The 115343-nt window shown below is 73.7% G+C and carries 99 protein-coding genes (2 of these 99 only partly in view); 39 read left to right on the forward strand and 60 right to left on the reverse strand.

Annotation, left to right across the window (positions count from 1 at the left end; all coding sequences use genetic code 11):
- From ACLQ2W_RS14335 to ACLQ2W_RS14355, 5 genes are all read right to left on the reverse strand, one after another.
- Positions 1-603, reverse strand: the 5' portion of a protein-coding gene (locus tag ACLQ2W_RS14335) for a hypothetical protein (protein ID WP_425786819.1). The gene continues 342 nt to the left of window position 1, outside the view; 603 of the gene's 945 nt are visible here — the first part of the coding sequence; it begins with the start codon at positions 601-603; the stop codon falls past the left edge of the window.
- Between the two features lie 41 nt (positions 604-644).
- Positions 645-2297 (reverse strand): class I adenylate-forming enzyme family protein, encoded by a 1653-nt coding sequence (locus ACLQ2W_RS14340; RefSeq protein ID WP_425786820.1) that lies wholly within the window; start codon positions 2295-2297, stop codon positions 645-647.
- A 109-nt stretch (positions 2298-2406) separates the two neighbouring features.
- On the reverse strand, positions 2407-3171 hold the full coding sequence (locus ACLQ2W_RS14345) for an ABC transporter permease (RefSeq protein ID WP_425786821.1): 765 nt from the start codon (positions 3169-3171) through the stop codon (positions 2407-2409).
- A 2-nt stretch (positions 3172-3173) separates the two neighbouring features.
- On the reverse strand, positions 3174-4151 hold the full coding sequence (locus tag ACLQ2W_RS14350; protein ID WP_425786822.1) for an ATP-binding cassette domain-containing protein: 978 nt from the start codon (positions 4149-4151) through the stop codon (positions 3174-3176).
- A 149-nt stretch (positions 4152-4300) separates the two neighbouring features.
- Positions 4301-5452 (reverse strand): glycosyltransferase, encoded by a 1152-nt coding sequence (locus ACLQ2W_RS14355; RefSeq protein WP_425786824.1) that lies wholly within the window; start codon positions 5450-5452, stop codon positions 4301-4303.
- A gap of 71 nt (positions 5453-5523) precedes the next feature.
- Between ACLQ2W_RS14355 and ACLQ2W_RS14360 the strand changes: the two genes are divergently transcribed.
- Both ACLQ2W_RS14360 and ACLQ2W_RS14365 read left to right on the forward strand, forming a co-directional pair.
- Complete coding sequence (locus ACLQ2W_RS14360; protein WP_425786825.1) at positions 5524-6462, forward strand: 3-oxoacyl-[acyl-carrier-protein] synthase III C-terminal domain-containing protein; 939 nt, start codon at positions 5524-5526, stop codon at positions 6460-6462.
- A 12-nt stretch (positions 6463-6474) separates the two neighbouring features.
- Positions 6475-7293 carry a 2-hydroxy-acid oxidase gene (locus ACLQ2W_RS14365; RefSeq protein ID WP_425786826.1) on the forward strand — a complete coding sequence of 273 codons (819 nt, stop codon included), beginning with the start codon at positions 6475-6477 and terminating at the stop codon, positions 7291-7293.
- A gap of 312 nt (positions 7294-7605) precedes the next feature.
- Here ACLQ2W_RS14365 and ACLQ2W_RS14370 read toward each other — a convergent pair whose 3' ends face one another.
- Entirely contained in the window at positions 7606-8445 is an 840-nt protein-coding gene (locus ACLQ2W_RS14370; RefSeq protein WP_425786827.1) for a LysR family transcriptional regulator, read from the reverse strand.
- 204 nt (positions 8446-8649) lie between these two features.
- Here ACLQ2W_RS14370 and ACLQ2W_RS14375 point away from each other — a divergent pair, with 204 nt between their 5' ends.
- From ACLQ2W_RS14375 to ACLQ2W_RS14385, 3 genes are read left to right on the forward strand one after another with little or no spacing between them, the layout of a single operon-like run.
- Positions 8650-8799, forward strand: a complete 150-nt coding sequence (locus ACLQ2W_RS14375; RefSeq protein WP_425786828.1) for a hypothetical protein — start codon at positions 8650-8652, stop codon at positions 8797-8799.
- Positions 8796-10088: an MFS transporter gene (locus tag ACLQ2W_RS14380; protein WP_425786829.1), complete on the forward strand. Its 1293-nt coding sequence runs from the start codon at positions 8796-8798 to the stop codon at positions 10086-10088. The genes ACLQ2W_RS14375 and ACLQ2W_RS14380 overlap by 4 nt, the downstream gene beginning before the upstream one ends.
- 48 nt (positions 10089-10136) lie before the next feature.
- Complete coding sequence (locus ACLQ2W_RS14385; RefSeq protein ID WP_425786830.1) at positions 10137-10916, forward strand: GNAT family N-acetyltransferase; 780 nt, start codon at positions 10137-10139, stop codon at positions 10914-10916.
- A 131-nt stretch (positions 10917-11047) separates the two neighbouring features.
- Here the strand turns inward: ACLQ2W_RS14385 and ACLQ2W_RS14390 are convergent, their stop codons facing one another.
- From ACLQ2W_RS14390 to ACLQ2W_RS14415, 6 genes are all read right to left on the reverse strand, one after another.
- Positions 11048-12070 (reverse strand): histidinol-phosphate transaminase, encoded by a 1023-nt coding sequence (locus ACLQ2W_RS14390; RefSeq protein ID WP_425786831.1) that lies wholly within the window; start codon positions 12068-12070, stop codon positions 11048-11050.
- Entirely contained in the window at positions 12067-13344 is a 1278-nt protein-coding gene (locus ACLQ2W_RS14395) for an FAD-dependent oxidoreductase (protein ID WP_425786832.1), read from the reverse strand. Before ACLQ2W_RS14395 ends, ACLQ2W_RS14390 begins: the two co-directional genes overlap by 4 nt.
- On the reverse strand, positions 13341-15041 hold the full coding sequence (locus ACLQ2W_RS14400) for a prenyltransferase/squalene oxidase repeat-containing protein (protein ID WP_425786833.1): 1701 nt from the start codon (positions 15039-15041) through the stop codon (positions 13341-13343). The genes ACLQ2W_RS14395 and ACLQ2W_RS14400 overlap by 4 nt, the downstream gene beginning before the upstream one ends.
- Positions 15038-16066, reverse strand: a complete 1029-nt coding sequence (locus ACLQ2W_RS14405) for a UbiA family prenyltransferase (RefSeq protein ID WP_425786834.1) — start codon at positions 16064-16066, stop codon at positions 15038-15040. Before ACLQ2W_RS14405 ends, ACLQ2W_RS14400 begins: the two co-directional genes overlap by 4 nt.
- Complete coding sequence (locus ACLQ2W_RS14410; RefSeq protein WP_425786835.1) at positions 16063-17082, reverse strand: polyprenyl synthetase family protein; 1020 nt, start codon at positions 17080-17082, stop codon at positions 16063-16065. Before ACLQ2W_RS14410 ends, ACLQ2W_RS14405 begins: the two co-directional genes overlap by 4 nt.
- A gap of 209 nt (positions 17083-17291) precedes the next feature.
- Entirely contained in the window at positions 17292-18314 is a 1023-nt protein-coding gene (locus tag ACLQ2W_RS14415; RefSeq protein WP_425786836.1) for a methyltransferase, read from the reverse strand.
- 159 nt (positions 18315-18473) lie between these two features.
- On the opposite strand from ACLQ2W_RS14415, the gene ACLQ2W_RS14420 reads away from it, so the two are divergent.
- The gene (locus tag ACLQ2W_RS14420) at positions 18474-19337 is read left to right on the forward strand and encodes a TauD/TfdA dioxygenase family protein (RefSeq protein ID WP_425786837.1); all 864 of its coding nucleotides are present in this window, start codon (positions 18474-18476) and stop codon (positions 19335-19337) included.
- A gap of 9 nt (positions 19338-19346) precedes the next feature.
- Here ACLQ2W_RS14420 and ACLQ2W_RS14425 read toward each other — a convergent pair whose 3' ends face one another.
- Positions 19347-20540: a cytochrome P450 gene (locus tag ACLQ2W_RS14425; protein ID WP_425786838.1), complete on the reverse strand. Its 1194-nt coding sequence runs from the start codon at positions 20538-20540 to the stop codon at positions 19347-19349.
- A gap of 144 nt (positions 20541-20684) precedes the next feature.
- Between ACLQ2W_RS14425 and ACLQ2W_RS14430 the strand changes: the two genes are divergently transcribed.
- Positions 20685-21866, forward strand: coding sequence for a nucleotide disphospho-sugar-binding domain-containing protein (locus ACLQ2W_RS14430; protein WP_425786839.1), 1182 nt, complete (start codon positions 20685-20687; stop codon positions 21864-21866).
- A gap of 22 nt (positions 21867-21888) precedes the next feature.
- Positions 21889-23091, forward strand: a complete 1203-nt coding sequence (locus tag ACLQ2W_RS14435; RefSeq protein ID WP_425786840.1) for a cytochrome P450 — start codon at positions 21889-21891, stop codon at positions 23089-23091.
- Between the two features lie 15 nt (positions 23092-23106).
- On the opposite strand, the gene ACLQ2W_RS14440 is transcribed toward ACLQ2W_RS14435, so the two are convergent.
- Positions 23107-24519, reverse strand: coding sequence for a condensation domain-containing protein (locus ACLQ2W_RS14440; RefSeq protein ID WP_425786841.1), 1413 nt, complete (start codon positions 24517-24519; stop codon positions 23107-23109).
- Between the two features lie 65 nt (positions 24520-24584).
- Between ACLQ2W_RS14440 and ACLQ2W_RS14445 the strand changes: the two genes are divergently transcribed.
- From ACLQ2W_RS14445 to ACLQ2W_RS14455, 3 genes are read left to right on the forward strand one after another with little or no spacing between them, the layout of a single operon-like run.
- Positions 24585-25310 (forward strand): 4'-phosphopantetheinyl transferase family protein, encoded by a 726-nt coding sequence (locus tag ACLQ2W_RS14445; protein WP_425786842.1) that lies wholly within the window; start codon positions 24585-24587, stop codon positions 25308-25310.
- Entirely contained in the window at positions 25304-25585 is a 282-nt protein-coding gene (locus tag ACLQ2W_RS14450; RefSeq protein ID WP_425786843.1) for a phosphopantetheine-binding protein, read from the forward strand. Before ACLQ2W_RS14445 ends, ACLQ2W_RS14450 begins: the two co-directional genes overlap by 7 nt.
- The gene (locus tag ACLQ2W_RS14455; RefSeq protein ID WP_425786844.1) at positions 25582-26910 is read left to right on the forward strand and encodes a glycosyltransferase family 2 protein; all 1329 of its coding nucleotides are present in this window, start codon (positions 25582-25584) and stop codon (positions 26908-26910) included. Before ACLQ2W_RS14450 ends, ACLQ2W_RS14455 begins: the two co-directional genes overlap by 4 nt.
- Positions 26911-27057: 147 nt before the next feature.
- On the opposite strand, the gene ACLQ2W_RS14460 is transcribed toward ACLQ2W_RS14455, so the two are convergent.
- The 4 genes from ACLQ2W_RS14460 to ACLQ2W_RS14475 form a co-directional block, all read right to left on the reverse strand.
- A complete protein-coding gene (locus ACLQ2W_RS14460; RefSeq protein WP_425786845.1) occupies positions 27058-28296 on the reverse strand; it encodes a beta-ketoacyl-[acyl-carrier-protein] synthase family protein in 1239 nt (412 codons plus the stop codon).
- A gap of 2 nt (positions 28297-28298) precedes the next feature.
- Positions 28299-28559 carry an acyl carrier protein gene (locus ACLQ2W_RS14465; protein ID WP_107155127.1) on the reverse strand — a complete coding sequence of 87 codons (261 nt, stop codon included), beginning with the start codon at positions 28557-28559 and terminating at the stop codon, positions 28299-28301.
- Positions 28560-28599: 40 nt separating this feature from the next.
- Entirely contained in the window at positions 28600-29880 is a 1281-nt protein-coding gene (locus tag ACLQ2W_RS14470) for a cytochrome P450 (protein ID WP_425786846.1), read from the reverse strand.
- Between the two features lie 97 nt (positions 29881-29977).
- Complete coding sequence (locus ACLQ2W_RS14475) at positions 29978-30772, reverse strand: endonuclease/exonuclease/phosphatase family protein (protein ID WP_425786847.1); 795 nt, start codon at positions 30770-30772, stop codon at positions 29978-29980.
- A gap of 213 nt (positions 30773-30985) precedes the next feature.
- Between ACLQ2W_RS14475 and ACLQ2W_RS14480 the strand changes: the two genes are divergently transcribed.
- A complete protein-coding gene (locus ACLQ2W_RS14480; RefSeq protein ID WP_233219464.1) occupies positions 30986-31327 on the forward strand; it encodes a GlsB/YeaQ/YmgE family stress response membrane protein in 342 nt (113 codons plus the stop codon).
- Positions 31327-31866, forward strand: a complete 540-nt coding sequence (locus ACLQ2W_RS14485) for an adenylate kinase (protein ID WP_405089980.1) — start codon at positions 31327-31329, stop codon at positions 31864-31866. Before ACLQ2W_RS14480 ends, ACLQ2W_RS14485 begins: the two co-directional genes overlap by 1 nt.
- Before the next feature lie 37 nt (positions 31867-31903).
- Here ACLQ2W_RS14485 and ACLQ2W_RS14490 read toward each other — a convergent pair whose 3' ends face one another.
- From ACLQ2W_RS14490 to ACLQ2W_RS14500, 3 genes are read right to left on the reverse strand one after another with little or no spacing between them, the layout of a single operon-like run.
- Complete coding sequence (locus tag ACLQ2W_RS14490) at positions 31904-32845, reverse strand: acyltransferase domain-containing protein (RefSeq protein ID WP_425786848.1); 942 nt, start codon at positions 32843-32845, stop codon at positions 31904-31906.
- Between the two features lie 54 nt (positions 32846-32899).
- The gene (locus ACLQ2W_RS14495; RefSeq protein ID WP_199199507.1) at positions 32900-33070 is read right to left on the reverse strand and encodes a hypothetical protein; all 171 of its coding nucleotides are present in this window, start codon (positions 33068-33070) and stop codon (positions 32900-32902) included.
- A gap of 54 nt (positions 33071-33124) precedes the next feature.
- Positions 33125-34408 (reverse strand): multidrug effflux MFS transporter, encoded by a 1284-nt coding sequence (locus tag ACLQ2W_RS14500; RefSeq protein WP_425786850.1) that lies wholly within the window; start codon positions 34406-34408, stop codon positions 33125-33127.
- 170 nt (positions 34409-34578) lie between these two features.
- Between ACLQ2W_RS14500 and ACLQ2W_RS14505 the strand changes: the two genes are divergently transcribed.
- Together ACLQ2W_RS14505 and ACLQ2W_RS14510 are read left to right on the forward strand one after the other, a co-directional pair.
- Positions 34579-35181 (forward strand): TetR/AcrR family transcriptional regulator, encoded by a 603-nt coding sequence (locus ACLQ2W_RS14505; protein ID WP_405089984.1) that lies wholly within the window; start codon positions 34579-34581, stop codon positions 35179-35181.
- A gap of 26 nt (positions 35182-35207) precedes the next feature.
- Positions 35208-35876 (forward strand): lysophospholipid acyltransferase family protein, encoded by a 669-nt coding sequence (locus ACLQ2W_RS14510; protein WP_425786851.1) that lies wholly within the window; start codon positions 35208-35210, stop codon positions 35874-35876.
- 87 nt (positions 35877-35963) lie between these two features.
- Here the strand turns inward: ACLQ2W_RS14510 and ACLQ2W_RS14515 are convergent, their stop codons facing one another.
- A complete protein-coding gene (locus tag ACLQ2W_RS14515; protein ID WP_405089986.1) occupies positions 35964-37019 on the reverse strand; it encodes a LacI family DNA-binding transcriptional regulator in 1056 nt (351 codons plus the stop codon).
- A gap of 453 nt (positions 37020-37472) precedes the next feature.
- Here ACLQ2W_RS14515 and ACLQ2W_RS14520 point away from each other — a divergent pair, with 453 nt between their 5' ends.
- Complete coding sequence (locus ACLQ2W_RS14520; RefSeq protein ID WP_425786852.1) at positions 37473-39590, forward strand: cellulase family glycosylhydrolase; 2118 nt, start codon at positions 37473-37475, stop codon at positions 39588-39590.
- A 47-nt stretch (positions 39591-39637) separates the two neighbouring features.
- Here the strand turns inward: ACLQ2W_RS14520 and ACLQ2W_RS14525 are convergent, their stop codons facing one another.
- Positions 39638-41134 (reverse strand): hypothetical protein, encoded by a 1497-nt coding sequence (locus ACLQ2W_RS14525; protein WP_425786853.1) that lies wholly within the window; start codon positions 41132-41134, stop codon positions 39638-39640.
- A gap of 184 nt (positions 41135-41318) precedes the next feature.
- On the opposite strand from ACLQ2W_RS14525, the gene ACLQ2W_RS14530 reads away from it, so the two are divergent.
- The 3 genes from ACLQ2W_RS14530 (at position 41319) to ACLQ2W_RS14540 (ending at position 44019) form a co-directional block, all read left to right on the forward strand.
- Positions 41319-41912 carry a TetR family transcriptional regulator gene (locus ACLQ2W_RS14530; protein ID WP_405089989.1) on the forward strand — a complete coding sequence of 198 codons (594 nt, stop codon included), beginning with the start codon at positions 41319-41321 and terminating at the stop codon, positions 41910-41912.
- 119 nt (positions 41913-42031) lie between these two features.
- The gene (locus ACLQ2W_RS14535) at positions 42032-43228 is read left to right on the forward strand and encodes an SRPBCC family protein (RefSeq protein ID WP_425786854.1); all 1197 of its coding nucleotides are present in this window, start codon (positions 42032-42034) and stop codon (positions 43226-43228) included.
- Positions 43225-44019, forward strand: a complete 795-nt coding sequence (locus tag ACLQ2W_RS14540; protein WP_425786855.1) for an esterase/lipase family protein — start codon at positions 43225-43227, stop codon at positions 44017-44019. The genes ACLQ2W_RS14535 and ACLQ2W_RS14540 overlap by 4 nt, the downstream gene beginning before the upstream one ends.
- Positions 44020-44024: 5 nt before the next feature.
- On the opposite strand, the gene ACLQ2W_RS14545 is transcribed toward ACLQ2W_RS14540, so the two are convergent.
- Positions 44025-44921: a LysR family transcriptional regulator gene (locus tag ACLQ2W_RS14545; RefSeq protein WP_425786856.1), complete on the reverse strand. Its 897-nt coding sequence runs from the start codon at positions 44919-44921 to the stop codon at positions 44025-44027.
- Between the two features lie 95 nt (positions 44922-45016).
- On the opposite strand from ACLQ2W_RS14545, the gene ACLQ2W_RS14550 reads away from it, so the two are divergent.
- Both ACLQ2W_RS14550 and ACLQ2W_RS14555 read left to right on the forward strand, forming a co-directional pair.
- Positions 45017-46066 carry a saccharopine dehydrogenase family protein gene (locus ACLQ2W_RS14550; RefSeq protein WP_425786857.1) on the forward strand — a complete coding sequence of 350 codons (1050 nt, stop codon included), beginning with the start codon at positions 45017-45019 and terminating at the stop codon, positions 46064-46066.
- Entirely contained in the window at positions 46063-46512 is a 450-nt protein-coding gene (locus ACLQ2W_RS14555; RefSeq protein WP_425786858.1) for an SRPBCC family protein, read from the forward strand. Before ACLQ2W_RS14550 ends, ACLQ2W_RS14555 begins: the two co-directional genes overlap by 4 nt.
- Before the next feature lie 58 nt (positions 46513-46570).
- Here ACLQ2W_RS14555 and ACLQ2W_RS14560 read toward each other — a convergent pair whose 3' ends face one another.
- From ACLQ2W_RS14560 to ACLQ2W_RS14570, 3 genes are read right to left on the reverse strand one after another with little or no spacing between them, the layout of a single operon-like run.
- Complete coding sequence (locus tag ACLQ2W_RS14560) at positions 46571-47224, reverse strand: nitroreductase family protein (protein WP_425786859.1); 654 nt, start codon at positions 47222-47224, stop codon at positions 46571-46573.
- Positions 47225-47268: 44 nt separating this feature from the next.
- The gene (locus ACLQ2W_RS14565) at positions 47269-47976 is read right to left on the reverse strand and encodes a VOC family protein (RefSeq protein WP_425786860.1); all 708 of its coding nucleotides are present in this window, start codon (positions 47974-47976) and stop codon (positions 47269-47271) included.
- 34 nt (positions 47977-48010) lie between these two features.
- Positions 48011-50017, reverse strand: a complete 2007-nt coding sequence (locus ACLQ2W_RS14570) for a putative bifunctional diguanylate cyclase/phosphodiesterase (protein ID WP_425786861.1) — start codon at positions 50015-50017, stop codon at positions 48011-48013.
- A gap of 219 nt (positions 50018-50236) precedes the next feature.
- On the opposite strand from ACLQ2W_RS14570, the gene ACLQ2W_RS14575 reads away from it, so the two are divergent.
- Together ACLQ2W_RS14575 and ACLQ2W_RS14580 are read left to right on the forward strand one after the other, a co-directional pair.
- Positions 50237-50785, forward strand: coding sequence for a hypothetical protein (locus tag ACLQ2W_RS14575; RefSeq protein WP_425786862.1), 549 nt, complete (start codon positions 50237-50239; stop codon positions 50783-50785).
- 35 nt (positions 50786-50820) lie between these two features.
- On the forward strand, positions 50821-50946 hold the full coding sequence (locus ACLQ2W_RS14580) for a hypothetical protein (protein ID WP_425786863.1): 126 nt from the start codon (positions 50821-50823) through the stop codon (positions 50944-50946).
- A gap of 88 nt (positions 50947-51034) precedes the next feature.
- On the opposite strand, the gene ACLQ2W_RS14585 is transcribed toward ACLQ2W_RS14580, so the two are convergent.
- The gene (locus ACLQ2W_RS14585; protein WP_405094257.1) at positions 51035-51940 is read right to left on the reverse strand and encodes a TerC family protein; all 906 of its coding nucleotides are present in this window, start codon (positions 51938-51940) and stop codon (positions 51035-51037) included.
- 302 nt (positions 51941-52242) lie between these two features.
- Here ACLQ2W_RS14585 and ACLQ2W_RS14590 point away from each other — a divergent pair, with 302 nt between their 5' ends.
- A complete protein-coding gene (locus ACLQ2W_RS14590; RefSeq protein ID WP_425786864.1) occupies positions 52243-54411 on the forward strand; it encodes a BTAD domain-containing putative transcriptional regulator in 2169 nt (722 codons plus the stop codon).
- Positions 54412-54444: 33 nt separating this feature from the next.
- Here ACLQ2W_RS14590 and ACLQ2W_RS14595 read toward each other — a convergent pair whose 3' ends face one another.
- From ACLQ2W_RS14595 to ACLQ2W_RS14620, 6 genes are all read right to left on the reverse strand, one after another.
- Positions 54445-54999 carry a murein hydrolase activator EnvC family protein gene (locus ACLQ2W_RS14595; protein WP_425786866.1) on the reverse strand — a complete coding sequence of 185 codons (555 nt, stop codon included), beginning with the start codon at positions 54997-54999 and terminating at the stop codon, positions 54445-54447.
- 258 nt (positions 55000-55257) lie between these two features.
- Entirely contained in the window at positions 55258-55635 is a 378-nt protein-coding gene (locus ACLQ2W_RS14600) for a UBP-type zinc finger domain-containing protein (protein WP_425786867.1), read from the reverse strand.
- A 108-nt stretch (positions 55636-55743) separates the two neighbouring features.
- Positions 55744-55974, reverse strand: coding sequence for a ferredoxin (locus tag ACLQ2W_RS14605; protein ID WP_425786868.1), 231 nt, complete (start codon positions 55972-55974; stop codon positions 55744-55746).
- Positions 55971-57191 (reverse strand): cytochrome P450, encoded by a 1221-nt coding sequence (locus ACLQ2W_RS14610; RefSeq protein WP_425786869.1) that lies wholly within the window; start codon positions 57189-57191, stop codon positions 55971-55973. Before ACLQ2W_RS14610 ends, ACLQ2W_RS14605 begins: the two co-directional genes overlap by 4 nt.
- 298 nt (positions 57192-57489) lie before the next feature.
- Positions 57490-58632 (reverse strand): glycoside hydrolase family 53 protein, encoded by a 1143-nt coding sequence (locus ACLQ2W_RS14615; protein WP_425786870.1) that lies wholly within the window; start codon positions 58630-58632, stop codon positions 57490-57492.
- Between the two features lie 11 nt (positions 58633-58643).
- Positions 58644-59822, reverse strand: a complete 1179-nt coding sequence (locus ACLQ2W_RS14620) for a cellulose binding domain-containing protein (RefSeq protein ID WP_425786871.1) — start codon at positions 59820-59822, stop codon at positions 58644-58646.
- Between the two features lie 124 nt (positions 59823-59946).
- On the opposite strand from ACLQ2W_RS14620, the gene ACLQ2W_RS14625 reads away from it, so the two are divergent.
- Positions 59947-60933 carry a TIGR01777 family oxidoreductase gene (locus ACLQ2W_RS14625; protein ID WP_425786872.1) on the forward strand — a complete coding sequence of 329 codons (987 nt, stop codon included), beginning with the start codon at positions 59947-59949 and terminating at the stop codon, positions 60931-60933.
- A gap of 56 nt (positions 60934-60989) precedes the next feature.
- A complete protein-coding gene (locus ACLQ2W_RS14630; protein ID WP_425786873.1) occupies positions 60990-62504 on the forward strand; it encodes a cellulose binding domain-containing protein in 1515 nt (504 codons plus the stop codon).
- A gap of 73 nt (positions 62505-62577) precedes the next feature.
- Here ACLQ2W_RS14630 and ACLQ2W_RS14635 read toward each other — a convergent pair whose 3' ends face one another.
- Positions 62578-65007 carry an ATP-binding protein gene (locus ACLQ2W_RS14635; RefSeq protein ID WP_425786874.1) on the reverse strand — a complete coding sequence of 810 codons (2430 nt, stop codon included), beginning with the start codon at positions 65005-65007 and terminating at the stop codon, positions 62578-62580.
- Positions 65008-65270: 263 nt separating this feature from the next.
- Here ACLQ2W_RS14635 and ACLQ2W_RS14640 point away from each other — a divergent pair, with 263 nt between their 5' ends.
- Positions 65271-68027, forward strand: coding sequence for a glycosyltransferase (locus ACLQ2W_RS14640; protein WP_425786875.1), 2757 nt, complete (start codon positions 65271-65273; stop codon positions 68025-68027).
- The gene (locus tag ACLQ2W_RS14645; RefSeq protein ID WP_425786876.1) at positions 68027-69481 is read left to right on the forward strand and encodes a radical SAM protein; all 1455 of its coding nucleotides are present in this window, start codon (positions 68027-68029) and stop codon (positions 69479-69481) included. The genes ACLQ2W_RS14640 and ACLQ2W_RS14645 overlap by 1 nt, the downstream gene beginning before the upstream one ends.
- Before the next feature lie 4 nt (positions 69482-69485).
- Here ACLQ2W_RS14645 and ACLQ2W_RS14650 read toward each other — a convergent pair whose 3' ends face one another.
- Genes ACLQ2W_RS14650 through ACLQ2W_RS14695 form a run of 10 tightly spaced genes read right to left on the reverse strand, consistent with a single transcriptional unit; the run spans position 69486 to position 80891 of the window.
- Complete coding sequence (locus ACLQ2W_RS14650; RefSeq protein ID WP_425786877.1) at positions 69486-70727, reverse strand: MFS transporter; 1242 nt, start codon at positions 70725-70727, stop codon at positions 69486-69488.
- Positions 70724-72487, reverse strand: a complete 1764-nt coding sequence (locus ACLQ2W_RS14655; RefSeq protein WP_425786878.1) for a carbamoyltransferase family protein — start codon at positions 72485-72487, stop codon at positions 70724-70726. Before ACLQ2W_RS14655 ends, ACLQ2W_RS14650 begins: the two co-directional genes overlap by 4 nt.
- A gap of 37 nt (positions 72488-72524) precedes the next feature.
- The gene (locus ACLQ2W_RS14660) at positions 72525-73883 is read right to left on the reverse strand and encodes an ATP-grasp domain-containing protein (protein ID WP_405090019.1); all 1359 of its coding nucleotides are present in this window, start codon (positions 73881-73883) and stop codon (positions 72525-72527) included.
- Between the two features lie 3 nt (positions 73884-73886).
- A complete protein-coding gene (locus tag ACLQ2W_RS14665) occupies positions 73887-74117 on the reverse strand; it encodes a hypothetical protein (protein ID WP_425786879.1) in 231 nt (76 codons plus the stop codon).
- Positions 74118-74128: 11 nt separating this feature from the next.
- Entirely contained in the window at positions 74129-75055 is a 927-nt protein-coding gene (locus ACLQ2W_RS14670; protein WP_425786881.1) for an ornithine carbamoyltransferase, read from the reverse strand.
- The gene (locus ACLQ2W_RS14675; protein WP_425786882.1) at positions 75052-76110 is read right to left on the reverse strand and encodes a hypothetical protein; all 1059 of its coding nucleotides are present in this window, start codon (positions 76108-76110) and stop codon (positions 75052-75054) included. The genes ACLQ2W_RS14670 and ACLQ2W_RS14675 overlap by 4 nt, the downstream gene beginning before the upstream one ends.
- The gene (locus ACLQ2W_RS14680) at positions 76107-77027 is read right to left on the reverse strand and encodes a diiron oxygenase (RefSeq protein WP_425786883.1); all 921 of its coding nucleotides are present in this window, start codon (positions 77025-77027) and stop codon (positions 76107-76109) included. The genes ACLQ2W_RS14675 and ACLQ2W_RS14680 overlap by 4 nt, the downstream gene beginning before the upstream one ends.
- Entirely contained in the window at positions 77024-78034 is a 1011-nt protein-coding gene (locus tag ACLQ2W_RS14685; protein WP_425786884.1) for a pyridoxal-phosphate dependent enzyme, read from the reverse strand. The genes ACLQ2W_RS14680 and ACLQ2W_RS14685 overlap by 4 nt, the downstream gene beginning before the upstream one ends.
- A gap of 4 nt (positions 78035-78038) precedes the next feature.
- Positions 78039-79442, reverse strand: a complete 1404-nt coding sequence (locus ACLQ2W_RS14690; RefSeq protein ID WP_107155085.1) for an amino acid permease — start codon at positions 79440-79442, stop codon at positions 78039-78041.
- 3 nt (positions 79443-79445) lie between these two features.
- Positions 79446-80891 (reverse strand): coproporphyrinogen-III oxidase family protein, encoded by a 1446-nt coding sequence (locus ACLQ2W_RS14695; RefSeq protein ID WP_425786885.1) that lies wholly within the window; start codon positions 80889-80891, stop codon positions 79446-79448.
- Positions 80892-81364: 473 nt separating this feature from the next.
- Between ACLQ2W_RS14695 and ACLQ2W_RS14700 the strand changes: the two genes are divergently transcribed.
- Positions 81365-81856, forward strand: coding sequence for a YbaK/EbsC family protein (locus ACLQ2W_RS14700; protein WP_425786886.1), 492 nt, complete (start codon positions 81365-81367; stop codon positions 81854-81856).
- Between the two features lie 3 nt (positions 81857-81859).
- Here ACLQ2W_RS14700 and ACLQ2W_RS14705 read toward each other — a convergent pair whose 3' ends face one another.
- The gene (locus ACLQ2W_RS14705) at positions 81860-83074 is read right to left on the reverse strand and encodes an MDR family MFS transporter (RefSeq protein WP_425786887.1); all 1215 of its coding nucleotides are present in this window, start codon (positions 83072-83074) and stop codon (positions 81860-81862) included.
- Entirely contained in the window at positions 83071-84036 is a 966-nt protein-coding gene (locus ACLQ2W_RS14710) for a GNAT family N-acetyltransferase (protein WP_425786888.1), read from the reverse strand. Before ACLQ2W_RS14710 ends, ACLQ2W_RS14705 begins: the two co-directional genes overlap by 4 nt.
- 493 nt (positions 84037-84529) lie before the next feature.
- On the opposite strand from ACLQ2W_RS14710, the gene ACLQ2W_RS14715 reads away from it, so the two are divergent.
- Genes ACLQ2W_RS14715 through ACLQ2W_RS14745 form a run of 7 tightly spaced genes read left to right on the forward strand, consistent with a single transcriptional unit; the run spans position 84530 to position 93763 of the window.
- The gene (locus ACLQ2W_RS14715) at positions 84530-85546 is read left to right on the forward strand and encodes a hypothetical protein (protein WP_425786889.1); all 1017 of its coding nucleotides are present in this window, start codon (positions 84530-84532) and stop codon (positions 85544-85546) included.
- A complete protein-coding gene (locus ACLQ2W_RS14720) occupies positions 85543-86151 on the forward strand; it encodes an anthranilate synthase component II (protein ID WP_425786891.1) in 609 nt (202 codons plus the stop codon). Before ACLQ2W_RS14715 ends, ACLQ2W_RS14720 begins: the two co-directional genes overlap by 4 nt.
- On the forward strand, positions 86144-87550 hold the full coding sequence (locus ACLQ2W_RS14725; RefSeq protein WP_425786892.1) for a coproporphyrinogen-III oxidase family protein: 1407 nt from the start codon (positions 86144-86146) through the stop codon (positions 87548-87550). The genes ACLQ2W_RS14720 and ACLQ2W_RS14725 overlap by 8 nt, the downstream gene beginning before the upstream one ends.
- 7 nt (positions 87551-87557) lie before the next feature.
- Positions 87558-88880: a chorismate-binding protein gene (locus ACLQ2W_RS14730; protein WP_425786893.1), complete on the forward strand. Its 1323-nt coding sequence runs from the start codon at positions 87558-87560 to the stop codon at positions 88878-88880.
- Between the two features lie 14 nt (positions 88881-88894).
- Positions 88895-90691, forward strand: coding sequence for a carbamoyltransferase family protein (locus ACLQ2W_RS14735; RefSeq protein ID WP_425786894.1), 1797 nt, complete (start codon positions 88895-88897; stop codon positions 90689-90691).
- Positions 90681-92480: an anthranilate synthase family protein gene (locus tag ACLQ2W_RS14740; protein WP_425786895.1), complete on the forward strand. Its 1800-nt coding sequence runs from the start codon at positions 90681-90683 to the stop codon at positions 92478-92480. The genes ACLQ2W_RS14735 and ACLQ2W_RS14740 overlap by 11 nt, the downstream gene beginning before the upstream one ends.
- The gene (locus ACLQ2W_RS14745; RefSeq protein ID WP_425786896.1) at positions 92465-93763 is read left to right on the forward strand and encodes a hypothetical protein; all 1299 of its coding nucleotides are present in this window, start codon (positions 92465-92467) and stop codon (positions 93761-93763) included. The genes ACLQ2W_RS14740 and ACLQ2W_RS14745 overlap by 16 nt, the downstream gene beginning before the upstream one ends.
- On the opposite strand, the gene ACLQ2W_RS14750 is transcribed toward ACLQ2W_RS14745, so the two are convergent.
- From ACLQ2W_RS14750 to ACLQ2W_RS14765, 4 genes are read right to left on the reverse strand one after another with little or no spacing between them, the layout of a single operon-like run.
- Positions 93728-95275, reverse strand: coding sequence for an amino acid adenylation domain-containing protein (locus tag ACLQ2W_RS14750; protein ID WP_425786897.1), 1548 nt, complete (start codon positions 95273-95275; stop codon positions 93728-93730). The genes ACLQ2W_RS14745 and ACLQ2W_RS14750 overlap by 36 nt on opposite strands.
- Positions 95272-96033 (reverse strand): hypothetical protein, encoded by a 762-nt coding sequence (locus ACLQ2W_RS14755; protein ID WP_425786898.1) that lies wholly within the window; start codon positions 96031-96033, stop codon positions 95272-95274. Before ACLQ2W_RS14755 ends, ACLQ2W_RS14750 begins: the two co-directional genes overlap by 4 nt.
- 15 nt (positions 96034-96048) lie before the next feature.
- The gene (locus tag ACLQ2W_RS14760) at positions 96049-98982 is read right to left on the reverse strand and encodes a type I polyketide synthase (protein WP_425786899.1); all 2934 of its coding nucleotides are present in this window, start codon (positions 98980-98982) and stop codon (positions 96049-96051) included.
- Positions 98979-102407 carry an amino acid adenylation domain-containing protein gene (locus ACLQ2W_RS14765; protein WP_425786900.1) on the reverse strand — a complete coding sequence of 1143 codons (3429 nt, stop codon included), beginning with the start codon at positions 102405-102407 and terminating at the stop codon, positions 98979-98981. The genes ACLQ2W_RS14760 and ACLQ2W_RS14765 overlap by 4 nt, the downstream gene beginning before the upstream one ends.
- A 296-nt stretch (positions 102408-102703) precedes the next feature.
- Here ACLQ2W_RS14765 and ACLQ2W_RS14770 point away from each other — a divergent pair, with 296 nt between their 5' ends.
- Both ACLQ2W_RS14770 and ACLQ2W_RS14775 read left to right on the forward strand, forming a co-directional pair.
- Positions 102704-103900 carry an MFS transporter gene (locus ACLQ2W_RS14770; protein ID WP_425786901.1) on the forward strand — a complete coding sequence of 399 codons (1197 nt, stop codon included), beginning with the start codon at positions 102704-102706 and terminating at the stop codon, positions 103898-103900.
- 87 nt (positions 103901-103987) lie between these two features.
- Positions 103988-105043 carry an alpha/beta fold hydrolase gene (locus tag ACLQ2W_RS14775; protein WP_405090042.1) on the forward strand — a complete coding sequence of 352 codons (1056 nt, stop codon included), beginning with the start codon at positions 103988-103990 and terminating at the stop codon, positions 105041-105043.
- Positions 105044-105103: 60 nt separating this feature from the next.
- On the opposite strand, the gene ACLQ2W_RS14780 is transcribed toward ACLQ2W_RS14775, so the two are convergent.
- Together ACLQ2W_RS14780 and ACLQ2W_RS14785 are read right to left on the reverse strand one after the other, a co-directional pair.
- Entirely contained in the window at positions 105104-105646 is a 543-nt protein-coding gene (locus tag ACLQ2W_RS14780; RefSeq protein WP_425786902.1) for a copper resistance CopC family protein, read from the reverse strand.
- Positions 105643-106116 carry a hypothetical protein gene (locus ACLQ2W_RS14785; protein WP_396773445.1) on the reverse strand — a complete coding sequence of 158 codons (474 nt, stop codon included), beginning with the start codon at positions 106114-106116 and terminating at the stop codon, positions 105643-105645. Before ACLQ2W_RS14785 ends, ACLQ2W_RS14780 begins: the two co-directional genes overlap by 4 nt.
- Positions 106117-106368: 252 nt before the next feature.
- Between ACLQ2W_RS14785 and ACLQ2W_RS14790 the strand changes: the two genes are divergently transcribed.
- Complete coding sequence (locus ACLQ2W_RS14790; protein ID WP_425786903.1) at positions 106369-107721, forward strand: FAD-dependent oxidoreductase; 1353 nt, start codon at positions 106369-106371, stop codon at positions 107719-107721.
- A 75-nt stretch (positions 107722-107796) separates the two neighbouring features.
- Here ACLQ2W_RS14790 and ACLQ2W_RS14795 read toward each other — a convergent pair whose 3' ends face one another.
- From ACLQ2W_RS14795 to ACLQ2W_RS14825, 7 genes are all read right to left on the reverse strand, one after another.
- The gene (locus ACLQ2W_RS14795) at positions 107797-108645 is read right to left on the reverse strand and encodes a maleylpyruvate isomerase N-terminal domain-containing protein (RefSeq protein ID WP_405090045.1); all 849 of its coding nucleotides are present in this window, start codon (positions 108643-108645) and stop codon (positions 107797-107799) included.
- 221 nt (positions 108646-108866) lie between these two features.
- Positions 108867-109922, reverse strand: coding sequence for an enediyne biosynthesis protein (locus ACLQ2W_RS14800; RefSeq protein WP_425786904.1), 1056 nt, complete (start codon positions 109920-109922; stop codon positions 108867-108869).
- Positions 109919-111889 (reverse strand): CRTAC1 family protein, encoded by a 1971-nt coding sequence (locus ACLQ2W_RS14805; protein WP_425786906.1) that lies wholly within the window; start codon positions 111887-111889, stop codon positions 109919-109921. The genes ACLQ2W_RS14800 and ACLQ2W_RS14805 overlap by 4 nt, the downstream gene beginning before the upstream one ends.
- An 86-nt stretch (positions 111890-111975) precedes the next feature.
- Positions 111976-113304, reverse strand: coding sequence for a cytochrome P450 (locus tag ACLQ2W_RS14810; protein ID WP_425786970.1), 1329 nt, complete (start codon positions 113302-113304; stop codon positions 111976-111978).
- Between the two features lie 29 nt (positions 113305-113333).
- Positions 113334-113867: a flavin reductase family protein gene (locus ACLQ2W_RS14815; protein WP_425786907.1), complete on the reverse strand. Its 534-nt coding sequence runs from the start codon at positions 113865-113867 to the stop codon at positions 113334-113336.
- A complete protein-coding gene (locus ACLQ2W_RS14820; RefSeq protein ID WP_281942478.1) occupies positions 113864-114304 on the reverse strand; it encodes an acyl-CoA thioesterase in 441 nt (146 codons plus the stop codon). The genes ACLQ2W_RS14815 and ACLQ2W_RS14820 overlap by 4 nt, the downstream gene beginning before the upstream one ends.
- Before the next feature lie 2 nt (positions 114305-114306).
- Positions 114307-115343, reverse strand: the final stretch of a protein-coding gene (locus tag ACLQ2W_RS14825) for an SDR family NAD(P)-dependent oxidoreductase (protein WP_425786908.1). 4750 nt of this gene lie beyond the right edge of the window; the window shows 1037 of its 5787 coding nt (coding positions 4751-5787); its start codon lies beyond the right edge, outside the window — the gene reads right to left on this strand; the stop codon is at positions 114307-114309.

Raw genomic sequence — 115343 nt, forward strand, 5'->3', positions numbered from 1 at the left:
CTCGTCCGGGGTGGTGGTCCGCAGGTCCCGACGCGCGAGCCCGGCCATCGCCTCGTCGTACGAGACCTGTCGGATCAGCCGGGCCCGCGTCACCCGCCCGGCCCGGTCGAACTCGACGTCCAGCCCGCCGTCCGGCCCGACCCGCCGCATCCCGCCGATCCCCGGCTCCGCCGACGCGGCCACCTCGCGCACCCGGGGATCGTCCGGCGCCAGCGGCATGCCGCAGGGGTCGAACGCGTCCACCGCCACCAGCATCGCCGGCATCTCCACCACCCGCTCCGGCGACGTCATCGCGTCGACGAACTCGGGCACGGGCGGCAGGCCGAACTCGTCGGCGCTCTCCGCGTAGTCGGCCGCCTGAGCGGCGTCCGGCCGGAACCGCGAGCCGTCGTACCCGAGTGTCGGTCGCCCGCCCGGGACGAGCGCGAACCGCGTGCCGTCCCGGTCGAACCGGGCCTGCCGGTGCGACCACCCGGCGCCGGCCCGGACCGCCAGGCCCCGCAGCGTCAGGCCGTGCCGGTCGGCGATCCCCGCCGCGACCCGGTGCGCGGCGTCGTCGGACATGGCGTTCCACTCGGCGGACGTGAGGGCGGCGTAGGACACGGCACGAGGATAGGGCCCGCACGCCGACCGCGCGGCCCGGCTCACCCCGCGGTGGACGCTCCGGCGTCGGCCAGCAGCCGCTGGCGCATCAGGAACTTGCGGACCTTGCCGGTCGGGCCCATCACCACGCCGTCGTCGGGCACGGTCACCACCCGGCGCAGCGTCGCGGCCACCGCCGGGCCCAACGCGGCCCGGACCCGCTCGGTGCGGTCCAGCGCCGGGTCGGCGTCGTCGGTGAGCAGGAGCAGCACCTCGGTGACGGTGGCGCCGTCGTCCCCGGCGGCGGCGATGACGGTGCAGTCCCGCACGTCCGGGCAGTGCGCGAGGATGCGTTCCTCGGACAACGCGGTGTAGAGCCAGGTCCCGCCGCCCAGGTCGACCGCGTCGCTGGCACGGTCGACGTGGTGGTAGTCGCCCCGCGCGTCGCGGTACATCAGGTCGCCGGTCAGGTAGTAACCGTTCAACCGGGTCCGGTACGTGGTGACCGAGTCGTTCCAGTAGCCGATGGCCAGCGTCGGCGACTTCAGCCCGACGTGCCCGACCTGCCCCTCCGGCACCTCCTCGCCGGTGGCCACGTCGAGCAGCGCGATCTCGGCGAACGGGTACGGCCTGCCGACGCAGCGGTCGTAGCGGTCACTGCCGGGCCGGTGGGTGATCCGGAACGCGCCGTGCCCCATCTCGGTGGAGCCGAGCATGTCGACGAACTTCGAGCCGGGCACGTCGACCGGCCCGTCGGGGGTCCAGGTGGGATGGCTGCCGACCGCGACCAACCGGCGGACGTGCGACTCGTGGGCGCAGTCGCCGGTGTTGAACCAGTTGCGCACCGAGCTGAGATCGCGGGTGGTCAGGTCGACGCGGGCCAGCTCGGACCAGGTCACGGCGAAGCCGAACACCCCGGTCGGGCGCCACCGCTCGATGGCGTCGAGGACGGTCTCGGCGCTGCGCGCGAACGGGCCGCCCTGCGCCGAGAGGCAGAGCAACTGGTAGCCGTTGCAGAGCGCCTGGTTGAGCGTGATGATGCCGGCGGCGTGCGCGGCCGGCAGCGCGGACATCTCCCGCACCTCGCCGTGCGGCCGGGACTCGGTGAGCCGTACGGCGCGGATCGCGGCGAACAGGCCGTGGTGCGAGTGGACGATCGCGGCCGGCACCCGGGTGGTGCCGGAGGAGTGGGTGATGACGACCGGGTCCTCGGGATGGTGCCGGTGGTGCGCGGGCGCCCGCGCCGGGTCGCCGGTGCCGGTCTCGGCGGCGTCGCCGAGGACCGGTACGCCGAGGTCGTGCCCGCGCAGCGCGTCGTGGTCGGCGTCGACGAGCACGCCGACGCCGCGCAGTCGCCGGACGAACTCGGCCGCCAACTCGATCGGCATGTTGCCGTTCATCAGCGCCGGGATCGCCCCGAGCCGGGTGAGGGCCAGGAAGTTGAGGAACACGTCCGGCGCGGAGGTGACGTAGACCGCGACCGGGTCGCGGCGGCCGATGCCGCGCCCGGCGAACCAGGCCGCCCGGGCGGCGACCCGCTCGGTCAGGGTGGCCAGCGACAGCGGCGTCCAGGCGGGGATGCCGTCGACGTCGACGTCGAACGTCACCCGGGGCGTCCGCATGTCGGCGCCGTGCTCGGCCAACCGGAGCAGCACGTTGCCCGCGCCGAGTTCCTGGTCCGCCGCCAGGGTCGCCCGGAAGTTGTCGGCACCCAAACGAGTCGCCTCCCCACGTGACACGCTCACCGAAAGCGCCCCCGCCGCGCCAGGACACGATCAGGCTAGAGCGCCGGCCACGGCGAGACAATGGTCGATGTGCCGGCGGTCAGGAGACCTCGCGGTTGAACAGGTGCGACGACCAGAACAGGCTGGCGGCGGCCAGCCCGGTCATGATGAGCGCGCCCTGCCAGACCACGGTCTGGAAAATCTGGCCGGCGAACAGCGCCCGCATGCCGTCGGTGGCCCAGGCGAACGGGTTCCAGAGCGCCGCCCGCTGGATCCACATCGGGGCGAGCACGAGCGGGATGAGCACGCCGGCCAGCAGTGAGATCGGCTGGCCCACGGTGTTCACCAGCACGCCGAGGCTGTTCTCGTTGCGGACCAGCAACGCGATGTCGTACGAGATGGACGTGCTCAACAGCACCATCACGGCCAGCAGCGCATACGAGACGAGCAGGTTGGCCAGGTGCACGCGCAGCCCGAACGGCAGCGCCACGAGCGTGATCACGACCGCCTGCACCACGTTGAGGCACACGTGCATCAGGGCGCGTCCCAGCAGCAGGGCGGTCCGGCTCACCGGGGTCACCCGGCAGCGTTCGATGATGCCGGCGCGCAGCGCGCTGAGCAGCCCGTAGCCGGCGAACAGGCCACCGAAGAGGCCCATCGCCACGAACAGGCCCGGGACGTAGATGCGGTAGGCGTCCGCGTACGTGGAGGCGCCCCGGTCGACCATCACCACCTTGAGGAACGGCGCGAACAGGACGAGGTAGGTGATCGGCTGGGCCAGGCTGAACGCGACCATCACCGGGTTGCGCACCATCAGGCCGGCCTCCTGCTGGAAGATCAGCCAGGTGTCACGGACGACTCGCACGGTCACTCCTCCAGCGAACGGCCGGTCTTGGCCAGGAACACGTCGTCGAGGCTGGGCCGGCGGGTCTCGATCGCGCCCGGCTCGATGCCCCGGTCGTAGAGCGCCCGCATGATCTGCGGGATGGCCGTGGCGGCGCTGTCAACGTAGAGCCGCAGGGCGCCGTCGACCGTCTCGGACCCGCGGACGTAGGGCGCCTCGGCGAGCACCTTCGTCGCGGCCGGCAGGCCGCCGCCGGCCGGGTCGGCGAGGTCGGCGGCGGTGAAGTCGATCGCGACCACGTCACCGGAGATCTCCCGTTTGAGCGCCGACGGCGTGCCCTCGGCCACGATCCGGCCGGCGTCGATGATGGAGACCCGGTCGCACAGGGTGTCCGCCTCGTCCAGGTAGTGCGTGGTGAGGAAGATCGTCATGCCGTCCTCGCGCAGCCGCCGGACCTCCTGCCACATCCGGGCCCGGCTGGGCGGGTCGAGGCCCGCGGTGGGCTCGTCCAGGAACATCACCTGCGGCGAGTGGATGACCCCGAGCGCGACGTCGAGCCGCCGGCGCTGCCCACCGGAGTACGTCCGGATCCTGCGGTCGGCGAAGTCGTCGAGCTGGAACGCGCGGATCGCCGCCGCCGCCAACTCCTGCGCCACGTCCTTCGACCGGCCGTGCATCCGCGCCTGGAGGATCAGGTCCCGGCGGGCGGTGGAGTCGTCGTAGGTGCCGCTGGCCTGCGCCACGAACCCGATCCGGTGGCGCACCTGGGCCGGCGAGCGCAGCAGGTCGACGCCCGCGATCGTCGCCGCGCCCCCGCTCGGGCGCAGCAGCGTGGCCAGCATCCGCAGGGTGGTGGACTTGCCCGCGCCGTTCGGGCCGAGAAAGCCGACGATCTCGCCCCGCCGGACCGCGAAGTCGACGCCGCGGACCGCCTCGACCGTGCTGGCGCCGCGACCACGCCCCACCCGGAAGGTCTTGCGTAGGCCGGTGGCCTCGATCATCGAGCCTCCTCGTGCGGCGACGACGCGGGGCGGCCCACGTCGCGCACCGTCCGATCACGACGGCGGCCGGACGGGGGCGTCAGGTCAGGCTAGTGCGGGCTCGGGCGTGGGACAACGGTCGATGCGTTCCGGTTCGCCGCGGGTCGGCGTCACGGCGTCGCGGCCAGCGCGGCGAGGTGCGCCGCCGCCGCGCTCGCGCCGCCGGCCGCGGCGAACGAGTCGCGGACGCGGGCCGCCCCGGCCCGGTACGCCGGATCGTCGAGGACCGCGGTCACCGCCTCGGTCAGTTCCGCCGGGGTCGCCTCGTGGAAGGAGACCGCACGGCCGGCGCCGGCCCGGGTCACCTGGCGGGCGATGGCCGGGTGGTCGTGCCGGATCGGCGCGACCACCACCGGCACGCCGTGCGCCAGCGCCTCGGAGACCGTGCCCAGCCCGCCGTGCGAGACCACCGCGTCCAGCCGGGGCATCAGCTCCAGCACCGGCACCCGGGGCGCGACCAGCACGTGTGCCGGCGGATCGGGCACCAGGTCCGCCGGGGCGGTGAGGATCACCTGGAGCCGGTCGGCGAGCGGCGCGGTGGCGGCCGTCACCCGCCGGTAGAAGTCGCGGGCCAGGTGCTCGGCCATCGTCCCGACGGTGACCAGCACGTGCCGGCGGTCCGGCGCCCAGGCGGCCCAGTCGAAGTCGGGCGCGTTCGGCCGCCGCCCCAGCGCCGGCCCGGTCAGCACGCACCGCGCCGGCATCGGCGCGGGGCCGGTGAGCGCCGTGGTGGTCAGCCCGATCACCAGGTACGGCGAGAAGCGCAGGTCAAGCGTCTCGTCGACGGGCAGGTCGGTCATCGCCCACACGCGCCGCACCTGGGCCGCCACCCAGTCGGTGAACTCGGGCAGCTCCGCCGTCGGCGGGGTCAGTTCCAGCATGCCGACGCAGAACGTCGCCCAGGGCACGCCGTGCCGGTGTGCGGCCAGCGCGCCGGCCATCGCGTACTGGTCGACGACGACGACGTCCGGCCGGTACTCCGTGACCGCCTGCTCGGCGGCGTCCCGGATGAAGCGGTTGACCGGCAGCACGTGCCCCGTCCAGAGGCTGCGCACCGCGGCCATCCCGGACTCGCCGTCCGGGCGGTACCAGCGTTTGCCGGTCGGGAACAGCGTGGCGTCCGGGCCGATCAGCGGGCGCAGGTCACTGCGCGGACCGCACCAGGCCACCTCGTGTCCGGCCGCCGTCAGCGCCTGGCCGATGGCGAGCGGGGCGTTCAGATGGGAGAAAACCGGCAGCACCACGAAGAGGAACCGAGCCACGTCGATATGATGCCACGTACGTTGACATCCACCGGCGTCGTTGATCTGATCCTCTCCGTGACGGTGTGCGGATGACGGCTGTCGACGCCGTCTCGGTGTTCCTGCCGGCCCGCCGCGTGCCGATCGAGAGTCTGGCCGCGCCGCTGCGCCTGACCGAGATGCAGATCCGGCTGTTCCGGCGGTTCCACGGGCTGACCGAGGTGCGCCACGACCCCGACCTGTCCCTGACCGACCTGCTGCGGCACGCGGTCGACGGCCTCACCGCGCTGCGCGACGTCGCGCACCGGGTGCGCTTCGTGGTGTACGCGCGGGCCTTCCCGGTGGTGGCGCCGTACCCGGTGAACCCGCTGCACGACGTCTGCCGGGCGGTCGGTCTGGGGCACGCGCTGGCGTTCACGCTGACGCAGCAGTCCTGCGCGAGCGCGCTGGCCGCGGTCGACGTGGCCGGCCGACTGCTGGCCGCCGAGCCGCACCCGCCGGGCGACGAGCCGCTCGCGCTGGTCCTCACCGGGGAGAAGGCGTTCACCCGCGACGCCCAGTTCATCCCGGAGACGTCGGTGTTCAGCGAGGGCGCGTCCGCGTGCCTGGTCAGCGCGCACGGCCGCCGGGACCGGCTGCTCGCGTACGCCGTCGCGCAGCGGGGCGAGTTCGACGTGGCCGGCGGCGCGTCCCCGGCCCGGTTCCAGCGCGAGTACCGGCCGGCGCTGGCCGAGGTGATCGGTCGGGCCCTGGCGCGGGCCGGCACGACGCTCGCCGACCTGCGGCTGATCCTGCCGCACAACGTCAACCTGATGACCTGGAAGCGGCTGGTCAAGCTCATCGGGTTCCCGCTGGACCGGGTGCTGCTGGACAACGTCACCGGTGCCGGGCACGTGTTCTGCGCGGACGCGTTCGTCAACTACCGCACCGCGCGGGAACGCGACCTGCTGCGGCCGGGCGACCGGTACCTCGTGGCAGCCGTCGGCGCCGGGGACGGGGCCACGTTCGCCGCCATGGTGTTCGAGCACTGACCGGGGAGCGTCATGGGCACCGACCTGCACCTGATCCGCGCCGCGCGCCGGGAGTTCACCGGCCCGGCGGTCCTGCTCGACGATCCCGTGCTGCGCGAACGTGCCGGCGAGTACCTGACCGACCTGGTGCGCCCGTACGGCCTGCGGGTCGACGCGGCGGCGCGGGGCCAGTCCTACGGGGAGATGGCCGCCGAGCTGATCGGGGCGCTCGTGCCCGAGGACGAGCCGGTCGACCTGCTGGTGCTGGCGTTCGCCGTGCACGACGCGCTGCCCGGCCGGGCCACCGCGGCCTACCTCAGTCACGTCTGCCCCGGCACGCCGATGTCCTTCGCGCTCTGCGACCAGGGGCCGGCGGCGGCGTTCACCGGGCTGCGGATCGCCGGCGCCCACGCGTACCGCCGGGCCCTGCTCCTCGTCGTCGAGCAGTCCGTGCTGCCGTACGACCCGGGGGTTGCCGTGCCGGACCGGCACCGGGCCGTGGCGCTGCTGCTCGGCGACGGCCCGGCCGACGACAGCGCGCGGGTGACCTCGCTCCGGCAGCACGCGGACGTCGGGCCGGACGACGTGGCCGCGCTGGCGGCGGCCGAGTTGCGCGCGCGCGGCGCCGGGCGCGCGGACGTGTCGGTGGTGCTCGGGCCCGCCCTGGCCGGGGTCCGGCCCCCGCCCGGCGGGCCGGTCACGGTCGTGCCGCCGGGACAACCGTCCACCGGCGTCTGGTGGGCGCTGCTGGACCGGCTGGCCGACGACGCCGCTTCTCGCGTGGTGGTGGTCGACTACGACGCCGAACTGCGCTATCTGTGCCTGGTGGCGACCTCCACTGACCGTCCCTGACGGGATCGGCAGCAAGTGACCCACCGTCGTCCGGCACGGACAGATGTCCGTGCTGCTCTGGCTGCCGATGAATGGGTTGTTGACGGCCCACAGCAGGCCCTCTTCGCACTCCGGCACGTCGAAGTTGCACATGACCCAGCCGGAGTCTGCGCCGCCGCTGTTGAAACACTGCCGGCTCTGTCGATCCATCCGTGCAGCGACTCCGGTGCGGCCGGCTCTGCCGGTGGGCGAGACGGACGCAGCCGCACGATCACATCATCGGCGCGGCCGCGCCAGCGTGTACCGCTCCGGCGGCGTGGATGAAGGCGCGGATCAGTGTGGTCTCTGCGGCGCTGCGCCAGACCGGGGCGTACTGCAGGACCGGGCCGTCGGTGATGGGCACGAATGCGAGGTCACGACGTTGCCGGAAGCGGCCGCGTATGACCCGACGGGGGACACGACGCTGCCGGCGCCGATCGCCGTGAGGGCCTCTTCGAGGGTGGCCGCGGTGGTGCCGCGCCGGATGGGCCGTCCGGACGGTGTCATGGCCGGGGTGTGCGCCTGCCACACGTAGGCCGGAACGGGTCCCTCCAGGTCCACCACCGGGTGATCGCCGAGGTCCTCCATCTCGACCCGGTCCCGTCCGGCTAGCGGATGAGCGGAGGAGACGGCCAGTACCAGCCGCTCGGTGTACAGCTCTGGCCCGACGGTGAGGTCGGGCTCGCGGATGGGCATCCAGAGCAGGCCGATGTCGACCCGGCCGGCGCGCAGCCCGCCGAACGGGTCGGAAGGGAGGATCTCGCGCATGCGCAGCTCGCATCGCGGATGCCGCTGCCGGAACAGGTCGATAACGGCCGCGATCTCCCGATGGTGGGTGTCGAAGGTGCCGATGGTCAAGGTGCCGACCTGTCCGCGGGCGGCGGCGGTGGCTTCGTCGATGCCTGCCGTGATCTCGCGGTAGCCCGCGTCGAGCCGGTCGCGCAGTCGCTCACCGAGCGCAGTGAGGCGCACGCTGCGGCTGGTCCGTTCGAACAGGGCAGCGCCGATCCGGCGCTCCTGGTGTTTGATCGACTGGCTGACCCTCGCCTGGGACACGTGAAGGCGTTCGGCTGTACGCCCGAAGTGGAGTTCGTCGGCCAGTGTCAGGAAGGTTTCGATGTCGCGCAGCTCCACCAGCCCGCTTCCCCGCCGGTCGTCGCGTTGTCCGGATCCTGCCCCTGAACTGCGTGGATCAGGGAAAGTCTACGGCTTCGGCGCCGAACGATAACCGGTGGCTTAAGCGACGATTCGATCTTTCGCGTTGTTCCCCCGGTGGCGGGGGGCGATCGTGCGTCCATGAGCAAAACCCTCGATCGACTCGGGACAAGGACATCACCGATGAGCAACGCCCAGGACTACCCGGCCGCCGCGCAGCTCTTTCGGCCGGGGGCGTGGCCGCAGGCACTGGAGGCGTCGCAGGTCCTCGCGCTGATCCAGCCGGCTCCGCGCCAGCTGGTTGACCAGCAGGTCGAAGGAGACGGCAAGTGACCTCGGACGCTCGGACGTTGCCGACCGGGTTCGGACGGCTGTGGACCGCCCAGACGGTGTCCTCGCTGGGCGACGGGGTGTCGCGTGCCGCGCTGCCGCTGCTCGCGCTGACGTTGACGCGGGATCCACTGGCGCTCGCCGTCGTCGCGGCCGCGGGGACGCTGCCCTGGCTGCTCTTCGGAGTGCTCGGCGGCGCGCTGGTGGACCGCTGGGACCGCCGGCGCACGATGTGGGTCACGGACGCGGCGCGTGCGGTGCTGCTCGGGATACCCGCGGCGGCTGCCGTGCTCGACGTGCTGACCATTCCACTGCTCGCCATCGTCGCCTTCCTGCTCGGCCTCGGAGGGCTGTTCTTCGACACGGCCGCCACGGCCTATCTGCCGGACCTGCTCGGCCGGCAGCCCGCGCTCCTGCAGCGCGCCAACGCCCGCCTGCGCGGCGCCCAGACCGCCATGTCCGGCTTCGCGGGGCCGCCCGCAGGCAGCGCCCTGCTCGCGCTCGGGCGGGCGGTTCCGCTGCTCGCCGACGCGGTGTCGTTCGCGCTCTCCGCACTGCTCGTGCGATCGCTGCCCGCCGTGCCCCGGCCCGTGCCGCAGGTCCGTGAAACGGTGCTGCGACAGGCGCGAGCCGGCGCCTCGTACGTCTTGCGAGATCGGTTGCTGCTCGGGCTCGCGCTGCGTCCGGCAGTCGGGAACGTCGCCTTCCTCGCCGTGGAGACCGTCCTCGCCCTCTTCGCACACGACCGCCTCGGCATCGACACCTACGGCTTCGGCCTACTCCTCACCGCGGAGGCCACCGGCGGTCTGCTCGGCGCGGGAATCGCCTCCCGCCTTGGCCGACGACTCGGCACCGGCACCGCACTGACCTGCACAGCCGCCCTCGAAGGGCTTGCCATCCTGGGCCTGGCCGCTGCCCCGAACCCGTACGTCGCCGGTCTCGCGCTCGCCGTTTGCGGAGCGGGAATGGGCGCCACGATGGTGCTCGGCCCCTCCCTGCGGCAGACGATCGTCCCCGCCCACCTGATGGGCCGGGTCGCCTCCACGTCCCGCATGCTCGCCATGTGCGCCGCCCCACTCGGCGCCTTCCTCGGCGGGTGGCTCGCCACCGCCTACGACGTACGCACCCCGCTCTACGCCGCCGCGGGCCTCCTCCTCGCCATGACCGCCGTCACGGCGACCATGACCAGCAACCGCCGAGTCGAGGCAGCGCTGCGTGGTTCCTCCGACCCTGAGAGTCCGGCAACCCACAGCAGGCCCGCCCAGGTGACCGAGGCAGTCATAACTGCCTGATCCGTGCACCCGCCACCTTTGACGTCACAACCGCCGGAAAGGCATCAGATGCTCTACTCGACCGCACGCGTCGTCACCGACCGCCCCCACCGCTACCTCAAGCAACTGGTCTCGCACATGGGGCACAAGGTGCCCACCGAGCTCGACGAGGAACGCGGGTCCGTCATCTTCAGCCTCGGCAGGTGCCTGCTGGTGGCCTCGACAGCCCACTTCGACATGATCGTCGAAGCCGGCGCGGCGGACGCCGCGGCGGCGGTGGAGGACACCATCACCAGCCACCTGCTGCGCTTCGCGACCAAGGACCCTCTCGTCGTCGACTGGCTGCCCTTGGTGCGACCCGCGACCACCGAGGATGACGGCGCTCTCCTCGCCCTCGACCGTGCGGCGTGGACCGCCGGGTCCGGGCTTCCCTCGACCCGGGTCGAGGAGCGGACGGCGTACTTCAACGAACGACGGAAGCCCGAGTCCCACCTGGTCGCCGCTCTCGGCGGCCAGATCGTCGGCGCGGTCAGCACCCATCAGACGACCCCGTTCCCGGAAGGGGCTCACGTCTTCGGCCTGTGGAACCTGGTGGTAGCCGAGCCGGCCCGCCGCATGAGCATCGCCTCAGCCCTGCTGACAGCCGCCGAGCGTCGTGTCGGCGCACAGGGCGCCAAGAAGATCGGACTGCGCGTCCTGGCGACCAACACCGGCGCCCTACGGCTCTACGAACGGCACGGTTACGCCGTCGAAGGCCGACACGTCGACGAGTTCCTGATCGACGGCAGCTACGTCGACGACATCAGCATGGGCAAGCGCCTGACGTCGCCCGCGCCGGGAACCGTCTGATGGTGTCCTGGTAGCCACCGCGGCTGGCGAGGTGGATTCCGATGCCGAGGCGGGCGGGACATCGCCGAACCGCAGGCGGAACAACGGCAGGAGCGCCTCGGCCGCCGCCGGTCCTCGGCGGTCACTGGTGCTCAGAACCCCTCGGCGAGCGCCGCCCGGACGAACGCGCAGAGCCGGTCGTTGGCCTCGTCCGAGCCGACCGTGATCCGGACACCGGCGCCGGGCAGCGCCATCACCAGGATGCCGGCCGCCCGGGCCCGGTCGGCGAACGGCACCGCCCGCTCCCCCAGCGGCAGCCACACGAAGTTGGCCTCGCTGGGCGCCACGGTGAGGCCCAGGCCCCGCAACGCGTCGATCAGGCCGACGCGCGCCGCCACCAGGTCCGCGCACCGCCGGGTCAGCTCCGGCGTGACCTCCGGCGCCAGGCTCGCCACGGCCGCCGCCTGGGCGAGCGCGTTCGGGAAGAACACCGCCCCGGTCAGCGCCGCCGCCGGGAGCAGCCGGGGCGGCACCACGGCGTAGCCGACGCGCAGCGCGGCCAACCCGTACGCCTTGGAGAAGGTGCGCAGCACGCAGACGTTGTCGTACGCCCGGAACAGCTCCATCCCGTCCGGCGCGTCCGGGTCGGTGACGAACTCCCGGTACGCCTCGTCGACGATGACCGGGACGTCGGCCGGGATCCGGTCGAGGAACGCGCGCACCTCGGCGCGGCGCAGCGCCGTCCCGGTCGGGTTGTTGGGGTGGCAGAGCAGCACGCAGCGGGTCCGGTCGGTCACCGCGTCCGCCATCGCGGGCAGGTCGTGGTCGTAGCCGTCCAGCGGCACCGGCACCGCGGTCGCGCCGGCGTTGCGGACGATCAGCGGGTAGCCCTCGAACGACAGCGCCGCGTGGACGACCTCCGGCCGGGGGCCCAGCGACTGCACCAGGTGCTGGCACAGCCCGGCCGAGCCGGGGCCGACCAGTATCGACTCCGGCCCCACCCCCAGCCGGGCGGCCAGCGCGGCCACCAGCGCCGACGAGGTGCGGTCCGGGTACCGCTGGAGGGTCGCGGCGCCGTCGGCGACGATCCGCCGGATGCCCGGCAGCGGCGGGTACGGCGTCTCGTTCATCGACAGGTCGACCGGCGGCGTGTCGACGGCGGTGGCAGGGGTCATGATCGCTCGCTTCTGGACGGGGCCGGCGGGGACGGGACGCGGGCGTGCCGGTCGGTGAGCAGCCCGAGCTGGTAGAGCCGGTCGACGAGGGAGAGCGGCCGGACGTCCGTGCCGGAGAGGTTGCCGGCGGTGAGCCCGAGCAGCCTCGGGTTGGCGGCGGTGCGGCGCATCATCCGTACGCCGAGCAGTTTCGGCAGCCCGGAGACGCTGGTGATCATGCGGGAGGCGTTGTGGCTGACGGTCGCGACGTGGTCGAGGCGGGGCCGGCGCGCGGCCTCGAAGGCCCGCAGCGCCCGGTCGACGGACGCCGGCGCCGGCGTGCCGCCCTCGGCCGCCAGGCTGGCCGCGAGCGTCTCCGCGTCGCCCAGGGAGCTGTTCACGCCCTGCGCGGCCATCGGGTGCACCGCGTGCGCCGCCTCGCCGACCAGCGCCAGGCCGGGCACGGCCAGGCGGTCGGTGCGCAGCCGGTAGACCGCGAGGAGTTGGCGGCGGTGCAGGCTGGCCCGGATCGCGGCGCCGATCGGTCGGATCGCCGGCACGTCGGCGAGCAGCCGGTCGCACCACCCGCCCAGGTCGGCCCGGCCCCGGAACTCGTCCCCCGTGACCTGGACGTAGAGCCGGCACCGCCCGCCGGGCAGCGGGTAGACCAGGCACAGGCCGCGCCCGGTCCGGTACGCCGTCACCTCGTCGGCCACCTCGGCGTCGGCCACGTCGAACGCGACCAGGCCGTGCGGGTACTCGCGGCGTTCGACAGTCACGCCGGCCGCCCGTCGCAGCGGGGAGGACATGCCGTCCGCGGCGACCACCAGCGCCGCCGGAACGTCCTGCTCGCCCCCGTCGCCGGCGACCCGGACGCCGGTGACCCGCCCGTCGTCGGCACGCAGCGGGCCGGTCACCCGCCGGCCCCACCGGACCTCCACGGTGGCGGGCAGCCCGTCGGCGAGTACGCCGCGCAGGTCGCCGTAGTCGGCGCAGAGGATCTCGCGGTACCCGCCCGGCAGGCCGGCGTAGTCGAGGCAGAGCAGCGGCCCGCCGTCCGGGTCCCGGATGGCCAGCCGCCCGACCGGGCGGGCGCCGGTGGCGCGCAGGGCGTCGAGGACCCCCCACGAGTCGAGGATGCGGACGGTCTCGGGCTGGAGGATCTCGCCCTTGGCGATCGACGCGGGGGTGCGCTGGCGGTCGAGCACGAGCACCCGCAGCCCGAGCGCGCCCAGCGCGCGGGCGCTCGCCAGGCCGCCGGCGCCGGCGCCCACCACCACGACGTCCGGGCTCATCGGGCCACCGCGCCGGGCGCGACGTCCGGCCGTCCGGCGGTGGCCCGGCGGTACTCGCCGAGCGCGCGCAACGCGACCGCCTGGGTGATCACCGCGTTGGGGTAGCGCATGTGGTGGCGGATGTAGTTGCACACCCGGGCCGCCGGCCACCCGCCGTCCGGGCCGGCCGCCGCCACCAGCCAGGCGACGCCCCGCTCCACGGCGGCCTCGACGTCGGGATCGCCGGTGGCGAGCAGGCCCTGGACGGCCCACGACGTCTCCTCGACCGTGCCGGCCGTGCCGTCGCCCGGGCCCCACGAGCCGTCCGGCAACTGCGTCCCGCGCAGCCACCGGGCCGCCCGTCGCACCACCTCGTGCCGGGCGTGGCCGACCCGGGACAGCGCGCCCACCACCACGGCCGTGCCGGAGGTGTGGTCGCGGTACCAGAGGTTCTCGAACGTGCCGTCGGGCGCCGCGCGGGTCAGCAGCCAGGCCGCCGCCCGGGCGATCGCCGGGTGGTCGTCGGGATGGCCGGCCTCGTGCAGGGCGAGGATCGCCTGGCTGGTGATGGCCGGGCAGGGACCGTCGTTGGCGAGCTGGGTGTCGCGGACCCACAGGCTCCACGAGCCGCGGCTGTCCTGGCGGTCGACCAGCCAGGCCAGGCCGGTACGCAGCACCGGGTCGGTGGCGGCGTCGGGATAGCCGGCGAGCGCCGACAGGATCTCGGCGGACTCCAGCGTCACCGGCCAGCCGCCCACGTTGGAGTAGCTCCACCCGCCCGGCGGCACGTCCAGCACCTCGAACGCGGTGGGCTTCTGGGTGGCGTGGAAGAACTCGCGGGTGGCCCGCAGCCGCGGGTCGGCGGCGTACCCGGCGGCGATCAGGCCGGTCACCGCGTACCCGGAGCGGGTCAGGTCCAGGTTCGTCACGGCGTCCCAGGCGCCGTCGGGGCGGACCGCCCGCCGCAGCCAGCCGACCACGGCCGCGGCGATGTCCGGCGCCTCGCCGCTGCGGGCCAGCCCGAGCAGCACCAGCGCGGCGGGCCACGGGTCCTCGCTCAACGCGCCGGTACGGCCCTCGTGGTCGAAGATGGCGCACAGCAGGCGGACCGCCACCGGGCGGGCCCGGCGCAGCGTGGCCCGGCGCAGGCGGCCGGCGGGCAGCAGGTCGGCCTGCATCAGGGCGAGCCCGACGAAGGGCGCGGTGCGGAACGACAGCCGCCGGCGGCGGACCCGGTCGAACAGCACGATCTCCAGCGGCAGCCGACGCAGCGGACCGGCCTCGGCGGTCATCCCGGCCATCGTGAGCAGTTGGCGGCAGAGCAGCGAGATGGCCCGGTCGGTGACCGCGTCGACGCCGCCCATCCCGGCCAGCCGGGCCCGGCCGGCGGCGATCGCCTCGGCGCTGGCCGCCGGGGCGCTCAGCGCCAGCGCCGCGACCGCGACCGCGGTCGGGACGACCTCGCTCTCCGCGCCCACCACGCCGCCCCAGCCGCCGTCGTCGTGCTGCTGCCGGCGCAGCCAGCCGGCGCCGGCGTCGACCAGGTCGGCGCTGCCCACCGGGTCGGCGGCGTGCAGCGCGGCCACCGCGCCGGCGGTGCCCAGCACCGAGGCCGGCGGGTCGTCGCCGAAGACGCCGTCGGGGCGTCGGCGGCGCAGCAGCGCCTCGGCGCCGGCGGTGATCGCCCGCCCCACGGCGTCGGCGGTGACAGCGGTCATGGCGCGTCCTCCAGGGACATTCGACGGGGGGTGGCCAGGGCCAGGTCGGCGGGGGACGGCCCCAGTTCGTGCCGGGCGCGCATGCCGCGCTGCGCCCACCAGGTCAGCGCCACCATCGGCAGCGCGAGCACGAGCTGCACCGCGACGCCGAGGCCGAGCCCGACCACGGCCGAGGCCAGCACGACCCGCTCGACGACCAGCACGGAGTGGGCGCGCAGCGCCACCCTGACGGGCATGTCGGTGTGGTGCGCCCGCAACGGCCTCAGCGCGGCGAGGCCCACGACGCCGACGACGAGCAGGGTCGCCAGGTAGCCGGCCCGCCCGCTCCGGTCGGCCAGCAGGCCGGCGGTGAGGGCCGCGCCGAGCGTGCCGGCGTAGAGCGCCAACACGGTCCGGACCGCGAACGGGACACCGCGCCCGACCGGCAGCGTCCGGTAGCCGCCCGCGCGGTCGCCGTCGATGTCCCGCAGCGCCCCGACGAGGTTGGACATGGCGTCGTGCGCCCAGAACGCGACGGTCAGCGCCAGCAGGACGGGCAGGACCGGGGACGGGTCCGCCGGCAGCCCGACGGCGAGCGCGCCGTAGAGCAGCGCGACCGCGCCGAGCCCGCCGCGCACCAGGTTGCCGGCGAACCCGCGGGCCTTGAACCAGCGGCTGTAGGCGACGATGCCGCAGCCGGCCAGCAGCGCCGCCGTCATGGTGCCCCAGCCGCCGGCCACGGCGAGGACCGCAAGGACGGCGAAACAGGCGAAGCCACACCCCAACGCGGTACGCGCGCCCAGCCGGCTGGACGGGATCGGCCGGTGCGGCTTGCTGCCGGCGTCCAGCTCCCGGTCGAACCAGTCACCGAGGTAGTGGCCGCCGAGCCAGCCGGCGGTGGGCGCCGCCCAGGCCGACAGGAGCCGCCACGGATGGTGGGCCCCGTCGACCACCGCCGCCCCGCCGAGACCCACCAGCCCGACGTACCAGAGCGTGTAGGGCCGCCAGGTCTCCACGTGCGCACGCAGCGCCCTGGCGGCCCTCACGCCATCTCGCTCGTCATCCAACGCGCGATGCCGGCCAGCACGTCCGCGCTCGCGGAGGGGGCGAGCACGGCCAGTTCGGCCCGGGCCCGCTCGGCGTGCTCCGCCATCCGCAGGCGCGCGCCCGCCACCGCGTCGACGTCGCGGAGCAGGGCGGTGACCCACTCGACGTCGCCGGGGCCGGCGCCGCGCCGGTGCAGCACCGCCATCAGCTCGACGCGATCCGTGTCGGTGGCCGCGTCGTACGCCAGCAGCAGCGGCAGCGTCGGTCGGCCGTTGTTGAGGTCACTGGTCGCCGGCTTCCCGGTCTGCTCCGGGGTGGCGACGTAGGACAGCAGGTCGTCGCGGATCTGGAACGCCGTGCCGAGGTGCTCGCCGTAGCGGGCCAGCGCGGACGCCACGCCCGGTTCCGCGCCGCCGAGCAGGGCGCCGATGTGGCACGCGGCGCGGAACAGGGAACCGGTCTTGAGGCGGATCATCTCCGGGTACCACCGGGCGCCCGCGTCCAGGTCGCCGACGAGCTGGGCCTCGACGGCCTGGCCCCGGCACAGGTCCTGTCCCGCCTCGGCCAACGCGGTGACCGCGGCGACGACGTGGCCGGGCGGGACCGCGCCGCCGCCGTCCACGATGGCCTGGAACGCCTGGAAGATGAGGTGGTCGCCGGTCACGATGGCGTTCGGGATGCCGAACGCGACCGCAACCGCCGGCCGGCCGCGGCGCATCGTGTCGGCGTCGATGATGTCGTCGTGCACGAGCGTCGCGACGTGCAGATACTCCAGGCCGAGCGCGGCGGCGAGCACGTCCCGGGGCGACCCGCCCACCGCTTCCGCGGCGTGCAGCGTCATCATCGGGCGGAGCAGCTTCCCGGCGGGCAGCAGCGCGTACCGGGCGATCGCGGCGGGCTGCTCGGCCGTCTCCGGCCACCGCCGGAGGAGTTCGGCGTGCAGCAGTCGTCCCGATTCGCTTCGGGCGAGGTCGTCGATGAAGGGCGGATATCTCGTGAAGCCAGCAACCGTCATGACGCGTCGACCCTTTCACGAAGGCTCGGCTAGTCGCCACGCGAGACGTTACCGGCCGGAACTCCCGCGAACAACCATTGATAAATGTGCCGATTCATGGGTGGACGCGAATACGATGACGATATTCTTTGGCAAATTGGACGATGCGCAGTCAAATCGTCAACGGTCCGGCGCACCGGTGGGTGGGGGACGCCTGGCGGCCCGATCGGTCAGGCGGCGGAGAACTCCATCAGGGTGAGCCCGTCCGGGCCGTACCAGGTGCGCCGGGGCGCCAGCCCCGCGTCGGCGGCCAGCGCGGCGTGCTCGGCGGCGCTCCGCTCGCGACCGCCCACCAGCACCAGCATCCGCAGGTCGTACGGGGACAGGTGCGGCACGTGCGGCACGGTCGGGAGCACCTCGATGACCAGCACCCGACCGGTGTCGCCGGCCGCCTCCGCGCAGCGGCGCAGGATCGCCGTCGCGTGGTCGTCGCTCCAGTCGGTCAGCGCGCGGGACACCACGTAGACGTCCGCGCCGGCCGGCAGCGGGGCGAAGAAGTCCCCGACCACGCCCGTGGCCCGGTCGGTGAGGCCGTGCTCGGCGAACGTCGCGACGGCGGTCGCCACCGGCTCGCCCCGGTCGACGAGCGTGCCGCGCAGGTGCGGGTGGGCGCTGAGCAGTTCCCGCAGCAGCCCGCCGGAGCCCCCGGCGACGTCGACCACGTGCGTCACCTCGGCCCAGGGGTAACGCGTCGCCACCTCGGGCGCGGTGAGCCGCTGCTGGCTGAGCATCAGCGCGTCGAAGTAGGCGCGGTGGTCCGGGTGGGCGTCGAGGTCGGCCCAGAAGTCCCGGCCGTGCACCGACCCGTAGCCGGGCCGGCCGGTGCGGATCGCGTGCGGCAACCCGGCGAAGGCCAGGTCCATCCGCGCGCCGAGACCGCCGAGGTCCAGGTCGGCGCCGTGCCCGCCGCCGTCGCGGTCGCAGAGCAGCTCACCCACGTCGGTGAGGGCGAAGACGTCCGGCGACACCTCGACGAACACGCCCCGGTGGGTCAGGTAGCGCAGCAGCCGGCCGAGCGCGCCCGGGTCCGCGTCGCACGCCGCGGCCAACGCGTCCAGGCTCGTGACGCCGGCCGCGATCCGGTCCGGCACGCGGAGGGTCACCGCCGTGCGTACCGCGAACGGAGTCGCCAGATCGGTGAGCCGGTCGAGCCGCGCGGCGGCGTCCCGGTCCACGTTCGCATCGATCGCCACGAGTCTCCCCTCCCCCACCGACGGGCCCGGATCATGGCCCGCGGCCCCGAATGATCCCAAGCCGGCCTCCGGCGCGTCAACGACGACGCTGGTGAGGACATTCACGATCGTGGAAGAATGCGGCGACGGGGCCGTCGCGCGCAGACCGGAGGACCATCGATGACCACTTCCACCGCCGTCGACGTGCGGCTCGTCGCCGGAGCCCTGGGCGCGCAGATCCGCGGCATCGACCTCAACACGCTCACCGACGCCGGTTTCGCGCTGGTCCACGACCTCCTGCTGAAGCACCAGGTGGTGTTCCTGGCCGGCCAGACCGGGCTGACCCCCGAGGCGCACGTCGCGTTCGGCCGCCGCTTCGGCGAGGTCGAGCTGCACCCCTACCTGCCCCGGCTGGAGGGGCACCCGGAGATCGTGGTCATCGACTCCACCGACGGCGGCAAGGTCGACGTCTGGCACACCGACATGACGTTCCACCAGAGCCCGCCGATCGCGTCGATCCTGCACCTGACCGAGCTGCCGGAGGTCGGCGGCGACACCATGTGGACCAACCAGTGCCGGGTCTACGAGGCGCTCTCCGCACCGCTGCGCGACCTGCTCGACGGGCTCACCGCCATCCACGTCATCCGGATCGGCACCGAGTTCACCAGCCGCGCGGAGCACCCGGTGGTGCGCGTCCACCCGGAGACCGGGCGTCGCTCGCTCTACGTCAACCGGCTCTTCACCTCGCACATCCCGCAACTGACCCGCACCGAGAGCGACGCGCTGCTGGAGCACCTGTTCCGGTTCTCCGAGAGCCCGCAGTTCACCTGCCGGTACCGCTGGCAGGTCGGCGACGTCGCGGTGTGGGACAACCGGGTCACCCAGCACTACGCGATCAACGACTACGACGGTCTCCGGCGTGGGCAGCGCATCACCGTGCTCGGCGACCACCCGGCCGGCGACCCGCCCCGGTGGGAGCACTACGCCCCGGCGCCGGGCGAGCGTTACTGGCCGGACCGGGTCAACGCGGTGGAGAGCTACTGACCGCGTCGCTCACCAGGTGACCGGGAACGACGCGATGCCGCCGTTCATCCGGTCGTGCCGCCACGGGATGTCCTCGACCGGCACCGCCGGCGCCAGCTCCGGCATCCGGTCGAGCAGCACCCCGAGGGAGAGTTCCACCTGCATCCGGCCCAGCGCCGTGCCGAGGCAGAAGTGCGGCCCGAAGCCGAAGGTCAGGTGCGGCACGGTGGGCGTCCGGTCGATGTCGAAGACGTTCGGGTTCCGAAAGTGCCGGGGATCGCGGTTGCCGGCCCAGGGCAGCGCCATCACGCACTCCCCGGCCCGCATCGCGACGCCGCCGAGGACCAGGTCCTCGCGCACCACCTGGACCCGGAACATGCTGCTCACCGACGTGTAGCGGAGGATCTCGTCGGTCGCGGCGGACAGCTTCTCCGGGGCCGCGCGCAGCTTCGCCAACTGCTCCGGGTGCTGGAACAACGCGCGCAGGCCGGCACTCGTGGAGTTGATCTCCAGGCCGCCGAGCAGCACCCCCATCGCCAGCTCGACCAGCTCGGCGTCGACCAGCTCGTGCGCGTCCTGGCCGCGCACCCACGCCGAGAGCAGGTCGTCGCCGGGCGCCGCCCGTTTACCGGCGAGCTGCCCGGCCAGGTAGGCCCGCAGCTCCGCCTGCGCGTCGGCGGCGCCGGCGGAGCCGTACGCGGTGATCGAGTTGAGGCCGGAGATCCAGTCGTAGAAGCGGGGGCGGTCGGCGACCGGCACGCCGAGCACGTCGCACACCACGTGCACCGGCAGCGGCGCCACCAGCCCGGCCACCAGGTCGGCCGGGCGGGGACCGGCGAGCATGGCGTCGACCAGACCGTCCACCAGCCGTCGTACCCGGGGCCGGAAGGTGTCCATCCGGCGCGCGGTGAACGCGCGGCTGGCGACCCGGCGCACCACCGCGTGCGCCGGACCGTCCATGTTCAGCTCCCGCGGGCCGGTGGCGCCCGACGCCTCGGTCGCGCCCAGCGGCAGCCGGGAGAACCGGGGGTCGGCCAGCACCGTGCAGCAGTGCTCGTAGCTGAGCACCAGCCAGGCGGCCCGGCCGTCGGGCAGCCGCACCCGGCTGATCGGGTCGCTGACCACCATGTCGAGCAGCTCGGCGGGCAGATCGCCGGTGAACGGCTCGAACGGATAGGCGCGCGGGCCGGAATTGACGGCCACGTCGAGGTCCACGTCGGACATCGGGTAAGACTCCAACACACGTTAGTCCGGCGTCAATATCTATTGACGGCGGCGGCGACCTTCCGCGTACGGACGTCCATCGCCTAGCATCTGTGGTCCGGAGCTGCCGTTTCACGTGCGGATTGGTCGGATTTGACTGCGCCTTTGCGAATTCTGATGTCGACGTGGGGCTGGCGGTCGCATTTCTACAGCCTGGTCCCGCTCGGTTGGGCGCTCCAGGCGGCCGGGCACGAGGTGCGGGTGGCCAGCCATCCCTCGCTGGTCACGGCGATCACCTCGGCCGGGCTCGCGGCGGTGCCACTGGGCGAGGACGTCGATTTCGCCGAGGCGTTCGCGGGACGGATCGGCGCGGTGGGCGACCTGGACCGGCCCGGGGCCCAGCCGGCGGACCGGCTGGAACCGGCGATCACCGCCGACGGCGGCGTGGTCCGGTTCGCCGACGCCCTGCTCGACGACCTGGTCGCGTTCGGCCGGGCCTGGCAACCCGACGTCCTGGTCTGGGAGCCGTTCAACCTGGCCGCGCCGGTGGCCGCCGCCGCGCTGGGCGTGCCAGGCGTGCTGAACCTGTGGGGTCCGGACTCCTCGGTGACGCTCCGGCTGGACCCGGAGTCGGTGCTCGGGCCGCTCGCCGCCCGGTTCGGGCTCGCCGCCGCCGACGTGTCGCCGCACGGCGACCTGACGCTCGACCCGGCGCCGCCGCCGCTCCAGGCGCCGACCGCCCGCCCGGGGCGGCCGGTGCGCTTCGTGCCGTACAACGGCACGGCCGTGCTGCCGCCCTGGCTGCACCGGCCGGCGGCCCGGCCCCGGGTCTGCGTCACGGCCGGCACCATGATGGCCGGCGTCGGGCTGCACGACCGGCTGGACCTGACCCGGGTGGTCCGGTCCGTGGCCGAACTGGACGCCGAGGTCGTCGTGGTGGTCGAACCCCGGCAGCAGCGCGGCCTGGGCCCGCTGCCGGCGAACGTCCGGCTGGCCGACGCGCCGCTGGCGATCCGGCTGGTGCTGCCGACCTGCGCCGCGCTGGTCCAGCAGGGCGGGGCCGGCACCACCATGACCGCGCTCACGTACGGCGTGCCGCAGCTCATCCTGCCGCAGGTCAGCGACCAGCACTTCAACGGCGAACGGCTGGCCGCGACCGGTGCCGGCACCTGGTTGGCGCCCGAGCACGCCGGGGGCGCGACGCTGCGGGACGCCGTCGGCGAGCTGATCGGCGACGGCCCGGCGCGGACGGCCGCCGCGTCGATGCGGGACCGGATCCGCGCGCTGCCCAGCCCCGCCGAGGTGGTGCCGGTCCTGACCGCCCTCGCCCGGCGCACCCGGACCTGACCAGCCGCCAGAGGAGTCGCAGATGACGCAGCCGCAGCCCGTTCCGTACCCGCTCGCTCCGGCGCCCACGATCTACCACCCGTCACCGGACTACACCCGGTTGCGGGAGACCTGCCCGGTGGCCCGCGTCGAGCTGCCCGACGGGGCGTCGGCGTACCTCGCCACCCGGCACGCCGACGTCCGCCGGGTGTTCACCGACCACCGGTTCAGCCGGGCCGCCGCGGCCGGGCCGAACCGGCCGACCCGCGAACTCGGCTCGCTCGCCGAGGACTCGCTCATCGGCATGGACCCGCCCCGGCACACCACGATGCGCCGGGCGGTGTCGCACGCGTTCACCATGCGCCGGGTGGAGGAGCTGCGCCCGACGGTGGCGGCGCTGGTGGCCGGCATGATCGACCGGATGGAGGCGGCGGGCCGCCCGGCCGACCTGATCACCCACCTCTCCGCGCCGCTGCCGATCTACGTGATCAGCAAGCTGTTCGGCATCCCGGAACGCGACCAGGAGCGGGTCCGGGAGTGGTCCGACGCGCTGGTCGGCGACTGGGACGCCGACCCGGCGGCCCCGCAGGCGGCGCTGGACGCGTTCCAGGAGATGATCACCGAGCGTCGGCGCCGGCCCGGCGACGACCTGATGAGCGCGCTCATCGCCGCCTGGGACGCGGACGAGGACCTCACCGAACGGGAGCTGGTGTCGGTCACCGCCGGCATCTTCGTCGGCGGGCACGAGACCACCACCAACCAGCTCAACCTGTTCCTGCTGGTGCTGGCCCGCCACCCGGAGCAACTGGCCGGGCTGCGCGGCGACGACCCGGCCGCGGTCGCCCGCGCCGTCGAGGAGCTGTCCCGCTTCATCCAGCTCGGTGACAACGGCGTGCTGCTGCCCCGGGTGACCACCGAGGAGGTGGAGTTGGGCGGCGTACGCCTGCCGGCCGGCTCGGCGGTGATGCCGGCGATCGCGTCGGCCAACCGGGACGCCACGGTCTTCCCCGACGCGGACACGCTGGACCTGGCCCGCGCGCACAACCCGCACCTGGCGTTCGGCGCGGGCCCGCACCACTGCCTCGGCGCGGCGCTGGCCCGGATGGAACTCCAGGAGGCGCTCGGCGCGCTGCTGCGCCGGCTGCCCGGCCTGCGGCTCGCGGTGGACGAGTCGGAGCTGCGGTTCCGGCCTGGACTGGTGGTCCGCAGCCTGGAGTCGTTGCCGGTGACGTGGGACGACAGGTGACCGCCAGGCGACCGGTCAGCCGCCGGCCGACCCGGGCGTGACCCGGGTCGGCGCCGCCGCGTCGAGCGCCGCCTCCACGGCGACCTCCTCCACGCCGCGCAGCAGGCGCTCCGCCTGCGCCTCGGTGAAACTCGCGAAATCGAAGATCACCTGGAGGTGCACGGTCCCCGGATGGTCCTCGACCGTGATGAACGCCTGCTCGGGAAGGTGGTCCAGCGGGCCGTCCCAGACCAGGAACGTCTCGGCGGCCCTGCGCCGGAACGTGTCCGCGGTCACCGGCTCGTCCCGGGCGTGGTCGTCGGCCGCCGCCCGGGTGGTCACCCGCCGGTCGTTGATCCGGCAACTCACGCGCGCCGGGTAGCCGCGCTCCGCGTCCAGCCGGGCCTCGGTCTCGGCGAGCTGCGCCGGGTCGTAGTAGGCGTACATGCCGGCGGTCATCGAGGCCCGCCGGGCCCGGGACACCACCTCGTCCACGGTGGTGTCGGCGGTGTCGACGGTCAGCACGCCGTTCTGGCTGAGCGGGGCGATCGCCTCGGCGAAGCCCGGCCGGAACCGGTTGCCCACGATCAGCTTCGCGGTGAGCGGACTGACGCCGGTGGCCCGGCCGATCGCGACGGCGATGACCGCGAGCAGGACGCGCGAGGTGTCCGTCCGGGTCCGCCGGGCGACGGCACGCACCGCGAGGTACGCCGCGGGCGAGCTGAACCGGCCGTGCCAGTACCGGTGGCCCCGCCGACCGCCGCCGGGCCGGGGCGGGCCGAACGTCAGCGGCGGGATGGACCGCAGGTGCGACGCCCAGTGGCGGACGGCCCGGTCGCTGACCCGCCGCAGCGGCGGCGTCTCCTCCCGCCGCCCGAGGTCGAGGATCTGCACGGTGCGCGGATCGTGGCCACGGCGGCCGGCCGGCCCGACCAGCCCGAGGTCCGCCAGGAGCAGCGAGGTGGCGGTCCCGTCCACCACCAGGTGGTCGAAGGTCAGCACCCGGTGCACCGGCGCGCCCCGGTGCCGGACCACCGCCATCCGCACCGACCAGTCGCGGTACAGGTCGTAGGGGGCCAGCAGGCGGGCGTGCCCGAGCTGGTAGGCGAACGTCGCCACGTCGGCCGGGTCGGCGTCGTCCGGCACGTCCACCACGTCGAGCATCGTCTCCCCGGCGGCGGACACGACCTGACACGGGCCGCCCCGGTCGTCGGTGCCGAGCCGCATCCGCAACGCCGGGTACCGGGCCAGCAGGTCAGCCAGCTCCGCCGCCATCTGCTCGACCGTGACGCCGGCCGGCACCGGATGGGCGCCACTGACGTTGTGCGTCCACCCGGTCTCCCGCATGTCCTCAAGGATCGCCTTCTGACCCCAGGTCAGCGGCGCGGTCCCGGCCCCGGGGCCGGCGAACGGGACGGGGATCCGCACCTCGGCCGTCTGCGCGATCACCGGGCTATCAGAGCAACGCGCATCGGCACGTGTCAACGCCCGGACGGACCGTTACGCTGCCGTCCATGCCGGACCGCGTACGCGTCTGCGTCATCGCCGCCGACGGCTCGCCGGACGAGCTGGCCCGGTGCCGGGCGGTGCTCGACCGCGACGAGCGGGCCCGCGCCGCCGCGCTCGGCACACCCTGGCTCCGGGACCGGTTCACGGTCGCGCACGGCGCGCTGCGCGTCCTGGCCGGGCACGCGGTGGGCGTCCCGCCGTCCGCGCTCGCCTGGCGCCGGGGCCGGCACGGCAAGCCGACGTCGACCGGGCCGCACACCAGCCTGTCGTACTCCGGCTCGCTGGTCGCGGTGGCGATCAGCCGGGACCGCCCGGTCGGGGTGGACATCGAGCACCTGTCGCCGGACCGGGACCCGGTCGGACTGGCCGCGCGGTTCTTCCACCCGGCGGAGGCCCGGCACGTCGCCGCCGGGGCCGACGCCGGGGAGCGGGCCCGGCGGTTCACCCGACTGTGGGTCCGCAAGGAGGCGGTGGTCAAGGCCGCCGGGGGCCGGCTCTGGCCCAACCTGGCGGTGGCGGTCCACCCCGACGACGTGGTCGCGTGCGTCGAGCCGGCCGGCGCGTACCGGGTCGCCGACCTGGTCACGCCGGCCGGGTACCGGGGGGCGGTCGCGTCGCCCGGCGACGCGCCGTACGCGGTCGAGTTTCACCCGTTGACACTCGCCGATGTCCTTTGCTCTGATGAGTCCATGCTGGAGCGCATGATCGACCCGCCGGCACCCCGGTGCTAGAACACGACACGTCGACCACGTCGCCGCAACGCGACCAGGTGGTCGACAGCCTCACCGCGTTGCTGGGCCGCATGCTCAGGCCGACCGCCCCGGTCACCGAGCGAACCCAACTGATGGACGACCTCGGCCTCAGCTCGTCGCTCGCCCTGGAGCTGCTGCTGGAGCTGGAGGACGAGCTGGAGATCCAGATCGACGTGGAGGATCTGGACGAGGACCGGATGACCACCCTCGGCGACCTGGCGGACTACATCACCGCCAACTCCACGCCCCGTTGAGCACGGCGAACGGGCGGCGGCCGGCCCTGAGCGTGGTGGTGCCCGCGCACAACAACGGCGCCGCGCTCGACGCGACGCTGCACTCGCTCACCCGGCAGACCCTGCCGCGCGACGACTTCGAGGTGATCGTCGGCGACGACGGCTCCACCGTTGCGCTGGGCCCGGTCGTGGACCGGTACCGCGACCGGCTGGCCGTCGAGTACGTGCGCAGCGACACCAACCGGGGGCGCAGCGCCAACCGCAACGCGGCGGCGGCGCGGGCCCGGGCCGACACGTTGATGTTCCTGGACGCCGACACGGTGGCGCATCCCGGGTTGCTGGAGCGGCACCGGGATTTCCACGCCGACCGCGCCGGCCGGCCCGGGGTCCTGCTCGGCCAGCGCTACGACCTGGACTGGGCCGGCGCGGACGCGCTGCGTCGCGGCGAGCCGATCGTCCCGGCGATGCTGGACGCCGAGCGCGGCGACCCACGTCTGGAGGACATCGCCCACCCGCAGCGGATGCGCGACTTCCCGAGCGCGCCCTGGGTGCTCGGGCTGACCCACAACGCGTCGGTCGACCGCCCGTCGTTCCGGCGGGTCGGCGGCTTCGACGAGGCCATGGTGAAGTGGGGCTTCGAGGACCTCGACTTCTTCTACCGGGTCTTCCACCTGCACGGCGCGCCGCCCGAGCTGTTCCACCTCGACGTGGACGCGTGCTCGTACCACCTGCCCCACTTCCGGCGGACCACCAACGGGCTCGCCTCGATGGACAACATGAAGTACATGTTGCGCAAGCACCTGCGCTACGACGTCGAGGTGCTGTACGCGATCAACACGTTCGGCCGGCACCTGGGCCGCATCCGCCTCTACCGGGACGCGATCGACGCGTACCGCCGGGCCGGGCTGGGCCGGCCGGCCGCGCTGCCCGCCACGCTCCGGGAGGAGCTGGCCACCAGCCGGGCGCTGCTGATCGGCCACGGGGTGTCCACCGTGGACATCGGTGCCGGGTCGCACACGTTCGACCACGCGGCGCCGCCCGGCGACACGAACTCGCACCTGCTGGGCACCGTGCTCCAGCAGTTCAAGACCGGCGCGCTGGACGTGATCGTCAACGTCGACCTGTGGCGCTGCCTGCTCCCCGAGGACCTGCCGGCGTTCCTGACCCGGGGACTGCTCAAGGCCGACCGGATCGAGCTGGTCGCCAGCCACGTCGACGTGGACCAGCGGGCGCTGCTCCCGGTGCCGCTCGTCGCGGACCTCGACTACCTGGTCGACATGCTGAACCCGAACTTCGCCCTGACGGTGACGACGCACGACGCCGCCACCCAGATCACCCTCCGCTGACACGTCCACCCAAGCCCTCCCCCTCCCCCTCCCCCTCCCCCTTCCCCGGCGCGCACTTTCACGGAAAGCGTGGCTATCCCGAGCGGAATGGCCACGCTTTCCGTGAATCTGCGCGGGGAGGGGTGGGGGGTGGGGTGCGTGGTGGGGTCAGGGGGTGGTGGGGTGGGTCAGGACGAGGCTGACGTTGTGGCCGCCGAAGCCGAACGAGTTGGACAGCACGGCGTCCACCGCGACCGGGCGGGGCTGCTTGCGGATGTGGTCGACGTCGCCGGCCGGGTCCGGGTCGTCGAGGTTGTGGGTGGGCGGCAGCAGGCCACGCCGGAGCGCCTCGACGCCGACGGCCGCCTCGAGCACGCCGGAGACGCCGAGCAGGTGCCCGGTCACGCCCTTGGTCGAACTCATCGGCGGCGGGTGCGCGCCGTAGACGTCGCGGAGCGCGGCCAGTTCGGCGGCGTCGCCGGCCTTCGTGCTGGTGCCGTGCGCGTTGACGTACCCGATGTCGTCGAGGCCCAGGCCGGCGTCGCGGACGGCCATCCGCATGCAGTGTGCCGCGCCGGAGCCGTCGGGCCGGGGCGTGGTCGGATGGTACGCGTCGTTCGTGGCGCCCCAGCCGAGCACGTCGGCGTGGCGGCGGACGCCCCGCGCGGCGGCGTGCTCGGCGCGTTCCAGCACCAGCACGCCGGCGCCCTCGCCGAGCACGAGGCCGTTGCGGCGGCGGTCGAACGGCCGGCTCGCGGCGGTCGGGTCGGCCCAGCCCCGGGCCAGCGCCCGGGCGTTGCCGAACGCGTCGGCGAACGTGGGGAACAATGGCGCCTCGGCGCACCCGCACAGCACCACGTCCGCCTCGCCGGCGCGCAGGATGCGTAGCGCCTCCCCGACCGACTGGGCGCCGGCCGCGCACGCGGTGCCGACCGACGAGGTGTAGCCACGGATGCCGAACGTGATCGCGACCCGCGCCGCCGCCATGTTCGGCAGCGTGCCGGGCAGCATGTACGGGCTGACGCCGAAGCGGCCCCGCTCGGCCCGCCGCAGCACCTGGTCGGCCAGTGTGGACAACCCTCCGACGCCGGAGACGACGACCGCCACCCGGTACGGGTCGACGTCCCGACCGACCCGCAGACCGGCGTCGGCCAACGCGTCCCCGGCGGCGCGCAGCGCCATGACGATCGACCGGTCCACGACGCGGGACTCCGGGCCGGGCAGCACGGAGGCCGGGTCGATCGGCGGGGCGATCGCCGCGACGTCGACCACGCCGTGCACCGGGTGGCCCTCCGGCGGCCGGGACAGCCCGGACCGGCCGTCGCACACCGCGTCGAACACCTCGGCGGCGGTCGAGCCGACCGGGCTCACCAGCCCGATGCCGGTGATCGTCGCGCCCGGCCGCACGTTCAGTGCGCCGAGGCCGGCTGGATGCGCTGCGCCACCGTCCGGGAGAACTCGCCGAGCGTCATCATCGCGAGCATCTCGGCCTCGTCGTCGTCGAACGCCACGCCGAACCGGTCCTCCACCCGGACCGCCAGCTCGGCGAGGCCGAGCGAGTCCACGTCCAGACCGGCCGGCCCGAAGACGGTGTCGTCGTCGACGTCGTCCACGTCGTACTTCATCTCGGTCAGGGCGGCAAGCAGGAACGCGCGGATCTCATCGGTCATGGCCCGGTGTGTCCTTTCCCCAGCGTGGCATCGACCTTACTCAATCGGGATGGTTTGGCAAGGTCCCGATCGGCCGGTGGACCGCCGGCCCCGGCGACGTGAGACGCACCGGCAGGTGGTCGTACCCGCGCAGCATGAGCTGACGCCGCTCGCCGGGCTCGGCGGCGAGCGCCAGCGCCGGGAAGCGGTCCAGCAGAAGGGGCAGGACCAGTCGGCCCTCCGCGCGGGCGAGGGCCGCGCCGAAGCAGTGGTGCGGGCCGGCGCTGAACGCCAGGTGGCGGTTGTCCACCCGGGACGGATCGAACACGTCCGGGTCGGGAAACCGGCGCGGGTCCCGGTTGGCGGCGCCGGTCAGCACCACCACGGTCCGACCGGCCGGCACCGGCAGCCCGGCGACCTCGGTGTCCGCCGCCGCGTACCGGAGCGCGAAGTGCACCGGCGGCTCGTACCGGAGGATCTCCTCGACGTACGCCGGGGCGAGCGACGGGTCGGCGCGCAGCGCGGCCCGCGCGTCCGGCCGCGCCACGAGCAGGACCAGGCCGTTGCCGAGCAGGTTCGCGGTGGTCCGGAACCCGGCATTGTACATGATGATCAGGTTGGCCAGCAGCTCGTCGGCGGAGAGTTGGTCGGGGTCGCGGTCCCGGATCCGCACGAGCGCCGACACGAGGTCCCCGCGCGGCCGGTCCCGGCGCGCGGCCAGCAGTTCGGTGAAGTACGCGGTCAGCTCCGTCGCCGCGACGTTGGCGGCCCGCACCTCCCGCATCGATCGCCGGCCGATCTCCAGCACCGCGTCGAACGTGCGCACCCGGGACGGGAACCAGGCCCGGTCCCGCTCCGGCACGCCCAGCAGCTCGCCGACGACGTCGCTGGGCAGGGTGAGCGCGAACCCGTCCATGAAGTCGACCGGTCGGCCGTCCGCGCCGGCCGCGGCGAGCCGGTCGAGCAGGCGGTCGGCGATCCGCGTGATCGCCGGCTCCAGGGCGGCGACCCGGCGTGGGGTCAACGCCTGGCCGAACAGGCGCCGGACCCGGAGGTGGTCACCGGGCGCGGCGTTGAGCATCGACGTCTGGAGGATCCGGGTCACCGGGTGCTGGCGCCAGCGGGTGCCGGCCCGGTCCAGGAACTCCGCGCCGAGCACCCGGAAGACCGGGTCCCGCAGCACCCGGTGGACCGCCTGGTAGCCGTGGACGACCAGGGCGTGCGGTTCGCCGGGCCGGAAGGCGACCGCCTCCCCCATCCCGTGCAGCCTCGCGTAGAACGGGTACGGGTCGCGTCTCACCTCCTCGCCGAGCAGATCGTCGAGGGAGATGGAGACACCCATGGCCGCTCCTCGGGACACCGGTGCGCCCGACCTTAGACGGGCCGCCCCCGGGCTGTCCACGGCGCCGGACCGTCCGGTCGCCGGCGGTGCCGACCCGTCAGCGCCGGGGCCGGTCGACGGTCAGGGTGGCCACCAGCGCCGGATGGTCCGTCGTGCCGCGCATGTCCACCGCCCGGCGGCAGCAGATGGTGACGTCGGTCGTCGCCATGATCTGCTGCCGGGCGCCGTCGTCGACGCGGCGGTAGCCCGGCGGTACGCACGACCGCACGTCGGGCGCGCCGCCCGCGCGCAGGTTCAGGTCGCCGCCGAGCACGGTCGGGGCGTATCCGGCGTCGCGGCGGATCGCCGGCACCACGGTGTCGAGCAGTTGCGCGCACTGGGCCAGCGCGACGGCGCCGTCGGTGTTCGCCAGGTGCGTGGTGCAGGCGTGCAACACGGCGGCGGCGTGCAGGCAGAGCCAGACCCGCTCCTCCGGGTCCGCGAGGTCCTGCGCCGGATAGGTGCCGCGGTGCGCGCCGGCTCGGGCCCCCGGGCCGGCGAGGCGGGCCACCAGGCCGATCCCGTACGCCTGGCCGTTGACGCAGCGGGTCGCGGCGCGGCTGGGGCGGTCGCCGGCGGCCTGGAACGCGGGGACGACCCGGCCGCCCGGCCGGACCGCCGCGAGCGCGCGGGCCAGCGTGTCCACGTCGTCCCGGCAGATCTCGTTGAGGGTGACCACGTCGGGCCGCTCGGCGGCGATCACCTCGGCGGCCCGCCGCACGGAGCCGCCGGTGTAGCAGCCGGCCCGGCCGCTGTTGCAGAGGTTCATCTGGAGCACCCGGACGGTGCCCGGCCCGCTGCCACCGGCGCTGGACGAGCCGGCGGGCAGCCCGGCCACGACGAGCAGGAACACGACGGCCAACGCCCGGCGCAGCGGCCGGGCGACGCGGGGTGCGGGCGACTCGGGCAGCGGAACTCCGGCGGGGTGGCGGTCTCGGCGGGGTGTGCGTGATCCTACGTGCCGGCGTCCCGGCACCACCGCCGCCGGCCGGCTCGACGTGCGCGGGGTTTCCGGTGGTGCGGTGGGCGGGCATGAATGCCGGAACCGGTGGGAGGAGTGACGGCAATGCTCGTGGGTGGTTATCTGGGCGCGGTGCTCATCGGCGCCCTCATCGGGCTGCTCGGGCGGCTGGTGCTGCCGGGCCGGCAGCGGATCGGCGTCTTCGCCACGTTCGTCATCGGCGTCGGCGCGGCGGTGCTCGGCACCGTGGTCGCCCGCTGGGTCGACATCGCCGACGACGCGCCGGTGCGGCTCTGGATCCTGCGGTGGGACTGGATCGTGCTCGCGCTCCAGGTCGGCTTCGCGGTGGTCGGTGTCGCGGCGGCGAACGCGCTCACCTTCACCCGGCTCGCCGGCGGCGACGAGGAACACCGCCGGCGGAGCGCCCGCGGCAAGGCCCGGAGCTGATGCCGGCGCCGGCCCGGATCCTGGTCTACGGCGTGTACGGCGCCGGCAAGTCCACAGTGGCGGCGCGGTTGGCCGAGCGACTCGGGCTGCCCTGGTGCCCGGTCGACGACCTGCTGTGGCAGCCCGGCTGGGTCGAGGTGCCGGTCGCCGAGCAGCGCCGCCGGATCGAGGCGGTCTGCCGGGGCGACCGGTGGATCCTGGACGGGGCCTACCACGGGTGGCGGGACGTGGTGCTGGCCCGTGCCGACCTGGTGGTGGGCCTGGACTATCCGCGGGCGCTCTCCTTCTGGCGGTTGCTGCGGCGCACCGCCGGCCGGCTGGTCAGCGGCGAGGAGATCTGCAACGGCAACCGTGAGTCGCTGCGCAGCGTGCTGTCCCGGGACTCGATCCTGGTGTGGCACGTGTCCGCGTTCGGTCGGGCCCGGCGGCGGATGCGCGCCTGGCGGGCGGACCCGGCCGGCCCGCCGGTGCTGCTGTTCCGCAGTCCGGCGGCCCTGGACCGCTGGTTGGCCGAGCTGCCGTCGTCGTTGCCCCGCTGACCGGCCGGCACGACGGCGGCATCGCCTCCGGTGTCGGTCAGAACGGGAAACGACCGACGCGCCACTGCCAGTGGCGCCCGGCGGCCAGGTGGTCGACGGCCGCGCGCTGGAGCGCCGTGCGGCGCTCCAGCCGGTCGAGCGGCGTGCTCAGGGTGCGGAACACGAACCGCAGCACCTCGACGTCGGCGTCGATGCCGTCCGGCTCCTGGTAGGGCTCCAGCGCGAACCGGCGCTGGAACCGGACGATGTTGGAGTCCTCCGGCAGGTATTCCCGTAGCTGGGGGTCGAGCAGCCAGGAGCCGCAGGAGAACTCCGTGTGGCGCTCGTCGGGGAAGTGGCGCGGAAAGAACGCCCGGGCCCGGTCGAGCGACGCGTCCACGGCGGCCGGGCTCAGCGGCCCCGCCTCGGGGATGTGCAGGCCGATGGTGTCGCCGCGCTGGTGCTGGAGCCGACCCAGCTCGTAGAGCCCGCCACGGGTGTGCAGCGTCAGCCAGCTCTGCATGACCGGCCAGCCCTCGCCGGCCATCCGCCTGTCGATCGCCAGGTTGCGGCCCAGGTCGGCGAGGGTCGCCCGGGTCACCGCGTCGTCGATGCCGTGGTCGCGGTGGTACGCGGTGACCACGTCGACCAGGGCCAGGTACGCGTACACGTAGAGGTGCCGCCAGGCCGGGCCCCGCTCGCGGGGCAGGGCCGGGCCGGGCGGCAGCCAGTCGTGGCCCCCGAGATCGGCGCGGACCAGGGCGATCGAGCGGTCGAGCAGCCAGCGCAGCTCCGGGGTCCACAGTGGGGAGCCCGGGTCGGGCCAACCCGCCACGACCTCGGCGGCGTCGTCCGGGCGGACCCCGAGCCGGTCGAGGATCGCCGGCGCGTCGGCCCGGGCCGGCAGCGGCGCCGACGGCCGGTCACCGGCGAGCCGGTGCACGCGCGCGAGGTCCTCGACCGGCACTCCGAGCCGGACGGCGGTGTCGTCCAGATCCACGCGGACGACCCTACCGACGGCCCGGTCGCCGCGACAGGCCGCGCCCGGGGCCGGTCAGGCCGGCTCCGGCACGCCGCCGGGCTCCCCGTCGTCGGGCATCGGCTCGGTCGGCGCCTCCGGCAGGACGTCCGGCGTGTCCGGCAGCAGCTCCCCCGGGTCGTCCGGCACGTCCTCGCGTGGATCGATCGGTGGGTACAGCGCGGGGTCGAGGTCGGGATTCGTCATCGGCCCAGTATCCGACGAGATCGCCCCGACCGCCCGGGACGGCATCGGGTCCGGTCAGTGCACCGCCACGACCGCCGGCGCGGGCTCCAGGTCGGCGAGCCGGGCCGGCCGGACCACGACCAGCAGCACCGCCAGCGCCGCCACCATGCCACCGGCCACCACCAGGGCCATCGCCAGCGCGCCGGTGCCCAGCACGCCCACCAGCGGCGCGGCCACCGCACCCACCCCGAACTGCACGGCGCCCAGCAACGCGGACGCGGTGCCGGCCGCCTCGCCGTGCCGGGACAGCGCCAGCGCCGGCGCGTTCGGCATCGCCAGGCCCGCCGCCGCCAGCACGAGCCACAACGACACCAGCAACGCGGGCAGCCCGCCGACGTCGGTCGCGGCGAAGACCACCAGAGCCAGGCCGGCCAGCGTCCCGGCGGCCAGCGAGGCGACCAGGATCCGCTGCGGCGGGAAGCGGCGCAGCAGCCGGACGTTGTACTGGGTCGCCCCGATCAGGCCCACCGCGCCCGCGCCGAACGCCAGCCCGAACTGCTGCTCGTCGAGTCCGTACCCCTGTTGCAGCACGAACGACGAACCGGCCACGTACGCGAACAGCGCGGCCATGGCGAGGCCGGCCACCAGGACCAGGCCCACGAAGACACGGTCGCGCAGCAGCGACCCGTACAGCGCCGCGATCGCGACGACGCCGCCGCGCCGGCGTCGCGCGGGCGGCAGCGTCTCCGGCAGGCCGAGCGCGGCGACCACGACCAGCAGTACGCCGAAGGCGGCCAGCACGACGAAGACGCCGGTCCAGTCCGTCCAGCGCAGCACCCCGCCGCCGAGGGTCGGGGCGAGGATCGGCGCCGCCCCCATCACCAGCAGCAGCCGGGACAGCAGGGTGGCGAACGCCGCGCCGCTGAACAGGTCCCGGACCACGGCCATCGCGACCACCGCGGTGGCGGCGACCCCGAGACCCTGCACCACCCGCAGCGCGCCGAGCACCGCGACGTTGGGCGCGACCACGCAGAGCGACGACGCGACGACGTGCAGGACGAGTCCGGCGATCAGCGGGCGTCGCCGCCCGACGGCGTCCGACAGCGGGCCGATCAGGAGCTGGCCGAGGGCGAGCCCGGCCAGGGTGCCGGTGAGCGTCAGCTGGACCGCCGCCGAGGTGGTCGCGAAGTCGTCGACGATCGCGGGCAGCGCCGGCAGGTACATGTCGATTGTCAGGGGTCCCACCGCGATCAGCGAACCGAGGACCAGCACGAGCCGCAGCCGCTGTCCGCGGCTCATCAGCTCACCGGGCGTCCGGGCGCCGGGCGTCGACAGCTTGTCGGGACGGACATCGGTCATCGGGAAGCCTCCGCCCGGTCAGAGCACGGCCGGGCGAGGTTCGGTGCGGTAGTCACACCTCGGTTCAAATGCGGTGGCCCCGACCTGATTCCCGGCTGGCCGAGAGGTAACGCGGGTCACTACCGGCACGGTTGGTAGACACTGTCTACGGAGGCTGGTAGACAGTGTCCATGCCGCCGCCCGACAGCACGCTCCGGGCCCGCCTGGTGCGGGCCGGCGTCGACCTGCTCGCCCAGGAGGGCACCGCGGCCCTCACGCTGCGCGAGATCGCCCGGCGGGCCGGCGTCTCCCACGGCGCGCCGCGCCGCCACTTCCCGACCCACCTCGCCCTGCTGGCGGCCATCGCCCGGGAGGGTTACCAGCAGCTCGGCGCCGAGGTCACCGCCGCGATCGGCGGCACCGGACCGGATCCGTACGACCAGGTGCTCGCACTGGGCCGGCTCTACCTGCGGTTCGCGCGCACCAACCACGGCATGTTCGAACTCATGTTCCGGCACGACCTGCTGCGCGGCAACGGCATCGGCCTGCGGGACGCCAGCGAGGAACTCTTCGGCGTCCTGGTCGACCTGGTCGCCCGAGCCCGGCCCGAAGCGGCCGACGCCCCCGCGCCGCCGGTCGTCGCCGGCGCGCTCTGGGCCAACCTGCACGGCATCGCCGAGCTGCGGCAGTGGGGCAGCCTCCAGACCATGGTGCGCAGCGACGACGTCGAACCGCTGCTGCGCGCCGCCGTGGCGGCCCACCTCGGCCGGCCCACGCCCGGCGTCCCACGGTGACCGGGACCCACCCGCGGAGGGAACACGTGCTGCTGCAGACCGGCACCCGGCTGGTGCTCGCCCCGCTCGGCAGGATGGCCTTCCGGCCGGTCGTCGAGGGCCGGGACAATGTGCCGCGGCACGGGCCGGTGATCCTGGCCGCCAACCACCTGTCCTTCATCGACAGCGTGGTGATCCCGCTGGTGGCGCCGCGACCGGTCAGCTTCCTGGCCAAGGCCGAGTACTTCCGGCGGCCCGGCCCGCGGGGGTGGCTCACCCGCACCTGCCTCACCGGCATCGACGCCATCCCCGTGGAGCGGGGCGGCCACCGGTCGGCCCAGGACTCGCTGCGGGTGGCGCTCGACGTGCTCGCCGCCGGGCGGGCCTTCGGCATCCACCCCGAGGGCAGCCGCTCCCGCGACGGGCGGCTCTACCGTGGCCGCACCGGCGTCGCGTGGCTCGCGCTGGCCTCCGGCGCCCCGGTGGTCCCCGTCGCCGTCCTCGGCACCGACCGCATCCAACCGGTCGGCGCCCGACTGCCCCGGCCCGGGCGGGTGACCGTACGGTTCGGCGCGCCCCTGCACTTCACCCCGCCGGTCACCGGGAGCGGCGGGCGGGCCCGACGGGCCGTCACCGACGAGATCATGACGGCCGTCCAGGCGTTGTCCGGTCAGGAACCCGCCGGCTGCTACCTCGACCTGCCGTCCGAGGGATAGCGAACACCTGACCGGCGCGCCGACCGCGCTCACCCGGTCGGATCGGTCCCCGCCACCGGCTCCGGGCCCGAGGCGGAGATGCCCGCCTCAGCCGGCCGGCGGGGCGGTGCTGTCCCGGACCGTGAGGCTGGTCGCCAGCTCCAGACCGGTCCGCTGGGTCGGTTCGCCTCGCCCGAGCGCGAGCGCCAGCTCGGTCGCGGCGACGGCCATCTCGGCGAGCGGCTGACGCACGGTGGTCAGCGGGGGATCCAGCAGTTCGGCGATCGGCAGGTCGTCGAAGCCGACCACGCTCAGGTCGGCCGGGATCCGCAGCCCGCGTTCCCGCGCGGCCCGGTAGACGCCGACCGCCTGGAGGTCGTTGCCGGCGAAGATCGCGGTCGGGCGGTCCGGCCGGCCGAGCAGCCGCAGCGCGGCGGCCCGCCCGCCGTCCACGGTCAGGTCGGCGCGGGCCACCAGGTCCGCGTCGACCGGCAGGTGGGCGGCTTCCATCATCGCGCGGTAGCCGTCGAGCCGCGCCCGGCAGCAGAGGATGCGGTCCCGACCGCTGATCATCGCGATCCGGCGATGCCCCAGCCGGAGCAGGTGCCCGGTGGCGGAGCGACCGCCCGCCCAGTTGGTCGCCCCGACGAAGGGCACATCGTCGGGCAGCTCGCTCGTGGGATCGAAGACCACGAACGGGATGCCGCGCGCCCGCAACTGGTCGCGTTGCTCGCCGGACAGCTGCGCGACGGAGACGACGCAGTCCGGACGACGGGCGAGCGTGTCGTCGATCCAGTAGCGGACGCCGCCGCGCTCCGGCCCGAACTCGGTCAGCACCACGCCCACCCGGTGCGCCCGGGCCACCTGCTCGACGCCGCGGACGACCTCGACGCCCCACATGTGTTCCAGCTGGTCGAAGACCAGTTCCACCAGGTTGCTGCGGGTGGACGAGGTGGGCCGGCGGTAGCCGTACCGGCTGATCAGCGCCTCGACCCGGGCCCGGGTGTCCGAGGCCACGCCGGTCCGGCCGTTGATGACTTTCGACACGGTCGGGACCGACACCCCGGCGGTCTCCGCGATGTAGGAGATCGTGACCGGCCGGCCCGGAGCCTCTGCGGCGTCGTCCGGCCCGATGGCCGACCCGTCCGGCTCGGTCTGCGACAAGCTGGCTCCTCCCCCGGCCGACCCGCCCTCCGGGTGACCACCGCTGCCCGGCCCCAGGATAGCCGTCCGTCCATGCCCGTCGGTGCCGCCGAGCGCCGCCGGTGCGTAGCGGGTGGCCCGAAACTTTCCGGTGGATCTCGCGCTTTTTCCGCACCGTATCGCACCGCTGACGTCGCACGGCGTCGAAGATCGCCGCCGAGCCCGCCGTCTCATTGACCACCATCGAAGAAACGCGTAGCGTTCGACCCGAAACTTTCCAGGGAGCCGGGAAGTTGCTGCCGCGACGCGGCGATCGGCGGAGGCACCGGGCGGCGTCCGCGAGAAGCACTCCAGCGCGCGACGGGTCGCCGGGTGGCCGTGCGGCCACCCGGCGACGCCGGGCGCGCGCCCCCACCCGTCCGGAACCGTTGGCCACCGGCCGCGTACGGGCGGACAACGGCAAGGGAGAACACGATGATCCTGCGCACCCGAAGAACCCGCCTCCGGGGCGGTCCGCTCGCCGCTGCCGTGGCGGCCCTGCTGGTGGCGTCGACAATGACGGCCGTGGGCGCCCAGGCGGCCGGCGGCTGCCGCGTGGCGTACGCGGTGCCCTCGCAGTGGTCGGGCGGGTTCACCGCCGCGGTCGACGTGACAAACCTCGGCGCACCGGTCAACGGCTGGCGGCTGGCCTGGACGTTCCCGTCCGGGCAGCGGGTCACCCAGGCGTGGAACGCCACGGTCACCGCGACCGGCGGCCAGGTCACCGCGACGAACGCCGCCTGGAACGCGAGCGTGCCGACCAACGGCACCGTGTCGTTCGGCTTCAACGGTTCGTGGTCGGGCGCCAACACCGCGCCGACCGGCTTCACGCTCAACGGCGTCACCTGCGCCGGGGACGCCGGCGGCACGCCGTCCCCGACCGGCGGCCCGTCGACCACTCCGTCGACGAGCCCGTCGCCGACCGCCACGGCGTCACCGTCGACGCCACCGACCACCCCTCCCCCGGCCGGGAACCCGATGGCCACGGTGGCCGCGATGCAACCCGGCTGGAACCTCGGCAACACGCTCGACGCCATCCCCGACGAGACCGCCTGGGGCAACCCGCTCACCACCCAGGCGCTCCTGCGTCACGTGCGCTCGCAGGGCTACCGCAGCGTCCGGCTCCCGATCACGTGGAGCAACCACCACGGCCCGGCGCCCGACTACACCATCGACGCGGCCTGGCTGGGCCGGGTACGCCAGATCGTCGACTGGGCGCTCGCCGAGGATCTCTACGTGATGATCAACCTCCATCACGACTCCTGGCAGTGGCTCAACACCTACCCCACCGACCGGGCCGGCGTCACGAGCCGGTACCGGGCACTGTGGACGCAGCTCGCCACCACGTTCCGCGACCACTCACCGAGGCTGGTCTTCGAGAGCATCAACGAGCCCCAGTTCGCCGACACCACCGACGAGCAGGGTGACACCGCGACCCGGGACCTCAACGCCGAGTTCGTCCGCCTGGTACGCGCGACCGGCGGGGCCAACGCCACCCGGCTGCTGGTCCTGCCCACGCTGCACACCAGTGGCGAGCAGGCGCGGCTGGACGCGTTGTCCGCCGGCATCGCCGCACTGCACGACCCCAACCTCGCCGCCACCGTGCACTTCTACGGGTGGTGGCCGTTCAGCGTGAACATCGCCGGCGGCACCCGGTACGACACGAGCGTGGAGCAGGACCTGGTCGGCACGTTCGACCGGCTGCGGGACACGTTCGTCGCCCGTGGCATCCCGGTCGTCATCGGCGAGTGGGCGCTGCTCGCCTGGGACCACACCCGGCCCGGCATCATCGAACGGGGCGAGTTCCTGAAGTACCTCGAGGCGGTCGGCTACCACGCCCGCACCCGCAACCTCACCACGATGCTGTGGGACGCCGGTCAGTTCCTCGACCGCACCACGTTGCGCTGGCGCGACCAGCGCGTCGCCGACATGATCAGGACGAGCTGGACCAGCCGCTCCGGCACCGCGTCCAGCGACCAGGTGTACGTGCCGCACACCGGCGCGATCACCGGCCGGGCGTTCACCCTCAACCTCAACGGCCTGTCGTTCCGCGGTCTCTGGCAGGGCGACACCCCGCTGGCCGCCGGCGCCGACTACACCGTCACCGGCACCAGCGTCACGCTCACCCCGGCGGCGCTGACCCGCCTGGTCGGCAACCGGGCCTACGGCGTCGACGCCACCGTCGAGGCCCGCTTCTCCCAGGGTGTGCCCTGGAAGATCGACATCATCAGCTCCGACCCGCCCACCCAGGCAGCCGCCACCGGCACGACCAGCTCGTTCACCATTCCCACCCGGTTCCACGGTGACCAGCTCGCCACCATGGAGGCCACCTACGCCGACGGCAGCCCCGCCGGCCCGGCCAACTGGACGCCGTTCAAGGAGTTCTGGGGACACTTCCAACCCGACTACACCGCCGACACCATCATCCTGAAGCCGGAGTTCTTCGCCGAGGTGAACGACGGCACCGTCACGCTCACCTTCCACTTCTGGAGCGGCGCGAAAACCACGTACCGGATCACCAGGGCCGGCACCGCGGTAACCGGCGCCCCCTGACCGGCCCCGGTGCCGCGGTGGACGCCGCGGCACCGGCGGCGGGGCGGTCAGCCGAGGCCGGGCCAGGCGGCGAGGTAGCCGCCGCCGGTGCCGAGGGACGGCCCCGGACCACGCCAGAACCCGGCCTTGTCGACCTGCGCCACCGCCGCCGCGACACCGCCGGCCGCGGCCACCCCCCGCACGGTCCCGGCGCCGCCGTCGGTGAGCACCACCCAGCTCAGCCGCCGCCGCAGGTCCGGGGCGAGCACCAGCACCCAGGCGTCCCCACCGGCGTACGGGGCCAGCCGCCGGCCGCCGAGCGTCACCCGGGACCGGTCGGCGATCTGGTACGCCGACACCCCGCCGGCGTAGATCCGGCCGGACTCGTCGGCGCCGATCGCGAGCGGCGTGATGGTGTTGCCCCGGTTCCCCTTGCTGTCGATGCGGCTGATCACCGCCTGCCCGGCGAGCTGGCGTCCCGAGGCGGGGTCGAACCGGGCCAGGTAGGTGTGGTGCGCGTTGCCGGTGTTTGTCGCCCGGCTGAAGTCGTCGGTGACCACGTTCGGGGCGGGCCGTCCCACGTCGGCGGCCGAGCGGGCGAACACGCTGTTCCCGCCGGCGGTCTCCCCGGCCAGGTAGAGCCGGCCGTCGCGGCCCATCGCGACGCGGTCGGCCCGGCTGTCCGCGCACAGGTCGCCCAGCCGGTCCGCCGGATGGTCGTACGCCCGCCAGCGCAGTCGTCCCCGCCGGTCGTAGGCGTGCACGTAGGCGATCTGCACCGGCACGCACCGCCCGCCGGAGGTCTGCCGGAACCCGCTGACGAAGACCAGGCCGCTGCGGTCGTCCACCGCCACGTCGCTGACCGTGCGACCGCTCGGGGCGATCCGGGCCAGCGTGGCGCCGGTCAGGTCGTACACCGTGACGGTGGCGCCGGTGACCGCCGCGACCGTGCCGGCGGATCCGACCGCGACCCGGCTGGCGGCCCCGCCGCGCTGCCAACGCGCCCGCCCGGCCGCCGCGTCGAGCAGCAGCACGCCCCGGTCGGTGGCCACGGCGATCTCCCCGCCGGTGCGGCGCACCTCCAGGTCCTCGACCGCGCTGGCCACCCGGACGGTACGCAGCAGCCGCCGGCCGGTGCCGTCCAGGAGCAGCACCGCGCCGGCGCCGCCCCGACCGATCGTGGTCGCCTGCTCGCCCGGCAGGCCGGCGAACCGGCCGCCGACGACGATCTGGCAGGTCGGGCTCACGTCGACCGCCGTCGCCACGCCGCCGGCCCGTCCCAGGTAGGAGCCGGCGGTCGGGTCGAGCCGGCTCGCCGACCGCGGCGCCCGGCCGGGTGGCGGGCAGTCGAGCGGCGCGGGGCCCAGCCCGGCCCGGCCACCACCCGGCGCGCCGGTGGCGCCTGCGGCCGGGCGGCCGGGCGCCCCGGCGGTCGGCGCGGTGGTGGTCGGCGCGGTGGTGGGCGCGCCGGCCCGTGGTGCCGGGTCCGGGGCACAGCCGGACAGGAGAAGCAGCAGGCCGGCTCCGGCCGCCGTCCATCGGCGGCCCCGGGGGATCGTGGGCACGGTGGCTCCTCCCTCGGCCGCGACGCCGCCCCGGGCGCTCCCGCGGCGACGCGCAGACTAGCAACCCCGGCGGCACGGACCGGGTGGCCGGGCCGCAGCGCCGCTCGGGGTGCGGCCGGGGCGTCCCCCGACGCCCCGGCCCGGCCCGCCCGAGGGGCGCGACCATCTGCGCTAACGTGGCCGGATGACCTCTCCAGCGACGCAGGCGCGGGGCCTGGAGACCCGGCGGCGGGTGCTCGACGCGGCGATGGCGGAGTTCGCCCGGCACGGCGTCGACGGCGCGCGGATCAACCGGATCGCGGAGCGGGCCCGGGCCAGCAAGGAACGGATCTACGCCTGGTTCGGCGACAAGGACGCCCTGTTCGACACCGTGATGGAGGTCGGGCTCGAGGAGTTGTCCCGGGTGGTGCCGATCACGCCCGACCTGGTGGACTACACGGTCCGGCTGCACGACACGTTCGCCGCCCGGCCCGACCTGCAACGCATCGCGGCGTGGGCGTGGCTGCACGAACGCGGGCGGGCCGAGCAGGTGTCGGAGAAGCGCGTGACGGGCTACCGGCACAAGATCGCGGTGATCCGGGACGCGCAGCGGGCGGGACTTGTCGATCCGGAGTGGCCGCCGCACCACCTGCTGGCCGCGTTGATCGCGGTGGCCACGTCCTGGCTCACCGCCCCGGTCGAGCTGCACCGGGCGCTCGGGCCGCAGCCCGGCTCGGACGACGACGCCCGGGCCCAGGTCCGCCGCGCCGCGCAGCGGCTGGTCCGTCCGCCGGGCTGACGGCGTCCGCGCGGGGCGTCGACCCGCGCGAGGCGAATCGAACCAGACGGTTTGATTTTCCCGCGACCGGTGCTATACCTGAACCGAACCAACTGGTTTGATTTTAGGGAGGCGGAGCGATGCGCGCGGTGCTGATGGTCCTGTCCGCGGCCGACCACTGGACGCTGCGGGACGGCACGCGGCACCCCACCGGCGTCTGGGCCGAGGAGGTCGTCGAGCCGCACCGGCTCTTCTCCGCCGCCGGCTGGCGGGTCACCGTGGCGACCCCCGACGGCGTGCCCCCGACGGTCGATCCGCTCAGCCTGCGGCTGCCCGCGACCGGTCCCCGGCGCGCGCGCCGGCACCGCCGCTATCTCGCCGCCCACACGCGGGAGTTCGCCCACCCGCAGAGGCTGTCCGAGGTGGACCCGACCGACTACGACGCGGTCTTCTACCCGGGCGGGCACGGCCCGATGGAGGACCTCGCCGTCGACCCGGTCTCCGGCGCGCTGCTGACCCGGGCCCTGCGCGCCGGCACGCCGCTGGCCCTGCTCTGCCACGCCCCCGCCGCCACGCTGGCGGCGACCGGCGAGGACGGGACGTGGCCGTTCGCCGGCTACACGATGACCGGCCTGTCGAACCGGGAGGAGCTGCTCAACCGGTTCGCCCGCAAGGCCCGCTGGCTGCTGGAGGACGAGCTGGTGGCCCGTGGCGCCCGCTACGTCCGTGGTCGCGTGCCGCTGCGGCCGTTCGTCACCGTGGACCGCAACCTCTACACCGGGCAGAACCCCGCGTCGTCCGCGCGGCTCGCCCGCCGCGTGATCGCCGACCGGGAGGCTCGGCCCGCGCTCTCGGTCCACGTCAGCCGCACCGTCGCGGCCGCCCCGGACCGGGTCTACGCGCTGGTCAGCGACATCACCCGGATGGGCGAGTGGAGCCCGGAGACGTACGCCGCCCGGTGGCGCGAACCGGGCCGGCGGTTCACCGGCAGCAACCGGATCGGTCCGTTCTACCGTTGGCGCATGACGGCGACCGTGACGGAGGCGGTGCCCGGCCGGGTCTTCGGGTTCACCACCGCCTGGCCGTCGTCGTCCACCTGGCGTTACGAGCTGGAGCCGGTCGACGGCGGCACCCGGGTCACCGAGTCGATGACCCGGGCGACGCCCCAGATGGCGGCGGTCCGCGCCGTCCAGCGCCTGGTCGGCGTCACGGACCGCGCCGCCCACCTGCGCGCCGGCATGGTGACCACACTGGAACGGCTGGACGCGGCGCTGCGCCGGGAGGACGACGGGGCGGACGGCGCGACCCGGCCGACGGCGGAGGGGAGCACCCGGTGAGCGAGGGCGCCTGGCAGCCGTTCCGGACGCCGCTGCACTACCTCGGGCTGCCGCGCAGCGTGACGCCGCCGATCTGGCGGGAACGGCGGGCCGGCGCTGAGCTGGCCGCCCTGCGGGCCGCGCGTCCCGCGCCGCCGACGCCGCCCGAGCCGGGGGCGCCGGTGCTGGTCGTGCCCGGCTTCGCCGCCGGCGACGACCGGGTGGCGTTGCTGCGGGACTGGCTGCGCGAGGGCGGGTGGGACGCCCGACCGACCGGGCTCACCGACGGCCGCCGCTGCTCCAGCCGGGACCTGGCCGTCGTCGAGGCGGCCCTGGTCCGCCTGCACACCGAGACCGGGCGGCCGGTCACCCTCGTCGGCCACAGCCGGGGCGGGATGTTCGCGAAGGCCCTCGCCGTCCGCCACCCCCGGCGGGTACGCGCCCTGGTCACGCTCGGCTCGCCGCTGACCGACCCGTTCGGGATCCACCTGGCGGTGCGACTGCTGACCATGTGGATGGCCACCATGACCCGGCTCGGCCGCCGGGACTGGGTACGCAACTGCCCGTTCGGCGACTGCTGCCGCGAGGTCCACGACGACGTGCTGGCCGCCGCGCCGCCGGGCCTGCCGTTCACCTCGATCGCCAGCCGCAGTGACGGCATCGTGTCCTGGCACGCCTCCCAGGACCCGGCGGCCCGTTGCGTGACGGTGGACAGTTCGCACGGCGGGATGGTCGCCCACCCGGGCGTGTGGGCGGCGATCGCCGACGCGCTGACCAGCAGCGACGCCCCCGGCCGGTCCCGGCTCGGGTAGCCCGGTCAGCCCGCCGCCCCGCCACGGGCCCGGCGTGCGGCGGCCCGGAGCGCGTGGTCGATCTCGGGGTGCGCGTCCACCCGCCAGGCCAACGCCAGCGTCGCGGGCGGCGCCCCGCGCACCGGGACGTACGCCACACCCGGCGTGGCCGCGGTGCGGGCCAGCAGGGACGGCACCGGACAGCAGCCGACGCCGCCGGCCACCGCGCGCAGCACCCCGGCGACGTCGGTCACCGGCTCCCCGGCGCCGACCGGCGCGTCCGGGGTGAGCCGCCACCCGGCGACGAAGGCGGCGTCGACGTCGTCCGGCAGCGGCACCTGCGGCTCCCCGGCGAGGTCGGCCACGGTCACCTCCGGCCGTCCGGCCAGGTGGTGCCGCGCCGGCACGGCCAGCAGCCGCCGGAACGCGCCGACCGGCTCCAGGTGGAGGTCGCGAACGGCGTCCGGCGTGTACGGCGGCCACAGGTAGCCGGCCTCGGCGGTGCCGTCCCGCAGCCGCCAGACGTGCTCCCGGAACGGCACGCCGGTGAGCGTGACCTGCCAGCCCGGCAGGTCACGCCGCAGCCCGAGGACGGTTTCCGCCTTCAACTCGTCGACGCTGGCGGCCAGCGTGGTGACGAGCAGCCGGCGGCCCGGCGCCGCGTCCGCGGCCCGGCGCGCGTCGCGGCGTGCCTCGGCGGCGAGGTCGAGCAGGGCGCGCGCGTGCGGCAGGAACGCCCGGCCCGCCGCGGTGAGCGCGACCTGCCGTCTGCGCCGGGAGAACAGCTCGACGCCGAGGTCGGTCTCCAGCGCCCGGATCCGCGCCGACAGCGACGGCTGCGCCAGACCCAGTTCCTCGGCGGCGGCGGTGAAGTTCATCCACTCCGTCGCGGCGACGAAGGCCCGTACCCGCTCCAGGTCCACCGGCCCCACCCTAGCCAGGTCGGATAGGAGAAACCTCTCGACACCGCGCCGGCGTCTCTTGGACACCGGCGGCCCCGGCGGGTCATGGTCGGGGCGTGTCTTCCCTCATCATCTACGGGGCCACCGGTTACGTCGGCCGGCTCGTCGCCCGCCTCGCCGTCGACCGCGGGCTCCGCCCGGTGCTGGCCGGCCGGGACGCGAACCGGCTCGCGGCACTGGGTCTCGACGCCCCGGTCCGTACCGCCGCGTTGGATCAGCCGCGCGCGCTGGACCGGCTGCTCGCCGACGCCGCGGTGCTGCTGAACGCGGCCGGTCCGTTCGCCCGGACCCAGCAGCCGTTGCTCGACGCCTGTGTCCGGACCGGAACGCCCTACCTCGACCTGTCCGGGGAGGCGGCGGAGTTCCTGACCGTGTGGCGGCGGGACGCCGAACTGACCGCCGCCGGGGTGATGGCGATGCCCGGCGTCGGCTTCGGTGTGGTGCCGACCGACGCGGTGGCCGTGCACCTCGCCCGGCGGCTGCCGACCGCCCGCCGGCTGGAGCTGTCGTTCGCCACCGTCGGCCGGGTGTCGCGCGGCACGCTCGACACGCTGACCGGGGGCATGGCGGACGCCGGGGTGCAACGACGCGACGGGCGGCTGGTGCCGGCGCGTGCCGCCGCCGAGCACCGGTGGATCGGCGACGGCGCGACGCGTACCCGGGTGGTCACCAACCCCTGGCGCGCGGACGTCGTCTCCGCCGCGCGGTCCACCGGCGTCGCGGACGTCGCGACGTTCTTCGCCGCGCCCGCGCCGATCCGCCTGGCGCTGCGCGCCGCCCCGGCCGCGCCGTGGCTGGTCACCTCCCCGGCCGCGCGACGTGTCCGGGCCGCGCTGCTGGCCCGGCTGCCGGACGGCCCCACGCCGGCGCAGCTCGACGCCGGTCGCACGCTGGTGCACGGGCTGGTCCGAGACGACGCGGGCACGGTGGCCGAGGCGGTGCTGACCGGCCCGGACGCCTACCGGTACAGCGCCCACACCGCGGTCGAGCTGCTGGCCCGCACCGCGGCGGGGGACGCGCCGCCGGGCTACCGCACCCCGGCCGAGGTGCACGGCCCGCGGATCGCGCTGACCACGCCCGGCACGTCGCTGCGGGACCTGCGGTGACCGCCCCCGGATGGCCGCCCGGCCGGGAACCGGCGCGCTGCCCCGTGCACACCCGCAACGAGGCGTTCGTGCCGCTGCCCCCGCAGGCGGTGTGGGCGCGGCTCGTCGACGCCACCGCCTGGCCGTCGTGGTACCCGAACGCCCGACGCGTCGTGCTGACCGGCGCGCCGCTCCTCGGCCCCGGCGTCGAGTTCCGCTGGACGACGTTGCGGGTCCGCGTCCGGTGCGTGGTCGACCGCTGGGAGCCGTACCGGCTGCTGGGCTGGACCGGCCGGGCGGTCGGCTCGTCCGGGCACCACCGCTGGGTTCTCACCCCGGTGCCGGGCGGGACCCGGGTGGTCACCGAGGAGACGCAGACCGGGCTGCTGCCGCACCTGGCCGCTCCGGTGCTGACCCGGTCCCTGCTGCGCTGGCACCAGCGCTGGCTGGACGGCATCGCGGACTGACACCGACGCGGCGGTGGGCGCTACGGCGACCACCGGCCGGTGGTCGCGGAAGCAGGTCTCACCAGCGGTCGACGTGCAGCACCTCGTCGAGTGGCTGGCGCTTCGCCGGCCGGAACGTGTCGCCGGTGTAGTAGGCGGTGGGGATCAGGGCGGCCTGCCGGACCTCGGCCGGGAGGCCCAGCAGCTCGGCCACCTCCGCCTCGTACGCCAGGTGCAGCGTGGTCCAGGCGGTGCCGAGTCCGCGAGCCCGCGCCGCCAGCATGTAGCTCCACGCGGCCGGCAGCAGCGACCCCCACAGCCCGGCCTGGTTGCCGGCCGGCAACTCGCCGCCGCCGGAGAGCCGCAGGCACGGGATGAGCAGCACCGGCACCTGGCCCATCCGGTCGCCGAGCCACGCCACGCTCTCCCCCACCCGCCGCTGCACCGCGGCGCGCTCGGGCTCGTCGACGAACAACCGCGCCGCCGACCCCTCCGACGCCAGGTAGCTCTCGACCGCGCGGCGGTAGAACCCGCCGATCGCGGCCCGCACGGCCGGGTCGGTGACGACCACCCAGTGCCAGCCCTGCCGGTTGGAACCCGAGGGCGCCTGAAGGGCGATCTCCAGGCACTCCCGGACGAGGTCCATCGGCACCGGACGGGTCAGGTCCAGCCGCTTACGCACGGTTCGGGTGGTGGTGAGCAGGTCGTCGGGGGTCAGTGGCAACGTCGGCATCCCGCCAGCGTGGCACGCCGGCGGGCCGGTCGTCCCGACGGGTGTCAGCCGCCGGTGGCCACCGGCCGGATCACGGTGAGCACCGCACCCGCCGGATCGGCGAGGGCGCACACCCGGCCGGTCATGACGTCGCTCGCCGGCACCAGCACCCGGCCACCCGACCGGACGGCCCGCGCGGCGGTGTCGTCCGGATCGGTCACCGCCACGTAGACCATCCAGCCGGTCGGAAGCAGGTTCCGCAACGGCGGCGGCATCCGCAGCCGGCCGGCAACCGGGCCGGCCGGGCCGGCGAGCAGGGCGTAGGAGTCGTCCGGCGCGCCCGGCGGCACCGAAGCCCGCAGGCCCAGCGCGTCGGCGAGGAACCGGTCGGCCGGCCCCGGGTCCCCGGTCATGTACTCGTACCAACAGGGCTGGCCCACCCCGGAGGCCGCCGTCGGCGCGCCGGCCCGCAGGCGGAAGGCCGCGCCGAGCGGATCGCGCACCTCGTCGCCGGTGACCCGGGCTCCGGCCCGCTCGGCGGCCGCCCGGACGCCGGCCGGATCGGCCGCGCCGAAGACCGTCCACCACCGGGCCACGCCGTCGCCGCGGCGCAGCTCGGCGGCGACCACCCCACCGGCGTACGCGGTGCCGCCGTGCGCGGTGGTGGTGAACGTCCAGCCGAACAGGTCACCGTAGAAGTCACGCGCCGCATCGAGGTCGTCGGTGACGAGTTCGGCGCCGATGGGCGACGCCGGGGCGAGGGGTGGGGTCACGGGGTCCTCCGGGTGCGGTCGGTCGGTCGGTCGGTCAGGGCTCGGGCGGCCGGACGACGGTCGGCACGACGACGGTGTCCTGCCAGGCGTGGGCGGTCCGACGCAACAGCTCGTCCAGGGGCGCGGGACGGCCCAGATGGAAGCCCTGCCCGGCGTCGACGCCGAGCGAGCGCAGCGCCGGAACCAGGGGCGCGTGCTCGACCGACTCGGCGACGGTCCGCATGCCCAGGCCGTGCGCGGCGCGGACGACGGCGTCGATGAGGACCGGGTCCGCGCCGCCGCGGTCCGCCTGCCGGACGAAGTCGCCGGCGATCTTCACGGTGTCGAAGGGCAGGTGCTTGAGATAGGCGAACGATCCGAAGCCGGCGCCGAAGTCGTCGAGGCTCAGCCGGCAGCCCGCGTCGCGGAGCGCGTCGGCGAGGTGTCGGACCGCGGCCACGTTGGTGATCGCCGCGGTCTCGGTGACCTCCAGTCCCAGCCGGTCGGCCTCGATGCCGGCGGCACGCAGGGTCCGCACCACCCAGTCGCCGAACCCCGGTGACTCCAGCGAGCGGGCGGAGATGTTGATGTCCAGCCGCAGGCGGGCCCGGGTGGGACCGGGCGCGGCCAGTGCCGCCGTCGCCGTGGCCACCACCCAGCGGTCGAGGTCACCGATGAGGTCGTCACGTTCCACGGTGGGCAGGAACTGCGCGGGCGACAGGGCCGGCTGCACCCCGTCGCGTAGTCGGATGAGCAGCTCGTGGCTGATCACCCGGCCGGTCGACAGGTCGACGATCGGCTGCGCGTCCAGACTCATCCGGTTCTCGTCGAGCGCCCGGCGCACCCGGGTCGTCACGCTGACCCGGCGCACGGCGTGCCGGTACTGCTCGGGCAGGTAGAGCCGGGCCCGGTTGCGGCCGGCGTCCTTCGCCTCGTAGAGGGCCAGGTCGGCGTGCGCCAGGAGGGTGTCGCGGGTGTCGCCGGGCTGCCGGGCGGCGGCGCCGATGCTGAGGGTGACCCGCAGCCCGGCGCCGGCGGTCGGCACCGGGGCACGCACCACGGCGTCGCACATCGCCTCGGCGAACACCACGGCGCCCGCCGCGTCCGCCCCGGGCAGGACGACGGCGAACTCGTCCCCGCCGAGCCGGCCCAGCACGGTGCCGGGCGGCAGCTCGTACGCCAGCAGCCGGGCCAGCGCGCGCAGGACCTCGTCGCCCACCGCGTGCCCGTGCACGTCGTTGATGTCCTTGAAGTTGTCGATGTCGACGAGCAGCAACGCGCCGGTGCCCTGGTCGTCGGCGAGCAGCTCGTCGATGCGGGCCAGCAGGGCACGCCGGTTCGGCAGGTCGGTCAACGGGTCGCGCTCGGCGAGGCGGGTCAGCTCGTCCTGGACCCGGCGTATGTCGGTGATGTCGTGGGCGGTGCCGAGCACCCGCGTCGGCGCGCCGGCATCGTCGGTGAAGACCTCGCCATAGCACTCGAACACCCGCATCGTCACGCCGTCGGCGAGGAACATCCGGTGCGTGTACGAGAAGGGTTCGCCGGTGCGCAGCGCCGTGTCGAGCGTGCTCTCGATCATCGCCACGTCGTCGGGGTGCAGCATCCGGCGGTACGACCCGTAGTCGAGGGTGGTGCCGGGCGGCAGGCCGAACATCTGCAGCAGCACGTCGCTCCAGACGACCGCGTTGCCCCGCACGTCCCACTCCCAGGTGCCGACCTTGGCGAGCTGTTCGATGTGCGCCAGCCGCCACCGGTAGTTGCGTCCCCGCTCGCGCTCCTCGCGTTCGGCGCTGACGTCACGCACCTCGACCAGCCGTAGCCGCTGGCCCGCGTGCTCCATGCCGTGGCACCGCATCTGAAACCACCGCAGGGTGCCGTCGGCGGCGGGGACGGGGAGGTCGGTCATGCTCTCGCCGGGTGCCAGGCCGGCCAGCGGCAGCTCGTCCAGGCCCGGTCCCAGCCGGTGACCGGCCAGGTTGCGCCACAGTGGCCGGCCGTCGGAGGCGAGGACCACCAGGGCCGTGGTGATGGTGTCGGCTGCGATCACCGACAGAGCGCTCACTCGGGATCACCCACTTTCTGCACCGACCGGGAGCCCGGCACGCGACGAGCGACGGAAGGTCATCTTGCCGCGACGCGGAGTCTATCGACGCACCCGGCCGGTCCGCCCGGCGAGCACCCCCTCCGGTGTCCCGCGTCGGCGGTGTTCGCGGTGAGCGGAACGCGTGGCCGCGTAACTCCGTAATCGTGTAATCATGTAATCACGAGCAAAGGAGTCGTCATGTCCCCTCGCCACACCTCGCCCCACGCCCGATCGGAATCCGCCGCCGACGCCACCGGCTGGATCACCGGCGTGACCCCGGACGGATGGTTCTCCGAGCCACCGCAGGTCGTGATCGACCGCGACGAGATCACCATCTGGGGCCGCCTGCCCGAACCCCAGCTCGCCGCCGACGTCACCGACGCCGACCGCACCGCCGCCCAGGCCGGGCGGATCCTCCGGTTCCGGGAGGACACCCGCGACGACCGCATCCGGGTCGCCCGCCAGGTCGAGCACCGCTACCAGCGCAAGGTGAGCTGGGGGGTGCGCTGCGGAGCGACCGAGCAGTTGTTCTCGCACCTCGCCGCGCCGGTGATGACCCGGCTCCGCCAACCCGAGCGGCAGATCCTCGACACCCTGGTGGACGCCGGCGTCGCCCGGTCCCGCTCGGAGGCGCTGGCCTGGTGCGTCCGGCTCGTCGGTCGGCACACCGACGACTGGCTGACCCAGCTACGGCAGGCCATGACGACGGTCGACGACCTGCGCCGACAGGGCCCCGACGGCGTCTGACCGGCGCGGCCGGGCCGGCAGGCGCCGAGGCGAGCATGCACGCCTACGAGCAGCAGTTCGGCAAGACCTGTGGCGTCACCCACCGCGACGGCAACTGGCAGAGCGGCGGCGGGTACGGCGTGATCCTGGCCGACTACCAGATCACCGCCGACTGCGTCTGATCCACCGCGGGCCGGGCGGTCCACGGTCACCCCGGAATCCGCCCGGCACGGGCGGCGCCCGCGTCGTGGCGGGCGCCGCCGCGGGTTTTCAGCGGGCAGCGGGAGTGCGCGGTCCGTCGCCGGCCGGCTGCCGGCCACGGGTGGCCACGAGGCTCCAGCCGATCGAGACGGCGAGCGTGCCGACGATGACGCCGAGGGTCAGCGGGATGGGCAGCTTGCCGACCGGGGTCTCGGAGAGGATCAGCTTCACCCCGGCGAACGCGAGCAGGAACGCCAGGCCGTAGTGCAGGTGCACGAACCGGCGCAGCAGGCCGGCGAGGCAGAAGTAGAGGCTGCGCAGGCCGAGCACCGCGAAGGCGTTCGCGGTCCAGACGATGAACGTGCTGGTGGTGATCGCCAGGATCGCGGCGACGGAGTCGATCGCGAAGATCAGGTCGGTGGCCTCGACCGCGATGAGGACGACGAACAGCAGCGTCGCGACGCGCCGGCCGTCGACCCGGGCGAAGAACCGGTCGCCGTGGTAGCGGGCGTCGGTGGGGACGACCCGGCGGACGAGACGGACGACGAGGTTGCGGTCGGGGTTCATCTCGGCGTCGTGCCGGAACGCCATCTTCCAGCCGGTCCAGACGAGGAACAGGCCGAACACGTACGCGGTCCAGAAGAACGTCTCGAGCAGTTCGGCGCCGACGAAGATGAACACCAGCCGGAACAGCAGCGCGCCGATGACGCCCCAGAACAGCACCTTGTGCTGGAACGCGGCCGGCACGGCGAAGTAGGTGAAGACCAGGGCGAAGACGAAGACGTTGTCCACCGACAGCGCCTTCTCGATCAGGTACCCGGCGTAGTAGGCGCCGGCGGCCTCGTCGCCCTGCCACAGCCACAGCACCACGCCGAACGCCAGCCCGGCGGCGATCCAGACGGCCGACCAGGTCGCGGCCTCGCGGAAGCCGATGACGTGGTTGTCACGGTGCAGGAACAGATCGACCGCGAGCATCGCGGCGATCACCAGGCTCAGGGCCAACCAGGCCCACAGGGGTGCGGACACGGCGGGCGCTCCCTCCGACCGGGCCGGCGGGTCGCCGGCGAGCGGGTCGAAGGTCTCCCCTGGCCGCCCGACGGGTGCGGACGGCCCGCGTGGCCGGAGCCCGTGGGCGGGCTCGTCCTGACGGCCGACGCGTCCGGTGCGGGATGGGTACTCCCCCTCGAATTACGATCCATTATTCGGTAATCTGCGTTCGCATGTCAAGGGTCGGGACCGGCCCCGGCGACGCCTAGACTTGACGTCGAGGTGCATCGATGGACAGGGGCCCTGGGCGGCTGGCGTGGGACCGGCCCGACCCGAATCCGACGAACGGGCGCGACGAGCCCGGGAGACGTCCCCCGCTGTGGTGCGGGGTCCTGGGCCCGCTGCACGTACGGGTCGCCGGGACCGACGTGCTCGGGCCGGGCCCGCGACAGCGGGCGCTCGTGGCCGCGCTGGCGCTGCGGTACGCGGCCGGCGTGCCGCTGCCCGCGCTCTCGGCCCGGGTGTGGCCCGAGCGGCACGACGTGGACCCCGGCGCGATCCGCGTCCTCGTGCACCGGGTCCGGCAGCGGCTACGGACCGCCGGTCCCGACGCCGACGCCGGCCTGCGCCGCACCGCCGACGGCTACCGGTGGGACCTCGGCCCGGGGAGCAGCGATCTCGCCGACCTTCGCCAGCTCCGGGACCGGGCCAGTCGCGCCGAGGCGAGCGGGGACCTGGCCCGGGCCGTGGACCTGCTCGACCGCGCGTCGGCGCTGGTGCGCGGCGCGCCGTGCGAGGGGGTCTGGTCGGATCCGGACCGGTGGCCCGAACTCGTGGCGGTCGGCGAGGAGGTGCGGGGACTGCGGCGGATGTCGTTCGACGCGCGCCTGCGGCTCGGCGACCACCGGACGGTCCTGCCCGACCTGGCCGCCCTCGCCGCGCAGGAACCCACCGCCGAGTGGGTGCACGACCTGCACCTGCGCGCGCTGTCGCTCGCCGGCCGGTACGACGAGGCCGTCACCGCCCATCGGGCCTTCCGCCGGCGGCTGCGCGACGACCTCGGGGTGGAGCCGAGCACCGCGCTGGTGCGCACGTACCGCCGGATCCTCGACCACGACGAGCCGCCGGGAAGCTCGCCGCCGACGCGCGAGGTGATCCGGGCCGGCGCGGACGACCGGTCGCCGGGGCCGGGGAGCCGGGCCGCGCTGCGGGCGTTGACCGAGGCCGGCGCCTACATCGCCGACCGGGGCGACTACCGGCGGGCGGCGCACTGCCTCACCGCCACCCTGCGGCTCGGCGGGGACCCGGCCTCCCGCGCCGAGGCGTTGCTGCGGCTCGGCGAGGTCCGCTACCACCAGACCGGCGCGGGGCTCGACGAGCTGGCCCGCGCGGCGACGCTGTTCCGCCGGGAGAACCGGCGGCACCAGGCCGCCGAGGCGCTGTCCTGGCAGGCCCGGGTGCTCTGGCTCCGCCCCGGCGACGGCGACTCCGCCCTGCGGCGGGTGGCGGAGGCCGTCGACCTGATCGACGACCGCGCGCCCGATCCGGCCGGCGCGGCGGCCCTGGTCAACATCTGCGGGATCCTGGCGGTCAGCGACCGGGGCCGGCCGGCACGGCGAGCGGGACTGCTCGGGCTGGCCTGGGCCCGGCAGATGTCCCTGACGCCGCTGGACCTGCGGGCCCGCGCCAACCTGGCGCTCGTCGACCTGACCGCCGGGGACGCGGACGTGGTCGCCGAACTCGCCCACCTCACGCAGGCGTACCGGGACCGTCTCGGCTGGGTGCCGCCGACGCTCTGGGTCGCGCTGGCCGACGCCGAGGACCGGCGGGCGCGGCTCGGCCCGGCGGCCACCTACCGGGAGCTGGCCGTGGGGAGCATCCGCGGGCAGGAGGCGACCGCCGACGTGCCCTGGTTGGTCGCCGAACGGGTGCGGGAGGCGTTCCAGCGCGGCCGGTGGACCGCGGCGCGCGGCGCGGGCGTCCGCTACCTGCGCGGCGAGCACCGCCACCACCGGATGGCCTCCGAGGTGCACGTCGTCCTGTCGCGTCTGGCCCTGCACCAGGGCGACCTGCCGGCCGCCGACCGGCACTCCGGCGCGGCGGAACGCCTGGCGCGGCGCGACGGCGGGGCGACGCTGCTCGGCCCCGCGCTGGTACAGCGGCTCCGGGTGCGGATCGCCCTGGGCCGGCCGCGCGCCCGCATCACCGCGACGGCGGAGGAGTTGCTGGACCAGGTGCACGGCGCGGCGCTCACCAGCAGCTTCGGCGTCGACCTGCCGTTGGCGTTGCGCGAGGCGGGCCTCGACGGGCGCGCCCTCGCCCGGCACGCGCCCGTCGATTCCCCGTGGCGGCAGGCGGCGGAGGCGGTGCTGGCCGGCGACGTGGCACGCGCCCGGCGGACCTACCTCGCGGTGGGCAGCCGGGGCGACGCCCGACAGGTGACGGCGGCGGGCGGGTGACCACCCGCCCGCCGCCGTCGGGACGGTCACCGGTCAGTTCAGGCCGGCGAAGTCGAACGGGATCGAGTTGCCCCGGCTCACGCTCTGGCCACAGGTGCCGGCCGAGTTCCAGACCTGCGGCGAGTCGTAGCGCAGCATCTCGAAGTGCAGGTGCGTGCCGCCGATGCCGGGCGGCGAGACCCCGCCGGTGTAACCCATGTAGCCGATGCCGTCACCACGGTTGAAGTACTCCCCCACCCGCATCCGGGAGACGAACCCGTCGAGGTGGCCGTAGAGGGTGCTCCAGCCGCTGGTGTGCGTGATGATGACGAAGTTCCCGTAGCCGCCGGCGTCCCAGCCGATGTAGCTCACCGACCCGGCGTAGGCGGCCGAGATCACCGACCGGTAGTTGCCGGCGATGTCGTAGCCGTCGTGGTTGTCGTAGCCGGGGCACCGGTCGTCCACCTTGCCGGTGATCACCCCGGTCGCCGGCCACTTGACCGCACCGTAGGCCGCCAGGGCCGGTGCCGGCGCGGCGCCCGCACCGAGGCCGAGGCCGCCGGCCACCAGGGCGGCGATCATGAGTACGCGGAGAAATGTCCGTCGCATGGAGGAAGTCCTGTCGTAGACGGTGGGTTTCCGAAGCGCGCGCCGCTGGACCAGGACAGTAACGACAGGGCCGTTTCATCGCCGTTACACCGGCCGCGACCCGCGCCGACGCCGGCCCCCGGCGGCGAGGGACCCGACAGTCAGAAGGTGGAGGTGGAGGGCCGGGCAGCCGGCCGGTGGCGGGAGCACCAGGCCGTCGTCGACGGCCGGGCCGGAGCGGAGCAGTACCGGGCGGCCGCCCCCGCGTCGCCGGTCGGCTCAGTGCAGCCGGGTCTGCCAGTCGCTCGGCACCCGACCCTCGGGACCCGGGGCCGGCTGGTCGAGCGGATGCGCGTGCGGCTCGGCCAGCTCCGGCCCGCCCGCGTGGAACCGGTCGCGGGAGTAGTCCCAGAACCACGACTCGCCGGGCTCGAAGCTCCGCACGATCGGGTGGCCGGTGATGGCCGCGTGCACGGTCGCGTGCTGGCCGGGCGACGAGTCGCAGCAGCCGACGTGCCCGCAGGCCGCGCAGCGGCGCAGGTGGAACCACCACCCGCCGGTGGACTCGCACTCGACGCAGCCCGATCCGCTGGGCGGCACGGCCGGGTCGATCGCCACGGTCTCGGCCGGCGACGCCGGCTCGGGCTGGTCGTCCACGATTGGTCCTTCCGGTTGGTGACCGCGTGCGTGCTCCGCCTGCATCATGTCGCCTTCCGGCCGGCGGTGCATCCGCGCGTCGCCCGGTCCCGCCGTGGAGGTCGACCGTCAGGTGACCCGGATCGCCCCGGCCGGGCAGAGGTCGGCGGCGCGGCGCGCCCGCTCGGCGCACTCCGCCGGCGGCGCGGCGGCCAGCAGCAGCACCAGCCCGTCCGCGTCGTCCTGGGTGAACACCTCCGGCGCGGCGAGCACGCAGTTCCCCGAGCCGCAACAGGCGTCCCGGTCCACCTCCACCCGCACCGTCCGTTCCTCGCCGACGGGGCCGCCGGCGGCGGTCACCAGGTCACCGGCAGCGCGTCGAGACCGAAGACGATCGAGTTGTCCCGGGTGCTCAACTCCTCCGGGGCGGCCGTCACGCGCAGGTCGGGAAAGCGGCGGGCCAGCCCCGTCAGCGCGATGCGCAACTCGGCGCGGGCCAGCGGCTGCCCGATGCACTGGTGCACCCCGAACCCGAAGGCCACCTGCTGGTGCGCCTGCCGGTACGGGTCGAACCGGTCCGGGTCGTCGAAGACCTCGTCGTCCCGGTTGGCCAGGGCGATCAGGGCGATCACGCCCTCGCCGGCCCGGATCGCCCGGCCGCCGATCTCGACGTCCTCGGTGGCCACCCGGAGCACCCCGGCCCGCAGGACGCTCAGGTAACGCAGCAGCTCCTCCACCAGATCCGCCGTCCGGTCGGGCTCGTCGCGCAGGAGCGCGTACCGGCCGGGTTCCCGGGTCAGCAGCAGGACACTCAGCCCGATCATGTTGGCGGTGGTCTCGTGACCGGCGACGAGCAGCAGCATCGCCATCCCGGCCAGTTCGTCCGCGTCGAGTTCCCCCGGCTCGACCCGTTCCCGGATCAGCCGGCCGAGCAGATCGTCCGGCCCCTGGGGCCGGGCCCGCTTGGCGTCGATCAGCGCCCGGAGGTAGTCACGCAGCTCCCCGAAGTCGTGCCGGAGCCGTTCCGGCGGCATCCCTTGATCGAGCAGAGAGCGGCTGCGGGCCTGGAAGAAGTCGTGGTCGGCGTAGGGGACGCCGAGCAGGTGGCAGATCACCATGGACGGCAGGGACAGGGCGAAGGTCGACACCAGATCGGCCGGGGGCCCGGCGGCGGCCAGGGCGTCGAGCGACTCGTCGACGCTACGCCGGATCAGCGGCTCGATCCGACGGACATTCTTGATCATGAACTCGGCGGTGAGCATCCGGCGCAGCCGGGCGTGCTCGGTGCCGTCCATCCGGAAGAACATGCCCTTGCCCTCCTCGGCCTCCTGGGGCGGCAACGGGCGCAGCAACGGAAAGCCGGGGCGGTTGAAGTCGGCGCTGAAGGCGGGGTGCCGCAGCAGTTGGCGGACGTCGGCATGCCGGGTGACCAGCCAGGCCGCGGCCCCGGTGGGCAGGCGCACCCGTCTCACCGGGCCGGCGTAACGCTGGCGTTCCGCCTCGTCCAGCGGGGCGAACGGACCTCGGGTGGGGTTGACCGGCGGCCAGAGCGGCAGTTCCGCCTCCACGGCACCCATCACATGGACCACCTCCGATTGCAGCGTTGAGTAGTCACATCGGTGCGCCACGTTACCCATCGATGATGGTCGACACAATCCCCACGGTCGCGGCCCGGCGCGCGGTCAGCGTGCGCTCCGCACCGGGGCGTGGGCGTGGACGGCGGCGCCGGCGCCTGACCCGGCCCGGGGCAGCACGCTTGTCGCGGACGCTCGGACTACTCGGACTACTCGGTCGGCCGGCAGCCGGGTCCCGATCCGCTGCGACCTGCGCCACTGCCCGCGGGCGCCGGTCGCCGGCGTGACCGGTCAGGGCAGGTCAGGGCGTCCAGCGTACGCCCGGGTTCACCCGCCCGGACCAGTCGAAGACGGCCATGTTGTCCCACTGGTTGCCGGTGCCGTTGATGTCGGCCGGGTCCCAGCCGTTGCCGCGCACGGCATACCAGGTCGGCTCCCAGTAGAAGACCCCGATGGCGCCGGCGTTGCGCGCGGTGTTCTGCACCCAGTCGAACTCCTGGGCCTGCCCGGCCCAGGTCGCGGCGATGCCGTCACAGGTCGCGTCGCCGACGGCGTTCGGCTCGCCGTCCGCGTCGTCGCGGGTGAACGGGTACGCGGTCTCCACGATCACCACCGGCTTGCCGTAGCGACCGCGCAGGTCGACGATGTTCCGGTAGAGGTTCGCCAGCGTGCCGTGCCACATGCAGTAGTACGACAGGGCGGTGATGTCCCACTGCACGCCCTGGGCGCGGATGCCGTCGTAGAACCAGCGGGCGTTGGCGTTGCTGTCGGCGTCCGCGGTGTGGATCATCACCGGGATGTCGCCGCCGCACGCCTTGGTCGCCTGGTAGCCCTGCTTCAGCAGGCCGGCCAGCGGCGCGAAGTCGTTGTTGACGACCTTCCCCTCGTTCCACAGCATCCCGACGTTGATCTCGTTGCCGATCTGCACGCTGTCCGGCGGGGTGCCCTGCGCCCGGAGGCTGGCGCAGACGTCGTAGGTGAAGGCGTACACGTCGGTCCGCAGCTGGCTCAGGCTGTGGCCGGCCCAGGCGGCCGGCTTGTACTGCTTGCCGGGGTCGGCCCAGGTGTCGGAGTAGTGGAAGTCGATGAGCACCTTCAGGCCCTTCGCCCGCGCCGCGCTCGCCTGGGTCAGCACCCGGCTCTTGTTGTTGTAGCCGCTGGCCGGGTTGTTCCAGACGCGCAGCCGGACGTAGTTGACGCCGACGGACTTCAGGATGTCCAGGGGGTCGCGGGCGACACCGCCGGCGTCGTAGTACCTCGCGCCCAGGTCCAGGCTGCGCTGCAACGAGGAGACGTCGGCGCCCCGCATGGCGAGCGTGTTCGCCGCGGCGGCGGGCGCGGGCACGCCGCCGAGCGTGGTGGCGACGGCGAGGACGCCGGCCACGGCGACCGTGAGCAGGGCGCCGGGGCGGCGGCGGTGGGGTACGGCGGGACGGGCGCTCACGGGACCTCCTCTCACGAGCCGACGGCGCAGGGGGCGCCGTTCAGCGTGAAGCCGGTCGGCGGCGCGTCGCTGGCGCTCCACCGGCCCTGGATGCCGAAGGTCGCCGAGCCGTTCGGCGCGAGGACGCGGTTCCAGTCGACGTCGCGGGCGGTCACGGTGGCGCCGGTCTGCCCGACCGTGGCGTTCCACCCCGAGGTGACCTGCTGGTCGCCGGGGAAGCCGAAGGTGACCGTCCAGCCGGCGATCGGCGCCGCCCCGACGTTCTGGACCGTCACCGTGGCCACGAAGCCGCCCTGCCACTCGGACTGGTTCCGGTAGGTCACCCGGCAGGTCGAGGGCGGCGGCGTGGGTGCCGTGGGCAGGGTGACCGTGTTCGACGCGATCGACACGTTGCCCACCGCGTCCCGGGCCCGGACGTAGTACAGGTTGCGCAGCGGCGTCGACGCGGGCAGCGAGGCCGTGTACGTCGTACCCGGCACGGTGGCGACAAGCGTCGAGCTGAACCAGCCGTCGAACCGGTAGACGTTGTAGCCGAGCACGCCGACGTCGTCCGTCGACGGCGACCAGGACAGCGCGGCGGTCGACGCGGTCACCTCGCCGACGGTCAGGTTCTGCGGGGCGCTCGGCGGGGTGGTGTCCGGGCCGGTGTCCGTCACTGGGGTGACCACGGTCAGCGCGTCCGTCGAGATCGAGCGGTGTCCGAGGGTGTCGCGGGCAGCCACCCGGAAGGAGTACTGCTGGCCGGGCCGAAGGTAGTTGGTGATCGTGGTGGTGGTGACCACCCCGACGCTGGCGCTGTAGATGACGTCGTCGAACGCCTGGTAGTAGGTGATGTCGTAGCCGGCGACCGGGCAGCAGCCGGGCGTGGCAGCCGTCCAGGTGAGGGTGACCGATCCGGTCCGGACCTCGCCGGCGGCCAGGTTCGTGGGCGCGCTCGGCGGGAAGGGCGTGGTGCTCGGCGTGCTGGGCGCCGTGGTCGGCGCCGCCGGCCCGGTCGACTCCGCGGCGGGCACCCGGGCCGCGCCGGGCGCCGGGGCGACGCCGGCGTACGCGGCGGGCGCCACGGTGCCCGCGTCAGCCGTCGGGGCGGCGATCAGTGCGGCGCCGAGCACCGCCGTCGACAGCACGACGGCAATCGGCAGACCCGGTCGTGGGCGGCGGAACAGCGAGGACGAGCGGACGCCTGTCATACCTCGACGATGCCGTCATTCATCGATGATCGCCAACGTGTCTCACACCTCGGTCGATCTTGACGGTCCAGCCGCGTCGCCATAGAGTTGAACATGTTCAACTCTTGTCGGGTGAGGAGGAACCGTGAGGGTCGTCATCCCTGGCGGCACCGGGCAGGTCGGCACGATCCTGGATCGGGCGCTGACCGCCGAGGGCCACGACGTCGTGCTGCTGACCCGCTCGCCGCGGGGCCCGCGCCAGGTCCGGTGGGACGGCGCCACGCTCGGCGACTGGGCCGAGCGGATCGACGGCAGCGACGTGGTCGTCAACCTGGCGGGGCGCAGTGTGAGCTGCCGGTACACCGCCGCGAACCTCGACGCCATGATGAGGTCCCGGGTGGAGTCCACCCGGGTGGTCGGCGAGGCCATCGGCCGGGCGGCCCGACCGCCCCGGGTGTGGTTGCAGATGAGCACCGCGACGATCTACGCGCACCGCTTCGACGCCGCCAACGACGAACACGCCGGCCTGATCGGCGGCGACGAACCCGGCGTGCCCGGATACTGGGCGTACAGCGTCCAGATCGCGCGGAACTGGGAGGCGGCGCAGGAACAGGCGGCCACCCCGCACACGCGCAGGGTCGCACTCCGGTCGGCCATGGTGATGAGCCCCGACCGGGGTGGCGTGTTCGACGTGCTGAGCCGGCTGGCACGGCTCGGCCTCGGCGGGCCGGTCGCCGGCGGCCGGCAGTACGTCTCCTGGATCCACGACCGGGACCTCGTCCGCGCCGTCCGCTTCCTGATCGCCCGCGACGACCTCGCCGGGGCGGTGAACCTGGCCGCGCCGCACCCGTTGCCGCAGCGGGAGTTCATGCGCGCGCTCCGGTCGGCCTGGCGGATGCCGGTCGGCCTGCCCGCCACCGGATGGATGGCGGAGCTCGGCGCGTTCGCGCTCCGGTCGGACACCGAACTGCTGCTGAAGAGCCGGCGGGTCACCCCGGGACGACTCACCGACGCCGGGTTCACGTTCACCCACCCCCACTGGCCGGCCGCCGCCGGGGAGCTGGCACGACGGCGTCGCCGGGGGCAGGGCGAGGCGACGGCCGACGGCACCGGCCGTTCCCCGGCAGGTTGACTCCTGCCGGACGTCCTGCCTGTCTCCCCACATCGGACGTTGCTTGACTCGGCGTCATGACACACATTCGGAAAGCGATCGCCCGCACGGTGGTCGCCGGAGCGGTGATCGGCGCGACGGCGCTCACCGGACCCCTCGCCGGACACGCGGCGTCCGACCGGCCGGAGTCGGCCGGGACCCCCAGGACAATCCTCGACGTCATCCCGGCCCGGACCGTGGACCGGATGGTCGCCCAGGCCCCGCTCGTCGACGCCGCCAACGTCATCCGCACCGCGGTGGAGCGCACGCCGGCCCGCGGCTACGCCGGCATCGGCCTGGTCGACGACCACGTCACCCTGTGGTGGAAGGGCGCGCCACCCGCCGACGTCACGGCAGCCGTCACCGCCGCCCGCCGCACCGCGCCGGTCCAGGTGGCCGACGCCACCTGGTCCCGCGCCGACCTGCGCAAGGCCGCCGCCCGACTCACCCCGGTGGTGGAGGCCGGCCCGGCGGGCGCCGGCCGCTCGGTGCGACTGCGCACCGACGGCAGCGGCATCGAGATCGCCGTCGACCGCACCCCGGGCGCCGCGCTGCCGAAGCTGCCGGCCACCGGCGTCCGGACCAGCGTGGTCGCCCGCGACCGGATGGTGCCCCGGTCGCGGGCCAACGACGCCGCGCCGTTCGACGGCGGCGCGGGCATCGGGTTCACCACCCCCGGGTGCACCGCCGGCTTCGGCGTGCGCAACGCGGACACCAACGCCGGCTACGTCCTCACCGCCGAGCACTGCGGCGCCGTCGGCTCGCCCTGGCACGTCGGCTGGAACACGTCCACCGGCACCGGCACGCTCGTCGGCTACGCGGTCGACAGCAACGACGACCACGACACGATGATCATTTCGACGTCCGCCCCGGGGGACCACATCTACGTCGGCGGCCAGCACGACGAGGTCCGGGCCCGGGTGGCCGGCTGGACCGAGGTCTTCCCCGGCCAACTGCTGTGCCAGTCCGGGTACACCTCCGCCGGCGAACTCGGCGGCCCGGTCTGCAACCTGCGGGTCGAATTCCACTACGACGACATCGAGGACCTCGTCGAGGCCACCCAGCTCGACGGCGACGAGGCCGCCCGGGGCGGCGACAGCGGCGGTCCGGTCTACGCCGTCAACGCCGACGGCACCGTGCTCGCCGCCGGCACCACCACCCGGTCGGCGGGCCCGGGCTTCGGCTTCCAGGACTTCGCCACCGCCCGCGACGACTACGGCAACCTCGTGCCGGCGACGGCGAGCCCCAGCACCTGCCGGGTCTCCTTCGTCGTCACCAACTCGTGGAGCACCGGATACGCCGCCAGCGTCACCGTCTACAACGACGGCCCGGCCGTGAACGGCTGGTCGCTGGGCTGGACCTTCCCCGGCGGCCAGGTCGTCCAAGGCCACTGGAACGGCGTCTTCCAGCAGACCGGCCCGGCGGTGACCGTCACCAACGAGGGGCACAACGCCGCCATCCCGACCGGGGGCGCCGTGAACGTCGGCTTCACCGCCGACGGCTCCCCCGCCGTGCCGGCGCCGTTCACGCTCAACGGCACCACCTGCAACTGACCTCGTCCACCGACCCGGGCCCCGCCGCACCGTCGGCGGGGCCCGGCCGTCGTGCCGGCCCGGCCCGGTCCGCTCAGGCCGGCCGGTTCCGCCGCACCAGGCCCTGCACCAGTTCCCGGCGCAGCGTGGCGCGCAGCGTCCGCACCTCGGGGGCGTCCAGTTCGCCGCACCTGTCGAGCGCCCGCCGACGCAGCCCGCCGGCGTCGTCGCCCAGGTCCGGGTTCGCGTCGGCCAGGACCGCGAGCGCGTGCAGCGTCTGCGCCTCCCACCACGGGCAGGACAGCGCGGCGTACAGGGCCAACGCCGCCCGCAGCGCGTCGGCCGCCGCCTTCGCCCCGCCCAACGCCTGAAGCGCGAGCCCGTACCGGTGCACGGCGTTGGCCTCGCTGAACGTCGCGCCGCACCGCTGGAACACCCGGCGGGCACGGTCGTACTGGTCGGCGGCGTCCCGCCACCGACCCATCCCGGCCAGGTCCGCCCCCAGGCTCATCATCGCGCCGGCCCGGGCCACCGCCGCGCCGGTACGGCTGAGACCGTTGCCCCGGCCGTAGAACGCCAGCACCTCGCGGTGCACCCCGGCCGCCTCGGCGAACCGGCCGAGCGCGGCCAGCGCGGCGCCCTGCACGCTCGCCGCGCTGTACTCGCCGAGCGCGTACCCGATCTCGCGGAACAGGCCGACGGCCCGGTGGCTGTGGTCGATGGCCGGCCCGCCGTGCCCGGTCCGGACCTGGATCGCCGCGATGTAGGTGAGCGCCCACGCCTCCTCGCGGCGGTCCCCGATCCGCCGGGCCAGGTCCAGCGCCCGGCCGAAGGCGACCAGCCCGTCGCTGTTGCGGTCCCGGCAGAAGTACCGGGCCCACCCCAGGAAGTTCAGGAGCACGGCCTCGTCGTGCGGACTGCCGGCGGCCTGGGCCGCGGCCAGGCCCAGCGAGAAGATCTCGTCCCAGGAGTGCCGGTGGCTGTTGGCGTCGGAATACCAGTGCAACGCCCGGGCGACCGCGACCACGTCGGCGTGCCGTCCGCGCCGGGACGCGTCGCGCAGCGCCGCCAGCCAGTTGCCGGACTCCCGGTCCAGCCAGTACGCCGCCTCCCGGTCGTCGTCGAACTCCGAGTCGGCCCGGCGGGCGACCGGTTCGAACATCGCACCGGCCTGCCGGGTACGCCACAGCAGCCAGTCGACCATCCGGTCGTGCGCCCTGGTCCGGGAGCCCCGGTGCTCCTCGGCGTCGAGGCGCTCGGAGGCGTAGAGCCGAACCAGGTCGTGGAACTGGTAGCGGTCCCCCACGGTCAGGAGCACCCCGGCCTCGACCAGCTCCTCCAACGCCGCCGACGCGGTCTCCTCGTCGGCGCCGGCCACGGCGGCGACCAGCGCGGCGGCGAAGTCGGCGCCGGGAATCAGCGAGGCACGTCGGAACACCCGTGCGGTCATCGGGTCCAGTTGCCGGTAGGAGACCTCGAACGCGGACCGGACGTCCAGGTCACCGGCGGTCAGCACGGTCAGTCGCCGACGCTGGTCGTGGAGCAGGTCGACGAGCCGGCCGACCGTCCACTCCGGTCGGCTGGCGAGGCGGTTGCCGGCGATCCGGAGGGCCAGCGGCAGCCGGCCGCAGAGCTTGACGAGTTGATCCGCGGCGGCCGGCTCGGCGGCGATCCGGTCGGCGCCGACGATCGCCGTGAGCAGCAGTCGACCGGCCGCCGGCGAAAGCAGGTCGAGCGGCTGCCGGACCGCGCCGGCCAGACCGGTCAGCGGACGCCGGCAGGTGACCAGCACGAGACACCGGTGCCCGGCCGGCAGCAGCGGACGCACCTGGGCCTCGTCCGCGGCGTCGTCCAGGACCAGCAGCAGCGGCCGGTCCCGCGAAAGGGTGCGGAACAGGCCACCCCGTTCGGCCGGTGACACCGGTACCCGGCTGTCCGGCACCCCGAGCGACCGCAGCAACCCGGCCAGCGCCTCGGCCGGGTCGACCGGCCCGGCCGGTGGGCCGCCCCGCAGGTCGACGAAGAGCTGCCCGCCGGCGAAGGCCGGACCGAGTCGTTGTCCGGCCGCGACGGCGAGGCTGGTCTTGCCGATCCCCGGCGGGCCGTGCACCACCACCACCGAGGCGGTGTCCGGCCGCCCGGCGACGACGTCGGCGGCCAGCGTCGCGAGTCGGTCCAGGATCTCCGCGCGGCCGGCCAGGTCCGGCAGGGGCGCCGGAAGTTCCCCGGGCACGGCCACCGCCGGGTGGTCCTCCGGCCCGACCGGACGGTCGGACGACTGCCGCTCGGCCCGGGCCAGGGCGACGAAGCGGTCGCGATCCGCCCCGGCCAGCCGCAGCGCGTCGGCGAGCAGCACCACCGTGCGCCGTTGCGGGTTGCGGACCCGACCGCGTTCCATCTCGCGGATGCCGCGGACGCTGGAGCCGGCCGCCTCGGCCAGCTCCTCCTGGGTCAGCCCGCGCTCCCGACGGAACGCCCTGAGCACCGCCCCGAACCGGTCACGCTGCACCTGACTTGTCGGCATGCTCCCCCCACCACCCGACGCCCCACAGTGACGTAACGCGGATCGATGATCCCACGGTGGTGACCCTCCGCAGGGCATTGTGGACGGAGTGTGATCATTGCCATGTCGGACAGCGCACCACCCGTAACGCGTCCTAGGAAACTGGTTCACCTGCTGGCCGATCGACCGCAGAGCGTCGGTCGGCGGGTCGTCGTAGGCTCGGCGGAACGCCACCGCTGCGGGGCGTGATCGCCGTCCGTGCCGTTCGGACAAGGGAGATCCGGATGCACCTGCCCCTCGACGCACCACTGTCGAGCGTGCCGAAGACCGCCGTCCTCTGGGGTGTCTCCTTCGACGGCACGCCGATGTCCGGAGTCGTGGTCGAGTTCGTCAAGCTCGCCGACGTGTTCCGCCAACGCGGCCACCGCGTGCTGCTGGACATCGGGTACGACATCAAGGAGGACAAGAACCGCTTCTTCGATCCCTACACCGACGAGGCCCGATTCCTGCCGTCCTGGATCGAGCTGACCCGGGTGGACGGGCTCGCCGACGTCGCCGGCTACGACCCGGCGTTCGTCCGCGACACGCTGCACGCGGTACGCCACGGCGAGCCCCTGCCGTCCCGGACCGACGCGGTCAGCGACGCGATCGCCGACCGGATCGTCGCCACCTGGCGTCGCCACTCGGTGACGGCCGTCGTGGTGGAGAACGGCACGCTGCCGGAGAACGTCGCGTACACCCGGGCGCTGTACCGCGCCATCGAACGGTACGGCCGGGAGACGGGCCTGGGCACCTACGTGCTGTGGCGTGACCACGACCTGATGTGGACCAGTGAGCCGGCCAGCGGGAAGTACGGCGTGCCGCCCTACCCGCACGCGGTGCGCCCGGTCGACTCGCCGCACATCCGCTACCTCGCCCTGCACGAGCAGGCCCGCCGACGCACCCTGGACTGGTCCCCCGGCCTGCGGGACATCCGCGTGCTGCACAACTCGTTCCGGTTCGAGCCGGCGGAGCCGGACCCGGTCGACCGCCGGTTCCGGGCGCACCACGGGATCCCCGACGACGCGGCAGTGATCGCGCGCTTCACCCGGCTGGTGCCGCAGAAGCGGATCGACCGCGACATCGACCTGCTCGCCCGGCTGATCCGGTGGTTCGCCGACCGAGGGGTCGACCGGCCGGTCCACCTGTTCGTCGCCGGCGACCCCACCGAACACCCGGCCACGGCCGCGGCCCTGCGGGCGTACGCCGCACACCGGCAGGTCGCCCACCGGGTGGTCTTCGGTGGCCGGCTGGCGCCCCGGGACGTGCCCCCCGGCCCGGAACGCGGCCACACGGTGGCGGACCTCCTCGCGCAGGCCGACCTGACGTCGTTCCTGACCTCGTACGACTACGAGAGCTACGGGAACCCGATCGGTGAGTCGATCGCCTCCGGGGTGCCCTACCTGACCACCCGCTACGAGATGTACGACGCCGTGTACGGCAGCAAGGGGCTGCACGCGCCGGTGCTCGACGTGTCCCCCACCGATGAGGCGCCGATCACCGACGCCTTCGTCGCCGAGGTCGCCGAGCTGCTCACCAATCCGGTCCTGCACCGCCGGGTGGCGGCGTTCAACCACGCCCGCGGCAAGCGCTACTTCGCCGCCAACCGGGCCGCGGAGCTGGTGGACGAGTTGCTCGGCGCCGCGCCGGCGCCCGTCCCGCGGCCCGGGCCGGCGGCCCCCGAGGTGTACGGCCGGGCCGGGCGGGCCGCCGTGCCCGCCCTGACGGCGGAAACCCGGATGACGGTCGTCCTGCCGGTGCTCAACGAGGCGACCAACCTCGCCGCGGTGCTCGGGTCGCTGGCCGGCCAGCGCGGGCCCGACGGCCCCCTCGACCGGGCGCTGTTCGACGTGCTGCTTATCGACAACAACTCGACCGACGACACCGTGGCCCGGGCCCGCCGACTGGCCGCCGCCCACCCGGGGTTGCGCGTGCACGTCATCGGGGAGTCCGCGCAGGGCGTGTCGTGCGCCCGGAAGGCCGGCATGGACCTCGCCGCCGAGCGGGCCCGCCGGCGCGACGCGGCCGACACCGGCCTGCCCCCGTTCTACCTCGTCTCGGCGGACGCCGACTGCCGCGTCGACAGGCACTGGTTGTCGGCGCTGCTGACGGCGATGGACGGCGGCAAGGCCGCGATCGGGGTCTGCGACTACCACTACGACCGGGAACACTTCGCCGACCGGCCGTTGCTCTGGGACGCGATCGACCGGACGCTGCGGTGCCGGGCGGTGACGTTCGGCCTGTTCGGCGGCTTCCCCGACGGCAAGGGATTCGCGGTGGAGCGGCAGGCCTACGAGCGGGTGGGCGGCATCGAGCTGTCCTACCAGGTCAAGGACGGCCGGTTCGTCAACCACCTCTCCGACGACTGGGACTTCGGCATCCTGGTCCGGGCCAGCGGTGACGACATCACGTACGTGCCCCGGTCCCGGGTGGAGATCAACCCGCGCCGGGTCGACCACGCGATCGACGAGGTGATCGCCGGGCGGGCGTACGGCGCCGGCGGCATCATCACCATGCGCGACATCCGCCCGGACGCCGCCCACTCCCCGGCCGTCGACCTCACCGAGGACGAGGCGGTCCAGGCCTGGGAGTTCTCGATCAAGGACTTCGTGCCGAAGAACATGATCCTTCCGGTGCTGCTGACCCCGGCCCTGCTCGACGAACGCGCGGTGATCGAGTTCTTCACGCCCGCGCTGGCGGACCGGCTGGCGCGACGCATCGCCGAGATCAGGGCCGAGAGTCGGCTGATCGACTTCGTCCCCATCCACTCCTACAAGTCCCCCAGCTTCCGGCTCTACTTCGAGTTCGCGGCGGAGTTGTTCGCCCGGCTCCGCGCCACGGTCGGGCCGGACATCGGATATCCGCCACCGCTGCCGGACTGCCTCCAGGAGATCCGGGAGGAGGGCGATCCCGGGCGGTTCCGCGACTTCGTCCGCCACTACTGCGAGGACCGCGAATCCGGCGCGGCACACGACTACTTCGGCAACGGAGGGGTGTTCTGATGAGCGACGCCTACGAGGACGCGCTGGCCTCGCTGTCCCACCTCGACCCCGACCATCCGCGGCCCGCCGTCGTGGACGTGCTCGCCGCACCGGAGAACCGCCGGCTGCTCGAGTACGTCGCCCTCGACCCGTTCGGGTCGCACGTCTTCCCCGGCGACATCCCGGACGCCCCCGTGGACTCCTTCCTCGACGACCTGAACGCGCAACTGGCGAACACCCGGTCCATCCACCTGTGGTCCTACATCCCGACCTGCAGCTACCGGTGCCGGTTCTGCCAGTACCCGGTGGTGCTGGTGAAGGGCGACCCGACGGTCACCCGGGCGAAGGTGGACCGGTGGGTCGACCTCAACATCCGGGAGGCCCAGCTCTGGCTCGACCGGGTGCCGAACCTCCGCGACGCGCCGATCGGCGAGTTCAACGTCTTCGGCGGCACCCCGTCCCTGATGTCGCTCGACGCGGTGGCCCGGCTGCTCGACTTCTACCGCGCCAACTTCGCCTTCGCCCCGGACACCGCCATCCGGTTCGAGGGCGACCCGACCACCTTCACCGAGCCGCTGTTGGAGTTCCTGCTGGAGCAGGGCTGCCGCAAGCTGTCCTGCGGGGTGCAGTCGTTCGACGACCCGGTGCTGCGGCTGTCCGGGCGGGAGCACGAGGCCGTCGAGTGCCGGGCCTTCCTGGCGAACACCCGCCGGCTCGGCTTCGACTGGGTGACCGTCGACCTGATGTACGGACTGCTCGACCAGACCGTCGACAGCGTGCGGCGTGACCTCGACACCGTTCGGGAGTACGAGGTGCCCGGCCTGGTCTGCACCAAGCTGCACCTGCGCTCGTACGCCGACACCCGCACCGGTGTCGCCGGTGACCGGCCCGCCGCCTGGCAGTTCACCGGCTACCGGGACCGGCTCGCCGCCGCCGGCCACCACTGGCCCACGCTCGGCGAGCAGTACCAGATGCGCGACGTGCTGGCCGGTGGGTTGACCGCGGCGGGCTACCGGGAGCACCCGACCATGTACTTCCACCGGGCCGGGCACGCCCCGGAGTTGTGGAAGGCCATCATGGTGGACCAGGACCGGCAGGACGCCGAGGTCGCCATCGGCCTGGGCGGCAGCTCCAGTTGCCGGCGCTCGGAGGCGATGACCGAGGTCAACGAGCGGCGTTACGTCGAGGCGGTGGAGGCCGGCGTGCTGCCGCTGGCCTCGGCCACCCGGTTCGGGCCACTGGCCACCGAGTCCCGCTCGATCAAGATGGCCCTGTCGACGCTGCAACCGCTGCGGGACGGCCTGCACCGGGAACGGTTCGAGGGCCGGTCGCTGTTCGACGAGCCGTGGGGCAGCGCCTTCGCCGCCCTGGAGCGCCGCGGCCTGCTCACCACGGAACGCGACGCCGGCTCCGTCACGCTGACGTCCACCGGCGAGGTCCTGGTGGAAGCCATCATGCACACCGAGTTCGGGTAACGCCTCACTGATCCGCGCCTCGACGGCGGAGCCCGACGTGCGACTGGACCAGGTACGTCACCCCGGCCAGGAGGGAGAGCACGCCGGAGAGGACGACGGCCCCCCGGTAGCGGCCGGCGGACATCAGGGTCCCGTAGGCGAGGGAGGCCGCGGCGCTGCCGGCGAAGATGCCCATCCGCTGGACCCCGTTGACGAACGCGCGGGTGCCCTGCGCGGCCCGGCTGTTGGCGAGGTTGTCGAGGACCGGCATCTGGGCGTAGTGCGCCCCCTGGCGCAGCAGGTACCAGAGCACGAAGAAGCCGGCCGTGCCGGCGGTGGCGCTCAGGATCTGCAGGAACAGGGCCGCGATCATGGCGAAGCCGGCCACCCGGAGGGCGCCGCCGCGCTTCATCAGCGGGAACAGGACGAAGATGCCCAGGACGCTGGCCAGGCGGTCCGCGACCAGGAGCCAGCCCAGCGACTCGGTGGCCAGGTGCAGGTAGTTGACGGCCACCAGGTTGATGAAGCGGATGGCGAGGACACCGGCGCCGCCGACGAGGACGGCGAGGACGAACAGGCCGGCGAGGTGACCGGCGTTGGCGCGCAGCGCCGGCAGCACCGGGGGGCGGGGCTCGCCGGGCACGACGGCCGGCCCGGCGTCGCGGCGCCACATCGCGATGCGGGCCACGCCGATCAGCACCGCCAGGACGGCGGAACACAGCAGGTCGAAGCGGTACCAGCCGGCGGTCTCCGCGCCGACGCGGGCGAGCAGCACGCCGGCCACGTTGCCGACCGCGGAGGCGGTCAGGAAGGCGACGAAGCCGGTGCGGAACAGCGCGAAGCGTTCCTGCTCGTCGTGGATGGCCGAGGCGAGCACGGCGTTGACGCTGACCAGCATCAGGGCCGAGCAGACGCTGTTGAGACCGAACAGCAGCAGGTGGGCGGAGAGGCTGTCGACGAACGGGATCGCCAGCATCGTGCCGGCGAAACCGAAGCTGCTGAGCAGCATCATCGGTTCCAGACCGAGCCGGTCGGTGAAGGCGCTCAGCGGCAGCACGATCACCGCCATCACGGTGAAGCCGACCGAGAAGACCTGCCCCGCGCCGGCCGGTGGGATGCCCACCTGCCCCAGGAACAGGGCGTAGTACATGTCGAACAGACTGGTCGCCAGGCCGAAGAAGACCTGGCTGAGCACGAAGCCGGTGCGGACCCGCCGCAGGTGGTGCTCGCGGCGGGTCACGGAACCGGTGTCCGGAAGCAGAGTCACCGAGCAGAGTCTCCCGTCAGCGGGGTGCGCGCCGGGTGCGACGCGCCGAGCTCTCGCCCGGCCTTGGACACCAGGATGCCGTCGAGGTAGAGGTGGTCGAGTTCGGTGCGGACGAAGGTGCAGAGCGCGTGCAGCGGTGTCTCGACGATCGGCTCCCCGGCGTCGTTGTACGACGTGTTCAGCACGATCGGCACCCCGGTCAGCTCGTGGAAGGCGGAGATCACCGCGTGGTAGGCCGGATTGTCGTCCGCCGAGACCGTCTGCAGGCGGGCGGTGCCGTCGACGTGCGTGATGCTGGGGACGCTCTCCCGGCGGGCCGCGAGGACCTGCGGGACGAGCAGCATGAAGTTGCTGTCACCGGTGAAGTCGAACCACTCCCCCGCGTGCTCGGCGAGCGCGGACGGGGCGTACGGGCGGAACGGCTCCCGGTGCTTGACCACGTTGTTCAGGTAGTCGCGCATCGCGGGGTGCCGGGGGTCCGCCAGCATGCTGCGGTTGCCCAGCGCGCGCGGGCCGATCTCGGAACCGCCGTTGAACCACCCCACGACCCGGTGCGCGGCGAGCAGCTCGGCGACGTCCCGGGGGCCGGCCTCCCGCGGGGTCAGCTCGACCCCGGTGTGGTCGGCGACCCGGCGCACCGCGTCCAGCACCTCGTCCCGGGAGTACGCCCGGCCGAACGACGCCGTCCGCATCACCGAGGGACGCCGGTTGCCGAGCAGCTCGACGCTGCCGTAGAGGGCCGCGCCGATCGCGACCCCCGAGTCGCCGGCCGCCGGCGGGATGAAGAGGTCACGGAACGGCGACTCGGTGCGTACCCGCTCGTTGGCGACCGAGTTGAGCATGACGCCACCGGCCATGCAGAGGTTGTCCGAGCCGGTCAGCTCGTGCGCCACGCCGGCGAGGTGCAGCATCGCCCGCTCCAGCTCGGCCTGCACGTGGTGGGCGACGTCCTCCGCGAACGGCGACTGCCAGCGCAGCGGGTCGGCCGGGTCGTAGTCGGCGCCGTCCTCGGCGAGCAGCCGTTGCCAGATGTCCTCGAGATCCTTCTGGGCGGAGCGGATGTCGAACCCGTCCAACGTCAGCCACTGCCCCCAGTCGGGACGCGGCCGACCGTAGGGCGCCAGCCCCATGGTCTTCCCCGCCTCGGGATAGCCGCCGCAGCCGAACACCCCGAAGTCGGGGGTGCCGTACCGGGTGACGAAGCCCAGCCGGGCGGTGAAGAAGTCGTAGAACAGGCCGAGGCTCAGGTCGGAGTAGTCGGCCGGGTAGCGGCAGGCGGTCACCGGCGCCAACCGGTCGCCGTCGCCCCGGAAGAGGGTGTGCTTCTCGATGGTGCCGTCCGGGAACCGGGCGCCGGCCTGGTCCACGACGAGCACGGCCGCCTCGTCGTACCCGGACGGGTGGTAGGCGACGGCGGCGTGGGCGCGGTGGTGGCCGGGCAGCGGCAGCGCGCGGACCTTGCTCTTGTCCTTGATGGGCAGCTCGCGCAGGATGCGGTGGACGGCGCCGTCGCCGAGGGGTCGGTTGCCGACCACGAGGTCCACGTCGTCGATCCCGGCGCCGACCGCGTCGAGGCAGTAGGCGATCGCCTTCATCGGCAGGGTCTTGGTGATGCGTTCGAAGTGGCCCTGCACGAGGAAGCCCTCGGAGTGCTTGATGCGGTCCAGGCGCTCCTCCTCGACGGCGACGGCGATCTCGCCGTCGCGAACCAGGCAGGCGGAGCGGTCGTGGCTGAGGTTCAGACCGAGCACGAGAGACATCGGACTCCATTTCCTAAGTCGGAGCGGTGCGGGCTGGTCAGGGCGTCGTGCGGCAGCGGTCCATCGCCTCGGCGAGGCCGTCGAGGATGCGGACCGCGTCGTCGCGCAGCGTCAGCGGGTCGGTGGTCCGCAGGAAGAGCAGGCCGGCATAGCCCAGCACGCCGGTGTTCGGGTGGTAGCGGGGCATCGGGCTGCCCGGCTCCTGGGACTGGCCGCGCACCAGCTCGACGCTGGTGGCGGGCGACACGAGCGACGACCAGTCGACCCGGTCGGGGTCGAACGGCGGCAGGACGGGCCAGGGCTTGCCCGCCGAGTCGGACGCGATGACCGAGAGGGACGCGGCGGCGCAGGTGGCGTCCGAGGGCAGGAGCAGCCGCCCCGGCAGCTCGGGCCGGTCGCCGAGCGCGGCGGCGTGCTGGAGGGCGACGAGGTCGACGCCGTAGACCTCGAGCAGCTCCCGGGTGACCGCCGCACCGCCGGCGCGGGCCGCCGACTCCAGCAACCGCACCGTGCCGTCGGCCATCAGTTTGAACTCGGTGTGGGTGGCGCAGGTGTCCAGGTCCAGCGCGTCGACGGCGCGGCGGGCGACGTCCGCGATGCGCTGTTGCAGCTCCGGCGCCAGCACGCACGGCGCCTGGTTGCTCAGCTCCACGTACACCGGGATCGTGGGCAGCCGCGCGGTGATCGCCAGGGGGTGGTAGGTGCCGCCGGTCACCAGCCCTTCGACGCTGAGGTAGTCGCCGAAGCCCGGTTCGGTGTACCAGCCGTCGGTGCTCGACTCGATGACCTCCTCGGCCAGGAACCGGGGTCCGCTGGAGCTGCCGTGCTCGTACATGCCCGATCTCCTCGCGGCGTCGACGGCCGCCGCGAGTTCCCGCCACACCGGTTCGACGTCGTCGCCCGGCTGGATCGTGGCCTGCCCGATCGAGCCGGCGCCCAGCACCGACTTGACGATCACCGGGCCGGCCAGCTCGGCGCAGGCCGCGGTCAGGTCGTCGAGCGAGTCGACCGGGCGGAACGCCGGGTTCGGCACCCCGGCCGCCGCCCAGGCGCGACGCATGAGCAGCTTGTTGCGGGAGGTCGCCGCGCCCGGACCGGGCCCGGGCAGGCCGAGCCGCCGGCAGGCCGCCGCGGTGGGCACCACGCAGTACTCGGAGAAGGTGAGCACGGCGTCGGCGCGGACGGCCGTGGCGTGCGCGACGATCTCGTCGGCCAGCGGGGCGTCCGGCCGGGCGTGGTGGAGCCGGCGGCACAGCCGGAACAGGAGTTCGCGTTGCCAGGGCTGGGGCTCGCCGACCAGCAGCACGTCGACGATGGCCCGACTGGTCAGCCTGGGCAGCAGGTACTCCAGCGCCGGGCCGCCCTTGCCGTACACCAGCAGGGTCACTGGTTGCATGCGTCATCGCTCCTGTTCGCGGGGGGCCGACCGGGAGAAGCCGGTCGGCGTCTGCCAGAGATGGGTACGCAGGGACGTCCGCATGGCCCGCAGTTGTCCGTCGATGGTGTGCAGGTCCTCGCGGCTGGGGCGCCGCGGCGCCGGCCCGAGCAGGGGCAGCAGCACCTCCACCGCTTCCAGCAGGCACAGCACCGCGTCCCGCTCGGCGGTGACCGGCCCGGCGTGCACCGCCACCGTCAGGCGGCTCAGGTGCCCCAGCAGGTCTGCAGGACCGCCGTCGCGCTGTCCAGTTTCATCCGGGCCTGCTGCCACACCAGGCTCCGCGGCGACTCGAGGACGGCCGCGGCCACCTCCTCCCCGCGGTGCGCCGGCAGGTCGTGCAGGAACACCGCCTGCGGCCAGCGGCTCAGGAAGGCCTCGTCGATGTGGAAGGGCCGGAAGGTCTGGCGCCACAGCGGATCCTCCTTGACGGTTCCGGTGGTCTGCCACCGTGTGGTGTACACGCAGTCGGCGACGTCCGGCAGGTCGTCTCGTTCGTGGGTCTGGCGCACCCGGGCGCCGGCCACGGCGTCCTCCGCCGCCGCGGCCAGGGTCGCGGCGTCGAGGCCGTAGCCCGGCGGGGTGTAGAGGGTCAGCTCGGCGCCCGGGATCCGGGCCAGCGCGTGCGCCAGCGCGGAGGCGGTGTTGTTGCCCTCACCGACGTACACCACCCGGATGCCGTCCAGCGGGCCGAGGTGCCGTCGCAGCGTGGCCAGGTCGCACACCGCCTGGGTGGGGTGCTCCTCCCGGGCCATCGCGTTGATCAGCGGCAGGTTTCCGGCGTCGCGCATCCGGGCCAACTCGGCGACGCTGCGGGTGCTGCGGATCACCACCCCGTCGAGCATCAGCCCGAGGATCCGCGCGGTGTCCTCGGCGGACTCGCCGGTGTTGGTCTGCAGGCTCTCCGGCCCGTAGGGCAGCACCTGCGCGCCGAGTCGGAGCGCCGCCACGCTGAACGCGGTACGGGTCCGGGTCGAGGTGCGTTCGAAGAGCGTCGCCACCACCGCGCCGGTCAGGCTCGGCGGCACCGCGGCCGGGTCGTCGGCGACCCGGACGGCCGCGTCGACCAGGTCGGTGAGCTGCGCGGCGGTGAGGTCGCGCAGGGAGATGAGGCTGCCCCGACGGCCGGTCATCCGAGGTCCACCGTCGACCCGAGACCGGCGCGGACGGCGTGGCGACGCACCGCCTCGATCAGGGCGACGTCGAGCACGCCCATCCCGAAGGGGTTCACCACGGTGAAGGAATCCGTGCGGACGAGCCGGTGCCGGCCGGTGACCAGGCCGCCGATCGTGCCGTCGATCGCCCGGCCGGTGGCCGAACCGGGGCGGGTGACCCGACCCTGCGCCATCAGCGCGCCGAGCGGGCGCCGGGGATTCTCCGCGACCAGGTCGACGTCGTCGACGTAGAGGGCGCCGGCGGCGAGCAGCGCCTCGACGGTCAGGTCGGCCAGCGACACGTTGACCACCAGGGCGCCGGCGGGTATCCACGCCGGCGGCAGGTAGCCCGCGTCGGCGGTGGTCGTGGCGATCGTCACCTGGCTGGCCGCGACGGCGGTGGCCGCCTCGGCGGTGACGCGTACGTCCAGCTCGGGGCGGAGCCGGCGCAGGCGTTCCGCGAGGCCGTGGGCGGAGGCGCCGACGTGGTCGTGGAGGGTGACCCGGGACAGTCGCGGGAGGGTCTCCAGGAGCAGGGCCGCGTGGGTGCCGCCCTGCGCGCCGCAGCCGAGCACGGTCAGGCTCTCCGCGTCCGTGTGCCCGGTGAGGTCCACGGCGAGGGCGGAGACGGCAGCGGTGCGTACGGCGCTGACGATCCCGACCTCCACGACGGCCATTATCCGGGCGGTCTCCGGGTCGAAGCAGAGTCCCACGCCGCCGGCGCGTTCCAGCCCGACCTCCGGATTGGAGATGCTGGCGTTGATGATCTTCATGCCGTAGGCGCCCGGCACCGCGCCGGGCATCCCGATGGACCGGGTGTACGCGCCGCGGCTGTTGTCCCAGCGCAGGTACGCCTCGCCGGGCAGCACGCACCGCCCCGCGTCGTGGTCGGCGAGGGTACGCCGGACCAGCGCCACCACGTCCAGCGCGTCGAGGCAGCGCAGGACGTCCGCGCGGGACAGCACCGCGACACTGCCCGGCCCGCGGAGCCCGGGCAGCCCGGCCGTGAACCATCGGTCGACGGAGGTGGTCACAGAAGTCCCTCCTCGTGGAAGGCGTCGAGCCCCTCGGGCAGGTCGAGGACCCCGCAGGAGCGGAACAGTCGGACGGACTGGACGGCCTGGTCGCGCGTGGTCCGACGCACCGACTCCGGTGGGTAGACGTCGCGGACCACGTCCTCGACCTGCGTGGGGGTGAGCCCGGCGGCGGCGAGGTTGGCCCGGGCGGGCCGCAGGTCCGGCCGCAGGCTGTGGCCGATCAGCCGGGGCAGACAACGCGCGGTCTCCCGGCGGGCGGCCGGGTCGAGCCCGGACCACACCTCGCGGAACAGGTGCGAGAAGAAGACGTGGTGCCTCCCCTCGTCCCGGGCGTGGTCGCGGACCGTCTCGCGGACCAGCCCGACCACGTCCGGGTCGTTCGGCAGCTCCGCCAGCAGCGTCGTCACCAGCGTCTCGAAGACGACGACCTGGAGCAGTTGCGGCAGCGTCCCACGGTGCGGCATCGCGCCGGAGGAGATGTCGTCGAGGCGGTTCAGGAACGGGGTGAAGTCGTACGGCAGCGCCTCGACCCGGCTCGCGGACTCCAACTGCCGCACCACGTCGAACGAGTAGAGCGCGTGGTACGCCTCGTCACAGTAGATCTTGAACGCGTCAAGCCGCACGTCCCGGCGCAACGGCGCGTCCACCCGGCCGTTCGCGAGCATCTCCGCGGCCCGGTTGACCACCCTCGTCTCGAAGTGGGCGGTGAACGCGAAGTAGTGGTAGGCGTGCCGGGCCACCAACGCGGTCCGGGCCTCGTCGGCCAGGCCGGCCAGCAGCTCGTGGTCGAGGTAGGGGATCAACCTGGCCGGGAAGAGCACCTGGCCGCCGCCCATCTCGTCGGCCAGCACCCGGCGCGGATCCACCCGCACGCCCGCCCGGTCGAACCAGTCCCGCAGCGGATCGGCGTTCATACGGTGCTCCATTCCACCGGACCGCGGACGACAGCCGGCGGGTCCGTCCGGAACCCGTGCGCCGCCCGCCAGTGCGGGGAGTACACCGTGTCCAGGTAGTTGCCGGCGCCGTCGGCGCAGACGCAGACGACGTCGGTCAGCCGGTCCCGCTCGATCAGCCGCAGGGCCGCCGCGACCAGCGCGCCCGAGCTGGCGCCCACCCCGATGCCGGTCTGCTCCAACAGCCAGACAGCGGCGGCGACCGCCTCGGCGGGACGGACCCGTTCGACCGGTCCGTCGGCCGCCGAGACGAAGCCGGAGCACTTGCTGGAGCCGATCCCGGACAACAGACGCGGACCGTCGGTGTGCCCCACCGCGTGCGAGCCCGGCACGTCGACCCCGACGACCGTCCACTTCGTGGCGCGGGCGGCGTAGCTGCGCAGGCCGGACAGCGTGCCGCCGGTGGAGACGGCGGCCAGGACGACGGTGTCGGCGGGAACCTGCCGGGCCAGCTCCGGCGCGGTGCCCCACTCGTGCGCGGCCGGGTTGGCGGGATTCTCGTACTGGTTGGTCCAGCGCAGGGTGGGCCGCTCGGCGAGCATCCGGTCGACCAACGCGAGGCGGCTGAGCAGGTAGCCGCCCCGACCGTCCTCGTCGGTGGCCACCACCACCGAGGCGCCGAAGCGCCGCATCTCGCGTACCGCGTAGGCCGGGGTGCGCGGGTCGACGACCGCCGTGAACGGCACGTGCGCGGCGGACGACAGCGCGGCCAGGGCCACCCCGAGGTTGCCCGACGTGGACTCGATGATGCCGGTGACCGGGTCGACCTGGCCGGCCAGGGAACCGAACAGGGCGACGGCGGTGCGGTCCTTGATCGATCCGCACGGGTTGAACGACTCGAGTTTGAGCCGCAGCGTCCCCTCCCGGCCGCCGGCCGTGACCGGCACGGAGACCACTGGGGTGTCGCCCACCAGGAGCGGGATCAGTCCGGGCCGTGGGGTCGGGACGGCGAGGTCGGGACCGGTCATCGGGTCACCGTGCCCCGACGGGCTCGGGGGCGTCCGGGTCCGGCGTCCCGGCCGCCCGACGGCGCCGGGCGTGGACCGCGTACGCCACCAGAACCCCCACCAGCAGCGGCACCCCGCTGAGCATCGGCAGGCCGAACGTGTCGCTGAACGCCATGGACACGAGCACCGCGGCCAGCACGACCATGGCCAGCACCACGGCCACGGTCAGTCCGCGGTCCGCCGGACGTTCCGCGCGCCGGTAGGCGAGGTAGGTGGCGAGGATGAGGATCCAGGTCAGCAGCGCGCCCGACAGCGAGAAGCCGATCAGCGCCAGGAACGCCCGCTCGGGGGCGACCGCCGCGAGCAGGGCCGCCAGCAGCAGCCCGGCCCCGGAGACCAGCAGCGCGGGCAGCGGCACGCCGCGCCTGTCGACCCGGCCGAACAGCCGTGGCGCCTGGCCGCTGCCGGCCAGTCCGTGCAGCGTGCGGCTGGCGACGTAGACGTTGGTGTTCATGGCGGACAGCGCCGCGGTCAGCACCACCGCGTTCATCACGTGCACCGCGGCCGGGACCCCGGCGATGTCGAACAGTCGGACGAACGGGCTGGCGTCCACCGAACCACCGGCCGCCGCCTCGTTCCAGGGCACGAGCGAGACGACGACCGCGGTGCCGAGGACGTAGAACAGCAGCAGCCGCAGCACCACACCGCGGGTGGCGGCGACCAGGTCCCGGCCGCCGGCGCGCGCCTCGCCGGCGGCCACGGCGAGCGCCTCGGTGCCCATGTAGCTGAAGGTCACCAGCACCATGGCGAGCCAGATGCCGCCCACGCCGTGCGGCGCGAACCCGCCGTGGTCGGTCCAGGCCGACAGCCCGGTCGCCGACCGGCCGCCGAGACCGACGAAGATGGCGACGGCGCCCAGGCCGACGAAGACCACGATCGTGATCACCTTGATCATCGCGAGCCAGTACTCGAACTCGCCGAACACGCCGACGGTGAACGAGTTGACCACCAGCACCAGCGTCGCGAAGAGCACCGCGGGCACCCACAGCGGCAGCCCCGGCCACCACAGCTTCAGGTAGATGCCGACCGCCAGCGCCTCGCTGCCGATGTTGACGACCCCGGCGATCCAGTACCACCAGCGCTGCGCGAACGCGGGGCCCGGGCCCAGGTAGCGCTCGGCCATGCCACCGAACCCGCCCGCGTCGGGATGCGCGGCGATCATGCGGGTGAGCGCGTACGCGAGGGTCACCGCGACGGCGCCCCCGATGGCGTAGGCGACGGTGACCGCCGGGCCGGCGGTCGAGATCGCCTGACCCGAGCCGAGGAAGAGGCCGGTGCCGATCGCGCCGCCGAGGCCGATCATCCTCAACTGCCGCCCGGAGAGCTCCCGCCGCAACGATGCGCCACCGGAGGTCGACTGTGCGGTCATGGCCTAGTGCTCGACAGTCGGCAGCAGGGGGCGACGGCCGGCGGTGGCCACGCCGGCGCCGACCGGGTCACGTTCCAGCGGCGAGAAGTCGTACCTGTCGAGCGGATCCCGCTTGAGGTCGACGATCCGCGAGTTGGCGTCCTGAACCCGGGCCAGGACCTGCGGGCTCACCAGACGCAACGCGATGCTGTCGGCGACCGGTACGCCCTTGTCGGTCAGCCGGATGGCGTCGTCGTCGATCCGGATCAGGTCGTGCTCCCGGTACGGCGCCAGCTCGGCGGCGAAGTGCTCGGCGGGGTCGACGCCGTAGCGGCTGCGGAAGTCGTCGCGCCCGACGCCGCGTGAGCGCAGGTTGAACATGACCGCCCGGCGCATCCGCTCGTCGGTCGACAGGTGCACGCCGTGCCAGACCGAGGGGCGACCCGCCTCGACCCGCTGCATGTAGCCGTCCATGGTGCAGTCGTTGTAGTACTGCGTGTTCCCGACGTAGCCGAACCCGGAGACGCCGAACGGCAGCAGGTTGGTGTCCTCGATGGAGTCGTACTTGTTCTCCTGCTGGCGGGAGTGGGTGGCCGCCTTCGAGTAGTAGAAGAGCGGACCGCGCCGGAAGCCGAGCCGCCGGGTCAACGCCTCGGTCATGAAGTGCATGCGCAGCCGCTGCCGCAGGTCGGGGAAGATCCCCGGCTCGTTGCGGTAGTGCGCCGAGATCGGGTCGGCCTGCTTGAACATCAGCGGGAAGATGTTGAACTTGTCGACGCCGTACCCGATCAGGCTGGTCAGCGTGGTGTACCAGTTCTCCTCGGTCTGGTACGGCAGCCCGAAGATCAGGTCGACCGAGTGGTTGTCCAGGCCCCGCTCGTGCAGCAGGTCGAGCAGCCGGTAGACGTGCGACGCCTCATGCCCACGGTTGAGCTTGCGCAGCACCCGGTCGTCCATGGACTGCACGCCGAAGACCCACCGGTTCACCCCGGCGTCGCGCAGCGCGTCGAGCCGGTCGGTGTAGTCGGGGGCGTCGATGACCGACGGGTGAAGCTCGAAGGTGATCTCGGCGGCGCCCGGGATGTCGATGTGCTGCCGCAACCGGGCGAAGAGCGCCGTGATCTGCGCGGCGGACAGGTAGGACGGGGTGCCGCCGCCGAAGTAGACCGTTTCCGCGGTGACCCGGTGCGGGAGCATGCCGGTCACGATCTCGAGCTCACGGTGCAGCGCGGCGAGGTACCGGGTCACCCGGGGCGAGTCCGGTCGGATCTCCTTGGCGAAGTGGCAGAACGTGCAGCGCTGTTCGCAGAACGGCAGGTGCAGGTAGATGTTCGCGTTCCGGGTCAGACCGGTGAAGGTTTCGGCCGGGGTGATCTCCCCCATTGCCTTGAGCGGCGGGTAGGTGCCGACCAGATAATAGTTTTCGATCGGTTGCAGAATGCCGATGTCGGCAAGCTGGTCGACCGGCATCGCGGCCAGGCTGCGCTGAGCTTCCGCGCGGATTTCCGAAAAGGGCGGAAAGGATTGGGACATGGGTGAGCCTCCTGTTGTCCCGGACGGGCGGAACGGCATGTGTGGCGGCTTCGGTCATGCGGTGGCCGCCACCGCGATGTGGTGGCCGTACCTGCGAGAGAGCAGGAAGAAGCTGTCGCCACGGCGACAGCCCAGGGCGACGTCAACAGGTTGGCAGATAACTCAGGTCTGCCGAATGGCGTGGCTCATGCGCGAGAACTCCCCGTGTCAGCGCTGCGTCGAGTTACCGCGAAGACCTCGCGGCTCACTCCGGTGGCCGGGAAATAGTTAACCCCCGCCCCTCGGGTGGTGTCAACGGAACTTCCATGATCCTTTGTCGGCATTGCCTCGCGCCACTGACACTTCCCCATCCAACATACAAGTCGGACATTGTCCGGATACTCTTGCACCGGACCGGTAGTGTCGGCGACATGACACATTCCCGCGATGCGGTACCGACGCCGATGCGCATTCTCGACCGGGCCGGGGCCACCTATGCGGTGGCCACGCATCGGGCCATCCGCACCAGCGACGACGTGGCGACGTTGCTCGACTTCCCGGTGACGCGATCGGTGAAGACCCTGGCCTTCCAGGGCCCCCCGGACACCGTGGTGCTGGCGGTGCTGCCCGGGCCGGCCCGGCTCGACTACCGAGGGCTCGCGGAAGCCGTCGGCACCGCACGGTCGCGGCTGCGCCCCGCCGACCCGGCCGTGCTCGACGCGCTCGACATGGAGCCGGGCGGCGCCAGCCCGCTCACCGACGCCGACGGCGTGATCACCGTCTTCGACGTCGCGGTCGCGGGCATGGGCCCCGTCTACTGCGGCAGCGGCCGCAACGACCGCACCCTCCAGGTCGACGGTCGCGACCTGCTCCGGCTCGCCCGCAACCCCCGGGAGGCGCCCATCACCCGCGCCGCGGACTGACGCTCACCCGGGCCGGGCGAGGGCTGTCCGCCGGGCCATCGCGCCGCGCAGCGCGAAGGCCGCGGCAGCCGCCGCGAGGCCGGCCACGGCACCGGCCACCCAGAGCGTGGTCGGCCCGGCCGCCGCCAGCACCGTGGTGCCGGTGAGCGGCCCGACCAGGCTGGAAGCGCCGTACGCCATGCCGAACAGACCGCTGTAGCGCCCCTCCGACCCCGGCGGGGCGAGCTCGGTCACCAGGGTCGGCCCGACCGTGGCCACGCCGATCTCCCCGATCGTCCAGATCAGCACCGCCAACGCGTAGCCGGGTACGGTCCGCGCGGCGGCCAGCAGCCCGAAGCCCAGTCCGGTGACGGCCAGGCTGCCGGCGTAGACGGTCGGCCGCGGCCAGTCGGCCAGCCGTCCGGCGAGCAGCGGCTGGAGCACCAGGATCACGATCGGGTTCACCGCGATGACCAGCCCGTACGCCGTGGGCGGCAGCCCCTGGTCGAGCATGGTCAGCGGCATCGTCACGTACGCCTGCACGAGCAGCACCGCGAACACCAGGAAGGTGCCGGTCACCGCCCACAACAGGGCGTCGGAGCCCGGGCTCGCCGGGCCGCCCCGGCCGCCGTCGTGGGCGGGCCGCCGCCGGTCGGGCGGCAGGAGTCGCACCGCGACCAGCGCGAAGATCACGCAGCTCGCGGCGTCGACGGCGAACAGCAGCACGAAGCCGCGCGCCGCCATCAGGCCGCCGGCCAGCCCGGCCACCGCGCTGCCCAGGTTGACCGCCCAGAAGATCAGGCCGAAGGCGCGCGCCCGGTGCTCGCCGGGGACCGTGGCGACGACGAGCGCGGCGAGGGCCGGCCGGTAGAGGTCCACGGTGAGGCCGTAGAGCACCACGGCGCCGACCAGCACGGGCAGGGTGCCGGCCCAGGGGATCAGCATCGCCGTCACCGCGGTGGCCAGCAGGCCGGCGACGAGCGTGCGCCGCCCGCCCCAGCGGTCCGCCAGCCAGCCACCGAGCGGCTGGGACACCACGGCCCCGGCGCCGAAGCTCGCCAGCACCAGGCCGACCGTGCCGGGCGACAGACGCCACTGACCCGACAGGTACAGCGCGAGGAACGGTTGGATCAGGTAGCCGAGCCGGTTCACCAGGCTGCCCGCCCAGAGCACCCAGAAGGCACGCGGCAGCCGGCGCCGCCCGGTGGCGGAGCTGCTCTCCTCGACCAGGTCCGTCATCGCCGCACGGTCACCCGCTCACCGCCGGTGGACTCGAGTTCGCCGATCACCCGGTCGAAGAAGTCGCGCAGCTTGGCGCGCATCGGCGCGAACCCGGCCGGATCGGCGCCGGACACCCCGCGGATGTGGTTGGCCAGCAGGTGGTACGTGTTCGCGCCGACGTCGAGTTTCTTGACCTCGTTGCCGCGACCGAGGCTGAAGACGCCGATGCCCTGGCCCTCGCCCCACCGGAAGATCTCGTAGAACGCCGCGCGGTAGACGTTCTGACCGGGCGTCACCAGGGCGGGGTCGATGCCCTGGGCGAGGATGGTCAGCTCGGTGCCGGTCGGGTCGAGGAAGCAGAGCACGGCCTGGACGGTCGCGCCGTCGGCCCGTGACTGCCGCAGGAAGAGCCGCATGCGGTCGCGCAGCGGCGAGTCCAGGACCAGGTCGAGGGCGGTGGACGACAGGTGGTTGAAGCGGTGTCCGTACTTCGCCAGGTTGAGCGCGTGCAGCCGGTCGAAGTCCTTGAGCGCCGCGGGGTCGGCCGCCGCCCCGGCGCCGTCGAGGACGCGGTGGTCGTACTCGGCGGCCGCGCGGCGCACCAGCCGGCGCAGGTCCCGGTAGCGGGAGTTGCCCAGTTGGGCCCGCAGGTCGTCGTCGACGCCGGCGCGCACCCGGTACTGGGCCTCCATGAACCAGGGCAGATCGAGGAAGCCGTCGCGGGCGAGCGCCGTGGTGTCGTCGGTGGTGCGGATCTGCGGGTAGAGCAACCAGTCCGCGCCGGCCTGCCGGGCGCGCTCCCGATCGGTCCGCCGGCGTTCGTCACCGGGCGCCGGGATGTGCATCTCGTAGAAGTGTCCGGCCGGCACGAAAGCCTTGCCGAGATTGCAGTCGTCGTCCTGCATCCCGACATCGGCGGTCACGGCCCACCAGTGAATTATCTTGCGCAGCGGCACCGCCGGCTCGGCAACGCCGTACATTCTGCAGAACATTTCCTGGAAAGCCGACCCGGCCGTTTCCCACATGGTCAGAGAACCCTTTCTCCGTACACTTTCCACGGAGCCCCCGCCGCGCGCTCCGCGTCCATGATGTCAAACCACCCTCCGACCCGCGCCCCCGCACGGAGGGTGTTTCATCCATTTCTACGGCTTTTTAGCTCACCGGTTGGGGTTTGCCGATCACGCTGGTGGACCTTCCCGGGCCACGACTTCGAGCGTGCTGAACTGGCGAAACCGCCGTTGCATAGATCAACGACTAACTGCTGCCCGCCTGTCGGGTGGACGCCGCTGCCGTCGCGTGTCAGGATGGGCGAGCCGTCGCGGCGTTGACCGGAGTGGGACACGACGAGGTTCCCCACGGTTTCGCAGAGCCAGATTACTCGTTCTGGCGGCCAGCCCTGCCGCCGAACGCGACAGTCACCACGGGGAGGGCGTCATCGTCATTCGACGTGTCCGCGGAATCCGGTACGACGAGGTGCAGGCCTACCAGCCGGCGGCCCGGGATGTCATCACGCAGGCCGAGGTCGACGCCGCCGTCGAACACATCACCAGGGAGCCGGGCGCCGAGTGCCTGCGCGTCGTGGTCTTCGGCGCCGCCGAGCTGGCGCCCGAGGGCGAACGGTCGCTGCGGGCCCTGACCGCCGGCCCCCAGTACCCGGCCACCGGCCGGCCCGGCATCGAGGTCACCGCGATCGTTCCGCTGCCCGGTGCGGAGGTGGAGGTGGTCGCGCTCGACGCCGGCACCCGCCTGGTCCGCACCCACGAGGACGGGGCCGAGGTCCGACGGCTGGTGCACGTCGCCGCGCCCGGTCGCGACGGGTCCACCTTCGAGCAGGCAATGGCGGCGCTGCGCGGACTGGAGGCGGTGCTGTCGCGGGCCGGCATGGCTCCCGACCACATCGACCGGACCTGGTATTTCCTCGCCGACATCGAGGAGACCTACGGCGACCTGAACAAGGCCCGGGACGCCACGTTCGACAGGTGGAAACTCACCACCTACCCGGCGAGCACCGGCATCGGCGCCGGGCTGCCCCCCGGCCAGGCGCTGGCCGTGATGGCCGAGGCGGTCGCGCGGGACGGCGTGGCGGCGGCGACGCCGTTCGGCACCGACCTGCAGTGCGCGCCCTACGACTACGGTCCCCGCTTCGTGCGCGCCAACCGGTCGCGTCGCAACGGTTGCCAGGTGGTGCACGTCTCCGGGATCTCCAGCATCGACAAGCAGGGCGTCTCCCTGCCGCAGCACGACGTGCGGGCCGCCGTGGACTACGCGATGGCCAGCTTCACCGACCTGCTGGCCGGCGCCGACCTCTCCCCCGCGGATCTGGTGAGCTGCTACGTCTACTGCAAGGACGCGGAGGCGCGGAGCGCGTTCGAGGCACACTGCTCGGACGCCGGCCTCACCCTGCCGCACCTGTTGAACACCGTGGACGTCTGCCGCCCGGAACTGCGCTTCGAGATCGAGGGCCGGGCCGTGCGGCGGGAACCCGCATGAGCCCCCGCGTCGTCGTGCTGGACAACTTCGACTCGTTCACCTACAACCTGGTGCAGTACCTCGCGGTCGCCGGCGCGCGACCGACGGTCCTGCGCAACACCGCGGAGCTCACCGAGATCGCCGCGCGGCACCCCACCCATCTGGTGCTGTCGCCCGGTCCGGGCTCCGTCGAGAATCCCGGTTCCTACGGCGTCTGTCTCGCCGCCCTCGCCCACTACACCGGTCGGATCCCGGTGCTGGGCGTCTGTCTCGGGCACCAGGCCATCGGCCGGTTCTACGGGGCGCGCACCACGCGACTCGCGACCGTGCGGCACGGCCACGTGTCGACGATCCGGCTGCGCCGAACCAGCCGGCTCTTCGCCGGGGTGCCCACTGGCTTCCCCGCCATGCGTTACCACAGCCTGGCGATCGCCCCGGCCACCCTGCCGGCCGACCTGAGGATCGTCGCCAGCGCCGACGACGACGAGTGCGTGATGGCCGTCGAGCACGCCAGGCAGCCGGTGTACGGCGTCCAGTTCCATCCGGAGTCGATCGGCACGCCGGCCGGGCAACTGATCATCGAGAACTTCCTGTCCGTGACAGGTTCGAGGAGCGACAGTGGCTGAGGAATTCATCTTCGATCTGACAGACGCCGGCCGGTCGGAGGTCGTCGACCAGCTCATCGAGGCCGCCGAACACATTCCGGGGCTGGTGTTCACCTATCCGCCGATCTCCCTCTGGGAGCCGCGGGACGCCACCGCCTCGGACCCGGACACGCTCTGGGCCGGCAGCGACACGTTCTCGCACAACCTCTACATCCACATTCCGTTCTGCCGCCAGAAGTGCAGCTTCTGCTACTACAGCGTGGCGGTCGTGCAGAACGACACCCAGGTCATCTGGGACTACCTGCACTGCCTCGAGAAGGAGGCGCTGCAGTACCTGCCGATGATGCGGACCAAGAAGATCGAGACGGTGTTCATCGGGGGCGGCACGCCCAGCCGGCTCAACCCCGAGCAGATCGACTTCCTCTTCGAGCGGGTCATCCGACGCTTCGACCTGTCCGAGTGCCGCGAGATCACCTACGAGTGCTCGCCGGACTCGGCCACCGAGGACCGCATCGCGACCATGGCGGCCAACGGGACGAACCGGCTCTCCATGGGGGTGCAGTCGCTCGACCCGGAGATCCTGCGCAAGTCGCGCCGCGCCGACACCCCGTCCAGTGTGGTGCGCACCTATTACCACATGGCCGACAGCGGGGTGCCCAACGTCAACATCGACCTCATCGCCGGCATCGAGCGCGAGGCGTTCGACAACATGCAGCGGACCATGGACGCGGTCACCGCGCTGGAGCCGATGCCCACCCAGATCACCCTCTTCACGCTCTCGGTGCGCAAGGGCGCGATCAACGACACCACGCTGCGCGAGGAGGACCACGCCAAGCTCTTCCGGCGCAGTCTCGCCCTGTTCCGGTACGCCAAGCGCCGGATGACGGCGAACGGCTACTGGCAGTACTCCCGCAACCTCTTCCCGCGCGACAACTGGATCTTCCACTACCAGGACAACCACTGGGGCAACAACGGCTACGTCCTCGGGCTCGGCGCCAGCTCCTACAGCCACTCGCACGGCTACACGTACGGCAACGCGTTCACCTTCCGCGAGTACATGCGCCGGATCCAGGCGGGCGGGTCGGCGGTGGAGAAGGCCTTCCCGCTCTCGGAGGACGAGTCACTGCGCCGGCACCTGGTGCTGGCGATGAAGCACCGCGAGCTGGACGTCGCGCGGTTCAACTCATTCTATCCGGCGGGCTCCGAGCCGCTTCGGCAGTTCCGGCCGGTCTTCGACGCGCTCGCCGCGCTGGGCGTCGTCACGGTGGAGGACGGGCGGATCGCGTACACGGAGGACTATGCCGACCTCAGCGACCGCTACACCCGGTTGTTCTACTCCAGCGGCGTCAGCGAGGCGGTCCGGCGCGGCGTCGGGCAGCTCACCGGCGCCGGCAGCAACGCCTTCAACTTCACGCTCTAGGGCGTCGATGTCGGCGCCCACGTCCACCGCCACGACCGCCCGCGTCTCCTTCGGCGGCGACCCGCACGATCTCGTCGAGCCGCTGACGGAGCGGTTCGGATCGCTGTTCTGCTATCGCCTGCCCGGGCGGGAGCAGCGCACCCTGTTCGCGTCGCTGTCGGACGTGTGGCGGGTCACGGCCGACGGGATCGAGCGGGACGGCGAACGCTTCGACGGCGACGTCGCCGCCCTGCTCGACCAACTGCTGGCCGAGGCGAGGCGTGGTCCGGGCCCCGACGTCGCGTTCGCGTTCTCCTACGACCTGTCGCTGCGGCTGCGGGCCGAGGCCGGCATCCCGGGCGGTCCGCCACCGGCCACGGCCCCCGGGCGGCTGCTCGGCTTCGCCGGGCCGCTGCGGCGCGCAGTGGTCCACGACCCGGCCACCGGCACCCTGAGCTGCGCCGCGGAGGACCGGGCGGACGTGGTGGCGGCCTGCGCCCGGGCCACCGCCCGGACCGCGCCGCCGCTCACCGCGCCGCTGACCGAGGTCGTCGTCGACATCGACCCGGTCCGGTACGCGGGGCAGCTCGCCCGGGCCCGCGAACACCTGCTGGCCGGCGACGTCTACCAGGTCGTCCTCTCGGTGCCGGTCCGGGTACGCCCCCGCACCTCGCTGCCGCGCTACTACGCCGACGTGGCTGCCCGGTACGCGACGGCCGACTACTCCTACTGGTTCGACCTGGCCGGGACCCGGGTGTTCGGCAACTGTTCCCTGCCGCACGTGCTGGCGCGCGACGGCCGGGTGAGCAGCCGGGTCTTCGCCGGCACCCAGCCGGCCGCGCGGACCGACCGGGAGCGACAGGATCGGGGCGCGCTGCTGCGCGGCGACCCGAAGTACTTCGCCGAGCACATCATGCTCGTCGACCTCGAACGCAACGACCTCGGCTCGTACTGCGAGCCCGGAACCGTGGTGGTCGACCGGTTGTGCGATCCGTTGGTGATCGGACCCACCACGTATCTGGCCAGCGACGTCTCCGGCCGGTACGACCCGGTGCACGGGCTCGGCCGGGTCCTGCTGGCCAGTTTCCCGCGCGGGGTCGTGGTCGGCGCGCCCAAGCTGCGCGCCCAGGAGGTGCTGGCCGAGATCGAGGGCGAGCCGCGTGGGTTCTTCGCCGGCGCGGTGGGGCTCTACGACGCGGCCGGCGACGCGTTGACCTCCAACACGATCGTCACCTGCGCCGAGCAGGACGGGCCGGACGTCCTGCTGCGCTGCGGCGGCGGCGTGGTGGCCGGCTCGGAGGTCGCCCAGGAGCTGGCGGAGTTGGAACTCAAGCTGCGGTATCTGCGATAGCGGGGTGAGTTGGCATGATCGTCGTCGGGTTCAACGGTTTCACACGGTCCGCGGAGCTGTTCGGTCGCCTGTACCGGCGCTCGGGCCTGGACCGGTACCGGGTGCTGGGGCACGACGCGGCCGTCGCCGTGGTGGTCGACGGCGAGCTGGTCGCCGCCGTGGAGGAGGAGCGGCTCAGCCGGGTCAAGAAGACGTCGGACCTGCCGGTCAACGCGCTGCGCTGGGCCCTGCGGGAGGCCGGCGTCGAGCTGGCCGACGTGGACCGCTTCGCCTTCCCGTGGAGTTTCACCGCGGAGGTCTGGGCGACCGAGCGGGCCGGGATCCTCCGGTCGGCCGCCGCCGAGCAGGAGCGGGCCGACCGCCTGGCCCGGCTGGAGGAGCTGCGCACGACGCTGCTGACGCCGGAGGCGATCAGGTCGGACTTCGCCGCGCGGACCGGCTTCACCATCCCGCCCGACCGGCTCCGGCTCGTCCCGCACCACCTCGCCCACCTGTCGTGCGGCTACCACACGGCCGGCTGGCGGGACGCCGCGTTCCTGGTCAGCGACGGGCGCGCGGAGCGCTACTCGTCGATCATGGGAGAGATCCGGGACGGCGAGGTGACGATCCTGGCGGACGCCACCGTCGACATCGCCAACAGTCTGGCGCTGCTCTACAGCAAGGTCACCCGCTATCTCGGCTTCGTGCCGAACAACGACGAGTACAAGGTCATGGGGCTCAGCGGCTTCCATCCGCCGCTCGGCGCGGACAATCCGCTGCTGCGCGAGGTGGTCACGCTGGAGGACACCGGCGGCTACCGGCTGCGGGTCGGCAACCCGCTGCTGGACACCCAGGCGTACTACCCCTTCTTCGATCAGATCTTCGAGTGTGCGGGCGACCGCACCGACTGGGACTTCCGGTGCCGGGTGGCCCGCGCGGTCCAGGACACGGTCGAGGTGGTCACCCGACACCAGGTGGCGGCGCTCGAACGGCGGACCTCGGCGCGGCATCTGATCATCGAGGGTGGCCTGGCGCTGAACTGCGTGAACAACACCAAGCTGCTGGAGGGCTCCCGGTTCGAGGACGCCTCGGTCAGCTTCGGCGCCAGCGACCCCGGCGTGACGATCGGCGCGGCGGTGTACGCGTCGCGGGAGCTGGGTCGTCCGGTGCGCCCGTCGCCCGTCCCCTACCTGGGGCCGAGGTACACCGACGACGACGTCCGCGCGGCCCTCGCCGCGGTGGGCGACCGGGTCGAGTGGCGTGAGCTGGCCGAGGACGAACTGTTCGCCGAGGTGGCCAAGCTGCTCGTCGACCCGGTGGTGATCGGCTGGTTCCAGGGCGCAGTGGAGTACGGCCCACGCGCCCTCGGCAATCGCAGCATCCTGGCCAACCCCGCGTTTCCCGATATTCAGGACGTCATCAACATCCGCGTGAAGCGTCGGGAGCCGTTCCGACCGTTCGCGCCGGTGCTGCCCGCGGCCTCGGCGCCGCGCGTCCTGGAATTGGGCAAGAAGAAGGCCTCCCCCTACATGACATTCGTCTTCCCGGTCCGGCCCGAATACCGGACGCTCGTTCCGGGCGCCGTGCACGTGGACGGCACGGCTCGCGCCCAGACCGTCGACGAGGCGGACAATCCGCTGCTGGCGGGCCTGCTGCACGCCTTCGAGCAGGTCACCGGCGTGCCGTGTCTGATCAACACTTCGTTCAACGTCGCGGGGCAGCCAATCGTCGGGTCACCGGCCGATGCGCTAAGCTGCTTCCTCGATACGGAAATCGATTACCTGGTGCTACACCACTTTCTGATCAGCAAGGTGGCTTCCGGTGAGTCTTGACTTTGTCGGCCCTTATTGCCTCATTCATTCCGAGGGCAAGGTCAACTACGCCCGCGGCGAGACCGTACGGTCCTGGTCACTCGCCGAGGTGCCCCGCCCGGCCACGCACCCGGTGTTGACCATGGTGCCCTACGCGCAGCTGCGCGAGCGCGGCTACGTCTGCCACGACGACAACGAGCCCCTGATCTCCCTGGTGCCCAGCGAGTTCCGTGAGGTCGAGCTGGAGTCGTTCGCCGACGCGCACGCCGACGTCCGGGTGGTCTCCGACCCCGTGCACACCCCCGGCGACGAGGAGTTCGCCGCCCGGATCGACCGGGTGATCAAGGAGGAGATCCAGCGCGGCGAGGGCTCCAACTTCCTCATCTCGCGGCGCTGCGACGTGACCATCGGCGACTTCGGGCCCGACGTCGCGCACACGATCTTCGCCCGGCTCGCCCGCAACGAGATCGGGGCGTACCTGACGTTCTGCTTCTTCGACGGGGAGCGCTACTTCATCGGGTCCTCACCCGAGCGGCACCTGACCTACCGTCGTGGCACGGTCACGATGAACCCGATCTGCGGCACGCTGCCGCGGGCGGCGCTGCAGAAGCGGGCCGACCTCATCGAGTTCCTCTCCGACCGCAAGGAGGTGAACGAGCTCTTCCAGGTCGTCGACGAGGAGCTCAAGATGATGTCGCGGATCTGCGGCGAGGGCGGCGTCGTGCACGGGCCGTACCTGAAGGAGATGAGCGCGCTCGTCCACACCGAGTACGTGCTCGAGGGCACCGCCACCATGAGTCCGCTCGACGCGTTCCGCGAGTCGATGTTCGCGGCGACCATGGTCGGCAGCCCGCTGGAGAACGCCGCCCGCGTCATCCACCGCCACGAATCCGAGTCCCGGGGCTACTACTCCTCGGCCCTGATGATCCGTGGTCTCGAGGACGACGGCCAGGAGTGGCTGGACAGCGCCATCACGATCCGGACGATGGCGGTGGACACCGACGGCCACGCCGTGATCCGCAGCGGCGCCAGCGTGGTGCGCGACTCCGTGCCCGCGAAGGAGTGCCGGGAGGTCCGCACCAAGGCCGAGGGGCTGCTGAAGGCGATCACCACCGCGGAGCCGCCCGGCCCCTTCCTCGACCGGTTCGTGGACGACAAGGTCATGGAGGTGCTCAACAGCCGCAACCGCTACCTGTCGCGCTTCTGGATCAACAGGCAGTTCGACGACCGGTACGCCGCGCCCGAACTCATCGGCCGCTCGGTGCTGATCGTCGACAACGAGGACCAGTTCACCGAGATGCTCAAGCACATCCTGGAGCACCTCGGGCTCAAGGTCACCATGCGCGACTACCGGGAGTCCGGCATCGGCCTGACCGGTTACGACCTGGTGCTGGTCGGGCCCGGGCCCGGCGACCCGAACCAGCTCGACGACCCGAAGATCGCCCAACTGCACCGCATCGTGGGCGACCTGATGGCGGCCGGCACGCCATTCCTCGCGGTCTGCCTCGGCCACCAGATCCTCTGCCGTCTGCTCGGCATGACCGTGCACCCGGTGGACCCGCCGCTGCAGGGCGTGCAGGAGACCGTCGACCTGTTCGGGCGGGCCGAGCCGGTCGGCTTCTACAACACGTTCTTCGCCGACGCCCCGGCCGAGGCCCCCGCGGGGGTGACCATCGCGGTGGAGCCCGACGGCCGGGTCGTGGCGCTGCGCTCCGAGGGCTTCACCAGCTTCCAGTTCCACGTCGAGTCCGTCCTCACCACCAACTGCATCACCATCCTCCGGGAGGCGCTGTTGTGGCTGTTGACCTGAGCCTGCCGTTGTCGGCGGGTTACGGCGATCTGACGCTGCTGGTCTGTGGGCTGTCCACGGACGGCACACGCGAGCGGTACCTCTTCGTCGACCTGGGCGCCCGCACGGTGCGGGAGACCACGATCGACATCGGTGACCTGCGCGCCCGCCAACTGGCGGTGCTGCGGGACCGGCTCGGCGACGGTCCGGTGCCGTACGGGCTGGGTCGGCTCGAGGACCTGCTCGCGTACTTCTTGCACCCGCACAGCTTCGTGCAGACCGCGGACGGCGAGGTCGTCGTCTCCTTCAAACAGGCGCCCTACCTGCGCCGACTCGGCCGCGACGGCGGCTCGCACCTGTGGCCGCCGGCGACCGAGCTGGACTTCGCCGCGATGCAGAGCTCCACCAAGTGCGAGGTCGAGCCGGGCGTGATCGGGTTCGCGATGACCGACACCGAGGACCGCCTGCGCCGCTACCACGACCCGGAGCAGCCGTTGCGCAGCAGCGCCTGGCGCTACGACCTGCGCAGCGGCGCGGCGAGCCGGCTGGGCGACCTGCCCGAGTTCGCCTGCGACACCATCCACGAGCTGGAGGCCTCGCCGAACGGGTTCATGGTCGGCGTCGACATGGACCTGTCGGTGCGCCCCGGTCCCGACGGCCGGGTGCGGGGCACCGACGGCGGCAGCTTCGACGTCGCGCGGTACGCGGCCAACGAGTTCCCCACCGGCCGATTCGTGGTGGCGGACGAGAAGCTGACCCGCGCCTCGGTGCACACCACCGGCGCGAGCTGCTCCGCGCACGTCGACGTCGACCTGGACGACCCGAACGTCTTCTACGTCTCCTGCAACAACATCTCGAAGTGGCAGAACAACGTCGTCGTGCACGGGCCGGGCGTGCTGGAGCGGTGGCGGTACCAGGACGGCGCGGCGGTCCGGGAGGCGGCCCACACCGGGCCGACCTTCCTGCGCATCACCTCGCAGCAGCTGTTCCACCGCGACGGTCGACAGCTGATCGCGGTCACCGGCTTCCCGAACCGGCTGTTCGTCCTCGACCCCGCCGACATGTCCACGGTGTTCGACCTGGAGTTGTTCGCGCACGAGCCGGTCCAGCCGCCGTTCATCTGCGCGAAGAACAGCCAGTCGCCGCTCTACCTGGCGGTCGATCCCGGCGGCCGGTACGTCTTCATGACCGGCGCCTCGACGCTCTTCGTCGTGGACCTGGACGAGGGCCGGGTCGTCGAGCAGGTGCCGTTCTGCGAGCCCGGCTCGCTAATGGCCACCGCCCACATCGGGTTCGTGCGCTGACGGACGCCGGCGCCGTGGTGGTTCCGGCAGGGCCCGTCGATCCAGCTTGCCGTTCGCGGTGAGGGGGAGGGCGTCCAGGCGCACCACCCGGGCCGGCACCATCGACGCGGGCAGCCGCTCGGCGAGATAGGTGCGCAGGTCCCGCTCGCCGGGGCCGTCCGGTGGCCCCACCACGTAGCCGACCAGACGTTCGGCGCGTCCCTCGTCCCGGCGCAGCACGACCACGGCACCGGACACCGCCGGATGCCGGCGCAGTGTCTCCTCGATCTCGCCCGGCTCGATCCGCTGCCCGCGCAGCTTGATCTGGTGATCGAGCCGACCGAGGAACTCCAGCATCCCGCCGGGCAGCCAGCGCACGAGATCGCCGGTCCGGTACAACCGGGCGCCGTCGCCGAAGGGGTCCGCCGGGAACCGTTCCGCGGTGAGACCCGGCCGGCCGAGATACCCCCGGGCCAGGGCGTGGTCCCCACCCAGGTGGAGCTCCCCCGGCACGCCCTCGGGCACCAGGTTCCCGTCCGCGTCGAGGACCCGCACCACGACGTTCGCGATCGGCCGGCCGATCGGCACCGAAGCACCGTCCTCCACCGGGCGGCACGGCCACCAGGTCACGTCGATCGACGCCTCGGTCGGCCCGTACAGGTTGTCGATCCGGGCCCGGCTCCGCGCCCGGAACCGGCGCACCGCGGCCGGCGGGAGGGCCTCCCCACTACAGACCACCAGCCGCAACGCGTCGCACCCGTCCCAGCCGGGCTCGTCGAGCACCGACTCCAGCATGGACGGTACGAAGTGGACGACGGTGATCCGCTCCCGCCGCATCACGGCCATCAGGTATTCCGGGTCGCGCTGCCCGCCGGGCCGGGCCATGACCAGACGGGCGCCCTGCGCGAGCGGCCAGAACAGCTCCCACACCGACACGTCGAACGTGGCGGGGGTCTTCTGCAGGACGGCGTCGGCGCTGGTCAGCGCGTACTCGTCCTGCATCCAGCGCAGCCGGTTGACGATGCCGCGGTGCGGCACGGCGACGGCCTTGGGACGCCCGGTGGAGCCGGAGGTGAACAGGACGTAGGCCAGCCCCAGGTCCGAGCGGAGCGGCACCGGCGGCGCCGGGACGCCCGCGCGCAGCTCGGTCGCCGAGACCGCCAGCACGGGACGGCTGCCGGCGACGGCCTCGGCCGCGGCCTTCAGCTCGGGTTCGGTCAGCACGACGACCACGCCGGCGTCGTCCAGCATGCCGGCGAGGCGGGGCGCGGGGTCGCCCAGTTCCAGGGGAAGGTACGCGGCGCCGCTGAGCAGCACCCCGAGCAGCAGCACCGGGAACCGGGCGGAGCGTTCGGCGTGGACCGCCACCACGGCGTCCGGTTCCACCCCCGCCGCGGTGAGCAGCCCGGCCACCACGCCGGCCTGCCGGACGAGTTCCTCGTACGTCAGCGACTCACGCTCGTCCACGACGGCACACGCCCCGGGTGTCCGGGCGGCCTGCGCCAGCACCAGCTCGGGCAGGAACGCCGTCACCGGGCCACTGCCGTCGGTTCGGCCAGCGCGCTCAGGGCGGCCCGGGTGGCGGGCGCGGTCGGCATCTCGTCGGCGGACAGGTCGAGCCGGATCGTCTCGACGCCGGGGTGCTCGCCCGGGTATTCCCGGCTGGCCAGCACCACGTCGGCGGGCCGGGGCGGCACCGGGTCCGCGGACGCCGAGAGCAGCACGTGCAGCCAGGCCACGTACCTGTCGACGAGTTGTTCGCGGGTGTCCTGGCGTTCGTCGTCCGGCAGGTCGTTCGCCCGGGCGAACGCGTCGAGGTCGTCGTCCAGCGTGCTCGTGATCACCGCGAGGGCCCGGGCCGGGTCGGCGTCGAGCGGCACCACGGCCGGCTCGCCCTCCCGCAGGGTGGCGCGGAAGGCGCGGAAGTCGTGCTCCACGGCGCCCCGGTTCTGCCAGGTGGGCTCCACCAGGACGAGCGGCACGCCGGTCCGCTCGGCGGTGCGGATGGCCGTCGGCGCGGCGCTGCAGTATCCCACGATCAGGGCCGGGCGTACGGGCAGCCGACGCACGGCCGCGGCGTACTCCTCGGCGAGGTCGGTGGTGGCCCGGAACCCGGGCCCGCCCAGGAGCGTCTCGACCGGGTCGGCCCGGTACACGGGCCGGTCGTGGGGGGCCGAGGCCAGCAGCTCACCGAGCCCGGCCCCGGCGGAGATGCGGATGAAGTCGATGATGACGAGCGGTGCGCCCGGACCGTCCGCGAGGACTTCCAGGGTGGGCGCCGGTGCGGTCACTGTCTCTCTCCTGTGTCACTGGTTCGCGCCGGCCGGCAGGCGGTCGAGCGCCGCCCGGGTCAGCCCGCGCACGGTAGGGTCCTGCGCCAGGATGCGCAGCGGCACGCGCACGCCGCACCGCTGTCGCAGCCGGCTGAGCATCCGCACGGCGACCAGCGACTCCCCACCCAACGCGAAGAAGTCGGAGTCGGGTGCCACGTCGGTCGCCCCGAGCAGGTCCCGCCACGCCGCGATGATCTCCCGTTCCACGGTGGCGGCGGGCGTCTCGGGTTCGTCCGGCTCGGCGGGCGGCTCCGGAGCCGCGGTGTCCGCCGCCTCCTCCCCCGCCGCCGGCTCGGTGAGGTCGACCCAGTGCCGGACGCGTTCGAAGGGGTACGTCGGCAGCGGCACCCGCCGGGCGTCCGGGTCGAGCCGGAACGCGGCCCAGTCCGGCTCGACGCCGGCGGTCCAGGCGGTCCCGAGCGCCCGCAGCAGCGCCGGCAGCGCGGCGGTGCCCGGCTCGGCCGGCATCGTGGGCGCCACCGGCACCCGCCCGCCGCCCGCCGCCCGGACCAGCGCGGTCAGCGCCCGGCCCGGCCCGACCTCGAGGACGACCGGGTGGCGCGTGGTCAGCAGCGCGGCGGCGGCCTCCCGGAACCGCACCGGCTCGCGCAGCTGCCGCACCCAGTGCTCCGCCGGACGGGTCGCGCCCTCGACAACCGACCGGCCGGTCAGCCCGCAGTGGACGGTGGTGGTGACCGGGTGGTGCGGCACCGCGCCGACGACCGCCCGGAAGTCGTCGAGGACGGGGTCGAGCAGGCTGGAGTGGAAGCCGTGCGCGGCGGGCACCGGGCGTACCCGGAGGCCGGCGGTGGCGCACCTGTCGGTCAGCTCAAGCACCCCGGCCGGCGAGCCGGAGACGACGGTGACGCCGGGAGCGTTGTCGGCGGCCACCTGCACGTCCGGCGGCAGCAGCGCGGCCACCCGGTCCCGGTCGGCCAGCACGGCGGCCATCCGGCCGGGCGGGGTGCGCTCCACCAGCCGCCCGCGCTCCGCGAGCAGCGCCAGGGCGTCGGTCAGGCGCAGGCCGCCGGCCAGGCAGAACGCGGCGTACTCGCCGACGCTGTGCCCGATCATCCGCTGTGGTCGCAGGCCCCAGTCGAGGAGTTGGGCGCCGAGCGCGTACTCCACCAGGAACAGGGCGGGCTGGGCGATCGAGGGACGGGCCGCCCGGTCGGCGGCGTACGGGTCCAGGAGCGCGGCGCGGACCGGATCGGCGGTGCCCGCCGGCAGTGCGTCCAGCCCGGCGTCGAGCCGCTCGCGGACGCCGGGCAGCCGGGCGTGGAGGTCGGCGGCCATCCCGGGGAACTGGCTGCCCTGCCCCGGGAAGGCGAACGTGAGCGTCGCCCGGCGGGGCACGACGACGGGCTCCGGATCGGTGCCGAGCTGCCGCAGCAGGTCGGCACGGTCGGTGGCGACGATCGCCCGCCGGACCGGCCAGGCGGTACGGCCGACGCGGCTGGTGTGCGCGACGTCGGCGAGTTCCCACCCGGGTGCCGCCGTCAGGTGGTCGGCGAGCCGCCGTGCCGCCGCCCGTACCGCCTGCGGGGTGCGCCCGCTCAGCACGACGAGGTCGACGTCCGGCGCGGGCCTGGACGTGCCCGGGGCCGGCGGCGGCTCCTGGAGGACCACGTGGGCGTTGGTGCCGCCGATGCCGAACGAGCTGACGCAGCCCCGGCGCGGCCCGCCCCGCGCCGGCCAGGGCTCGGCCGTCGGGTTGACGCGCAGGCCGGCGTCGGCGAACGGGATGTCGGGGTGGGGCCGGTCGTGGTGCACGGTGGGCGGCACGACGCCGTGGCGCAGGGCCAACAGCATCTTGATCATCCCGGTGATCCCGGCGGCGGCGTCCAGGTGGCCGAGGTTCGGCTTCACCGACCCCAGCAGGCGTCCGCCCGCCGGCCCGCCCGGCCCCAACGCCGCGCCGAGGCCGGCGACCTCGATGGCGTCACCCATCTCGGTGCCCGTGCCGTGCGCCTCCACCACGTCGACGTCCGCCGGGTCGAGGCCGGCCCGGGCCAGGGCCATGCCGATCACCTCGGCCTGACCGGCGACCGCGGGCGCGGTGTAGCCGACCTTCGCGGCTCCGTCGTTGTTGACCGCGGAGCCGAGCACCAGCCCCAGGATCGGATCGCCGTCGGCCAGCGCGTCGGCGAGGCGTCGCAGCACGACGATCCCCGCGCCGTTGCCGGCCACCGTGCCGGCGGCGTCGCGGGAGAAGGCCCGGCAGTGCCCGTCCGGCGCGCCGATGCCGTTCGGTTCGTAGCGGTAGCCGCGCTGCTGCGGGGTGCTGACCGTCGCGCCCCCGGCCAGGGCCAGGTCGGTGTCCCCGCTGTGCAGGCTCTCGCAGGCCAGGTGCACCGCGACGAGCGAGGTCGAGCAGGCCGTCTGGACGCCGATCGCCGCGCCGCGCAGGCCGAGACGGTACGCGATCCGGGTCGCCGCGTGGTCCTTCTCGTTGCCGATGATCATCGGGAGCGCACCCAGCTCGGCGAGCAGGTCCGGTCGCCCGAGCAGATGGTTCGTCAGGTAGGTGTTGACGCCGGTGCCGACGAAGACGCCGATGCGGCCCGGTTCCCGGCCGGGCGGGTGGCCCGCGTACTCCAGCGCCTCCCACGCGCACTCCAGCAGCAGCCGGTGCTGGGGATCGGTGATCATCGCCTCCCGGGGTGGAAGGCCGAAGAAGGCGGCGTCGAAGTCCTCGATGCCGTCGAGCACGCCACGCACCGGCACGTAGTCCTCGTCGTCGCGCTCCGGTCCGGGGACGCCGGCGGCGGCGAGCTGCTCCGGCGTGAACCGGGTGAGCAGCTCCCGGCCCTCGACCAACGCGTCCCACAGTTCGTCGAGCGACGCGACGCCGGGAAAGCGGCCGGCGACGCCCACCACGGCGATCGGTCCGCGTCCGGCGCTCACCGCGTCGCCGCCGTGGTCGCCGGGCCCGCGCCGCGCAGCCAGCCGGCGAGCGAGTCCACGGTGGGGTGGCGGTAGAGGTCCAGCAGGACGATCGACCGGTCGGGCAGTTTGTCCCGCAGCAGCCGGTGCACCCTGGCCAACTGCAACGAGTCGCCGCCCACCTCGAAGAACGGCTCGTCGAAGTCGAAGTCGTCGTCGCCGAGCACGGTGGCCCAGACCTCGGCGATCAGCGACTCGAGGTCCTCCGCCGGTGCGCCGGGCGGTGTCGGGGCGCGGTGCGGCGCCGGGGCCACCTGCTCCTCGACCCGGCGTAGGATCGCCCGGGCGTCGACCTTGCCGTTGCCGGTGAGAGGAAGCGCGTCGAGCAGCACCCAGCGTTTCGGCACCGCGTACGCCGGCAGGCTCCGCGACACCGACGCGCGCACCTCCTCGACGAGACCGGCCTCCGGCGGGGCGACCAGCGCCGCCACCAGGAAGCGGCCGTTCTCCGCGTCGCCGGCGACCACGACCGCCGCGTCGGACACCCGTGGGTGCGCCGACAGCCGGTGGGTCACCTCGTCCTGCTCGACCCGGTGGCCGTCCAGTTTGACCTGCTGGTCGCGGCGGCCCAGGAAACGCAGTCGACCCTGCTCGTCCCAGCGTACGAGGTCGCCGGTCCGGTAGCTGCGGGTGCCGTCGCCGAGCCGCCGGAACGCCTCCGCGGTCCGCTGCGGATCGTCCAGGTAGTCCAGGGCCAGCCCGGCGCCGACGGCGCACAGCTCGCCCACCGCGCCGGGCGGCAGCAGCTCGCCGTCGTCGTCGACGACCAGGACGCCGGTGCCGCACACGGGCCGCCCGATCGGGACGTCGTCCGGCAGCTCGCACGGGTCGTCGACGTGGTGCACGGTGGTGAAGACGGTGTTCTCGGTGGGGCCGTAGCCGTTGGTGACCCGCAGCCCCGGACAGGCCCGCAGCACGGCCGCGACCGGCCCGGCCGGCACCACGTCGCCACCGGCGAGCAGTTGCCGGAGCCCGCCGAACGCCGCCGGGTCGTAGTCGGCGAGCACCCGGAACAGGCCGGCGGTCAGCCAGGCGACGGTGACCTCACGCTCGGCGAGGAAACGGGCCAGCTCACCGGGGTGCGGCACCGGGCCCGGGAAGATCTCGACCCGGCCGCCGGTGAGCAACGGGACGAACAGCTCCATCGTGGACGCGTCGAAGGCCAGCGGCGCGAGCCGCAGGAAGCCGTCCCCGGGCTCGGACCGGAACACGTCGGGGTCGTGCACGAGGCGCAGCACCGCGGCGTGGGTGATCCGGGCGGCCTTGGGCTCGCCCGTCGACCCGGAGGTGAACGCCAGGTAGGCGACCCGCTGCGGATCGGTCGGCGCGGCCACGGGAGGGACGGCGGCGCCGGCGGGCCGGGACGGCCCGCCGAGGGCCGGGCCGACCCCGGCGAGCCGGGCGATCCGCGGATCACCCACGACGGCGGCGGGGCGGCACCGGGCCAGCTGCGCCGCCACCCGCTCGTCGGGGGCGTCGGCGTCGAGACCGGTGTACGCCGCTCCCAGCCGCAGCGTCGCCAGTACGGCCACCACCTGGGCGGTGGCGGGCGGGGTCGCCACCACCACCGTCGATCCGGCCGTCACCCCGGCCTCCGCGAGGTCGGCGGAGAACCGCTCGGCCAGGTCGAGCAGCTCGGCGTACGTGGTGCTGCCCTCGGGGCCGCGCACGGCGATCGCCCCGGGTCGCCGGCGGGCCTGCTCCGCGAACGCCTGCCACAGCCCGGTGACCGGGCCGGCGTCCGGGCCGCGACCCCACTCGTCGAGCCGGGCGCGCTGCCGCTCGGACATCCCCCGGACCGTCCGTAGTGGCAGGTCGCGGGCCTGCGCCAGGGCCACCAGCGCCGCCTCGAACGCTTCGGCCAGCTCCGCCGCGCCGGCCGGGGAGAGCGCCGCCAGCCGGTGCTCCAGCGCGAACCGGGGGCGCTCCCCCCAGGCCTGGAGGTAGAGCATCGCGTCGAAGACCGAACCCCCGTCGTGACCCTCGTGGACGGTCGCCGTCCCGGCGGGCCCCGGCAGCTCGGCGGGGATCAGCTCGTCGTGGGCGGCGAACCCGATCTGGACCAGCGGGTTGCGGTCGATCGCCCCGGCCGCGCCCAGCTCGGACACGAGCGCTTCGAACGGCAGCTCGGCGGCGGCGACCGCGTCGGCGAGAGCGTCGGCCACGGCGGGGCCCAGCGCGCTCGCGGGCGCGTCGTCGTCCCACCGGCAGCGCACCGGCACGACGCGGGTCGCGAGGCCGACCACCTCGGCCAGCTCGGCGGTCGGACGCCCGGCGGCCGGCACCCCGACGAGCAGGTCGTCGACCCCGCACCGGCGGCCGGTGACCAGCGCCCACGCGGCCAGCAGCACCGCGGGGCGGGTCACGCCGGCGTCCCGCGCCAGGTCGTCGCACGCGGCGGTGGCCCCGGGCCCGAGCGTGAAGGTCAGCCGCGAGCCCGGGCGGCCCGGCCGACCGGTGGCGCCGGGCCGACCGGGCAACTCCACCACCTGGGGCGCCCCGGCCAACTGACCGGCGCGGTGCCGGCGCAGCTCGTCGGCGGGGCGGGCGTGTTCGAGCAGGACGTCAGGGGGGACACCCGGCTCGGCCGGTGGCACGGCGCCGCCGAGGTAGGCCGCGGCCAGTTCCCGCAGGAGGAGCCCGACCGCCCAACCGTCGAGCAGGGCGTGGTGGGCCAGCAGCGAGACGACGTGGCTCCCGCCGCCGGGCAGCTCGGTCAGCAGCCACTCGGCGGGCGGTCGGCGGAACGGGTCCAGCCCGGACGCCAGCTCGGCGAGGTGGGCGTGGGCGGCCGCGACCGGATCACCGTCGGGGGTGTGGTGCCCCTGTTCCCGCAGCACCGGACGCCACCGGCGCAGGACGCGGCGCCCGGGCTGGTCGGCGTCGGCGTCGAACACGGTGCGCAGCGTCTCGTGGCGGGCGGTCAACGCGTCCAGGCAGTCCCGCAGGTGGCGGACGCGGGCCGGACCCGGGCAGCGGAGGCTGAACAACAGGCGGTAACCGACGCCCGGCCACTGCTGCTCGTGCACCAGCATCGCGTGCTGCGCGGGCAGCAGAGGACGCCGGTCCGCCGCCGGGCGCTCCCGCCGCCCACCGCGCTCCAGCGGCCCGCTGCGGCCGAGCGCGGAGACGAGCGGCCCGGGACGCAACAGGTCGGCGAGGTCGATCCGCAGGCCGAGCTCGCGCTCGGCCCGGGCGACCAGCCGCATCGCCCGCAGCGACGTGCCGCCCAAGGCGGCGAAAGATTCCTTCGAATCAGCGGGAAACCGATTCTCGGAAATGCCGAGAACATCGCGGGACAGCTCAAGGAGGGCAGGGGAAAATGCATTTTCCAAGACGTCAGAACCCCCGTTTTGACGACGCCTGCGCGAGTGCGGGCCTCCCATTGAGAGGCCCGCACCGGACCGTAGCACGCGACCGCAGCACCGAGCAATCCACGCGGGTCAGTGCCCGCGGCGCGGGTGCGGAGTGCTGTTAGAATCGCTCGCGTCAATGCGCGTGTTCAGGTGTCCCGTCCCCGGGCACAGAAAGATCAATGAGCCGGGATTCGCCATCGCGCACGCGGAACACGCAGCTCAAACGGGGGAACGGCATGGCGTCACCGCAGTCCACTCTGTCCGGCACCGGAGGCGGCGGGGCGCCGCGAGGGCGCCTGGGAGCCGCGCTCGGCGCCCTCCTCCCGGTGAGCGGCCCCGCCCGCTGGCTCGCGGCCGCCCAGTTGGCCGGCAGTGCCGGCGCCGGGCTCTACCTGGCCGGAGCGCCGGTCTACTTCCTCCGCGCCGGTGATCTGACCGTCGGCCAGGTGGGAGCCGGGCTCTCCGCCGCCGCCCTCGCCGGCATCGCGGCGAGCGTCCCGGCCGGCCGGTTGGCGGACCGTTACGGCGCCCGCCGGATGTCCGTCGTGTTCGTGCTGCTCCAAGCGCTGTTCGTGCTCCTGCTGTTGGCGGCCGACCGGTTCTGGCTCTTCGTGCCGCTGGTCGCGCTGGTCGCCGTCGCCGAGCAGTCCTGGGACGTCAGCCGCGACGGCATGATCGCCGCTGCGGTCACCGGAAGCGACCGGGTGCGCGTCTCGGCGTACCTGCGGAGCGTGTTCAACGCCGGCTTCGCGCTCGGCACGCTGGCCGCCGGCCTGGTGCTCGCCGTCGACTCGCGGGCGGCGTACCTCGGCATGCTGGCGGCCGTGGCCGCGTGCTGGGTCGCGGTCGCCGGCCTCTACCTGCTGCTGCCGGCCTGGCCGCGGCCCGCCCCGACGGACGGCGCCCGGGAGCGCGTCCGGCCCCTCGCCGACCTGCCCTACCTGCTGGTGGCGCAGGTGAGCTGCCTCACCCGGATCGGGGAGACGATCCTGCTGGTCGGGCTGCCCCTCTGGATCGTCTCCGCCACCGACGCGCCCCGCCCGCTCGCGGCGTGGCTGACCGGCATCAACACCGTGCTGGTCGTGCTGCTCCAGGTCCGGGTGTCGCGGGCCGGCGACACCATTCCGTCCGCCGCCCGCCTCCAGCGGTTCGCGTTCCTGCTGCTCGCCGCCGCCTGCCCGGTGGCCGCGCTGACCGGCCGGCTGCCGGCGGCGGCGGCGATCGCGGTGCTGGTGCTGGTCGCGGTCCTGCTGACCTTCGCCGAACTCGGTGGCGAGACGGCACGGTGGACCATGCAGTTCGGTCTCGCCCCGGAGCGCGCGCAGGCCCGCTACGCCGGGGTGTTCCGGCTCGGCCAGGCGGTCCCGGCGGTGGCGGGCCCGGCCCTGGTGACCGGCCTGACCGGCGGTCTGGGCGCCGCCGGTTGGCTGGTCCTCGCCCTGATCCCGCTGGCCGGCGCCGCGCTCAGCGGCCCGGTCGTGGCCTGGGCCCGCCGCACCCGCCCGGAGCCGGCCCCCTCCTGACCCGTCGGGCCACGTCGCGGGTCCGGACACCAGCAACGCCGCGGACCTCCCGTCCGCGCCAGTCGACCGCCAACGGGGGACACCGGAATGACACAGACGACCACGGCCGTCCGGGACGGCCGGCCACGAGACGCCATCGAACTGGTGCTGCTGCGCATCTGGCGCGACCACCTGCGCAACCCCGCTCTCGGCGTCGACGACGACTACTTCTCCCACGGCGGCACGTCCCTCCAGGCGGTGCGCACCCTGTCGGAGATCCGACGACGCACCGGGGTGTCCCTGCCGCTGCCCGTCATGGCGCGGGCCAGCAGCGTCACCGCGATGGCCCGGCTGCTGCGCGACGGGTTCACGGACACGCCCACCCCCGTCGTGCCGATCCGGCCCGGGGACCCCGGCGGCCCGGTGGTCGCCTGTGTGCACCCGCTCGGCGGCAGCGTCCTGTGGTACAGGCACCTCGCCGACGCGCTGCCACCGGGCCACACCTGCCTCGGGTTGCAGGCGCGGGCCCTCGACCCACGGATGCAGCCGGACCACACCATCGGCGAGATGGCCGCCGCCTACCGCGCGGAACTGGCCCGCACCTACCGCCCGGAGCAACTCGTCCTGGTCGGCTACTCGTTCGGCGGGCTGGTCGCGTACGAGATGGCGAGCCGGATGGCGGACGACGGCGAGCGACCCGCCGCGGTGGTGCTGCTGGACACCGCCGTGACCCGTCGCGCGCAACCACCGGCCTCCCGCGCCCGGCTGCTCTGGTCCCTGGTCAACCACAATCTCGGCCTCGACCTGCCGGCGGACGAGCTGGCCGGGCTCTCCCCCGAGGCGATGTGCACGCGCATCCTCGACGAAGGGACCGCCCGGGGGGTTCTGCCGCCCGGCTTCGGCGCCGAACGGCTGCGCCGCCTCGTGGAGATCTATCCCATCAACGCCGAGGCGGAACGCGTCTACCGGCTGCCGTCCTACCCCGGGTCACTGGAGCTGGTCCGCCCGCAGGAGCCCCGCGTGGACGAGGAGAGCCTGGAGATCTGGTCGGAACGGTGCCGGGGCGGCGTGCGCGTGCACCGGGTGCCCGGTTCCCACCTGGATCTGCTCGCCCCGGCCCACGCCCCGGCGGTCGCCGAGGTGATCGCCGGGCTGCGAGCCTGACCGGCCGCCGTCCCGACGCCGCCCGCCCCGGGGACCGGGCGGCGCCGCCGGGTGGCCGGGTCAGCGCACCCGTGGCCGAAGCAGCAGGACCGACACCAGGCCGGCCACCAGCACCAGATCGATCAGGACGAGCACCAGGGTGCTCGTGTCCCGCTCCAGGTGGTGTTCGTGCGCCGGGGCGGCGGCCTCGACCGGTCCCGTGGGGGTTTCCGTCCCCTGGCCGACCGTGAACGTGGCGATCCCGGCGACGGGCGTGCCGTCGTCGAGTTCGACGTGGTAGCCGACCTGGTAGGGGCCGGGGCGGCTGGCCGAGATCGGGACGCTGATCCGGTTGTCGTTCAGGACCGGATCGCCGGTGGAGACCTTGTCCCCGCCGGGGCCGATCACCGTGAGGTGCATGACGCGCGGGTGCGGGGCGGCGTCGAACCGCAGCGCCACCTGGGTGGGCGAGACGGCGACCGACGCGCCGTCGACCGGCTCGACGGCCTCCAGTTGGGCCGGCGCCGCCCGGCCGAAGACGAGGTAGACCACCAGCAGCGCCAGCCCGACGCCGGCAGCGCCGAGGAGCAGCCGGCGACGGGTCGGTGACACGGAGGAGGTCATGCCGGCAGCGGACGGCAGCTGCAGATCATGTCCCGCGACTCGGCCCGCGATGGCCGCAGGTGGTAGTACATGGCGACGACCATCGGCAGGAACACCACCGTGTTGTAGAACAGGTGCAGCTCGACGCGGGGCAGCACCAGTTGCAGGATGCTGGTCGGCACCGTACGACCGGCCAGGAAGTGCCCGCTCTGCGCCTGGACCAGCAGCAGGAAGTGCTCGATGTGGTGCCAGAACTGGATGGCGAGCGCGACCGTCCACCAGGTCCGGCTGCGGCCGACGAACCCGGGGCGCAGCAGGAACAGGAAGACCAGCATCACGATCGCGTACCCGTAGTGCAGCCATTCGGACTTGATGAGCCACGGGAACGGCATCCCGAGCACGCCGCGCGCCTGCGCGGGCGTCCAGCCCAGCACCCAGATCTGGTACGCCTGGGTGAGGTGCTCGGCCCAGTGCGCCAGGACGATGACCATGAACACGGAGAGGGCGGCTCGGTGGTGGCGGCCGTTGAGCCCCCAGGGGCGGCCGGTTCTGGTGGCCGGCGAAGACTCCACGAGGTTGGACACGGCGACTCCCAATGTCAACGAACACGAATCGCTCCATTGTGTAACGCAGCCGCCACGGATAGCTATCTTCAAATGTGCTGCCTTGCCTTTGGGCGCACGCCGTCGAGGTGCGCACGTCGAGAGGCGAGGGGCCCGTCCGGCCCGCCTAGCATTCCGGTCATGGTCTCCGCAGGCGACGCCGTGGTGCTCGGCGGCAGCATGGCCGGCCTGATCGCCGCCCGGGTGCTGAGCGAGGCGTACGACACCGTCACCATCGTCGACCGCGACCCGCTGCCCGAGGCGGCGGCGGCCCGGCGCGGGGTGCCGCAGTCCCGCCAACTGCACGTGCTGCTGGCGCGCGGCCGGCGGGCCCTCGACGAGCTCTTCGAGGGGCTCAGCGACGAACTGTCCGCCGCCGGCGCGCCCCTTGTCGACCTGCACGATCAGGTGCACTGGTGCAACGACGGCCACCCGATGCGGCGCGCCGCCTCGGACCTGGTCGGCGTGGGCGTGAGCCGCCCGTTGTTGGAGAGCACGGTGCGCGCCCGGGTACGGAACCTGGGCAACGTCCGGTTCTGCCCGCCCGCCGAGGCGACCGCGCTGCTGAGCACCGAGGACCGCGGCCGGATCATCGGCGTCCTCGTGACGCCGCGCGTCGGGGCCGCGTACCCGATCCACGCCGACCTGGTGGTCGACGCCTGCGGTCGGGCCTCCCGCAGCCCGGTGTGGTTGGCCGAACTCGGCTACCCGACCCCGCCGGAACAGCGGGTCCCGGTGGACGTCACCTACGTCACCCGCGTCTACCAGCGCGAACCCCGGCACCTCGACGGACTGCTCGGCGCGCTGACCAACGCCGTGCCGGGTCGCCCCCGCACCGGCATCGTCGCCGCGCAGGAGGACGGCCGGTTCGCGGTGGCGCTCAGCGGGATGCTCGGTGAGCAGCCGCCGTCGGACCACGAGGGTTTCACCCGCTTCGCCGAGTCACTGGGCATGCCGGTGATCAGCCGCTTCGTGCGCGACGCCGTCCCGGTGGGCGGCCCGGCCCAGATGCGCTATCCGGCGAGCGTGCGCCGACGCTACGAGCGGCTGCGCCGCTTCCCGCTCGGCTACCTGGTGGTCGGCGACGCCGTGTGCAGCTTCAATCCGGTGTACGGCCAGGGCATGACGGTCGCCGCCACCGAGGGCCTGCTGCTCCGCTCCCTCCTGTCCGGCGGCCCGGACCGGCTGGCCCGGCGCTTCTTCCGCGGCGCGGGCAAGCTGATCGACGGCCCGTGGTCCATCGCGGTCGGCACGGACCTGCGGTTCCCGCAGGTGCCGGGCCCGCGCTCGGCGCGGGTCCGGCTGGTCAACTGGTACGTGCACCGGCTGCACGCGGCGGCCCGGACCGATGCGGTGCTGGGCGAGGCGTTCCTGCGCGTGCTCAACCTGGTGGACCCGCCGACCCGACTGCTCCGACCCGCGATCGCGCGTCGGGTCCTGCTCGGTGGCGGCGCCGACCCGGTGCCGTCGGCGGGTGTCGCGGGCGGCCGGTGACCGTCGCGGGCCGCCGGGCTCAGCGCGGCGTCGACACCCCCCACGCCGCCGGGGTCACCGGCGGCGTGCGCACCGTCAGCTCGGGCAGCGGACCTTGCGCATGAACGCGAGCATCAGCCACGGCCTGGGGCCGCCGACGCGGACGCCGCGGGAGAGCATCGCCCGCACGGGTGAGACCCGGCCGAAGAGCATCAGGTTGAGGACCACCGGGTCGTAGCTGACCCGGACGTCCGGTCGGGTGCCCGGCTCGGCGACGCTCACCACGTTCCGGTCGAGCAGCAGGGTCACCGGGCGCGCGTGCCGCGATTCGAAGGCGACCGCCACGCGCACGTCGGGCAACGGTTTCGGGGTGTCGAGCAGGTGACCGTATCCGTCGCGGACCAGCCCGACGAAGAAGACCTCGAAGAACGCCGCCGCCTCGCCGGGCGGGATCTCGTGCGGGAGACCGGCGGCCCGGGCGATGTCCCAGCCGTGGATGTTGAACTCGTTGACGATGTGGGCGAACAGCCCCGCCATGGTGAGCGTCGAACTGCCCAGCCAGGGCAGTGGCGCCGACGGGTCGACGTCGCTCGTGGCGTCGAGCATCGCCGCGCAGTTCGCGCGGATCCGGGCCGCCAGCGCCGCCGGGTCACGCTCCTCGCACAGGCGCATCACCTCGACGTTGAGCAGGGCGAGATCGTCGACGTTGGTGCGCTGCCACTGCTCGTACAGCCCGGGGTGCGGAAACGCGGGTTCGGGGTAGGACCGGGTGATGACGGCGTCGAGGTCGGTCACCGTGACGAGGTGGACCGCGGTGTCGACGACCGACCACTCCCGGGTCGCCCGCACGTCCGCCGGGGCCTTCTCGACCAGGGCGGCGAACCGTTCGCCGGCGGCGGTGACGTCGTCGCGGATCGACTCCCACTGCTGGGTGGACACTTCCATGCCGGTGCCTCCGTCCGGTTGCCGAGCATCGTGGGAAGCCCGCGGTGACCGAACATCACGGGTACCCAGTGTGCACAGTAGACGACGGAGGGAACATCCGGGGGGAAGCTTTCCGCGCCGCGGCGGCGCGCACGTGTCGGTAAAGCGACCGGACCGTCCTCCCCACCGCGGTGCCCCGCGGGGTTGAGGACGGTCCGGTCGGTGTCGTGACAGGTGGCGGGTCAGCGGGCGATCGGTAGCTCGACCGCCGCGGGCGGCGGCACCGGCTGCACCGCGGTGCGCTCGCCGCGCCGCGCCATCAGCCACTTGCCCCACCAGAACAGGCCCCGCGCCAGGCAGACGATGGTGACCGCGAAGAACAGCGTGTATACCACGTTGAAGACCATCAGGACGCCGTACACCATGGCCACCGAGGAGCCGAACATGAACTGGTTCCGCGCCTTCGACGGCGTGGTGCCCGGGTCGGTGATCATGTAGTTGGTGAACAGCACGAACGCCACCCCGGTCATGATGCTCAGCGCCGACCAGAGCTGCACGTCCCAGACGTAGTGCCGGATCAGCGCCTGGATGACGAAGCCACCGACCCAGCCCACGATCAGCGCGACCTTCTTGGTGAGCATCGCGTTGAGGATGGTGCCGGCGGTGAGGACCACCATCGGGATGAACATCCGGAAGACGTCGGGCACGTTCTCCGTGAAGTGGTACGGCGGTGCCACGTTGACCCACGAGAACGTGATCAGCGCGATCGTGATGCCGAAGTTCGACGGGTTCATGAAGTGCCGCATGCGCCCGTTGATCGGCGCCTGCAGCACCGCCTTCTGACCGATGGCCACCACCACCGCGAAGGCGATCGGCCAGAACATGTCGTTGGCGTAGAGCAGCATGTTCACCGCGAGCGCGGTGATGTGGGTGGGCAGCAGGAACGTGTAGACGCCCCATGCGCCGTTGCCGCTGTAGGCCGGCCGGCGGCCCAGGGACCGGGCCGCGACCGCCTCGATCACCAGCTCCACCGTGTACCCGAGCGCCAGGACGAACAGCGGCCAGGTCCAGGGCTGCTCGAAGCCGAGGATCGTGTAACCGAGGATGTTGAGGATGGACATGGAGATGGCGAAGTTCCGCAGGGCGAGGTAGCGCGGGTCACGCTTGTCCACCCGGGGTACGGGCGGCCGGGTGTCGACGCCCCGGTGGGCCCCGGCCGGGCCGGCGCCGTTGCGGGCCGCGTCGGCGGCCTCGACCGTGGTGGTCGCGCCTTCCGGGGCGCGTTTGACGTCCGTCATGGCTTGGTCAGCTCCTGGGCTCGGTCGGTGAGCATGAGGTCGTGCCACCCGGCGGAGAGGGACAGCGTCTGCTGGTGCCGGGTGCCGGAGAGATCGCGCCAGCTCAGCTCGACGGTGACGGGTGCGGCGCCCTGGGCGCCCAGCCCGAAGAACACGTCGAAGCTGCGCTTGCCCGAGTGCCCGCCGCCGCCGTCGAGCTGGGCGAGCTGGGTGCGGCCGTCGGCCGTGGTCACCCGCGCCTGCGCGCCGTACGCCGGGGTGCCGGCGTCACCGGACTGGCCGGCGCCGAGCGCGGGCCGGTGCAGCCGCAGCCCGAGGAAGTTGCCGATCTCCGTCTTGGTGTTCTTGTAGAAGGCCGGTGGTCCCCACTGCCGCGCCACCGCGAAGTCCTGGCGGCCGTCGCCGTCGGTGTCTCCCACGGCGACCCCGCGCGTCGGGGTCCGGTCGGCGAGCCCGAGCTGCGGGCTCAGGTCGACGTAGCGGCCGTTGCCCTCCGGCGCCCAGAACGCCAGCGCGTTGGAGCCGGCGATGTCGTCGCCGGGCTGGGCGTTGGGCCACATGTCGGGCTCGCGCAGCATCAGGTCGTTGCTGGCGGCCAGCTCCTGGAGCCAGTTGAACCGGTTGATCGTGCCCTTGACGAAGCCGCAGGACTGCACCACGACGAGCCGGCCGCTGTTGTCGAAGTCGGCCATCTTCGCGTCCCAGCCCCAGCCGACCCAGGCGAGGTTCTTCGCCGCGGCCTGGTTCTCGAAGGGCGCGATGCCCTTGCTCATCCGGTCGCGCGCCTCCTGCGGGGTCTTCGCGGTGTTCAGCCAGACGAAGTTGCTCTCCTCCAGCCCCCACGACTCGGTGATGTTGCTGACGAAGGCGTCGAACCGGCCGGTGCCGGACAGGTCGGCGAAGTCGACGGACATCCCCTTGAACGAGTCGTGCCCCATCACCAGCGACTTCGGGTCCAGCGGGCCACGGCGCCCCTCGGCCAGGGTGAACCTGATCCGGCCGGGCACCGACACGTTGTGGAAGAACCGGTCGTTGCCGAAGTCGTTGGCGAGGTACAGCTCGGGCAGCAGGTCACCGTCGAGGTCGGCGGAGGCCGAGGCGAGCGTCCACCCGGTGGCGTACCGGGGGTCGATCGCGTCCTGCACCTCGTAGGTGGCGGTCGGCTCGGCGCCGCTGGTGGCCCCGGTCCAGCGCAGGATGTGCGCCCCGCCCGCGTTCTGCGCGCGGGACATGGAGTGGTTCATCTGCACGTTGGGCAGGCCCTGCGGGTCGAGCACCTGCGAGTCCGGGAAGTAGTTGAAGATGCCGATGTCGGGTCGGCCGTCGCCGTCGAAGTCGGCGACCGCTGTCGCGTTGGTGTTCCAGAGCGGCCCGCGGTAGAGCCCGTCGGTGGTCTTCTGCTGCGGGATCAGCTCGACCGGGTGGTACGACGCCAGGCTCAGACCCCGCGCGTCGCTCTTCTGCAGGAACAGCACGGGCGTCCGACCCCAGTAGTTGACCAGCAGGTCGGTGCGGCCGTCGACGTTGAAGTCGCCCGGCACGCATCCCATCGGCGCGATCGCCGGACCCATCGGCAGCGGCGCCGGCTCGACCACGAACGGCGCGTACGTGGCGCCGCCGCCGGGCGCGGGGGTGACGACGACGCTGTCGCTGCGCGGATCGACGAGGCACAGGTCGTTGGCGCCGCCCTTCCCGTCGAGGTCGTTGAGCGCCACACCGGCGCCGACCGACGAGATCCAGGAACGGATGTGCTTGTACTTCGGGTTCACGGTGCGGACCGTGCGCTGCGGCAGGCCCGGCGGGAACGCGATGGGCAGTTCGGTGAACGCGAACCGCGATGCCATCGCCTCCCGGTCCGCCGCGGACGCGGACGGCAGTCGCGAGATCGTGAACAGCCCCGCGACGAGCACCAGAACGAAGATGGCGGGAATGAGCCGGCGCAGCGGACCCACTGGTTTCGGTGGCAACGCTCCCCCTCGGGGTGACGCCCGTCGAGGACGGGCTCCTGTGTGGTGCGGTCACGGGTGACGGCGGTCCGTCACCCGGTTGTCCGTCAGTCGGCCGAGCTGATGGTCATCGGCATGCCACCGCGCATGCGCAGCGACAACATCGGCTCCGGTACGACCTGGTGGGTGGCGACCTTGGTGAGCCGCAGCTCCCGGACCAGCATCGAGAGCACGAAGGCGGCTTCCATCAGGCCGAGATGGTTGCCGACGCAGAACCGCGGTCCCGCGCCGAACGGGATGTAGGCGTAGCGCGGGCGGTCGGTGGACCGGACCGGGTCGAAGCGTTCCGGGTCGAACTCCTCGGGACGGTCCCAGAAGGCCCGGTGCCGGTGCAGCGTGTAGGGGCAGATCAGCACGTCGACGCCGGCCGGCACGTGATATCCGCCGACCACGTCGTCGGCGAGCGTCTTGCGCGGCAGGATCCACACCGGCGGGTACAGCCGCACGACCTCGTCGATGACCATCGCGGTGTACCGCAGCCGGCCCAGGTCGTCGAAGGTCGGCAGCCGGTCCCCGAGCACGGTGGTGGCCTCCTCCCGCAGCCGCTCGCGTACCTCGGGATGCTTGTCGACCAGGTAGAGCGCCCAGCTCAGCGTGCTGGCGGTGGTCTCGTGCCCGGCCAGCAGCAGGGTCACGAGCTCGTCCCGCAGCCGCTGCCGGCCGACCCGCGGGTCGGACTCGGCCCGGGCGGACACGATGAGCCGCGACAGCACGTCGTCGCGGTCGCCGGAGTGGTCCCCGCGCTCGTCGACGAGCTGGTCGACGATCGTCTGCAGCCGACGACGGGCGCGCCGGAACCGCAGCTGACGCGGCAGCGGCACCCAGGGCGGCACGGCGCTCAACGTCGCCAGCTCGAACATGGCCTGGTCCTGCACCGCGGTGAAGTCACGGCCGATCGACGGGAACCGGCCGAGGTCGGTGTCGAGCAGGGTGCGCCCGAGCACCCCGAGCGTCAGCCCGGTCATCTCGTGGAACACGTCCACCGGGCCCTGGCGGCCGAGCGTCCGGAGCCGGTCGACGAGGGCCGCCGCCTCCTCGGCGACGATGCCGGCCTGCGCGGCGATGCGTCGGCTCTGGAACGCCGGCTGCACCACCTTGCGCTGTTTGCGCCACAGCTCACCCTCGCTGGTGAGCAGTCCGTCGCCGAGCGCCCGGCGGGCGTGCACCAGACCGATGCCCTTGTGGTAGTTGGCGGCGTTGTCCGCGAGCACGTGCTTGGCGTGGCCGGGGTGGTTGAAGAAGTAGAGCGTCTTCGGCCCGACCGGCAGCCGGGCGGCGTCGCCCCAGCGGGCCGCCGCGGTGGTCATCATGCCGAGCCGGTCCCGGTTCATCATGATCAACATGTTGACCGCGGCGGCGCGCGACGGCCCGTTCATCGACGGCGACGCCGGGTGCACGACCGCGGTCACGACGTCACCACCGCGGACGGCGCCATCTCGAGCCGGCGGAACCGGCCACCGAGGAAGACCAGGGCTTCGCCGTCGCCGTACCGGCGCATGCCCCGCGGACGACCCAGGAAGATCGTGTGGTCTCCCCCGTCGTACGACCGCCAGAGCTCGCACTCGAAGTGGGCGACGGCCCCGGCGAGCAACGGCGCGTCCGTCCGCCCGCCCGGCCGCCAGTCGGCGAACTCGAACTGTTCCAGGCCCAGTGGCCGGCGCCGGTCCGCGTAGTAGCGCGCCACCGCCTCCTGGTCGGGCGCCAGCACGGAGATGCCGAAGGTGCCGGCGCGGCTGAGCGCCTGGTGCATGAGGGCGTCCCGGTCGATGCAGACCAGCACCAGCGGTGGATCGAGCGACACGGCGCTGAACGAGTTCGCGGTCATGGCGTGCGGCTCGTCCCCACCGACACTGACCACCGTGACGCCGGTGGCGAAGGTTCCGTAGACGCGACGCATGTGCGTCGAGTCGGTCACCTCTTCGGTGTCGAAGGTCGTCATCGCCGGGCTCCGACGGCGAGGTACGGCTCAAGGGCGTCCTCGAGCGCCTCCGGAACCCGGGTGGGCACGGTCCGGTTGTTCGGGCCACGCATGCAGGCGACGCGCTGGATCCCCCGGGCGGCGAGGACCTCGCCGGCCGGGCCGAGGCGCACGTAGTCGAAGCCGAACTCGAGTTGCGTCTGCGCCCGCTCGATCAGCCGCATCCGGACGGCGATCTCGTCGAACGCGGTGAGTTCGGAGAAGAACTCGCACTCGACCTTGAGCGTGAAGAGCTTGAGGTCGGCCTGCAGGTCGGCGAGGACGGCCGGGGCCCGGTCCTTGAGGAACATCTCCCGGCACCGGCCCTGCCACCGCAGGTAGTTGACGTAGTAGACGTTGCCGACGATGTTCGTCTCCTCGAACCCGACGGTGTGCCGCAGCTCGTAGTAGCTCTCCATGGTCATCCCTTCGCACCAGCCAGAACAGTGATCACCACTTGACCCTCGCCGCCGCGCAGACTGGTGACGAAGGAGGCGGCCCGGGCGCCGCCGGCGCCGAAGAGCACCCAGCCGGGACGATCCGCGTCGGCCACGACGAGCGGTCCGTGCATCGGCAGTCCGGCCTTCTGCATCGCCTCCATCGCGGTCCAGACGCGGGTGGCGGCGATGTCCGGGGTCTCACCGGGCCGGCCGGCGAGAAGTTCCGCCACCCCGGCGTGCGGACCGAGCAGTCCCTGCCACTCCTCGGGGCCGCGCGGCGCCACGCTCTCGACGTCGCAGCCGAGCACGCCCTCCGCGGCGACGGCCAGCGTGATCCCGGCGCCGTGCGCGATCGAGACGGTGCGCTCCCCGGCGACCTCGGGTCTCCCGTCGGGCCGGTACGTAATCTCGACCGGCCGTCCGAGCGCGTGCCCGGCGGCCACCGCGCTGACCCGGCGACGCGCGGCGGTCCGCTCGGCCGGGTCCGCCGGCGCGGGCGGGTCGGACTCGATCGCCACCGCCACGTCGGTGATCCCCAGGTCGCCGAGCCCACGCTCCAGGAAGGAGCCGAGCAGCGGGGGCACCCAGGGGCCGGATCCGTCCTGCTTCCGGACCGCGCGCAGCCGCAGCCCCTCCCACCGCTCGACGGTGGTCCCGGCCTCGTCGCGCAGGGCGATGTCGTAGATGTACGTGTCGCCGTCACGCTCCCGTTCGGTGGCGCAGTAGCGCAGCTCGCGGGCGGCGAAGAGCTTCGCGCCGCCGGGGTGGATCCGTTCCACGCCGGCGGGCAGCAGCGTGGCGTCCGGCACGCACACCTGGTTGCCGTGCATGAGCGCGTCGCGGACGCCCGGGTCGCCCAGCAACAGCGTCGGGGAGACGTACGGGGCGAACCACTGGGTCGACTCGTCGGCCGCCACGACCGCGTCCACGTGACGGGCGGCGGCCCGGTGGTACTGCCGGAGCCGCTGGAACCGGGCGCCCTGGAAGAGGATCTCGCCGTACAGGTCGTCGGACGGCG

The sequence above is a fragment of the Micromonospora sp. DT227 genome, from assembly GCF_049841835.1.
GTDB lineage: Bacteria > Actinomycetota > Actinomycetes > Mycobacteriales > Micromonosporaceae > Micromonospora.

Coding starts and splice junctions, on each gene's coding strand:
- ACLQ2W_RS14375 (WP_425786828.1), top strand. CDS start 8,650: ATGAGCAACGCCCAGGACTACCCGGCCGCCGCGCAGCTCTTTCGGCCG.
- ACLQ2W_RS14795 (WP_405090045.1), bottom strand. CDS start 108,645: ATGGAAGTGTCCACCCAGCAGTGGGAGTCGATCCGCGACGACGTCACC.
- ACLQ2W_RS14395 (WP_425786832.1), bottom strand. CDS start 13,344: ATGAGCCCGGACGTCGTGGTGGTGGGCGCCGGCGCCGGCGGCCTGGCG.
- ACLQ2W_RS14705 (WP_425786887.1), bottom strand. CDS start 83,074: ATGACGGACCTGGTCGAGGAGAGCAGCTCCGCCACCGGGCGGCGCCGG.
- ACLQ2W_RS14365 (WP_425786826.1), top strand. CDS start 6,475: ATGGGCACCGACCTGCACCTGATCCGCGCCGCGCGCCGGGAGTTCACC.
- ACLQ2W_RS14690 (WP_107155085.1), bottom strand. CDS start 79,442: ATGACCGCACAGTCGACCTCCGGTGGCGCATCGTTGCGGCGGGAGCTC.
- ACLQ2W_RS14390 (WP_425786831.1), bottom strand. CDS start 12,070: ATGACCCCTGCCACCGCCGTCGACACGCCGCCGGTCGACCTGTCGATG.
- ACLQ2W_RS14420 (WP_425786837.1), top strand. CDS start 18,474: ATGACCACTTCCACCGCCGTCGACGTGCGGCTCGTCGCCGGAGCCCTG.
- ACLQ2W_RS14680 (WP_425786883.1), bottom strand. CDS start 77,027: ATGAACGCCGATCCGCTGCGGGACTGGTTCGACCGGGCGGGCGTGCGG.
- ACLQ2W_RS14535 (WP_425786854.1), top strand. CDS start 42,032: ATGCGCGCGGTGCTGATGGTCCTGTCCGCGGCCGACCACTGGACGCTG.
- ACLQ2W_RS14785 (WP_396773445.1), bottom strand. CDS start 106,116: ATGGTCATCGTCCTGGCGCACTGGGCCGAGCACCTCACCCAGGCGTAC.
- ACLQ2W_RS14635 (WP_425786874.1), bottom strand. CDS start 65,007: ATGCCGACAAGTCAGGTGCAGCGTGACCGGTTCGGGGCGGTGCTCAGG.
- ACLQ2W_RS14695 (WP_425786885.1), bottom strand. CDS start 80,891: ATGCCGGTCGACCAGCTTGCCGACATCGGCATTCTGCAACCGATCGAA.
- ACLQ2W_RS14810 (WP_425786970.1), bottom strand. CDS start 113,304: ATGAACGGGCCGTCGCGCGCCGCCGCGGTCAACATGTTGATCATGATG.
- ACLQ2W_RS14820 (WP_281942478.1), bottom strand. CDS start 114,304: ATGGAGAGCTACTACGAGCTGCGGCACACCGTCGGGTTCGAGGAGACG.
- ACLQ2W_RS14580 (WP_425786863.1), top strand. CDS start 50,821: ATGCACGCCTACGAGCAGCAGTTCGGCAAGACCTGTGGCGTCACCCAC.
- ACLQ2W_RS14660 (WP_405090019.1), bottom strand. CDS start 73,883: ATGCAACCAGTGACCCTGCTGGTGTACGGCAAGGGCGGCCCGGCGCTG.
- ACLQ2W_RS14425 (WP_425786838.1), bottom strand. CDS start 20,540: ATGTCCGACGTGGACCTCGACGTGGCCGTCAATTCCGGCCCGCGCGCC.
- ACLQ2W_RS14710 (WP_425786888.1), bottom strand. CDS start 84,036: ATGTACGGCGTTGCCGAGCCGGCGGTGCCGCTGCGCAAGATAATTCAC.
- ACLQ2W_RS14645 (WP_425786876.1), top strand. CDS start 68,027: ATGAGCGACGCCTACGAGGACGCGCTGGCCTCGCTGTCCCACCTCGAC.
- ACLQ2W_RS14775 (WP_405090042.1), top strand. CDS start 103,988: ATGACACAGACGACCACGGCCGTCCGGGACGGCCGGCCACGAGACGCC.
- ACLQ2W_RS14400 (WP_425786833.1), bottom strand. CDS start 15,041: ATGACCGCTGTCACCGCCGACGCCGTGGGGCGGGCGATCACCGCCGGC.
- ACLQ2W_RS14800 (WP_425786904.1), bottom strand. CDS start 109,922: ATGACGGACGTCAAACGCGCCCCGGAAGGCGCGACCACCACGGTCGAG.
- ACLQ2W_RS14575 (WP_425786862.1), top strand. CDS start 50,237: ATGTCCCCTCGCCACACCTCGCCCCACGCCCGATCGGAATCCGCCGCC.
- ACLQ2W_RS14470 (WP_425786846.1), bottom strand. CDS start 29,880: ATGGGTGTCTCCATCTCCCTCGACGATCTGCTCGGCGAGGAGGTGAGA.
- ACLQ2W_RS14350 (WP_425786822.1), bottom strand. CDS start 4,151: ATGATCGAGGCCACCGGCCTACGCAAGACCTTCCGGGTGGGGCGTGGT.
- ACLQ2W_RS14590 (WP_425786864.1), top strand. CDS start 52,243: ATGGACAGGGGCCCTGGGCGGCTGGCGTGGGACCGGCCCGACCCGAAT.
- ACLQ2W_RS14595 (WP_425786866.1), bottom strand. CDS start 54,999: ATGCGACGGACATTTCTCCGCGTACTCATGATCGCCGCCCTGGTGGCC.
- ACLQ2W_RS14410 (WP_425786835.1), bottom strand. CDS start 17,082: ATGACGGTTGCTGGCTTCACGAGATATCCGCCCTTCATCGACGACCTC.
- ACLQ2W_RS14435 (WP_425786840.1), top strand. CDS start 21,889: ATGACGCAGCCGCAGCCCGTTCCGTACCCGCTCGCTCCGGCGCCCACG.
- ACLQ2W_RS14730 (WP_425786893.1), top strand. CDS start 87,558: ATGTCGGCGCCCACGTCCACCGCCACGACCGCCCGCGTCTCCTTCGGC.
- ACLQ2W_RS14815 (WP_425786907.1), bottom strand. CDS start 113,867: ATGACGACCTTCGACACCGAAGAGGTGACCGACTCGACGCACATGCGT.
- ACLQ2W_RS14720 (WP_425786891.1), top strand. CDS start 85,543: ATGAGCCCCCGCGTCGTCGTGCTGGACAACTTCGACTCGTTCACCTAC.
- ACLQ2W_RS14700 (WP_425786886.1), top strand. CDS start 81,365: ATGACACATTCCCGCGATGCGGTACCGACGCCGATGCGCATTCTCGAC.
- ACLQ2W_RS14685 (WP_425786884.1), bottom strand. CDS start 78,034: ATGACCGGTCCCGACCTCGCCGTCCCGACCCCACGGCCCGGACTGATC.
- ACLQ2W_RS14630 (WP_425786873.1), top strand. CDS start 60,990: ATGACACACATTCGGAAAGCGATCGCCCGCACGGTGGTCGCCGGAGCG.
- ACLQ2W_RS14480 (WP_233219464.1), top strand. CDS start 30,986: ATGCTCGTGGGTGGTTATCTGGGCGCGGTGCTCATCGGCGCCCTCATC.
- ACLQ2W_RS14610 (WP_425786869.1), bottom strand. CDS start 57,191: ATGGGTGCCGTGGAGGCGGAACTGCCGCTCTGGCCGCCGGTCAACCCC.
- ACLQ2W_RS14385 (WP_425786830.1), top strand. CDS start 10,137: ATGCTCTACTCGACCGCACGCGTCGTCACCGACCGCCCCCACCGCTAC.
- ACLQ2W_RS14445 (WP_425786842.1), top strand. CDS start 24,585: ATGCCGGACCGCGTACGCGTCTGCGTCATCGCCGCCGACGGCTCGCCG.
- ACLQ2W_RS14530 (WP_405089989.1), top strand. CDS start 41,319: ATGACCTCTCCAGCGACGCAGGCGCGGGGCCTGGAGACCCGGCGGCGG.
- ACLQ2W_RS14360 (WP_425786825.1), top strand. CDS start 5,524: ATGACGGCTGTCGACGCCGTCTCGGTGTTCCTGCCGGCCCGCCGCGTG.
- ACLQ2W_RS14640 (WP_425786875.1), top strand. CDS start 65,271: ATGCACCTGCCCCTCGACGCACCACTGTCGAGCGTGCCGAAGACCGCC.
- ACLQ2W_RS14560 (WP_425786859.1), bottom strand. CDS start 47,224: ATGCCGACGTTGCCACTGACCCCCGACGACCTGCTCACCACCACCCGA.
- ACLQ2W_RS14500 (WP_425786850.1), bottom strand. CDS start 34,408: ATGACCGATGTCCGTCCCGACAAGCTGTCGACGCCCGGCGCCCGGACG.
- ACLQ2W_RS14655 (WP_425786878.1), bottom strand. CDS start 72,487: ATGTCTCTCGTGCTCGGTCTGAACCTCAGCCACGACCGCTCCGCCTGC.
- ACLQ2W_RS14790 (WP_425786903.1), top strand. CDS start 106,369: ATGGTCTCCGCAGGCGACGCCGTGGTGCTCGGCGGCAGCATGGCCGGC.
- ACLQ2W_RS14520 (WP_425786852.1), top strand. CDS start 37,473: ATGATCCTGCGCACCCGAAGAACCCGCCTCCGGGGCGGTCCGCTCGCC.
- ACLQ2W_RS14485 (WP_405089980.1), top strand. CDS start 31,327: ATGCCGGCGCCGGCCCGGATCCTGGTCTACGGCGTGTACGGCGCCGGC.
- ACLQ2W_RS14465 (WP_107155127.1), bottom strand. CDS start 28,559: ATGACCGATGAGATCCGCGCGTTCCTGCTTGCCGCCCTGACCGAGATG.
- ACLQ2W_RS14735 (WP_425786894.1), top strand. CDS start 88,895: ATGATCGTCGTCGGGTTCAACGGTTTCACACGGTCCGCGGAGCTGTTC.
- ACLQ2W_RS14670 (WP_425786881.1), bottom strand. CDS start 75,055: ATGACCGGCCGTCGGGGCAGCCTCATCTCCCTGCGCGACCTCACCGCC.
- ACLQ2W_RS14765 (WP_425786900.1), bottom strand. CDS start 102,407: ATGGGAGGCCCGCACTCGCGCAGGCGTCGTCAAAACGGGGGTTCTGAC.
- ACLQ2W_RS14620 (WP_425786871.1), bottom strand. CDS start 59,822: ATGACAGGCGTCCGCTCGTCCTCGCTGTTCCGCCGCCCACGACCGGGT.
- ACLQ2W_RS14505 (WP_405089984.1), top strand. CDS start 34,579: ATGCCGCCGCCCGACAGCACGCTCCGGGCCCGCCTGGTGCGGGCCGGC.
- ACLQ2W_RS14585 (WP_405094257.1), bottom strand. CDS start 51,940: ATGCTCGCGGTCGATCTGTTCCTGCACCGTGACAACCACGTCATCGGC.
- ACLQ2W_RS14780 (WP_425786902.1), bottom strand. CDS start 105,646: ATGACCTCCTCCGTGTCACCGACCCGTCGCCGGCTGCTCCTCGGCGCT.
- ACLQ2W_RS14495 (WP_199199507.1), bottom strand. CDS start 33,070: ATGACGAATCCCGACCTCGACCCCGCGCTGTACCCACCGATCGATCCA.